This is a genomic window from Saccharopolyspora sp. 6V (assembly GCF_020176785.1).
Classification (GTDB): domain Bacteria; phylum Actinomycetota; class Actinomycetes; order Mycobacteriales; family Pseudonocardiaceae; genus Saccharopolyspora_C; species Saccharopolyspora_C gregorii.
In genome coordinates this window covers 1,466-93,522 of the sequence record NZ_JAIUKB010000025.1, presented here as the reverse complement: position 1 = coordinate 93,522, position 92,057 = coordinate 1,466, and the positions used below count along the sequence as shown (strand labels likewise).

Annotated in this window: 135 protein-coding genes, 1 tRNA gene and 1 pseudogene; 115 read left to right on the top strand and 22 right to left on the bottom strand. The window is 69.3% G+C overall.

Features of this window, described 5'->3' with window-relative positions; genetic code table 11:
- Nucleotides 1-116 precede the first annotated feature (116 nt).
- Complete coding sequence (locus LCD35_RS05950; RefSeq protein WP_225043882.1) at nucleotides 117-1,589, bottom strand: S10 family peptidase; 1,473 nt, start codon at nucleotides 1,587-1,589, stop codon at nucleotides 117-119.
- Here LCD35_RS05950 and LCD35_RS05945 point away from each other — a divergent pair.
- Nucleotides 1,588-2,406 carry a uracil-DNA glycosylase gene (locus LCD35_RS05945; protein ID WP_224966303.1) on the top strand — a complete coding sequence of 273 codons (819 nt, stop codon included), beginning with the start codon at nucleotides 1,588-1,590 and terminating at the stop codon, nucleotides 2,404-2,406. The genes LCD35_RS05950 and LCD35_RS05945 overlap by 2 nt on opposite strands.
- A 2-nt stretch (nucleotides 2,407-2,408) precedes the next feature.
- On the opposite strand, the gene LCD35_RS29820 is transcribed toward LCD35_RS05945, so the two are convergent.
- Genes LCD35_RS29820 through LCD35_RS05935 form a run of 3 tightly spaced genes read right to left on the bottom strand, consistent with a single transcriptional unit; the run spans nucleotide 2,409 to nucleotide 3,208 of the window.
- Nucleotides 2,409-2,534: a hypothetical protein gene (locus LCD35_RS29820; RefSeq protein WP_255614397.1), complete on the bottom strand. Its 126-nt coding sequence runs from the start codon at nucleotides 2,532-2,534 to the stop codon at nucleotides 2,409-2,411.
- A 15-nt stretch (nucleotides 2,535-2,549) separates the two neighbouring features.
- Nucleotides 2,550-2,951, bottom strand: coding sequence for a type II toxin-antitoxin system VapC family toxin (locus LCD35_RS05940; protein WP_224958916.1), 402 nt, complete (start codon nucleotides 2,949-2,951; stop codon nucleotides 2,550-2,552).
- Nucleotides 2,951-3,208 carry a hypothetical protein gene (locus LCD35_RS05935; protein WP_224958918.1) on the bottom strand — a complete coding sequence of 86 codons (258 nt, stop codon included), beginning with the start codon at nucleotides 3,206-3,208 and terminating at the stop codon, nucleotides 2,951-2,953. The genes LCD35_RS05940 and LCD35_RS05935 overlap by 1 nt, the downstream gene beginning before the upstream one ends.
- A 104-nt stretch (nucleotides 3,209-3,312) precedes the next feature.
- Here LCD35_RS05935 and LCD35_RS05930 point away from each other — a divergent pair, with 104 nt between their 5' ends.
- From LCD35_RS05930 to LCD35_RS30690, 7 genes are all read left to right on the top strand, one after another.
- Complete coding sequence (locus LCD35_RS05930) at nucleotides 3,313-3,714, top strand: hypothetical protein (protein ID WP_225043881.1); 402 nt, start codon at nucleotides 3,313-3,315, stop codon at nucleotides 3,712-3,714.
- Nucleotides 3,696-4,232, top strand: coding sequence for a type II toxin-antitoxin system VapC family toxin (locus LCD35_RS05925; RefSeq protein WP_224958921.1), 537 nt, complete (start codon nucleotides 3,696-3,698; stop codon nucleotides 4,230-4,232). Before LCD35_RS05930 ends, LCD35_RS05925 begins: the two co-directional genes overlap by 19 nt.
- Before the next feature lie 405 nt (nucleotides 4,233-4,637).
- On the top strand, nucleotides 4,638-5,960 hold the full coding sequence (locus LCD35_RS05920) for an NAD(P)/FAD-dependent oxidoreductase (RefSeq protein ID WP_224958922.1): 1,323 nt from the start codon (nucleotides 4,638-4,640) through the stop codon (nucleotides 5,958-5,960).
- 365 nt (nucleotides 5,961-6,325) lie between these two features.
- A complete protein-coding gene (locus LCD35_RS05915; RefSeq protein WP_225043880.1) occupies nucleotides 6,326-7,468 on the top strand; it encodes a RimK family alpha-L-glutamate ligase in 1,143 nt (380 codons plus the stop codon).
- Nucleotides 7,469-7,662: 194 nt separating this feature from the next.
- A tRNA-Leu gene (locus LCD35_RS05910) sits at nucleotides 7,663-7,739 on the top strand.
- Between the two features lie 112 nt (nucleotides 7,740-7,851).
- Nucleotides 7,852-9,054: a site-specific integrase gene (locus tag LCD35_RS05905; protein ID WP_224966301.1), complete on the top strand. Its 1,203-nt coding sequence runs from the start codon at nucleotides 7,852-7,854 to the stop codon at nucleotides 9,052-9,054.
- Between the two features lie 222 nt (nucleotides 9,055-9,276).
- Nucleotides 9,277-9,576: a hypothetical protein gene (locus LCD35_RS30690; protein ID WP_224966300.1), complete on the top strand. Its 300-nt coding sequence runs from the start codon at nucleotides 9,277-9,279 to the stop codon at nucleotides 9,574-9,576.
- Here the strand turns inward: LCD35_RS30690 and LCD35_RS29815 are convergent.
- A complete protein-coding gene (locus LCD35_RS29815) occupies nucleotides 9,534-9,662 on the bottom strand; it encodes a hypothetical protein (RefSeq protein WP_255614394.1) in 129 nt (42 codons plus the stop codon). The two genes, LCD35_RS30690 and LCD35_RS29815, sit on opposite strands and share 43 nt — an antisense overlap.
- Nucleotides 9,663-9,797: 135 nt before the next feature.
- Nucleotides 9,798-10,034 (bottom strand): annotated as a pseudogene (locus LCD35_RS30685) (helix-turn-helix domain-containing protein); the annotation flags it as partial.
- Between the two features lie 145 nt (nucleotides 10,035-10,179).
- Here LCD35_RS30685 and LCD35_RS05890 point away from each other — a divergent pair.
- The 35 genes from LCD35_RS05890 (at nucleotide 10,180) to LCD35_RS05720 (ending at nucleotide 27,140) form a co-directional block, all read left to right on the top strand.
- Nucleotides 10,180-10,470: a helix-turn-helix domain-containing protein gene (locus tag LCD35_RS05890; RefSeq protein ID WP_225043879.1), complete on the top strand. Its 291-nt coding sequence runs from the start codon at nucleotides 10,180-10,182 to the stop codon at nucleotides 10,468-10,470.
- Nucleotides 10,467-10,691, top strand: a complete 225-nt coding sequence (locus tag LCD35_RS05885; RefSeq protein ID WP_225043878.1) for a helix-turn-helix domain-containing protein — start codon at nucleotides 10,467-10,469, stop codon at nucleotides 10,689-10,691. The genes LCD35_RS05890 and LCD35_RS05885 overlap by 4 nt, the downstream gene beginning before the upstream one ends.
- A complete protein-coding gene (locus LCD35_RS05880) occupies nucleotides 10,688-10,963 on the top strand; it encodes a hypothetical protein (protein ID WP_225043877.1) in 276 nt (91 codons plus the stop codon). The genes LCD35_RS05885 and LCD35_RS05880 overlap by 4 nt, the downstream gene beginning before the upstream one ends.
- On the top strand, nucleotides 10,960-11,265 hold the full coding sequence (locus tag LCD35_RS05875; protein ID WP_224966296.1) for a hypothetical protein: 306 nt from the start codon (nucleotides 10,960-10,962) through the stop codon (nucleotides 11,263-11,265). Before LCD35_RS05880 ends, LCD35_RS05875 begins: the two co-directional genes overlap by 4 nt.
- Complete coding sequence (locus LCD35_RS05870; RefSeq protein WP_224966295.1) at nucleotides 11,262-11,753, top strand: hypothetical protein; 492 nt, start codon at nucleotides 11,262-11,264, stop codon at nucleotides 11,751-11,753. Before LCD35_RS05875 ends, LCD35_RS05870 begins: the two co-directional genes overlap by 4 nt.
- A complete protein-coding gene (locus LCD35_RS05865) occupies nucleotides 11,750-12,436 on the top strand; it encodes a hypothetical protein (RefSeq protein ID WP_224966294.1) in 687 nt (228 codons plus the stop codon). The genes LCD35_RS05870 and LCD35_RS05865 overlap by 4 nt, the downstream gene beginning before the upstream one ends.
- Complete coding sequence (locus LCD35_RS05860; RefSeq protein ID WP_224966293.1) at nucleotides 12,433-12,783, top strand: hypothetical protein; 351 nt, start codon at nucleotides 12,433-12,435, stop codon at nucleotides 12,781-12,783. The genes LCD35_RS05865 and LCD35_RS05860 overlap by 4 nt, the downstream gene beginning before the upstream one ends.
- The gene (locus tag LCD35_RS05855) at nucleotides 12,780-13,106 is read left to right on the top strand and encodes a hypothetical protein (RefSeq protein ID WP_224966292.1); all 327 of its coding nucleotides are present in this window, start codon (nucleotides 12,780-12,782) and stop codon (nucleotides 13,104-13,106) included. The genes LCD35_RS05860 and LCD35_RS05855 overlap by 4 nt, the downstream gene beginning before the upstream one ends.
- A gap of 199 nt (nucleotides 13,107-13,305) precedes the next feature.
- Complete coding sequence (locus LCD35_RS05850; RefSeq protein WP_225043876.1) at nucleotides 13,306-13,671, top strand: hypothetical protein; 366 nt, start codon at nucleotides 13,306-13,308, stop codon at nucleotides 13,669-13,671.
- On the top strand, nucleotides 13,668-14,480 hold the full coding sequence (locus tag LCD35_RS05845) for a DNA adenine methylase (RefSeq protein WP_225043875.1): 813 nt from the start codon (nucleotides 13,668-13,670) through the stop codon (nucleotides 14,478-14,480). Before LCD35_RS05850 ends, LCD35_RS05845 begins: the two co-directional genes overlap by 4 nt.
- Complete coding sequence (locus LCD35_RS05840; RefSeq protein WP_225043874.1) at nucleotides 14,477-14,803, top strand: HNH endonuclease; 327 nt, start codon at nucleotides 14,477-14,479, stop codon at nucleotides 14,801-14,803. Before LCD35_RS05845 ends, LCD35_RS05840 begins: the two co-directional genes overlap by 4 nt.
- The gene (locus LCD35_RS05835) at nucleotides 14,800-16,221 is read left to right on the top strand and encodes a DNA cytosine methyltransferase (RefSeq protein ID WP_225043873.1); all 1,422 of its coding nucleotides are present in this window, start codon (nucleotides 14,800-14,802) and stop codon (nucleotides 16,219-16,221) included. Before LCD35_RS05840 ends, LCD35_RS05835 begins: the two co-directional genes overlap by 4 nt.
- A gap of 303 nt (nucleotides 16,222-16,524) precedes the next feature.
- Nucleotides 16,525-17,316, top strand: a complete 792-nt coding sequence (locus LCD35_RS05830; RefSeq protein ID WP_225043872.1) for a hypothetical protein — start codon at nucleotides 16,525-16,527, stop codon at nucleotides 17,314-17,316.
- Nucleotides 17,316-17,963, top strand: coding sequence for an ATP-binding protein (locus tag LCD35_RS05825; RefSeq protein ID WP_225043871.1), 648 nt, complete (start codon nucleotides 17,316-17,318; stop codon nucleotides 17,961-17,963). Before LCD35_RS05830 ends, LCD35_RS05825 begins: the two co-directional genes overlap by 1 nt.
- Nucleotides 17,960-19,294 (top strand): replicative DNA helicase, encoded by a 1,335-nt coding sequence (locus tag LCD35_RS05820; protein ID WP_225043870.1) that lies wholly within the window; start codon nucleotides 17,960-17,962, stop codon nucleotides 19,292-19,294. Before LCD35_RS05825 ends, LCD35_RS05820 begins: the two co-directional genes overlap by 4 nt.
- Nucleotides 19,295-19,542: 248 nt before the next feature.
- The gene (locus LCD35_RS05815) at nucleotides 19,543-19,890 is read left to right on the top strand and encodes a hypothetical protein (protein ID WP_224966284.1); all 348 of its coding nucleotides are present in this window, start codon (nucleotides 19,543-19,545) and stop codon (nucleotides 19,888-19,890) included.
- Entirely contained in the window at nucleotides 19,890-20,144 is a 255-nt protein-coding gene (locus LCD35_RS05810; protein ID WP_224966283.1) for a hypothetical protein, read from the top strand. The genes LCD35_RS05815 and LCD35_RS05810 overlap by 1 nt, the downstream gene beginning before the upstream one ends.
- Before the next feature lie 231 nt (nucleotides 20,145-20,375).
- Complete coding sequence (locus LCD35_RS05805; protein WP_224966282.1) at nucleotides 20,376-20,792, top strand: hypothetical protein; 417 nt, start codon at nucleotides 20,376-20,378, stop codon at nucleotides 20,790-20,792.
- A gap of 325 nt (nucleotides 20,793-21,117) precedes the next feature.
- Nucleotides 21,118-21,315: a hypothetical protein gene (locus tag LCD35_RS05800; protein ID WP_224966281.1), complete on the top strand. Its 198-nt coding sequence runs from the start codon at nucleotides 21,118-21,120 to the stop codon at nucleotides 21,313-21,315.
- Nucleotides 21,315-21,539 carry a hypothetical protein gene (locus tag LCD35_RS05795; RefSeq protein ID WP_224966280.1) on the top strand — a complete coding sequence of 75 codons (225 nt, stop codon included), beginning with the start codon at nucleotides 21,315-21,317 and terminating at the stop codon, nucleotides 21,537-21,539. The genes LCD35_RS05800 and LCD35_RS05795 overlap by 1 nt, the downstream gene beginning before the upstream one ends.
- Nucleotides 21,532-21,810, top strand: a complete 279-nt coding sequence (locus tag LCD35_RS05790; protein WP_224966279.1) for a hypothetical protein — start codon at nucleotides 21,532-21,534, stop codon at nucleotides 21,808-21,810. The genes LCD35_RS05795 and LCD35_RS05790 overlap by 8 nt, the downstream gene beginning before the upstream one ends.
- The gene (locus tag LCD35_RS05785) at nucleotides 21,807-22,202 is read left to right on the top strand and encodes a hypothetical protein (protein ID WP_224966278.1); all 396 of its coding nucleotides are present in this window, start codon (nucleotides 21,807-21,809) and stop codon (nucleotides 22,200-22,202) included. Before LCD35_RS05790 ends, LCD35_RS05785 begins: the two co-directional genes overlap by 4 nt.
- A 227-nt stretch (nucleotides 22,203-22,429) precedes the next feature.
- A complete protein-coding gene (locus LCD35_RS05780) occupies nucleotides 22,430-22,828 on the top strand; it encodes a hypothetical protein (protein ID WP_224966277.1) in 399 nt (132 codons plus the stop codon).
- The gene (locus LCD35_RS05775) at nucleotides 22,825-23,205 is read left to right on the top strand and encodes a hypothetical protein (protein ID WP_224966276.1); all 381 of its coding nucleotides are present in this window, start codon (nucleotides 22,825-22,827) and stop codon (nucleotides 23,203-23,205) included. The genes LCD35_RS05780 and LCD35_RS05775 overlap by 4 nt, the downstream gene beginning before the upstream one ends.
- Nucleotides 23,202-23,681 (top strand): WhiB family transcriptional regulator, encoded by a 480-nt coding sequence (locus tag LCD35_RS05770; protein WP_224966275.1) that lies wholly within the window; start codon nucleotides 23,202-23,204, stop codon nucleotides 23,679-23,681. Before LCD35_RS05775 ends, LCD35_RS05770 begins: the two co-directional genes overlap by 4 nt.
- Nucleotides 23,678-24,127 (top strand): single-stranded DNA-binding protein, encoded by a 450-nt coding sequence (gene ssb / locus LCD35_RS05765; RefSeq protein ID WP_225043869.1) that lies wholly within the window; start codon nucleotides 23,678-23,680, stop codon nucleotides 24,125-24,127. Before LCD35_RS05770 ends, ssb begins: the two co-directional genes overlap by 4 nt.
- A gap of 243 nt (nucleotides 24,128-24,370) precedes the next feature.
- Nucleotides 24,371-24,565: a hypothetical protein gene (locus LCD35_RS05760; protein WP_225043868.1), complete on the top strand. Its 195-nt coding sequence runs from the start codon at nucleotides 24,371-24,373 to the stop codon at nucleotides 24,563-24,565.
- On the top strand, nucleotides 24,562-24,738 hold the full coding sequence (locus tag LCD35_RS05755; protein ID WP_225043867.1) for a hypothetical protein: 177 nt from the start codon (nucleotides 24,562-24,564) through the stop codon (nucleotides 24,736-24,738). The genes LCD35_RS05760 and LCD35_RS05755 overlap by 4 nt, the downstream gene beginning before the upstream one ends.
- A complete protein-coding gene (locus LCD35_RS05750; RefSeq protein ID WP_225043866.1) occupies nucleotides 24,735-25,160 on the top strand; it encodes an NUDIX hydrolase in 426 nt (141 codons plus the stop codon). Before LCD35_RS05755 ends, LCD35_RS05750 begins: the two co-directional genes overlap by 4 nt.
- A 5-nt stretch (nucleotides 25,161-25,165) precedes the next feature.
- Nucleotides 25,166-25,516: a hypothetical protein gene (locus LCD35_RS05745; RefSeq protein WP_225043865.1), complete on the top strand. Its 351-nt coding sequence runs from the start codon at nucleotides 25,166-25,168 to the stop codon at nucleotides 25,514-25,516.
- Nucleotides 25,513-25,758: a hypothetical protein gene (locus LCD35_RS05740; RefSeq protein WP_225043864.1), complete on the top strand. Its 246-nt coding sequence runs from the start codon at nucleotides 25,513-25,515 to the stop codon at nucleotides 25,756-25,758. The genes LCD35_RS05745 and LCD35_RS05740 overlap by 4 nt, the downstream gene beginning before the upstream one ends.
- The gene (locus LCD35_RS05735; RefSeq protein WP_225043863.1) at nucleotides 25,755-26,258 is read left to right on the top strand and encodes a hypothetical protein; all 504 of its coding nucleotides are present in this window, start codon (nucleotides 25,755-25,757) and stop codon (nucleotides 26,256-26,258) included. The genes LCD35_RS05740 and LCD35_RS05735 overlap by 4 nt, the downstream gene beginning before the upstream one ends.
- Nucleotides 26,255-26,446, top strand: a complete 192-nt coding sequence (locus tag LCD35_RS05730) for a hypothetical protein (RefSeq protein ID WP_225043862.1) — start codon at nucleotides 26,255-26,257, stop codon at nucleotides 26,444-26,446. The genes LCD35_RS05735 and LCD35_RS05730 overlap by 4 nt, the downstream gene beginning before the upstream one ends.
- A complete protein-coding gene (locus tag LCD35_RS05725; RefSeq protein WP_225043861.1) occupies nucleotides 26,443-26,856 on the top strand; it encodes a hypothetical protein in 414 nt (137 codons plus the stop codon). The genes LCD35_RS05730 and LCD35_RS05725 overlap by 4 nt, the downstream gene beginning before the upstream one ends.
- Nucleotides 26,853-27,140 carry a hypothetical protein gene (locus LCD35_RS05720; RefSeq protein ID WP_225043860.1) on the top strand — a complete coding sequence of 96 codons (288 nt, stop codon included), beginning with the start codon at nucleotides 26,853-26,855 and terminating at the stop codon, nucleotides 27,138-27,140. The genes LCD35_RS05725 and LCD35_RS05720 overlap by 4 nt, the downstream gene beginning before the upstream one ends.
- A 189-nt stretch (nucleotides 27,141-27,329) precedes the next feature.
- Here LCD35_RS05720 and LCD35_RS05715 read toward each other — a convergent pair whose 3' ends face one another.
- Entirely contained in the window at nucleotides 27,330-27,560 is a 231-nt protein-coding gene (locus tag LCD35_RS05715; protein ID WP_225043859.1) for a hypothetical protein, read from the bottom strand.
- Nucleotides 27,561-27,667: 107 nt separating this feature from the next.
- Between LCD35_RS05715 and LCD35_RS05710 the strand changes: the two genes are divergently transcribed.
- The 10 genes from LCD35_RS05710 to LCD35_RS05665 all read left to right on the top strand — a co-directional run bounded on the left by LCD35_RS05710 (nucleotide 27,668) and on the right by LCD35_RS05665 (nucleotide 30,981).
- A complete protein-coding gene (locus tag LCD35_RS05710; protein WP_225043858.1) occupies nucleotides 27,668-27,904 on the top strand; it encodes a hypothetical protein in 237 nt (78 codons plus the stop codon).
- Nucleotides 27,905-27,916: 12 nt separating this feature from the next.
- Nucleotides 27,917-28,132, top strand: coding sequence for a hypothetical protein (locus LCD35_RS05705; RefSeq protein WP_224966262.1), 216 nt, complete (start codon nucleotides 27,917-27,919; stop codon nucleotides 28,130-28,132).
- Complete coding sequence (locus LCD35_RS05700; RefSeq protein ID WP_224966261.1) at nucleotides 28,132-28,392, top strand: hypothetical protein; 261 nt, start codon at nucleotides 28,132-28,134, stop codon at nucleotides 28,390-28,392. The genes LCD35_RS05705 and LCD35_RS05700 overlap by 1 nt, the downstream gene beginning before the upstream one ends.
- A complete protein-coding gene (locus LCD35_RS05695) occupies nucleotides 28,389-28,556 on the top strand; it encodes a hypothetical protein (protein ID WP_225043857.1) in 168 nt (55 codons plus the stop codon). Before LCD35_RS05700 ends, LCD35_RS05695 begins: the two co-directional genes overlap by 4 nt.
- 66 nt (nucleotides 28,557-28,622) lie before the next feature.
- Complete coding sequence (locus LCD35_RS30400) at nucleotides 28,623-29,036, top strand: WhiB family transcriptional regulator (RefSeq protein ID WP_308016883.1); 414 nt, start codon at nucleotides 28,623-28,625, stop codon at nucleotides 29,034-29,036.
- Nucleotides 29,033-29,449, top strand: coding sequence for a DUF3307 domain-containing protein (locus LCD35_RS05685; RefSeq protein ID WP_225043856.1), 417 nt, complete (start codon nucleotides 29,033-29,035; stop codon nucleotides 29,447-29,449). The genes LCD35_RS30400 and LCD35_RS05685 overlap by 4 nt, the downstream gene beginning before the upstream one ends.
- A 105-nt stretch (nucleotides 29,450-29,554) precedes the next feature.
- Nucleotides 29,555-29,812 (top strand): hypothetical protein, encoded by a 258-nt coding sequence (locus tag LCD35_RS05680; RefSeq protein ID WP_225043855.1) that lies wholly within the window; start codon nucleotides 29,555-29,557, stop codon nucleotides 29,810-29,812.
- A 68-nt stretch (nucleotides 29,813-29,880) separates the two neighbouring features.
- On the top strand, nucleotides 29,881-30,132 hold the full coding sequence (locus LCD35_RS05675; protein ID WP_225043854.1) for a hypothetical protein: 252 nt from the start codon (nucleotides 29,881-29,883) through the stop codon (nucleotides 30,130-30,132).
- An 86-nt stretch (nucleotides 30,133-30,218) separates the two neighbouring features.
- Complete coding sequence (locus LCD35_RS05670; RefSeq protein WP_225043853.1) at nucleotides 30,219-30,449, top strand: hypothetical protein; 231 nt, start codon at nucleotides 30,219-30,221, stop codon at nucleotides 30,447-30,449.
- Between the two features lie 43 nt (nucleotides 30,450-30,492).
- Nucleotides 30,493-30,981 (top strand): hypothetical protein, encoded by a 489-nt coding sequence (locus LCD35_RS05665; protein ID WP_225043852.1) that lies wholly within the window; start codon nucleotides 30,493-30,495, stop codon nucleotides 30,979-30,981.
- 61 nt (nucleotides 30,982-31,042) lie between these two features.
- Here the strand turns inward: LCD35_RS05665 and LCD35_RS05660 are convergent, their stop codons facing one another.
- The 5 genes from LCD35_RS05660 to LCD35_RS05640 form a co-directional block, all read right to left on the bottom strand.
- Nucleotides 31,043-31,453 (bottom strand): NUDIX hydrolase, encoded by a 411-nt coding sequence (locus LCD35_RS05660; protein WP_225043851.1) that lies wholly within the window; start codon nucleotides 31,451-31,453, stop codon nucleotides 31,043-31,045.
- Nucleotides 31,446-31,664: a hypothetical protein gene (locus LCD35_RS05655; RefSeq protein WP_225043850.1), complete on the bottom strand. Its 219-nt coding sequence runs from the start codon at nucleotides 31,662-31,664 to the stop codon at nucleotides 31,446-31,448. The genes LCD35_RS05660 and LCD35_RS05655 overlap by 8 nt, the downstream gene beginning before the upstream one ends.
- Nucleotides 31,665-31,666: 2 nt before the next feature.
- The gene (gene ribD / locus LCD35_RS05650) at nucleotides 31,667-32,383 is read right to left on the bottom strand and encodes a bifunctional diaminohydroxyphosphoribosylaminopyrimidine deaminase/5-amino-6-(5-phosphoribosylamino)uracil reductase RibD (RefSeq protein ID WP_225043849.1); all 717 of its coding nucleotides are present in this window, start codon (nucleotides 32,381-32,383) and stop codon (nucleotides 31,667-31,669) included.
- Nucleotides 32,380-33,627 (bottom strand): helix-turn-helix domain-containing protein, encoded by a 1,248-nt coding sequence (locus LCD35_RS05645; RefSeq protein WP_225043848.1) that lies wholly within the window; start codon nucleotides 33,625-33,627, stop codon nucleotides 32,380-32,382. The genes ribD and LCD35_RS05645 overlap by 4 nt, the downstream gene beginning before the upstream one ends.
- Before the next feature lie 111 nt (nucleotides 33,628-33,738).
- Nucleotides 33,739-34,092, bottom strand: coding sequence for a helix-turn-helix domain-containing protein (locus LCD35_RS05640; RefSeq protein ID WP_225043847.1), 354 nt, complete (start codon nucleotides 34,090-34,092; stop codon nucleotides 33,739-33,741).
- A 125-nt stretch (nucleotides 34,093-34,217) separates the two neighbouring features.
- On the opposite strand from LCD35_RS05640, the gene LCD35_RS05635 reads away from it, so the two are divergent.
- The 21 genes from LCD35_RS05635 to LCD35_RS05540 all read left to right on the top strand — a co-directional run bounded on the left by LCD35_RS05635 (nucleotide 34,218) and on the right by LCD35_RS05540 (nucleotide 43,584).
- Nucleotides 34,218-34,442, top strand: coding sequence for an AlpA family transcriptional regulator (locus LCD35_RS05635; RefSeq protein ID WP_225043846.1), 225 nt, complete (start codon nucleotides 34,218-34,220; stop codon nucleotides 34,440-34,442).
- Nucleotides 34,443-34,498: 56 nt separating this feature from the next.
- Complete coding sequence (locus LCD35_RS05630) at nucleotides 34,499-34,744, top strand: hypothetical protein (RefSeq protein WP_225043845.1); 246 nt, start codon at nucleotides 34,499-34,501, stop codon at nucleotides 34,742-34,744.
- Nucleotides 34,741-34,869, top strand: a complete 129-nt coding sequence (locus tag LCD35_RS29810) for a hypothetical protein (RefSeq protein WP_255614388.1) — start codon at nucleotides 34,741-34,743, stop codon at nucleotides 34,867-34,869. The genes LCD35_RS05630 and LCD35_RS29810 overlap by 4 nt, the downstream gene beginning before the upstream one ends.
- On the top strand, nucleotides 34,866-35,231 hold the full coding sequence (locus tag LCD35_RS05625; RefSeq protein WP_225043844.1) for a hypothetical protein: 366 nt from the start codon (nucleotides 34,866-34,868) through the stop codon (nucleotides 35,229-35,231). The genes LCD35_RS29810 and LCD35_RS05625 overlap by 4 nt, the downstream gene beginning before the upstream one ends.
- On the top strand, nucleotides 35,231-35,533 hold the full coding sequence (locus LCD35_RS05620) for a hypothetical protein (protein WP_225043843.1): 303 nt from the start codon (nucleotides 35,231-35,233) through the stop codon (nucleotides 35,531-35,533). Before LCD35_RS05625 ends, LCD35_RS05620 begins: the two co-directional genes overlap by 1 nt.
- On the top strand, nucleotides 35,533-35,799 hold the full coding sequence (locus LCD35_RS05615; protein WP_225043842.1) for a hypothetical protein: 267 nt from the start codon (nucleotides 35,533-35,535) through the stop codon (nucleotides 35,797-35,799). Before LCD35_RS05620 ends, LCD35_RS05615 begins: the two co-directional genes overlap by 1 nt.
- Complete coding sequence (locus LCD35_RS05610; RefSeq protein WP_225043841.1) at nucleotides 35,796-36,029, top strand: hypothetical protein; 234 nt, start codon at nucleotides 35,796-35,798, stop codon at nucleotides 36,027-36,029. Before LCD35_RS05615 ends, LCD35_RS05610 begins: the two co-directional genes overlap by 4 nt.
- 24 nt (nucleotides 36,030-36,053) lie before the next feature.
- Complete coding sequence (locus tag LCD35_RS05605) at nucleotides 36,054-36,299, top strand: hypothetical protein (RefSeq protein ID WP_225043840.1); 246 nt, start codon at nucleotides 36,054-36,056, stop codon at nucleotides 36,297-36,299.
- Nucleotides 36,299-36,493 (top strand): hypothetical protein, encoded by a 195-nt coding sequence (locus LCD35_RS05600; protein ID WP_225043839.1) that lies wholly within the window; start codon nucleotides 36,299-36,301, stop codon nucleotides 36,491-36,493. The genes LCD35_RS05605 and LCD35_RS05600 overlap by 1 nt, the downstream gene beginning before the upstream one ends.
- Nucleotides 36,490-36,681, top strand: a complete 192-nt coding sequence (locus LCD35_RS05595; protein WP_225043838.1) for a hypothetical protein — start codon at nucleotides 36,490-36,492, stop codon at nucleotides 36,679-36,681. Before LCD35_RS05600 ends, LCD35_RS05595 begins: the two co-directional genes overlap by 4 nt.
- Nucleotides 36,681-36,929, top strand: coding sequence for a hypothetical protein (locus LCD35_RS05590; RefSeq protein WP_225043837.1), 249 nt, complete (start codon nucleotides 36,681-36,683; stop codon nucleotides 36,927-36,929). The genes LCD35_RS05595 and LCD35_RS05590 overlap by 1 nt, the downstream gene beginning before the upstream one ends.
- Nucleotides 36,930-36,943: 14 nt before the next feature.
- The gene (locus tag LCD35_RS05585) at nucleotides 36,944-37,270 is read left to right on the top strand and encodes a hypothetical protein (protein ID WP_225043836.1); all 327 of its coding nucleotides are present in this window, start codon (nucleotides 36,944-36,946) and stop codon (nucleotides 37,268-37,270) included.
- A gap of 25 nt (nucleotides 37,271-37,295) precedes the next feature.
- Nucleotides 37,296-38,504, top strand: coding sequence for a hypothetical protein (locus tag LCD35_RS05580; protein ID WP_225043835.1), 1,209 nt, complete (start codon nucleotides 37,296-37,298; stop codon nucleotides 38,502-38,504).
- Complete coding sequence (locus tag LCD35_RS05575) at nucleotides 38,504-38,917, top strand: hypothetical protein (protein WP_225043834.1); 414 nt, start codon at nucleotides 38,504-38,506, stop codon at nucleotides 38,915-38,917. The genes LCD35_RS05580 and LCD35_RS05575 overlap by 1 nt, the downstream gene beginning before the upstream one ends.
- On the top strand, nucleotides 38,917-39,453 hold the full coding sequence (locus LCD35_RS05570) for a hypothetical protein (protein ID WP_225043833.1): 537 nt from the start codon (nucleotides 38,917-38,919) through the stop codon (nucleotides 39,451-39,453). The genes LCD35_RS05575 and LCD35_RS05570 overlap by 1 nt, the downstream gene beginning before the upstream one ends.
- A gap of 13 nt (nucleotides 39,454-39,466) precedes the next feature.
- Complete coding sequence (locus tag LCD35_RS05565; protein WP_225043832.1) at nucleotides 39,467-39,625, top strand: hypothetical protein; 159 nt, start codon at nucleotides 39,467-39,469, stop codon at nucleotides 39,623-39,625.
- A 29-nt stretch (nucleotides 39,626-39,654) separates the two neighbouring features.
- Nucleotides 39,655-40,059 carry a hypothetical protein gene (locus LCD35_RS05560; protein WP_225043831.1) on the top strand — a complete coding sequence of 135 codons (405 nt, stop codon included), beginning with the start codon at nucleotides 39,655-39,657 and terminating at the stop codon, nucleotides 40,057-40,059.
- 22 nt (nucleotides 40,060-40,081) lie between these two features.
- Nucleotides 40,082-41,260: a hypothetical protein gene (locus LCD35_RS05555; RefSeq protein ID WP_225043830.1), complete on the top strand. Its 1,179-nt coding sequence runs from the start codon at nucleotides 40,082-40,084 to the stop codon at nucleotides 41,258-41,260.
- Between the two features lie 85 nt (nucleotides 41,261-41,345).
- A complete protein-coding gene (locus LCD35_RS05550) occupies nucleotides 41,346-41,543 on the top strand; it encodes a hypothetical protein (protein WP_225043829.1) in 198 nt (65 codons plus the stop codon).
- On the top strand, nucleotides 41,540-43,369 hold the full coding sequence (locus tag LCD35_RS05545) for a hypothetical protein (RefSeq protein WP_225043828.1): 1,830 nt from the start codon (nucleotides 41,540-41,542) through the stop codon (nucleotides 43,367-43,369). Before LCD35_RS05550 ends, LCD35_RS05545 begins: the two co-directional genes overlap by 4 nt.
- Nucleotides 43,366-43,584, top strand: coding sequence for a hypothetical protein (locus tag LCD35_RS05540; RefSeq protein ID WP_225043827.1), 219 nt, complete (start codon nucleotides 43,366-43,368; stop codon nucleotides 43,582-43,584). Before LCD35_RS05545 ends, LCD35_RS05540 begins: the two co-directional genes overlap by 4 nt.
- Here LCD35_RS05540 and LCD35_RS05535 read toward each other — a convergent pair.
- Entirely contained in the window at nucleotides 43,569-43,838 is a 270-nt protein-coding gene (locus tag LCD35_RS05535; protein ID WP_225043826.1) for a hypothetical protein, read from the bottom strand. The two genes, LCD35_RS05540 and LCD35_RS05535, sit on opposite strands and share 16 nt — an antisense overlap.
- A 54-nt stretch (nucleotides 43,839-43,892) precedes the next feature.
- Between LCD35_RS05535 and LCD35_RS05530 the strand changes: the two genes are divergently transcribed.
- From LCD35_RS05530 to LCD35_RS05520, 3 genes are all read left to right on the top strand, one after another.
- Nucleotides 43,893-44,726, top strand: a complete 834-nt coding sequence (locus LCD35_RS05530) for a metal-dependent hydrolase (RefSeq protein WP_225043883.1) — start codon at nucleotides 43,893-43,895, stop codon at nucleotides 44,724-44,726.
- A gap of 232 nt (nucleotides 44,727-44,958) precedes the next feature.
- Nucleotides 44,959-45,753, top strand: a complete 795-nt coding sequence (locus LCD35_RS05525; RefSeq protein ID WP_225043825.1) for an SAM-dependent methyltransferase — start codon at nucleotides 44,959-44,961, stop codon at nucleotides 45,751-45,753.
- Nucleotides 45,754-45,810: 57 nt separating this feature from the next.
- Nucleotides 45,811-46,608, top strand: a complete 798-nt coding sequence (locus LCD35_RS05520) for a hypothetical protein (RefSeq protein ID WP_225043824.1) — start codon at nucleotides 45,811-45,813, stop codon at nucleotides 46,606-46,608.
- A gap of 162 nt (nucleotides 46,609-46,770) precedes the next feature.
- On the opposite strand, the gene LCD35_RS29805 is transcribed toward LCD35_RS05520, so the two are convergent.
- Entirely contained in the window at nucleotides 46,771-46,902 is a 132-nt protein-coding gene (locus tag LCD35_RS29805) for a hypothetical protein (RefSeq protein WP_255614387.1), read from the bottom strand.
- A gap of 78 nt (nucleotides 46,903-46,980) precedes the next feature.
- On the opposite strand from LCD35_RS29805, the gene LCD35_RS05515 reads away from it, so the two are divergent.
- Together LCD35_RS05515 and LCD35_RS05510 are read left to right on the top strand one after the other, a co-directional pair.
- On the top strand, nucleotides 46,981-47,166 hold the full coding sequence (locus LCD35_RS05515; RefSeq protein ID WP_225043823.1) for a hypothetical protein: 186 nt from the start codon (nucleotides 46,981-46,983) through the stop codon (nucleotides 47,164-47,166).
- A gap of 11 nt (nucleotides 47,167-47,177) precedes the next feature.
- A complete protein-coding gene (locus tag LCD35_RS05510; RefSeq protein WP_225043822.1) occupies nucleotides 47,178-47,390 on the top strand; it encodes a hypothetical protein in 213 nt (70 codons plus the stop codon).
- Here LCD35_RS05510 and LCD35_RS05505 read toward each other — a convergent pair whose 3' ends face one another.
- On the bottom strand, nucleotides 47,391-47,888 hold the full coding sequence (locus tag LCD35_RS05505) for a GNAT family N-acetyltransferase (protein ID WP_225043821.1): 498 nt from the start codon (nucleotides 47,886-47,888) through the stop codon (nucleotides 47,391-47,393).
- Nucleotides 47,885-48,091 carry a hypothetical protein gene (locus LCD35_RS05500; RefSeq protein ID WP_225043820.1) on the bottom strand — a complete coding sequence of 69 codons (207 nt, stop codon included), beginning with the start codon at nucleotides 48,089-48,091 and terminating at the stop codon, nucleotides 47,885-47,887. The genes LCD35_RS05505 and LCD35_RS05500 overlap by 4 nt, the downstream gene beginning before the upstream one ends.
- Before the next feature lie 80 nt (nucleotides 48,092-48,171).
- On the opposite strand from LCD35_RS05500, the gene LCD35_RS05495 reads away from it, so the two are divergent.
- From LCD35_RS05495 to LCD35_RS05355, 29 genes are all read left to right on the top strand, one after another.
- Nucleotides 48,172-48,417 (top strand): hypothetical protein, encoded by a 246-nt coding sequence (locus LCD35_RS05495; RefSeq protein ID WP_225043819.1) that lies wholly within the window; start codon nucleotides 48,172-48,174, stop codon nucleotides 48,415-48,417.
- The gene (locus LCD35_RS05490; RefSeq protein ID WP_225043818.1) at nucleotides 48,417-48,719 is read left to right on the top strand and encodes an HNH endonuclease; all 303 of its coding nucleotides are present in this window, start codon (nucleotides 48,417-48,419) and stop codon (nucleotides 48,717-48,719) included. Before LCD35_RS05495 ends, LCD35_RS05490 begins: the two co-directional genes overlap by 1 nt.
- Nucleotides 48,720-48,721: 2 nt before the next feature.
- On the top strand, nucleotides 48,722-49,015 hold the full coding sequence (locus tag LCD35_RS05485) for an SAP domain-containing protein (protein ID WP_225043817.1): 294 nt from the start codon (nucleotides 48,722-48,724) through the stop codon (nucleotides 49,013-49,015).
- A 105-nt stretch (nucleotides 49,016-49,120) separates the two neighbouring features.
- Complete coding sequence (locus LCD35_RS05480) at nucleotides 49,121-49,558, top strand: hypothetical protein (RefSeq protein WP_225043816.1); 438 nt, start codon at nucleotides 49,121-49,123, stop codon at nucleotides 49,556-49,558.
- Nucleotides 49,559-49,571: 13 nt separating this feature from the next.
- Nucleotides 49,572-51,167 (top strand): hypothetical protein, encoded by a 1,596-nt coding sequence (locus LCD35_RS05475; RefSeq protein ID WP_225043815.1) that lies wholly within the window; start codon nucleotides 49,572-49,574, stop codon nucleotides 51,165-51,167.
- A 10-nt stretch (nucleotides 51,168-51,177) separates the two neighbouring features.
- Entirely contained in the window at nucleotides 51,178-52,530 is a 1,353-nt protein-coding gene (locus LCD35_RS05470; RefSeq protein WP_225043814.1) for a phage portal protein, read from the top strand.
- A complete protein-coding gene (locus tag LCD35_RS05465; RefSeq protein ID WP_225043813.1) occupies nucleotides 52,530-53,348 on the top strand; it encodes a hypothetical protein in 819 nt (272 codons plus the stop codon). The genes LCD35_RS05470 and LCD35_RS05465 overlap by 1 nt, the downstream gene beginning before the upstream one ends.
- Before the next feature lie 41 nt (nucleotides 53,349-53,389).
- Nucleotides 53,390-53,932, top strand: coding sequence for a hypothetical protein (locus LCD35_RS05460; RefSeq protein WP_225043812.1), 543 nt, complete (start codon nucleotides 53,390-53,392; stop codon nucleotides 53,930-53,932).
- A gap of 62 nt (nucleotides 53,933-53,994) precedes the next feature.
- The gene (locus LCD35_RS05455; RefSeq protein WP_225043811.1) at nucleotides 53,995-54,939 is read left to right on the top strand and encodes a P22 phage major capsid protein family protein; all 945 of its coding nucleotides are present in this window, start codon (nucleotides 53,995-53,997) and stop codon (nucleotides 54,937-54,939) included.
- Nucleotides 54,940-54,977: 38 nt separating this feature from the next.
- Nucleotides 54,978-55,388 carry a hypothetical protein gene (locus LCD35_RS05450; protein WP_225043810.1) on the top strand — a complete coding sequence of 137 codons (411 nt, stop codon included), beginning with the start codon at nucleotides 54,978-54,980 and terminating at the stop codon, nucleotides 55,386-55,388.
- Complete coding sequence (locus LCD35_RS05445; protein ID WP_225043809.1) at nucleotides 55,388-55,714, top strand: hypothetical protein; 327 nt, start codon at nucleotides 55,388-55,390, stop codon at nucleotides 55,712-55,714. The genes LCD35_RS05450 and LCD35_RS05445 overlap by 1 nt, the downstream gene beginning before the upstream one ends.
- A complete protein-coding gene (locus LCD35_RS05440) occupies nucleotides 55,714-56,040 on the top strand; it encodes a hypothetical protein (protein ID WP_225043808.1) in 327 nt (108 codons plus the stop codon). Before LCD35_RS05445 ends, LCD35_RS05440 begins: the two co-directional genes overlap by 1 nt.
- Complete coding sequence (locus LCD35_RS05435) at nucleotides 56,040-56,414, top strand: hypothetical protein (protein WP_225043807.1); 375 nt, start codon at nucleotides 56,040-56,042, stop codon at nucleotides 56,412-56,414. Before LCD35_RS05440 ends, LCD35_RS05435 begins: the two co-directional genes overlap by 1 nt.
- A 75-nt stretch (nucleotides 56,415-56,489) precedes the next feature.
- Entirely contained in the window at nucleotides 56,490-57,149 is a 660-nt protein-coding gene (locus LCD35_RS05430; protein ID WP_225043806.1) for a hypothetical protein, read from the top strand.
- A gap of 82 nt (nucleotides 57,150-57,231) precedes the next feature.
- Nucleotides 57,232-57,423, top strand: a complete 192-nt coding sequence (locus tag LCD35_RS05425; protein ID WP_225043805.1) for a hypothetical protein — start codon at nucleotides 57,232-57,234, stop codon at nucleotides 57,421-57,423.
- Between the two features lie 27 nt (nucleotides 57,424-57,450).
- A complete protein-coding gene (locus tag LCD35_RS05420) occupies nucleotides 57,451-57,825 on the top strand; it encodes a hypothetical protein (RefSeq protein ID WP_225043804.1) in 375 nt (124 codons plus the stop codon).
- Nucleotides 57,822-58,238, top strand: coding sequence for a hypothetical protein (locus LCD35_RS05415; RefSeq protein ID WP_225043803.1), 417 nt, complete (start codon nucleotides 57,822-57,824; stop codon nucleotides 58,236-58,238). Before LCD35_RS05420 ends, LCD35_RS05415 begins: the two co-directional genes overlap by 4 nt.
- Nucleotides 58,239-58,498: 260 nt before the next feature.
- A complete protein-coding gene (locus tag LCD35_RS05410; RefSeq protein WP_225043802.1) occupies nucleotides 58,499-63,862 on the top strand; it encodes a transglycosylase SLT domain-containing protein in 5,364 nt (1,787 codons plus the stop codon).
- A gap of 3 nt (nucleotides 63,863-63,865) precedes the next feature.
- Entirely contained in the window at nucleotides 63,866-64,777 is a 912-nt protein-coding gene (locus LCD35_RS05405; RefSeq protein ID WP_225043801.1) for a phage tail family protein, read from the top strand.
- Between the two features lie 9 nt (nucleotides 64,778-64,786).
- The gene (locus LCD35_RS05400) at nucleotides 64,787-65,929 is read left to right on the top strand and encodes a hypothetical protein (RefSeq protein ID WP_225043800.1); all 1,143 of its coding nucleotides are present in this window, start codon (nucleotides 64,787-64,789) and stop codon (nucleotides 65,927-65,929) included.
- Entirely contained in the window at nucleotides 65,926-67,053 is a 1,128-nt protein-coding gene (locus LCD35_RS05395) for a hypothetical protein (protein ID WP_225043799.1), read from the top strand. Before LCD35_RS05400 ends, LCD35_RS05395 begins: the two co-directional genes overlap by 4 nt.
- A complete protein-coding gene (locus LCD35_RS05390; RefSeq protein WP_225043798.1) occupies nucleotides 67,053-67,598 on the top strand; it encodes a hypothetical protein in 546 nt (181 codons plus the stop codon). Before LCD35_RS05395 ends, LCD35_RS05390 begins: the two co-directional genes overlap by 1 nt.
- On the top strand, nucleotides 67,595-67,834 hold the full coding sequence (locus LCD35_RS05385; protein ID WP_225043797.1) for a hypothetical protein: 240 nt from the start codon (nucleotides 67,595-67,597) through the stop codon (nucleotides 67,832-67,834). Before LCD35_RS05390 ends, LCD35_RS05385 begins: the two co-directional genes overlap by 4 nt.
- A gap of 16 nt (nucleotides 67,835-67,850) precedes the next feature.
- The gene (locus LCD35_RS05380) at nucleotides 67,851-68,153 is read left to right on the top strand and encodes a hypothetical protein (RefSeq protein ID WP_225043796.1); all 303 of its coding nucleotides are present in this window, start codon (nucleotides 67,851-67,853) and stop codon (nucleotides 68,151-68,153) included.
- Nucleotides 68,154-68,161: 8 nt separating this feature from the next.
- A complete protein-coding gene (locus LCD35_RS05375) occupies nucleotides 68,162-68,938 on the top strand; it encodes a hypothetical protein (protein ID WP_225043795.1) in 777 nt (258 codons plus the stop codon).
- Nucleotides 68,935-70,002: a glycoside hydrolase family 25 protein gene (locus tag LCD35_RS05370; RefSeq protein ID WP_225043794.1), complete on the top strand. Its 1,068-nt coding sequence runs from the start codon at nucleotides 68,935-68,937 to the stop codon at nucleotides 70,000-70,002. The genes LCD35_RS05375 and LCD35_RS05370 overlap by 4 nt, the downstream gene beginning before the upstream one ends.
- Complete coding sequence (locus LCD35_RS05365) at nucleotides 69,999-70,310, top strand: hypothetical protein (RefSeq protein WP_225043793.1); 312 nt, start codon at nucleotides 69,999-70,001, stop codon at nucleotides 70,308-70,310. Before LCD35_RS05370 ends, LCD35_RS05365 begins: the two co-directional genes overlap by 4 nt.
- 214 nt (nucleotides 70,311-70,524) lie before the next feature.
- Nucleotides 70,525-70,740 carry a hypothetical protein gene (locus tag LCD35_RS05360; RefSeq protein WP_225043792.1) on the top strand — a complete coding sequence of 72 codons (216 nt, stop codon included), beginning with the start codon at nucleotides 70,525-70,527 and terminating at the stop codon, nucleotides 70,738-70,740.
- A gap of 964 nt (nucleotides 70,741-71,704) precedes the next feature.
- Nucleotides 71,705-75,829, top strand: a complete 4,125-nt coding sequence (locus LCD35_RS05355; RefSeq protein WP_224958924.1) for an AAA family ATPase — start codon at nucleotides 71,705-71,707, stop codon at nucleotides 75,827-75,829.
- Nucleotides 75,830-75,851: 22 nt separating this feature from the next.
- Here LCD35_RS05355 and LCD35_RS05350 read toward each other — a convergent pair whose 3' ends face one another.
- Nucleotides 75,852-76,646, bottom strand: coding sequence for a polysaccharide pyruvyl transferase family protein (locus LCD35_RS05350; RefSeq protein WP_224966196.1), 795 nt, complete (start codon nucleotides 76,644-76,646; stop codon nucleotides 75,852-75,854).
- A gap of 32 nt (nucleotides 76,647-76,678) precedes the next feature.
- Nucleotides 76,679-77,779 (bottom strand): glycosyltransferase, encoded by a 1,101-nt coding sequence (locus tag LCD35_RS05345; RefSeq protein ID WP_224977936.1) that lies wholly within the window; start codon nucleotides 77,777-77,779, stop codon nucleotides 76,679-76,681.
- 105 nt (nucleotides 77,780-77,884) lie between these two features.
- Here LCD35_RS05345 and LCD35_RS05340 point away from each other — a divergent pair, with 105 nt between their 5' ends.
- The 4 genes from LCD35_RS05340 to yidC all read left to right on the top strand — a co-directional run bounded on the left by LCD35_RS05340 (nucleotide 77,885) and on the right by yidC (nucleotide 83,088).
- Nucleotides 77,885-78,406: a DUF2165 domain-containing protein gene (locus LCD35_RS05340; protein ID WP_224958928.1), complete on the top strand. Its 522-nt coding sequence runs from the start codon at nucleotides 77,885-77,887 to the stop codon at nucleotides 78,404-78,406.
- 184 nt (nucleotides 78,407-78,590) lie between these two features.
- Nucleotides 78,591-79,739 (top strand): glycosyltransferase, encoded by a 1,149-nt coding sequence (locus LCD35_RS05335; RefSeq protein ID WP_225043791.1) that lies wholly within the window; start codon nucleotides 78,591-78,593, stop codon nucleotides 79,737-79,739.
- Nucleotides 79,740-79,894: 155 nt separating this feature from the next.
- Nucleotides 79,895-81,745 (top strand): DNA helicase RecQ, encoded by a 1,851-nt coding sequence (gene recQ, locus LCD35_RS05330; RefSeq protein ID WP_224966194.1) that lies wholly within the window; start codon nucleotides 79,895-79,897, stop codon nucleotides 81,743-81,745.
- A gap of 326 nt (nucleotides 81,746-82,071) precedes the next feature.
- The gene (yidC, locus tag LCD35_RS05325; protein WP_373689984.1) at nucleotides 82,072-83,088 is read left to right on the top strand and encodes a membrane protein insertase YidC; all 1,017 of its coding nucleotides are present in this window, start codon (nucleotides 82,072-82,074) and stop codon (nucleotides 83,086-83,088) included.
- 76 nt (nucleotides 83,089-83,164) lie between these two features.
- On the opposite strand, the gene LCD35_RS05320 is transcribed toward yidC, so the two are convergent.
- Nucleotides 83,165-83,803 carry a class F sortase gene (locus LCD35_RS05320; protein WP_224958935.1) on the bottom strand — a complete coding sequence of 213 codons (639 nt, stop codon included), beginning with the start codon at nucleotides 83,801-83,803 and terminating at the stop codon, nucleotides 83,165-83,167.
- On the bottom strand, nucleotides 83,800-85,242 hold the full coding sequence (locus tag LCD35_RS05315; RefSeq protein WP_224958936.1) for a hypothetical protein: 1,443 nt from the start codon (nucleotides 85,240-85,242) through the stop codon (nucleotides 83,800-83,802). Before LCD35_RS05315 ends, LCD35_RS05320 begins: the two co-directional genes overlap by 4 nt.
- A 464-nt stretch (nucleotides 85,243-85,706) precedes the next feature.
- Here LCD35_RS05315 and LCD35_RS05310 point away from each other — a divergent pair, with 464 nt between their 5' ends.
- Nucleotides 85,707-86,507, top strand: coding sequence for a Bax inhibitor-1/YccA family protein (locus LCD35_RS05310; protein ID WP_224958937.1), 801 nt, complete (start codon nucleotides 85,707-85,709; stop codon nucleotides 86,505-86,507).
- A gap of 163 nt (nucleotides 86,508-86,670) precedes the next feature.
- On the opposite strand, the gene LCD35_RS05305 is transcribed toward LCD35_RS05310, so the two are convergent.
- Together LCD35_RS05305 and LCD35_RS05300 are read right to left on the bottom strand one after the other, a co-directional pair.
- A complete protein-coding gene (locus LCD35_RS05305) occupies nucleotides 86,671-87,891 on the bottom strand; it encodes an acetyl-CoA C-acetyltransferase (RefSeq protein ID WP_224958938.1) in 1,221 nt (406 codons plus the stop codon).
- A gap of 141 nt (nucleotides 87,892-88,032) precedes the next feature.
- Nucleotides 88,033-88,953 carry an SGNH/GDSL hydrolase family protein gene (locus tag LCD35_RS05300; RefSeq protein WP_224958939.1) on the bottom strand — a complete coding sequence of 307 codons (921 nt, stop codon included), beginning with the start codon at nucleotides 88,951-88,953 and terminating at the stop codon, nucleotides 88,033-88,035.
- A 204-nt stretch (nucleotides 88,954-89,157) separates the two neighbouring features.
- Here LCD35_RS05300 and LCD35_RS05295 point away from each other — a divergent pair, with 204 nt between their 5' ends.
- The gene (locus tag LCD35_RS05295) at nucleotides 89,158-90,528 is read left to right on the top strand and encodes a cystathionine beta-synthase (RefSeq protein ID WP_224958940.1); all 1,371 of its coding nucleotides are present in this window, start codon (nucleotides 89,158-89,160) and stop codon (nucleotides 90,526-90,528) included.
- Nucleotides 90,529-90,634: 106 nt separating this feature from the next.
- Complete coding sequence (locus tag LCD35_RS05290) at nucleotides 90,635-91,921, top strand: hypothetical protein (RefSeq protein ID WP_225043790.1); 1,287 nt, start codon at nucleotides 90,635-90,637, stop codon at nucleotides 91,919-91,921.
- Nucleotides 91,922-92,057 lie beyond the last annotated feature (136 nt).

Below are 92,057 nucleotides of genomic sequence, written 5' to 3'. Positions count from 1 at the left end.
CCCCCCCGCGCCGGGCCCCCCCCCCCCCCCCCCCCCCCCCCCGCGTTCCCGGGCCCCGCCGGGGGGGGGGCCCGGGGGGCCGGGGGGGGGGGGCCCGCCCCCCCCCGGGGCTGCCGCTAGCCGCCCTGGCGGATGAATTCGGCCAGGTCAGCGGACTGCTGGACGCGGGACGGCTCGTGCACGTACATCATGTGGCCCGCCGGGTAGTAGCGGACCTCGATGTTGTCGCGCAGCTCTTCGGGAATGGGCAGCCGGGCCAGCACGTGCTCCGCCGCGTAATACGGTGTGGCGCCATCGGTGTACCCGGCGGCGACGTGCACCCGCAGGTGCGGATTGGTGCGCATCGCGGCACCCAACTTGTCCACCACCGAAACCGAGGAACCCTCGAACTCCTTGTACGACCACGGCTGCACCCGATTGCTCAGCAACGCGTACGGCAGGTCGTTGGCGTAGTCGAGTTCCTGGCGCAGGTAGTGGTTGATGGCCGCGGAATAGGCGCCGATGATCCCGGAGACGCTCGGGTCGTCGGTCATCCGCTCGCCCGCGGCGTCCGGCTCCCAGCCGACGAAGCGCCCGTCCATCCGGCCCACGGTGCGGCGTTCGGAGCGCAGCAGCTCGGTGAAGAACCGCAGGTGCTCGATGCGCAGGTTCGCCCGGTCCACGTAGTCCTCGGACAGGCCGGTGAGCTCGGCGGTGCGGCGGATGACGTCGGCGCGCTCGAACGCGGGCAGCCGCGCGCCGCGGGACAGCGCCCACGCGTAGTCGCCGGAGGCGAACTTCTCCGCCTCCTCCAGCACCTCGGGCAGCGGCCGGTCGCCGTGCTTGCCGTGGTGGTGCGCGATCGCCGCGTACGTCGGCAGGTACAGCACGTGCGGCAGGTCGTTGCCCTCGGTGAACCGGATGGTGCCCATGTCCAGCACCGACGAGATCAGCAGCAGCCCGTTCAGGTACAGCCCGTGCTTGTCCTGGAGGTGCTCGGCCAGCGCCGCTGCGCGCAGCGTGCCGTAGGACTCGCCGGCCAGGTACTTCGGCGACATCCAGCGCCCGTTCCGCGAGGTCCACAGCCGGATGACCTCGCCGACGGACTCGATGTCCCGCTGGTAGCCGTGGAAGTCCGCGGGCTCGCCGCCGTTGACGGCCCGCGAGTACCCGGTGGAGACCGGGTCGATGAACACCAGGTCGCTCTCCGCCAGCAGGGTCTCCGGGTTGTCGGCGAGCCCGTAGGGCGGAGCGGCGAGCGATCCGGTGTCCCCGGACAGCACGCGGCGCGGCCCCAGCACCCCCAGGTGCAGCCACACGCTCGCCGAACCGGGACCGCCGTTGAAGGCGAACGTCACCGGGCGCGGTTCGGCGCTGTCGACGACGTACGAGGTCAGGTGCACCTCGGCCTTGGCCTTCAGCCCGTCGAACTTGCCGTCGGTGGTGACCTCCTCGCGCAGCACGATGCGGCCGGTGGTCGCGGTGTAGGACAGCTCACCGCCCGCCGCGGTGATCGTGTGGTGCGTGCTGACCAGGTCGTCGGTCGGTTCGGCCGGGGCCGTCGTCGTTTCCTGCCCGGTTTCGCCGGTGCTCGTTTCGGTGGCTGCCATGACCGAACTCTACGTGCCGGAACCCGCGGGACGGCGAGGTTTCTGCGACCGTGGAGGCGTGATCTCCGAGCTGGTCGACGATCCCGTCACCGATCCCGCCGCAGCGGCCCGCGGTGCCCGCGAACTGGGCGTGTTGGACGAGCGGATCGCGCGCTGCACCGCGTGCCCCCGGTTGGTGGAGTGGCGGGAGCAGGTGGCGCGGGAGAAGCGGGCGGCGTTCCGCGACCAGACCTACTGGGGGCGCCCGGTGCCCGGGTTCGGCCCGCCGGACGCGGCGATCGCGGTCGTCGGCCTCGCACCGGCGGCGCACGGCGCGAACCGGACCGGCCGGATGTTCACCGGTGACCGGTCCGGGGACGTGCTCTACCGGGCGATGCACGACGTGGGGCTGGCGTCGCAGCCGCACGCGCACGGGCTCGGCGACGGCCTGGTGCTGCACCGCACCCGGATCACCTCGCCGGTGCGGTGCGCGCCGCCCGCGAACAAGCCGACCCCGGCCGAGCGGGACACCTGCCGGCCGTGGCTGGCCCGCGAACTGGTGCTGCTGCGGGACACGGTGCGGGTGGTGCTGGTGCTGGGCGGTTTCGGCTGGCAGGCGGTGCTGCCGGTGCTGCACGACGCGGCTTGGGCGGTCCCGTCGCCGCGCCCGAAGTTCGGTCATGGCGCGGAGGCGGTGCTACCGGCGCGGGACGGCGGCGCGGATCTGAACCTGCTGGGCTGCTACCACGTGAGCCAGCAGAACACCTTCACCGGAACGCTCACCCCGGAGATGCTGCGCGACGTGCTGCGCCGCGCCCGCGAGCTCGCCGGGATCTGACCTCACCGCACGTCGCGGAGCGCCGCGGCGAACTCCGGGTGCGGATCGTCGACCACGACCACCGCACCGTCCTCCGACGTGCGAGCCCCGCTGACCCGCGCCAACGACCCGAACGCGAACGGCAGCACCGAAGCGAGGGCGAACTAGGCGTCGAAGATCGTTCGGATCTCGCAACGGACACCACGAGCGCGGGACAGCCTGCGATCTCCAGTCAGCAGCGGGCACCCCAGCAGCTCTGCGGCCGCGACGTATGCGGCGTCGTACGCGGTGATGTTGCCGCGCAGCTCCCACATGCGGGGGAGGATCCGCGCGGGGCCGACCTCGTCCACCGCCATGTCGACCAGAGCGGTCATGGCGTCTTCAGCACGTTCGAGGGTGATCTTCTGGCCCAGCAGCCGACCGCGGATCACGGACATGACCTCAACGGGGAGGTGCGAAGGCGCCGCCCAGTGGTCGTCGGTGGCCAGTGCTTCCCGAGCCCGACGTCCTGCTGGACCGTCGTCGAGCAGGGCATCGGCCAGCGCCGATGCGTCCACGACCAGCACTAGCCGCCGCCGTTCTCGTCGAGCCCGCGCTCGTCGCGCATGCCGCGGAGTTCATCGGCGGTATCGCCCGCTGCGACCCTGCTCCCGTCCGACCGGCCGGAGAAGCGGGAGAGGACGGCTCGGTTCTCCGAACGGCGCGCCTCGGCTTCGACCAGCGACAACAAGTACGCCTGCAGGGACTGCCCCTGCGCGCGCGCTCTGTCGACCAACGTGTCACGCACGTCCTCGGGTACGTCGCGAATCTGCAAGGCCACCATGTGCATGCAATATACATGCGTTCGCCGTCTGCGGGGGCACTCGACGGGGTGATCGAGTGTTCTTCGGGTGGATCGGATGTTGCCACCGCCGGTAGCATGTGAGTATGCGAGCGGAGCGAGAGGGACGAGGTGGCGCGGCGCCGTCCGATCTCGAAGGGCGGCGGTTGCCCGAGTTCGCGGATCGGTTGGCGGAGCTGGTGGGGCGGTACCGGTCGGCCGGGGTGCCGCCAGGGGGCGTTGACGTCGTGCACCCCGCAGCGTCCGGGGAGATCCGGTCGTCGGGTCGGGCGCGCAAGGTGAGCGTGTCGATCCCGGAGGACCTGACGGCTGCGGTGCAGCAGCGGGTCGGGCGCGGCGCGTTCAGTCAGTACGTCACGGATGCGGTCGCGCGGCAGCTGGAGCTGGATCTGCTGGCCGAGCTCGCCGACCTGCTCGAACGCGAACACGGACCGGTGCCGTCGGCGGTGCTGGAGGAGGCGAGGTGTGCATGGCCCGACCACGAATAGCCGCGGGCGGCACGCTCCTGCTCGACGCCGCTGCCGTGCGCAAGCTCGCGGCCGGTGACGTGCGCGTCCGCGGGCACGTCGAGATCGCCCGCGCACGCCGGGCCCACGTGGTCATCAGCGCGGTGACGCTCGCCGAAGCGATGCTCGGTTCCGGTGCCGGGTCGGAGCTCGCGGCGGTGCTCGATCGGATCAAGGTCCTCCCGGTGCGTCCGGAGGACGCCCGTCTCGGCGGGAACTGCACCACCGGTGGCGCGGCGGGCCACCGGGTCAACTCCACAGTGGACGCGATGGTCGCGGCGGTCGCGCTGGGGCTCGCTCGTCCGGTCGTGCTGCTCACCGAGGATCCGGACGGCATGCGCCACCTGCTCTCGGGGCTCACGGACCCGGCAGGAGGTGGCGGTGACCGGGTGTCGGCGGAACTCGGCGGCGACCTCGGCTCGGCCGCCGATTCCCCCGCGTGCGAGGAGATCGGGCCTCGTGCGGTCGGTAGACGGGGCATCGCCGTGGTGCAGGCGTGAGCCGTTGCCGGAGCCGCTCCGGTCGGGCGGGTGTGGCGAATCCGTTGCGCCGTACCGGTTCAGCGCCTGTGAGCACCGGTTTCTTGATCGGGGCGAACGGCCCGACGGCACCGTCCGCGCTCGCGCGAAGCGCTCGTTCCCGGTGCTGTGCCTGGTCAACGCGGGTGAGCGGTGATCCGGCGTCGAACTCCCGGGAATGCAGAAGATGCTGCGGCGAGGTGGCTATCCGGCCGGAAAAGTCGGTAGGGTGGCGAGCACTCCGGCCCTCCCGCTCGACGGATCCGCATACTGAGCGCAGCCGCCCGCGCACAGCGCGTCGATCGTGATCAGTGCCACGCGCGACTGGCGTCACATTAGGGGGGGTCTGCGGACCGTGTCCCATTCCAGTGGTGCGACCATATCGGCATGGCTGGTAAATCCGAACCCACCCGGATTCTCATCCTCGGCGGCGGCTATGTCGGCATGTACACGGCGCTTCAGCTTCAGTCCAAGCTGGGACGTCGTGAAGCCTCCGTCACCGTGGTCGATCCTCAGCCGCACATGACCTACCAGCCCTTCCTACCGGAAGCGGCGGCGGGCTCGGTCGAGCCTCGCCACGTGGTAGCGCCACTGCGACGAGTCCTGAAGCGGTGTCATGTGATCACCGCCAGTGTCACCGAGATCAAGCACGCCGACCAGGTCGTGACGATCGAGAACCCGCAGACGGGTCCCGAAGAGCTCCCCTACGACGTGCTCGTGGTGGCGCTGGGCTCCGTGTCCCGACTCCTGCCCATCCCCGGCCTGGCGGAACAAGGCATCAGCCTCAAGACCGTCGGTGAAGCCATCTACCTGCGCAACCACGTGCTGGCGAAGATGGACGCGGCGGCCAACACCTCCGACGAGGAGCTGCGTAAGCGGCTGCTCACCTTCACCTTCGTCGGTGGCGGCTTCGCCGGAGCCGAGGCGCTGGCGGAGCTGGAGGACATGGCCCGCTACGCCACCCGCTACTACGAGTCCATCTCGCCGGAGGACATGCGGTGGGTCCTCGTCGAGGCCGCCGGGCGCGTGATGCCCGAGGTCAGCGAGAAGATGGGCGTCTACGTCGTCAAGGCCCTGGAAGAGCGCGGGATCCAGGTCTACCTGAACACCTTCCTGAAGTCGGTGGAGAACGGGCACGCCGTGCTCTCCGACGGGACCGAGTTCGACACCGACACGCTGGTGTGGAACGCGGGTGTCAAGGCCAACCCGGTGCTGAAGAACTCCGACCTGCCGCTCGACGAGCGCGGCCGGATCAGGGCCACCTCGCACCTCCAGGTCGAGGGTCTGCCGAACGTGTGGGCCGCCGGTGACTGCTCGGCGGTGCCGGACCTCTCGAAGGCCGACACCGACCCGAACGCGACCTGCGCGCCGTCCGCGCAGCACGCGGTGCGCCAGGCGAACCAGCTCGGCAAGAACCTGCTGGCGTCGCTGCGTGGCAAGTCCACCAAGGAGTACCGCCACGCCTACGCCGGTTCGGTGGCGGGCCTCGGGCTCTACAAGGGCGTCGCCGACGTCTACGGGTTCAAGGCCAAGGGCTTCGTCGCCTGGTTCATGCACCGCACGTACCACGTGAGCCGGATGCCCACCTTCAACCGCAAGATGCGGATCGTCATCGACTGGACGCTGGCTTTCCTGTTCAAGCGGGAAGCCGTGTCGATGGGTCAGATCCAGAATCCGAAGGCCGACTTCGAGCGGGCCGCGGCAAGCTGACCGCACTCCGGGTGATCACCGCGTGCTCCATGAGCACGCGGTGATTCGCATACGAGTGGGGGCTGCTCCGTGCAGGCGATCGGGTGACCCGCTACCCTTGACAATGAGTAGCGGGTAATCGAAGACTGTCGGGGCGTCGTCACTCAAAAGGATGCCTCAGTTGGGGAAGGGGTGAATCCTTTGACTCTCCAGGAACTTGCGGCTCTGCTGCGCAGCGACGAAGTGCAGGACGGCCCGCTCGCCGATTTCGCGGCCGAGTACCAGGCCGCTTCCGAGGTGTTCCGCAAGAAGGACGACTGACCGAGCGCAGCACCCGCCGGACCATTCGCGCACCGGTGATGGCGGCACCGCAGGAGGACCGGGGTATGACCGAGGGGGCGGCGGACGACTTCGCGCACCCGTTCGGCCCCACGACCGGACCCGCCGCCGCCGACTTCCGTCCCGGGCCGCTGCTGCTGCAAGGTCAGGATTACTTCTTCCGCTCCGCCGACACCAGCCTCGACTTCCAGGAGCGCGTGCACCGCGCGGACCTGGTCGACGACGGCGACGGCGATCCGATCCCGTGCGTGCTGGTGCTCGCGCGGGCCGCGGACATGGAGATGAACGAGCTCTCGCTCGCGCTGGCGGAACGCAACATCCGGATGGTGCGCATCGACGCCGACCGGTGCCTGGACATCGCGCTCACCGTCTACACCGACACCCCGCTGATCGAGCTCGAACGCTGGCTGCTGCGGCCGATCGTCGTGTGGCGGCGGCACTTCGACATCACGGCGCTGCCCGTGGACCCGACGACCGTGCACGGCGCCTACGTCCGCGAGCAGTGGCGCGCGGTGTCCGGCTGGCTGTCCGGCCGCGCCGACTGGGAGCAGATCAACCCGGTGCGCTCCAGCGCGCATCTGGACCGGCTCACGCAGCTGCGAGACGCCGCCTCCTTCGGTTTCCGGGTGCCGCGCACCGCGGTCACCACGCTGCCGGGCCGGAACCGCCCGGGCGGCGGCCAGTGCATCGTCAAGACCGCGGGCCACCACATGCTCGAACCCGAACCGGGCGCGCTGCGCGGGCTCTTCCCTCGGCCGCTGGACATCCGGCACTCCGCGGAAGCGCGCGAGCCGGCCCCGGTGCTGGTGCAGCAGTACGTCGGCTCCGAGCACGAGATCCGCGCCTTCGTCGTCGGGGACGAGGTCATCGGCTACCGGGTGGACAAGCTCGATCCGGCGCAGCTGTGGGTCGACCCGGACTCGGTGGTCGTGGAGCGGGTCGAGCTGCCCGCGGGTCTGGCGACGCGGCTGCTGGCGCTGTGCCGCTTCTGGCGGCTGCACGTGGCGGCGTTCGACCTGCTCGCCGCGGAGTCCGACCACGTGTTCCTGGAGGTCAACGTGAACTGCGACTGGCGCTGGTTCGAGCACCGGGCTCAGGACGACGCGGTCTCCACCGCCGTGCACCGCTGGGTCGCCGAACGCTACGAGCACCTCGCGGCGACCACCTCGGCGCCGAGGTGGGACCGGTGATCGCCGGCCGCACGGACCGCCGGTCGCCGCGCACCGGGGGGAGCGGCTTGCTCTGCTCGGCGGCTTCCGAGCGGTGGGAACCGGGGGCAGAGTCGGTGCGTCCGAACCGGCGGTGGCGAACGGTCCAGCGCCGGTCGGCACCATTACGGCTCGGCCCGCTCCCGAGGACCTCCTCGGTCGCGCGCTGAGGCCCAGCCCCCGTAGCCCAACTGGCAGAGGCAGACGACTTAAACTCGTCCGAGTGTCGGTTCGATCCCGACCGGGGGCACCATAAATCGCAGGTCAACGCGACCTGTCGCAGGCGAGCGGTACGCTGAACCATGCAAAATCCATGCTTTACTGCATGATCAGCCCCCGAAAACGCCCCGACGGGAGACCCTGCGATGGCTCGGCCACCACTCCAGATCGGCACCCACGGCACCATCCGCACCTACCAGACGGCGACCGGATGGCGGGCCGTCACCAACTACCGCGGACGGGACGGACGAACCCGGCCCATCGAACGATCCGGACCGAGCGAGCCGAAGGCCAAACGCGCCCTCACGGCCTTTCTCGCCGGACTCGCGGATGAGCGAGCCAACCTGACAGCCGCGGCGACCTTCGAGGCGCTCGGGGCGCCTTGGCTGGAGAAGCGGGTCAAGGTCAAGCGCGCCCAGACCACCTACGACAACTACCGGCGCACGCTGAACAACTTCCTGATCCCCCGCATCGGCGGGATCAGGCTCAACGAGATCGATGCACCCCTGCTCGAAGACCTCTTCGACGAGCTCGAAGAGGAGGGCTACTCTGCGTCCTACCGTCGGCACATCCGCAAGGTGATCCGGGGAGTCCTCGGCTACGGCATCCGCCGCAAGCTCATCACCTCGAACCCCGTCGGTGACCTCTCGCCGATCGAGGGCGGCAGCAAGAAGGTCCGGTCACTGACCCACGAGGAGCGAACCGAACTCCTCTCCTGCATCGACACGCTCGTTCGTACCGATCCCTACTTCCGCCACTCCCAGATCCCCGACATCGTCCGCCTGATGCTCGGGACCGGAGTCCGCATCGGCGAGGCCGTGGCGATCCGCTGGCAGGACCTCAACCTCACCGACAGCGCCATCTCGGTTGACGGCGAAACGCTCCCGCCGCGATCCCTGCATGTCACGGGCAACCTGGTCCACGTGCATACCGAAGGCGTACAGCGCCACGGCGGCAAAACGGAGAACGCGAACCGCATCATCGACCTGCCGCTGTTCGTCGTCGTCCTGCTGGAGCTCCGCCGCCCCGACGGGGCGAACCCTGACGAGCCGGTGTTCCCGTCGCAATCCCTCGGATGGCGCCAGCCCAACAACGTACGCCGCTCCTGGCGCGCCGCGCTCCAGAAGATCTACGACAAGTGGGAGATCGACTACCGGTGGGTCAACCCGCACGTCTTCCGCAAGACTGCGGCGACGATCCTCGATGACAGCGGCCAGTCCGCACGGAAGGTTGCCGACTTGCTGGGGCATGCGGACCCGTCGATGACACAGCGGGTGTACATGGGTCGTGGACAGTCCAACCCTGCCGCCGCCGACGCGCTGGATGCCGCCTACTCCCGACAGTCCTAGCGTCACTCCCCGTGAGTCGCCCGCACGGACCATTGCAGCCCCGCATGGCGCAGAGGTGAAATGAACTCGTGTTCGACCATGACCTATTTGCCGACCACACTGCGGCATAATGGTGGACACGGACGGTCGTTCGACGTCACCCACGTTGGGCTCGGCGACCACGCACCGTGGGCAGCAACGGGGAGCTGCCGTCTCCTTCGACCACCACATTGGGGGCTCGGCGTGAACCTCGACGAGATGATGATCGACGACCCGGCGGGCTTCCTCCGGGTTGCTGTTGAGAACTACGTGCAGGCTCACGCCACGACGGGCGACGAGCGGCTGGATGCGGTCACCTGTGCCGTGCGGTTCCGCCATCGGACGTTTCCCGAACGCGTCCGGATGGCGACCATGAGCCCGATCGGCTGCACGGGGCCGGGGGATCAGGTAGCGCTGCTGCACGCGGCCCTCTCTGATTCGAGGGCCGCGTGCACTTCGCGTTACGGGCGAACGCGCAGCTCGGGCCCCGCGTCGTCGGAGTAGGACTCCTCCAGGTCGGAGTCGGTCGCGTGCACGGACGTCACGAAGGTGGCGTCCGTGCTGCTGTCCGGTGGGGGAGCGTCGAGCATCGACACGATGATGAGTTCCAGCGCTCGCTGTTGCTCCGTGGATAGCTGTGACCATCGTTCGAGGTGTCGGCGCTGGGAGACAGTAGGCGGTCCGGCCTTATCGTCGAGGGACACTGGCGGGAGCCCAGCGAGTTGAAGCGCCTCGTTCGGATCGAGGCCGACGGTCTGCGCCGCAGCTCTGACGGTATCGGGCCGCGGGCTGGCTGGCACCGCTTGCCCGTGACCGACACTTCTTACTCCGGTCTCCAGTTGAGACCAGACGGTCACCGAAAAACCAGCGCTCCGCGCTGCGGCACGCTGGGATAGGCCGGCGTCTTCGCGGGCGCGTCGCAGGGCCGGGCCTAGCGGCCACGACCGTTGTTGCTCGGACATAGTGCTCAGCATGTCGCATCTCCACTAGATCTACCAAGTTGTCAACTGCATGTTCACGGCTTGTTGACGCAGGTCAATTGCGTTTGAGCCCTAAAGATCTCCGGAGATATTGCCTGATTGCACTTGATGACATACAGTGGACACCATGAGGAACTTCAGCCCCCGCCCGTGGGACACCCTCCGCGTCATCCGCGAGAAGGACGGGCACAGTCAGCACTCGTTGGCCGCAGTCAGTGGACTCAGCCAGGCGGCGATCAGCCTGCTGGAATCGGGAAGGCGTAAGGCCACTCCGCCGATCCGGCTCAAGCTTGCCCGTGCGCTCAACGTCCCTGTGAGCCTGTTGGAGCCTCGCGCTTCCGAGCTCACCGAAGTCGAGGCGCGTGAGCTGCTGGAGCAGATCCGCAGCGCTCAGGACGAAGAGGGGGACGCGGCATGACGTCGATCATCACTGACCCCGACCGGATTCAGCCGCAAGCACTCGGCGTCCGAGCAGCCGCCCGCTACCTGGGGCTTACTGAGAAACAAATGCGGCGCCTGCTGGCGACCCGCGAGATTCCGTCGCGGAACACAGGACGCGCCTACATCATCTCGATCAAGGCTCTGGACGACTACCTCGCTGGCGCCGACGACCCGATCAGGCACCCCGACTCTGCATGACCTGGCAGGACGCGGCTTCCGCCGACGTCCACCACGTCGATGATCCTCACTACGCCGAGGGTTGCGACAACTGCGGCGAACCCGCTGTCCACGAGGTCTCGTGGGAGCCGGTGTCCACGCAGTTCGGCCTGCTCCGGGCCTGCGATGACTGCCTGGAGTTCGCGTTTCGCGAGGCCGTGACCGACAACGACGAGATCGGTCGCGACCGGATTCACCACACCATTCACCGCTTTCGCGGCGCGATGCCGCACGCCCTTTTGGAGGCAGCATGACCGAGCGAGTCGAGTGCGACGACTGCGGCAAGAAGGTCAACGTCCGCAAGGACGACACCGTCGCCGAGCACCACTGGGCCTATCGGGGTGTGCGGCAGCGCTGCGATGCCAGCGGCAAGAGGTACAGCCGCCATGCCGGAACGTTCCACTGCGTCGGCCGGACCGGAGCCCGCCAGTGGGTCATCGAGTGCCGTTGCGGGGAGAGCTGGCTGCTCGACGCCAATGAGAACAAGCCGTTCGAGGAAGTCGAGCGCCCGTGGCGTGAGCACTGCGAGCAGGTCAAGGGCGGTGCTGCGGCATGAGCACCAAGAACACCGCACTCCAGATCGCCGTCCTCCGCCTGCTCCTGGACAAGGTCAAGCAGGCCAGCGACGCCGCCAAGGCCAACGGCCTTGGACGGATGGACCCCGGCGACCGCATCACCGCCACCTACAACGGGCAGAAGATCGCCGCCGTCTCCGCCGCCGAAGGTAAGACCAGTGCGCGAGTCACCAACCCCGACGCACTCGCGGCATGGGTCGCCGAGCACTACCCGACCGAAGTCGAGCACAAGCCCGTCATCCGCCCGGCGTTCGAGCGGGTGCTGCTCGACCTCGCCAAGAAGGCGGGCGAACCCGTCGCACCCGACGGGGAGCTCGACGTCCCCGGCATCGCCGTCAGCAACGGCGACCCGTACATCACCGTCCGCCCGACACCCGAGGCCGAGCAGATCGTCACCGCGATGCTCGCCGCCGGAGTCCTCGACGTGGACGGCACCATCCACGAACTCCACGGGAGCGCAGCCGCATGAACGAGGAACAGCAGAAGCAGCTCCGCGCACCGTTCCCGCCAGAGCAGATCGGCAAGCTCCCTCGTGTCACCTGCTCGTCATGCCGGGACAAGAGGTGCGACCGCCACACCAAGTCAAAGTGCGACATCTGCAACTCCTGGATCTCCCCGGCTCACATTCACCTGGACTTCGTCGGGCACGCCGACCTGACCGACAGGCTGCTGTCCGTCGACTCCGAGTGGAACTGGGAGCCGCTCGCCTTCGACGCCAACGGGCTGCCTGCGTTCGACGGCAACAACGGGATGTGGATTCGGCTCACGGTGTGCGGCACGACGCGCATGGGGTACGGGCACCCGGACGGGAAGCGCGGCGGCGACGCGATCAAGGAAACCATCGGCGACGCGCTTCGGAACGCGGCCATGCGGTTCGGGGTTGCGCTGGACCTGTGGAAGAAGGAGCCGGCCCACCCCGAGGACCGCTCGGACGCGCCGAACAAGCAGCCGACTCCGTCGACTGCGGATGAGGCCCGCGCTCAGATCCTCAACGTCTGCAAGGCGCGGCGCCTGGATCCGAAGGCGGTGGGACGCAGCTACGAGACAACCACCGGGACGTCGCTGAACACCGAGACGGACATCAAGGCGATGCGCGACTTCGCGACTTCCCTGCGGGAGGGCCGGGTTCAGCTGGCGGAGGAGGCCGCATGAAGCCCCTCGTCGGCGACACGAAGTACCTGCACGACATCCGCCGCACCCGCCGAGGCGGTCGCTGGGCGATCCCCGTGGTCCTGCGCCGCGATCCGCCGCCGCACCTCGCGCAGCCGAGCTCCCGGCGGCCCCGACCCGGTGACGAGTGGCTCGACGAGGTCGCGGTGGAGCGGGCAGTGCGCGGGCGGGAGCCCGTCGGCCGCCCGCTCACCAGGTCCGAGCGCATCGCGGTCGTCCAACGGCTCACCGCTGCTGGATCCAGCGACAACGACATCGCCCGCCGGCTCCACGTCAGCAAGGCCGAACTGCGGCGGCTTCGCGAGTCCATCCGGCAGGAGGCGTTATGACCACGGGGGAACAGCTCCAACTCGCGGGCGTCGAGAGCAACCTCGCCGCCGCGACCGCGCCGCACCGGGACTTCCTGTGGCACGCGGAACGCGCTCTCGCAGAGCTGATTCACGAGGGCACTGAGTTCACCGCCGAGGACGTTCGGCGCCGCATCCCTGAGGGCGTCGAGCCCCACGACCCCAACGTCCTCCCGTCCTTGATGTCTCGCGCTGCCAAGGCGAAGCGCATGACCCACGTCGGCACCCGGCCTGCTGAACGAAAGTCCCGCCACGCGGGGCGCATCGGCCGCTGGATCGGATGCCCAGGAAGGAGCCAGTCGTGATCCGCGCAACCACACGAACGAGCCGCCGAGCGCGGCGCTGCATGACCTGTGACCGACGCGTGATCCGTACCGGAGACCGCTACCGCGACGTCGTCATGAGCCCCAACCACGACGGAATCGGGTACCCCGGATGGGTACGCGGCGCCGAATGCGCCGAATGCTCCCACCGCTATGGGCGCGGACACGTGGTCGGTGCGGCATGAGCGCACCCCTGACCCCCGCCCAGGCCGCGGCGACGCTGTGGCAGATCGAGCAGGACATCGACACCGAGACGCAGGAGCTCGTCCGGCTGCGAGGCGAGTACGCCGGGCTGCTGCGAACTCACCGGCTGGAGTTCGCCCGCGCCTTCCTCGGAACCCAGGGCTCGATGGACTTCCGCCGCCGCCGAGCTGAGGAGCAGACCATCGACTCCTGGTACGCGGTGCAGGCACACGAGCAGCTCGTCGAGGCCAGCAAGGACAAGCTCAAGGCGCTGCGCGACCGGTCCGAGATCGGGCGTGCGATCAACAGCAACCTCAAGGAGGAGATGCGGTTCACCGCATCCACGCCGGGGTGGTCGGCATGAGCGCCCCGCCCATCGCCTACTTCGGTGGCAAGACGAGGCTCGCTGATCGGATCGTGTCCCATCTGCCCGCGCACGAGCACTACGTCGAACCCTTCGGAGGCAGCCTGGCCGTGCTGCTGGCCAAGGGTCGGTCGCCGATGGAAACCGTCAACGACCTCGACGCCAGCTTGATGACGTTCTGGCGTGTCCTGCGGGACCAGCCGCTCGACCTGGCGCGGGCGTGCGCTTTGACGCCCCACTCCCGCGGTGAACATCGCGCAGCCTACGAACCCGTCGTCGACGAGCTGGAGCGCGCTCGGCGGGTGTGGGTGCAGCTCACTCAGGGACGTGGAGGGATCCGCACGTCGACCGGGTGGCGGCACTACGTCGACCCCGCCGGGTCCGGGACGTCGATGCCGGACTACCTGACTGGCTACATCGGGCGCATCTTCGCGGCTGCGGAACGCCTCGTCGGCGTGAGCCTGGAGTGCCAGCCTGCGCTGGAGCTCATCGAGCGGTACGGGCGCTCGCCGAACGTGCTGCTCTACGTCGACCCGCCCTACCTCGGGTCGTCGCGTGTGTCCGGCGGGTACGTGCACGAGATGCGCAGCGAGACCGAGCACCGCGAACTCGCGGCCGCGCTCCGGGGCTGCCGTGCCTCGGTCGTGCTGTCCGGCTACGACAGCCCGCTCTACACCGAGCTCTACGACGGATGGCACGCCACCCGCATCAACACCATGACCGGGCAGGGCGGCACCAGGCAGGACCGCACTGAGGTCCTGTGGTCGAACCGGGAGCCGCAGGACACGTTGTTTGGTGGTGCGGCATGAGCGAGCGATCAGCCCGAGCCCTCGTCTACGCCCGTTCTGGTGGCGCCTGTGAGCGCTGCGGCCACAACCACGCCGCCGAGTGGCACCACCGCAAGAACCGCTCGCAGGGCGGGAAATGGACGGCGGCCAACGGGCTGCACGTGTGCTCGACCTGCCACCACTGGATCACCGAGCACCCCGCCAAGGCCGCCCTCCGCGGCTACGTCGTTCGCTCGTGGCAGTCACCCCTCGAAGTCCCTGTCCGGCTCGCCTGGCACGGCGTCGTCCTCCTCGACGACTGCGGCCACTGGACTCCCTCCCTCGACCTTGGAGAAGCAGCATGACCCTCACCATCACCGACCTCTTCTGCGGCGCCGGCGGATCGAGCCAGGGCGCGCACGAGGTCGACGGCGTCCAGGTCGTCATGGCCGCGAACCACTGGTCGCTTGCCATCGACACCCACCAAGCGAACTACCCCGACGTCGGCCACGACTGCGCAGACATCTCCCAAGTCGACCCGCGCCGCTACCCGCGATCGTCGATCCTCTGGGCCTCGCCGGAGTGCACGAATCACTCGGTGGCCAAGGGCGTAAAGCGTGCTCAACCCACCCTGTGGGACAAGCCTGATCCGGCTGCGGAACGGTCTCGCGCAACCATGTGGGACGTCGTCCGGTTCGCCGAGCACCACCGGTACGAGTCGATCATCGTCGAAAACGTCGTGGACGCCGCCCGATGGGAACTGTGGTCGGCCTGGCTGTCCGCCATGACCTCGCTCGGCTACGAGCACCGCACCGTGTTCCTCAACTCGATGCACGCCCCGACGCAGAAGGCGCCGCGGGCACCGCAGAGTCGGGATCGGTTGTACATCGTGTTCTGGCGTAAGGGGAACAAGGCGCCGAACGTTGAACCTCGCCCGTTGGCGTGGTGCGAGCAGTGCAGCACCGACGTCCAGGCGATGCAGGTGTTCAAGCGCACCGAAAGGTGGGGGCGGTACCGGAGCCAGTACGTCTACCGGTGCCCGACGCCGCGGTGCCACATCGTCGTCGAGCCGTACGTGTCCCCTGCGAGCGCGGCGATCGACTGGTCCCTCGCGGGGGAGCGGATCGGAGAGCGGGCGGTTCCGCTGAAACCGGCGACCATGCGCCGAATTCAGACCGGGCTTGCGAAGTTCGCCACGATGCCGCAGCTGGTGCCTGCTGGCGGGACGTGGAACCTGTCGACGTCTCCGATCGACGAGCCGATGCGCGCCAGGACGACGAGGGAGACGGAGGGCCTACTCGTTCCCGTCGAAGGGCGCGATGGCAAGGAGGCGCGGCTGACGTCGGCGCCGATCCGGACGCAGACGACACGGAACGAGACCGCGCTCGTGGTGCCGTACTACCGGACCGGCACGGCACAACTGTCGAACCGCCCGCTTCCGACGATGACGACGCACGACCGGGTTGGCCTGGCGTTCGTCGCCGAACTCCGCGGCGGCGGATCGACCGCCCGGCACGTGTCCGAGCCCTTGGCCACGGTCACCGCCTCGGGCAACCACCACATGCTCGTGCGGGACGTGATCGAGCCGCCGCGCCCCGCGCCGACGGTTGAGGACTGCACCTTCCGGATGCTCACGCCGAGCGAGATCCAGAACGCGATGGCGTTCGGGGATAGCTACAAGCTGCTCGGGACGAAGCGGGAGAAGGTCAAGCTCCTCGGCAACGCGGTGACTCCGCCTGCCGCCGAGTTCCTGATCCGGGCTGTGCGCGACTCGCTGGCCTGACGACGAGTGACCCAGCTGGTCATGCCGGTCATCCGCACCTAGCTGGACGACATCAGGACAGGGTCGTTGCGGAAGTCCGAGCGCCGATGCCGACCCCTGTGGTGTGAAGTCCCGCGCAGCACGAAAACACCAGTTCAGGCCGACGAAGGGGGCCGACGTGAACGACCACGACAGCGAGCGGCCCCCGGAGGCGACTCCACCGCCCCGAGGGCCTGGCCGACCAACTCTCACGAAGGAACGGCTGATGGACAGCCTAAACGAGTCTTCCGAAACCGCAGGGGCAGCCGCCAAGGAGGTGCAGTGATGGCCCGCATCCGAACGATCAAGCCCGACTTCTTCCGCTCCCGCACGATCGACAAGCTCACCTACGAGCAGCGGCTGACGTTCATTGGACTGTGGACTCACTGCGATGACGAGGGGCGCTGCGAGTACGACCCGCGATTGGTGAAGGCCGATGTGTGGCCGCTGTCTGATCGCACCTCCGGGGACATCGACGGCGACGTTCAGGCGCTCACTGAGTCCTCACTGATCACTCACTACACGGTCGGGGAGCGCTCATACCTACAGATCAACGGGTGGCGTGAGCACCAGAAAATCAACCGTCCGACCCCGAGCAAGCTTCCGGCGCCTGATTCCGGGCAGATTGCACCCCTGACCAGCGGAGATAGTGACTCAGTGATGACTCAGGGAGTGCTCACTGAGGACTCACCGGGGGAAAGGAAAGGAAAGGAACAGGGAACAGGGAAGGGAAAGGAACAGGGAAGCGCCGCGGCTGCGCCGCTCCCGAGCGACGAAACCTTCACCACCTTCTGGTCCACCTACCCCCGCAAGGACGGCAAGGCCGACGCGCTGAAGGCGTGGAAGAAGGCCATGAAGGCGCATGACGCCGACCACCTGGTGTCCGAAGCCCAGCGATGGGCCGAACTCTGGAGCCGGGAAGGTCGCGACAAGCAGTACATCCCCCATGCCAGCACGTGGCTCAACGGTGAGCGGTGGACCGACGAACCGCCGGCACCGAAGCTCCGTGCCGTCTCCGGCGGCTACCAGCCGTACCGCGACCCGGAGAACACCTCCGGCTACTACGAGGACCTGTGATGACCGACCCGAGCATCATCACCATCGAGGACATCCCAGGCGTGGACGTCGATCCGCACTGGGTGAAGTGGGCGCGGGAGCGGTCCGCCGTGCTGGAGGCCGGAATCCCGGAGATGTTCGCGGACGCTGCCGCCGACCACCCGAAGGTCGTCGAGTGGGTCCGGCAGATCGTCCGTGAGGCAGTGGAGCGGCAGGACCGCCCTGGCGGGCTTGTAGCGGCCACACGCGGCCCGTGGCTGCTGTTGCTAGGCCCGGTGTCCCGCGGCAAGACTCATCAAGCCTACGGCGCTCTCAGAGCTCTTGGCGCTTCCGGCGTCGCGTGCTCGTGGATGCACGTGTCCGCAGCCGACTTCTACGCCCAGCTCCGCCCCCGCCACGGCGTGGACTCCGAGGAGGTCTTCGCGTCGTTCGCGAACGCCACCGTGCTCGTGTTCGACGACATCGGAACCGGCAAGGCATCTGAGTGGGTCGAGGAGCAGAACTACCGGCTGATCAATCACCGCTACGAGCGCCGCATGCCCACCATCCTCACCTCGAACCTGTCGACCACCGAGCTGCGGGCCAACCTCGGCGACCGAGTCACCGACCGCATCGCCCAGATGTCGAACCGTGTCGTCCTCGACGGCCCGAACAGGAGGAAGCCATGACCGAGGAGAAGCTTCCGCCGCAGTCGAAGGAATCCGAGTGCGCCGCCCTGGGGGCTGCGATCCAGTCGTCTCGTGCGCTGGCCGAGGTTGCGGCCGTGGTCACTGCCGATGACTTCTATTCGCCTCGGAATCGTGCCGTGTTCGAGGCGCTCTGCGACATGGACGCGGCCGGGGAGTCGATCTCGCCGATCTCGGTGTCGGAAGAGCTCTTGCGTCGGGGACAGCTGGAGCGGGTCGGTGGCGCGGCTTACCTGATGGATCTCATCGGGTTCGTCCCGGTGGGCTGGGATGCCGCGGACATGGCGGAGATCGTGGCGCAGAAGGCGTTCCTGCGCCGCTCGATCGAGTTGAGTACGCGGATCGGGCGCATGGCGTACGCGGCTGCGGATGAGACCGAGCTTGACGAGCTCTTCGAGTCGATGCGCGACATGATCGACGAGGCGGAGAGCGGCAAGAAGAAGGGGGTCGAGGTCGCGGAACCCGCCGAGCTGGTGAAGGAAGCGCTGGCGTCGTACCGGTCGCCGGCGTCTCCGTCGACCCCGATGGGGCTGCTGGACCTGGACCGCCTGACTGGGGGCATGAAGCCGGGCCAGCTCATCGTTGTGGCCGCGAGGCCGGGTGTGGGGAAGTCGGTGTTGTCGCTCAACGCCGCGATGAACGTTGCGGAGCAGGGGTTGACGTCGGTGTTCTTCAGCTTGGAGATGTCGAAGCAGGAGATCACGGACCGGTGTCTGGCGAATCTGGGGAGCGTGGATCTGGGGCCGATCGAGGCGCGGACGTTGAATGACCTTGACCTGCAGCGGCTCGACCGTGCGGGGGAGAGGTTCGAGGAGTATTCGATGCGGATCATCGATGACGCGACGATCGGAGGGGCTGGGATCCGCGCAGCGTCTCGTGACCTGTCCCGAGCCAGCGGGGGGCTGGGGTTGGTGGTCGTGGACTACCTGCAGCTGACCCACGCGACGGACTCCCGGATCTCCCGAGAGCAGCAGGTATCTGGGTTCTCCCGCGGGTTGAAACTCCTGGCGAAGGAGCTGCAGGTTCCGGTGATCGCGGTGTCGCAGCTCAACCGCGGCCCGGAGCAGCGTCAGGACAAGAAGCCGACGCTGGCGGATCTGCGTGAGTCGGGGGCGATTGAGCAGGACGCGGACAAGGTTCTGCTGCTGCATCACGACGAGTCGTCGGAGGTGAAGGCGGCGTCCGAGCTGGAGGTGATTGTGGCGAAGAACCGGCAGGGGCGAACGGGTTCGGTGTCGCTGGCGTGGTCGCCGCAGTATGCCCGCGTGGCGAACTTGAGCCGCCAGGTCGAGCCGATGCGGGGGGTGGCGTGATGTTGGATCGGATCGCTCGCATGGTCGCGGACCCGGATGAGCCGGATCCACCGAGGCCGCGTGCGCGTCAGGCTCGGTTGAGTCGGATGTACCTGGTGCCGAGCACGTAGCTCTCCTTGCGTCTTCGGCGGCCCTCACCTGCGGGTGGGGGCCGTTTTCGGCTTCTGGTGTCAACTCGGGCTTGCGTTGATTACACTTGATGACATAGAGTGGACACATCACCCCAGAGGCACCCCGAGGAGCCCCGAATGACCATCACCGACATCGGCGTCACTGCCGACGACATCTACCGGGCGCAGGCCCACCCGCTGGTCGCCGCTGAGGCACAGCGCGACTGGCTGGAGCGCGTCGTGGACGCCGCGTTCGACGGCCGGAGCGCGACGAGCCCCGAGCAGGCGAAGGCCGCGCTGCTGAACCACGAGCTGCACCTGGCCGAGCTGTACGCCGCCGAGTTCGGACTGTCGCGGGAGACGGCCCGCGTCGAGCACGGCTACGAGGCGTTCGCCGTGGTGCGCGGGGGCTACGAGTTGCCGGTGGAGTTCCGGGAGCTCGCCGCGGCGCAGCGCCTGGCGGACCTGCTGAACGGGGTGGCGTGATGAGCGCCTACGTGGAGGTCACCGCCGAGTTCACCCAGTTGCGGGGCGACAGCGTTCTGGTCCACGAGGGCGTCGAGCACCCCATCCCGGAGTTCGTTCCGCTGTCCCGGGGCGGCTCGTCGCGGATGGCGGCCCACCGGCTGCTGGTGGCGTTGCGGGATCTCGGACTGGAGCCGGACGGCCAGCTCCGGGACTGCACGGAGGAGCTGACGAAGCGCGGGTTCCGCCTGCGAGTCCGGGAGGTGGCGAAGTGAGCGAGCGAATCAACGTCGTGATCTCCGGGATCACGTGCAACGGAACCGGATGCGACGCGGCCATCACTGGACCCGAAATGCCGCAATTCGATGGGCGCGACCACTACGAGCACCGAGCCCGCACCGAGGGCTGGTCGATCTGGGTCGGCCACGGCCGACGCCACTACTGCCCCGATCACTCGCCCGCCCCTGGCCACAAGATGCATCGCATCGGAACGTGGAGGTAGCCAGATGACCGAGCAGTGGATCTGCGCGAATCGCGAATCCCGCGACGTGGTGAGCGTCGCCGTCGGAACCTACGGCGACCGGGACAGTGCTGTGCGGGTGTGGACCGGGCATCCGGATGTGGCGATGCGTGCCGCATGGTCGCTCGCTGAGCAGGCCACCGACTCCGCCGCGTACTGCGGTTCGCAGGTGTCCCTGGAGCAGCCGTTGGGCCAGTTCCGGCGTGACCCGCGGTCCGGTGTCGTGGTGGTCAACGTGGGCACCGATTCGTGGAAGGTTGTTGGCCGTGAGCCGTCGCCGCTGCACTACGGCTGGCGGCAGTGGCGGGACATCCGGGAGTGGGAGGTCATCGCCCAGGGCGAGGCGGCGAAAACGCCTCGGGGGCCGCGGAGGTTCGCGGTCGGTGGAGAGGGCGCGTTGTGAGCGCCCGCCGCCCGTTCCGTTGCGGCTTCTGCGCCGCCGGTGATCACGCTCGTTGCCCTGGCGCTGTCCACGGCGGGGTGTGCGGGGTCCTGGTGTGCACCTGCTGCCCGTCGCCGGAGCGGTGCCTGTCGTGCGGCTCCGAAGCGGATGTCGCGGAGTGGCGGTGTGTTCGTCCCGCCGAATGCGCAGACCGCGTTGCCGAGCGGCAGCGGTCGAGCCCGGTGTGGGTGGCGCTTCAGGAGTGCAAGTCCGAAGCACTGCAAGCGAAAGCGGAGGCGCGGATCGCCCGTGGCCCGCAGATGACATTCGAGTTTGAGGAGGCGTGATGAAGAGGGAGACGTTTCGCGTGACGTGCGTGTACGAGGTGAGCATCCCGACGTGGGTGTTGTTCCTGGATGACATGTCCCCGGCGGGTATCGCTGCGGCCATGAAGCAGAACGCCGATGAGGATTTCGACGACTTCTGGGAATACTTCATGAAGGGCCAGTTGCCTACCGAGTGCATTTCAGTGGAGCCGAAGTGATGACTGACCTGGATACCGCGATACGTGCGGAACTGACCACTCACTACGTCACCGACGACGACCAGGACGTGACGGAGGACCGCGCTACGGAGCGGGCGAATGCACTCCGCGCAGTACTGGACCTGCTCCCGGCCATGGAGAGCCACGGAGGGCTGGCTGCGGCGTATGCCGATCAGCTTCGGGCCGAAATCGCGACCGCGGTGGGGGTGAGGGTCGATGACTGACCTGAATGTCGCGATCCGCACCGACCTTGATGACAACGTGCTGGTCGCCCGTGACGGCGGTGAGTTCGTGGCTGCGGAGAACTACCTCGTGATGACGCGAGCCCTCCGCGCCGTACTGGACCTAGCCGGGGAAATGTGCGGAGACGGCGACCTTCACGACACCAACGCTCACGCCTGCGGAGGGCGGGGCGAACCGGACTGCGCACTATGCGCCGCCCAATCGATCCAATTCGTCATCGCCCGCGAACTGGGAATCAAGGAGGAGTCATGACCGTCACGCACATTCACCGTCACCCGCAGCAGCGGTTGATGTCCGCGCTCGGCGAGGTGCTCGCCGTGCACCCGGCCCTCCCGGAGATCGTGGGCCTCGCGGCCGACGCGGGGGAGTGGACCGCGCAGATCCTCAGCCGCGGCCCGGAGGACGTTGCCCGCCTGCTCCAGTGGATCGCCGTAATGCACCAGCCCTACGTCGTGGCCCGCCGCCGGACCGCGAGCACGGAGCTCGTCGTGGACGGCCTGATCAGCGGGGCGCGGCTGCGAATCCTGATGCTGTCGCCACGGTCTCCCGACGAACTCGGGGTGCCGGCGGATGCGGGCTCGGCGGTTGTTCCGGTCGAGCAGCTGCGCTCGATGGTCGCTGGGGTTGTGGAGCGTGCGGCGTGAGCCCGGCGGAGTTCTGCGGTTACTGCGGGGATCCGCGCCCGGAGGCATCGGTATCGGACGACTTCTGCTCTGAGAGTTGCCAACGGCTGTGGGCGCTGGACCGTTGCGATTTCGAGGGTGAGCACGAGATTCACCTGCCGCTCAATCCGGCTGCCTGACCGCAATTTTCTGATCAATCCGAATTCCGACCACAGGACACGTGTGTCCTGAGACAGGAGAAACGGCCGATGACCCCGAACGAGTACATCCAGGCAGTCCGCGACGAGGTTGTCCGGCTCTCGATGGTCCACCGCTCCGCCGACCAGCTCGGCGCACCGCTGATCCGGGTCCTCGACCGGCACGGCGAGTATCCGATTTACGAGGAGTGCGGGCACGAGCACTACGAAACCGTCCCCGACCTGTGGCACCCGGTGTACGACCACCCGGACGTGCGCCTCGTCGAAGATCTCGGGCTGACCTGCACACGCGTCTACAGCGTGTGCAGGCACTGCTGCACCGAGGACAACGCGGGTGAGTACCAGCACGAGGAGTGCGCCCGCCACAGCGGCCCGTGCTTCCCGTGCGCGGAGGTTCGCGGCATCGGCGCCCAGCTCGGCATCGAGTGGAAGTCGGAGGTGTCGCGATGACCCAGCTCTACGACCCCAAGGACGAGGACGCCATTGCGCCCCTGCCGCCGGAGAAGCTGTGGGAAACCATCGACATCGTCGCACGCGGATGGGACGAGCAGCATCAGCGCGCCGAGGCGCTGGACGCCGTGGCACGACTGAACGCCTCCGCCGCCGAGATGTGGCAGGAGCGGGCGGAGCGAGCGGAAGCAGCCTTGGCTGCGGCTGAGGTTTGGCCGTTGACGCCCGGATCACCGATCTCGGGCAAGGTCGGCGCTCGGATGCAGCAGTACCGCGAGCGCGCCGAGAAGGCGGAGCGACGTGCAGCCGCGCTGTCCACCGCGCTCCGGTCGATGGCCCGCCGCGCCAGCTTCCTTCGCCGTGGTGGTGCGAGATGACCGCCACCATCACCCCGACCTGCGCCCGTGGGCACGAACTCGTCGGGGACAACGCGATCCCCCGGGGAGCCGGCGGCTTCCGCTGCCGCACCTGCAAGCGCGAGACGTCGCGGAACCGGACTGCTCGACTTCGAGCCAAGACGAACGCCGCGAACACGATGACGCCCGCCCGCGGCGACGCCCAGGTGGACCTGTCGTGGACCGAGCGGGCGATGTGCTCCGACCTCGCGCCCTTGTCGGAGTTCGACGACGGGTTCTTCGCGGCTGACGGGGAACGCGGCATTCCGGAGCGCGTCCGGGAAACCGCTCGCCGGGCGTGTGCTCACTGCCCGGTGCGGGCTCAGTGCGGCGCGGCGGCCACAACGGATCGGGCGCTCGGGCTGTGGGGCGGCATCTGGCGGCAGATCGACCCGGACACGAAGCGATACCAGCTGATCCCGCTCATCGCGGGCGACGACGAGGAGGTGCAGGCATGAGCCTGCCGACGATGACCGGAGTCGGACGACTCACCGGAGACGTGGAAGTGCGCTTCTCCCAGTCCGGAACGGCAGTAGGGACGGTGCCGCTGGCGTTCAACGCCCGCCGCAGGAACAAGCAGACGAACGAGTGGGAAGACGGCGACGTCTTCTTCGTGCGAGGCACCGTGTTCGGCGACACCGCCGAGTACGTCCAGGAGTCCCTGTCCCGCGGGATGGAGGTCGTCGTCACCGGTCGGCTGAAGACGGACCAGTGGGAGGACAAGGAGTCGGGGCAGAAGCGGTCGGCGACCTCCCTGCTCATCGATTCGATTGGCCCGTCGCTGCGGTTCGCGACGGCGAAGGTGAGCAAGGTCGAGCGAGGCGCTGGCAAGGGTGCGTCCGCTGGTGAGTCGTGGGGATCCGCGCCTCCCAGCAGCAACTTCTCCGATGAACCTCCCTTTTAGTCCTGATCGCGAGGGTGGTGCATCGGCCCCGGTCGGTGCGCTGTCCGCCCGATCAGAAACTGAAGGAGATCGGCATGAATGAAGGAATTCCGACTGAGGCGGAACCCGTCGTCCGCATCGAGGACGCGGACGACGAGCCCCGCATTCTCCCCTGTGACTGCTGGGGAGAGGGCTGCGGGGAATGCGATGGCGACGGCGTCATCTACCCCTGATCCGGCCAGATCAGAACGAGAGGAGCACGGCATGGATTTCACCGTGGGCGACCGGGTTCGGTCGCTGCGATGGGCGGACCACGAGGGTCGCATCAGCGGCCGGATTGAGCCGGGTGGCGAGGCGAACGAGGACATCGATCAGCCGCGGCTGATCGTCCGTTGGGACGGAGCGCGGTTCACCGAGGACGAGGTCGAGCCGGACGAGATCGAGAGGACCACGGCGTGAGCGACAGGGACGTGACCAACGAGAACAGCGGCGCTGCGGACGAGGTTGTCCAGGCCGGAGAGATCAACGGCGACGTGGTGCAGGGGCCCGTGATCTCGGGCAACGCCCGGGTGGGCGTGGTGAACGGCGTCAATCACGGCGACAACTACTTCAACTTCGGGAGCGGCAAGTGAGCGCGAAGCGCACCTCGGACATGGTGCTGCTGCACCTCGACCAGCGCGGGGAGCTGCGCGTGCTGCTGGTGCAACGGAAGTGGGAGCCGTTCGCTGGCCGCTGGGCGCTGCCCGGCGGTTTCGTCGAAGACGGCGAGGAGCACATCGACGCCGCCGTCCGCGAGCTCGGTGAGGAGACCGGTGTGCCGGCGTCGAAAGCCGACCTGCTGCGGGTCGGGCGCTACGACACCCCAGGACGCGACCCGCGGGGCGATGTCGTCACCGAGGCGTTCATGGCACGGGTCAACGAGATGACCGATCCGACTGCGATGGACGACGCCCGCGAGGCCGCGTGGCGACTGGCCGACGAGGCGGTGGACGAGGGCTTGGCGTTCGACCACGAGGCGATCCTCCGCAAGGCCGTGAAGGTCGCCGGTTTCTGAGCTCGATGCCCGCCGTCGTGGTGGCGGCGGGCGCTACCCCCGAAGAAAGAGACGAGGAGAACATGTACTACTCGTGGGCCGACGCACACATCGCAGACGTCGTCATCTGCGCCGCGGAGGGCAATGATCGTCGACACCTCTACCGGTATCAGGCTGAGGCCATCCGGCTCGGCCTGATCGAGCCCAGCGACGACGGCTTTCGGACGACCGAGCGAGGCGAGGACCTGTACCGCCGGCTGCTCCGTCGACTGCCCGCAGTTGAAGCGATGTCGTGGGTGCCCGAAGGCCAAACCGCCCTGATGGCCGAGGTCGCATCGGAGCTGGAGAAGCTGAAGCGGGAGGAACGGAAGGCATGAGCGCGATCAACCTGCTGTCCCAAGCCCGACAGCACGCCCCCAAAGTTCTGCCCCAACCAATCGCGATCCTCATCCAGCGGGAGATGCGCAACGGCGAACGCTGGATCAACAAGGTCGGCGCGCAGTACGCGAACGATCACCCGCACGCCTTCTACCCGGTCTACGGCAACGTCGCGCTAGCTGTGCTCGCCATGTCGGCTACTGCGGAAACCTTTGATTCCAAGGCAGGTGCAGCGTCGTGACCACTCGTAAACGCACTCGCCGCTCGGCGAAGTCCGCCGGCGCCCGCTTTGAGCGCGCCGTCGCTGACTATCTCGCCGAGTACTACGACGACCGCGTTGATCGGCGCCCCAAGAGCGGGGCTAAGGACCGTGGCGACATCGGTGGAGTCCGGCTGTCCCCCGCACTTCGCGGTGGTCGAGTAGTCATTGAGTGCAAGGACACCGCTCGCGCCGATCTTGCTGGGTGGGCAGCCGAGGCCGAGACCGAGCGAGGAAACGACGACGCGGTCGCCGGGGTCGTTGTCCACAAGCGTCGCGGCGTCGGTGATCCGGGCCAGCAGTGGGTGACGTGCACGCTCGCCAACTTCGTTGCGCTGCTCACCGGGCAGCACCCGCAGGACGTCGAGGCCGAGGAGTGGGTGCAGCGCATGTCCAACCTGCCCGAGGCTGAGGTGCACGCGCTGCTGGCCGACGGCGGATGGTTCCAGGCTGACGGCAACAACGAGGAGATGACGGCATGAGCGGCGAGTACGGCGACAACCCGACGCAGGGCGTGGGACCGGTGCGCGAACCGTCGCTGGAGGAACGTCAGCGAGCGGTTCGTGCGACGGCATCTCTGGCGAAGGACGCGGACGACCTGGCGGGGCTCTTGGACATGCTGGGCCTGGACCCGGCGGAAGGCAAGACGGCCGAGGAGGAGGCAGCGTGAAAAGCAATCTGAGCCAGTGGCAGCGCGAGGATGGAATGCCCGCCGACGCCTACTTCGATGCGGTCGCCGAGGAACTCGCGGAACGCGGGATCAACGTCGCGAGCGGAGGCAGGGAGGAAGGCTGGGACTTCACCATCGAGATCGCCCGAGAGTCCTACAGTGACGGCCCCTTGGGGTGGGCTACCTACGGCCTGTACGTGGTGTGGCGCTGCGATGAGCACGACGAGCCGAAGGGTCAGGACGATTTCACCGGCCTTGGGTGGTATTGGGTTCCGCACTCCACGCGTGACGCGTTGGGTGATTATGCCAAGCAGTTCGATCTGCCGTATCTGGCCGAGCCAGCGGAGGTCGCTGCGGCCGTGCAGATCCTGATCCGTCACGGCAAGAAGATGGCAGGGGAGGAATCGTGAGCGCCGAGGTGCTGAGCTTCCCGTCGCGGGTCCCGGTGCTGGAGTGCGCGGACTGCGACCTCGCCAAGTTCGGCACGGCCGAGTGGGGCTCGGCCTACTCCTGCCCGTCGTGCGGGGAGCAGTGGACCCCGGAGCAGCAGTGCACGTACACGACCATCGGCGGCATTCTCGGCGGGATCGCCCAGGAGATCGAGGAGGGCCGCTCGCATGTCGCGTTGAGGTGGGCGCGGGACTGCGCCGAGGCGTGGGCGAACGTGCCGGTGCCGGATGACGAGGAGTCGTGACGTTGTCGGGCAGGTGCGGCATCCTCGACCCCATGGACATCAGTGGAGTGGATCCGTTGCTGTTGCGGGAGATCGTCGCAACAGCACTGGTGGACTACATCAAGTCGGAGATCCCCCGCGAGATCGCGGCAACCTCCGTGGTCCGTGATCTGGAGCTGCACCTGTCCCGCGGGGAGTTGGAGTGGCGTCCTACTTCTGCTCAGGTTGAGGCGTGGATGACTCCTCACGGGGATGTTGTGGAGCGGCGGGGGTAGGTCTCCGCGGCAGCTTCGCCTTCTCCCTCCGCAGGTACCAGCGGACGAAGTCCTGGACCAACGCTGACCGCGTCGTCCCCGCCTGCGCGGCGGCCTCCTCGAACTCCTGCCAGTCGGCATCGGGGATGCGGATCTGACGCGGCTTGGTGTGGGTGTCCTTCTCCATGGCCATCCTCTTCGTGTGTAGCTACATGCTGATCGTACAACGTGCTTGCGTGTAGCTACATGCGCCCGCTATCGTGTAGCTACACGATGATTTCGTGAGGAGCGTCAATGAAGGCAACGACCGCACTTCTCTCCATCAGCCGCAGCATGGCCGACTTGGAGACCAACGACGCGCAAGGGAGGCGGCTCAACGTGAAGGCATGGCGCGCCAACGGCAGCACCGAGGACGTGTTGGCGCAGGCGTCGGAACGCCTCGTCGACTGGCTCGCCGTGGACAGCGCTGAGCGCGTGCAGTGGAAAGCGACGCTGCCCGGCAACTGGGTCGCGCACCTGGACGAGGCGTAGGAGGAAGAGGAAATGGATGCGTTCCTGACGGTCGGGTTGGACGAGATCGAGCTGGTCGTCAAATACGGCCCCCGCGAGGTGCAGAGCGGAGTGTTCTTCTGCGTCTCGAATTCCCGGACGTTCGCTCGCCAGCAGCTCCGCGACTGGGGGTACGTCCCGGACGGGCGCTGGCTGAAGCACGACGAGAGCACCTGGCAAGTGCGGGTGCTTGCGCGGGAGTACCGGTGATGACCGAACCGCCCGCGGATGAGACCGCGTTTCTGATCACCGCAGGGGACTACGGGTCGCTGATCGCGTTCGTGCCCGACGTGGAGACCGTGACGGCAGTCGTGGAGAAGCTCGAGCGGCGCGCCGAGCGCAGCGGCGGACCCCGATACAGCTGGTTTCCCGTCCCCGTTCTGCCGAGCGCCACGAGCCTGCGCGCAATCGACCAGCTGGTTCGGGATGTGGAACAGCGGGTTGAGCACCTGTTCGAGGAGGAGAAGTGAGCGACGAGATCAGCCGGGCGTTGCTGCGCCTGGCGGACTGCCAGTCCGTCAACGTCCCGGCGGGGCTGATCGCCGACCTGCTGACCGACTGCGTGGACGACGAGGGCGAGCCGGATCCTGCGGCGCTGGAGATTGCCCGAATCGTGAACGACAACGAGTACTGACCACGGCGGGGGTCGGGTTGAGTTTCGCGGCCCACCCGACCCCCTACTCCCGGAAGGAGTGAGGAAATGGTTTCACAGGACTGGCGGGCCGACGCGGCCTGCCGCGACGAGGACCCGGAACTGTTCATGCCGGTGTCCTACAAGGGAGCCGGCGCCAAGGCCGCGGAGATGGGGAAGGCGATCTGCCACCGATGCCCCGTCGCCGCCGAGTGCCTGGCGGCCGCACTGAAGGAGCGTGACCGGACCGCGGTCCGCGGCGGTCTGACCCCAGAGGAGCGGCGGGGGATGGGCACGCCCCCGCCGCCCCCGGAGCGGGTCGCGCTGATGCACGGCAGGCGGCAACGTCCGCACATCTCGGCCGACCTCCGGGTGCGCGTTCGCGACCTGGTCGATGACGGCGTCCCGGTCGCAGACGTTGTTCATCTCGCCGGCATCGGCGAGCACTGGGTGCGAATGATCAAGCAAGAGGCGGCGGCGTGAACACGACCATCACGCTGACGATCCTCGCGGTGTACCTCGCGATGCGCATCGGCCACGACACCGGGGATCACCCCATGCAGAGTTCGCGGCAGGCCCGGGACAAGGGCACGTCGTGGCGGTCACTGCTCGGGCACGTCGGCACCTACACGGTGTGCACCGCGACGGTGGTGTTGCTCGCCGGGCTGCTGCCGGGCGTGACGTTCACCCCGGCCGGGTTCCTGCTGGGGCAGGCGTTTTCGGCTGCGACCCACCTCGTCATCGACCGGCGCCCGTGGTTCGCCGCAGCGATGGAGCGGATCGGGAAGGGCGAGTTCTACCGGCTGGCTCCGCCGTTGGGTGGCGCCTACTTGCTGGATCAGTGGGCGCACCGGGTTTGCATCGCGGTCGCCGCTGTGATCACGGGGGTGGCGTAATCGCGCCGTACGCGGACTGACCTGCGGCCCCGGCCCTCATGGGTGTGATCCAGGTTCGGACCTAGTCGGGGCACGAGCCGCCGAACGAGCGGCAAGGAGGACGAGATGGCCGGGCAGGTGAACGACGCCTGGGGGTGCGGCACGTGCAGCGCGAGCTATGACGACGAGGAGGACGCGGAGCTGTGCGAGTCAGAGCACGAGGGCCAGCCGAAGGCGGCGGCAGTGTGCGGTGCGGAATGCACCCGCATCGAGGACCGGGGCGTCATCATGTCGGTGCACTACCGGTGCTCGCTTCCGGTACACGACCATGACGATCACGACTGGAGGCGGATCCCGGAACGGACACCATCCGACCGCAGCTGACCGGCGACCCCTGGCCCCGCCCATCCGGCGGGGCCTTCGCATGTCCGGGGTCCGCTACCATCACGGCCATGACGACCCTCGCCGACCTCGAAGCGCGCATCGCCGCACTCGAAGCGTCGCAGGCCGACTACCGAGCCGTGCTCGCCGCGGTCAACGCGCTCGGCGCGAACCAGCGCGACCACGCCGACCAGCTCCGAGTAGTCGAGGTCGGCCAAGAGCGCCTCGCCCGCAGCCACGACGACACCAACGCACGCGTGCGGTCGATCGAGGAGTCCGTGTCCGAGATCAAGGACCTGCTCGTGCGGGCACTCGACCGCTGACGTGTAGCGCTTCTCAGTCCTTCGCCGATACGGGATCAACGGCCGCCGACCAGGCAGCCCCTCCCCGAGAGGGCACTCACGTGAGCGTGGGCGAACCACTGCACGACTTCCTCCGTCGCGCCGCCGACGAGAAGGACCACCCGACACTCGACAACCCAATGGTCGTTGCGGTCACCGCCGACTGGTTCCGCGAGCAAGCGGCCCTCAGCGAGCGCGGCGATGACCCGGACCCGATGGCGAAGAGCCTGGCGCAGAACGTGCTCCAAGAGGCCCTGGTGTCGGACATGGGGCAGGTCCACCCCAGATGGAGTCGCTGAGGCGCCCCGACTACGACGGTGGTTTTCCCAAGGAGGAAATAGCGTGACGAACAGCGACAACGACGATCTCGGCGACCGTCAGCTCAAGGACGGCCGCTGGGAGAACTGGGACTTCTACAGCCGACTGCCAGACGACGCAGACGTTGCGAAGGAGATGAAGGACCAGGGCTGGAACGAGTTCTTCTCCATCGGCGACGGCGAAGGAGACTTGGGCATCAAGACCTGGCAGGGCAAGCATGGGTACCTGCTCCAGGTCGCAGATGCGGCTCAGTTCTCTCCGTTCCTCAAGGTCGACACCTTCCCCGAGCTGATGGAGCTCTTGGCGAAGTGGGCGCCGGCTGTCCAGGCGGCGTCAGTGTCAGCACTCATTCGTGCCGCAAATGACTATGGTTTGCACGATGGGGGAGTGGTCGAGAACCTCGCCGCGAAGGCTGCATACGGGGTCGGGGACCTAAAGGAGAAGTTGGAGAAGGAGAAGCGGCAGCGCGAGCAGGCGGCATGGCGGAGGCGCCAACAGCGCGGGCAAGGCTGATCTGGAATCACGACAACGGCCCCGCTCCATCTCGGAGCGGGGCCGTTGTGCGTGCGGGGCCTTACTCGGCCGCCACTGGCGTCGCCAACGCGTCGTCCAGGTACTCCTGCACCGGCCCGTAGAACCCGTACGGCACGTACTCGGCGAGCTCGTCCCGCCGTGCCCAAGCGACTGCGGCCAGCTCTTCTTCGTCGCCGATCGCCGCGAACCCGCTGGCGGCCTCGCACGCCACGTAGTGCATCTCGCGCCCCGTCTTCGGGTGGATGCGGTCGCCGAGGACCTTGAGCTCGGACACCGTCAGCGTCGTCTCCTCCAGCGTCTCCCGGATCGCGGCCTGAACGGGCGACTCGCCCGGCTCCAGCTTCTCCGCCGGGAACTGCCACACCAGCTCGCCCTCCGGTCGCCGGCGCCGGACGAGGAGGACACGGCCGCGGCGCACGATGACCGCAGCGGCGACGGCAGGGTCAGTCATCGAGGATCTGCCCGATGCGGGCACGGCTCAGCTCGGTCTGCTGCGCGATCTCCGTCTGCGTCATGCCTGAGGCAACCAGTTCCGCGAGTGCGTGGCGGCGGATGCGCATGACGTTGTCCCGCTCCGCTGCGACCTCGGCGATCAGCTCAGTCGAACGGCGTGCACGCTCGACAGGCGCGGCGTCGTACAGGTCAGCCGGGATCTCGTCCACGATCAGCTCCCCACCCGGGCGACGATCCGCACATCCGGGCCGATCGGCTCCACGTTCACCGTCTCCAGCCGCAGGATGTCCGCCATCGTCGTGATGCTGCCGCCGTTGAGGCTGGCGCGTCCACGACCGAGGATCGCCGGGGCGATGTAGGCGACCACCTGATCCACCAGTCCCGCTGAGATCAGCGAAGCGGCTACCGTCGGCCCTCCCTCGACCATGAGTGCCTCGTGCCCGCGTCGGTAGATCGCCTCCAGGGCGGCCTTCAAGTCGAGTCCGTCGTCCCCGGCAGGGATGCGCTCGATCTCGACGGGGGAGCCGTCCAGGTGGCTCGTGTCGGCGTCCGGGCTCGTCAGGAGCAGCGTCGGAGACTGCCCGTCGGCGATCTTCGCGTCGGCCTTCGTGCGTGCGTGGGTGTCGAGGACGATCCGCCACGGGTGACGGCGGTCTTCCGGCACACGCTCGTCGTCGGTGCGCACCGTCAAGCTCGGGTCGTCGGCCTGCTGCGTGCCGGAACCGACGAGCACCGCCCCGCAGGCTGCACGCAGAACGTGCCCTTCGCCGCGGGCAGTCGCAGACGTAATCCACTGGCTCGTGCCGTCCTCCGCCGCCGAACGACCATCCAGCGTCGCCGCGTACTTGTAGACGACGAACGGCCGCCCCTCTGCGTGCGCCGCAGCCCATCCGTCGCGACCGGCCAGCTCGTCCAGGCTGATGCTCAACTCGTCCTCCCCGCTTCCACTGCCGTGCGGAAGTCCCGCACCGACTCGTCCGACCACTGCATCGACGCCGCACCCGCCGCCTCGGCGAGCTCGGCGAACGTCCTGCTCGATCCCGTCTCCGCCGCGATCACCAGCGCCTCCCGGCCCACTGACATCGCACCGTCCTGATCTCCGGCCGCAACCAGCGCACGCGCCTGCCGCGCCATGTGCAGGCCACGCTCCCGCCGGTACGAAACCGGCCACTCGGCGAGCGCCTGCTCGTAGGACTCCACCGCCGCACGCGGCTTCCCCAGCGCCAGAAGCGCGGCACCGCGCTGCGCGTAGACGTAGTCAGCGGTGCACCAGGGCGCCAGCGTGTCCACGTCCACCGGCTCCAGCGATCCGGTCAGCCCGAGCGCCTTCTCCATTGCATCCAGCGTCGCTGGCTCATCGCCCATGAGCGCGTGTCCGCGGGCCTGCTGCTGCAACGCCGCGGCGCGAACCCGATTCGACACCGCTTGACGGGCCGCTGCCTGGCCCATCGTGACCGCCATCCCGCCGTCTCCGGCTGTGACGGCCTGTTGGGAACGCCGCATCAGGATGTACGCGGCGATGTCGGTCGCGCCGGCGACGGTCGCGAGCTCCAGGGCTCGCGTGGTCCAGGTCTGTCCGCCGGAGGTGTTGCCGATGTCGTCCTGGAGCCAGCCCTGTGTTTCAGCGAAGCGTGCAGCGACTGCGGCGAGCTGCGAGTGGAGTTCACCGGTGGCGTTGCCGAGGGTGGAGACGATGGCGCGGAACTGCTTGTCGATGCCGCCGATGACCTCGGCCGGTCCCAGCAGCGAGTCCTGCCCGGTGAGGGCTTTCCGGACGCGGCGGTAGTGCTCGGGGAGCGAGGGATCAAGGGGCGCTGCGGTTGCGGTGCCGTGCACGGTGACGGCGCCGATCGCTCCGGCCAGCAGTGTGCGTCGACTCAGGGGCACGAGTACCTGCTTTCCGCCCACGATGGTGGGCACGTACAGGGTGTAGGGGTCCGCTGGGTCGGCGGCGTCGACGGCTTGTTGCGCGTCCGCCCCGAGATGGTCCAGCTGATCTCCACAGTGCAGCACCTCGGGGGCGAGCCGAAGCAGCCAGTCGGGCACGGATCGTTGCCCGGATTCGATGCGCGACAGCGTGCCTTTGTGGGCGTTGAAACGGGCTGCTGCCTGCGACAACGACAGCCCTGCGCGGTTTCGCGCCTGTCGGATCTCGCCGTGTAGATCACGCATGAGGCCCCCTGTTGTCGGGGTTGCTAGTGGGGTTGTCAGCTGCGGCAACCGTTGGTGACGGTGCAACCGTCGCGGCAACCGCGGTCAGGCTCCGATGGTCGAGTCATGCAGTCAAGCAGAGTGACCGCGCTTCACGTCGTTTCGGAGTTCCGCGAGCTCGGACTCCAGTCGCGAAACGCGCTCTTCGAGCGTCTGGGTGGGTGCTTCCTGCCCGCGGGCGATGGCGTCGAGCGCGCCGAACGGAAGGTCGAGGGCGGTGCTGATCGCGCCGAGGATGCGTGGGCTCCGGCGTCGCGCTCCGCGGTTGTTCCGCAGATCCCGGACGGTCGTCAGCGAGACGCCCGCAGTCGTGGCCAGGTCCTGCTGGGTCATGTGCAGCTCGGGGAGCCGCTCGTTGATCGCGTCGGCTACTGCATCCCAGTGAATCTGCGGTTTGGCCATGAGCGCTCCTATCAGCAACGACACCAGTTTGAGGGTAGCTGCGGCACCTGGCTAGGGCGTTCTGCGGGCCGGGCGGAGTTGACAGTGTGATTCCGTGTACCAATAATGACACCAGAACGACACAGGAAATGACACCGAGGAGCAGCCCTATGGACAGCGACAAGCGCTTCCTGACGGTGCGTGAGGCTGCCCGTGAGCTGGGCCTTTCGGTCATGACGCTGTACCGGCGCATCAACGCCAACCAGTTCCCGGCGCTGCGCATCGGTAGCCGCTTGGTGGTTGAGGCAGCGGTCATCGACCGGATGGCGAGGGAAGCGGTGCGGCTCGGTCGAGTCGTCGACGCCGCCGACTTCGTAGCCAAGACCGCCGCATGAAAAAGGACCGCCCGGCGGCAACCGGACGGCCCTCAGATCCCCGAAGGAGATCGACAGTGAGCTTCAACTCTAACACTCCGCTCCTGGACTTCGGTGAGGTTCACGAGCTCGGCGACTTCGCGACGAGCGAGCTCGACACCCGCATGTCCCTGACGAAGCACGTGTCGGCGGACCTCGACGGCGTGAGCGTCGAGTACGGCCTGACGTTCTACACGCCAGACCTCGCGGACATGGTCACGACGCTGCCGCTGGAGAGCCTCCGTGGCCTGCGTGACGCCCTGACCGAGGTGATCGGCCAGTGACCACCCCGGAGATCCCCGACCACGGCGACGCCTGGGACTCGTTCGTCGACAGCCTCGGCCTCGGCACCGAGCAGGCGCAGGACGCGATCAACAAGCGCGGAACGCAGACCAAGGAGGAGAAGTGAGCGCGTTCGTACGACTCGATTCGACCGTCGACAACCAGATCGGCTACAAGACCTACCGGACCCCGCTGTCCGTGGAGGGCACTACCTACTCGATCCCGGCCGCGTTCATGCGGGTCAGCCAGGACCCTCTGGTCGTCGTGACCCCCGACATCGTCGCCAACGGTGCCGTTGTCGAGCTGCGGTTCAGCTCGTGGCAGGTCACGGCTCCGGAGTTGGCCCGGACGCTGCCGTTGAGGATGACGAGCATGGCGACCGCGGTCGAGGTCGCTAACGCGTTCATCGCGGACAGCGGTGTGTCGTGGTCGTCGGCTGACGAGGACATCGAGGCGTGGGGACTCGCGCTGAAGGCCGGTGGTCGCTGATGAAGCTGCCCCGACTTCGCCGCCCGGCGCAGCCGCCGGAGCCGATGGCCGACCAGATCATCGGCACTGCCAACGACATGACCCACCTGGACCGCGAGCTGGGAGCAGAGATCTCCAGCGTCATCGGCCAGGCGAAGCACGCCGAGGTCGGCGACGCCGTCTACGGCGTCTTCGAGGACCTCATTGAGTCGTGCCAGCAGTACGCCGAGGACGGGTGCGAATCCGCGACGGCCGATGAGTTCGCTAGGGATTCCGCCGACGGCATCCGCGCCCTGATCGCCCTGATCGAGAAGGCGGCGTGATGCGAACCCTCAACGACTGGGCGCTGCTGATCCGCCGCCTCGACGCACACGCCGAAACCGCGCAGCACGACCTCGACGCCCGGCGCTACCACGACGCCCTTTGTGCCGCGGTGGACCTGTCCACCTACGTCGGCATCGCCCGCGAGTGGCTGCTGGACGAGGCGTTCGACCGGCTTACCGCGGCCGGACTCATCCCTACCCGCGAGGACATGGACGTCGTCGCGGCGCTGACCCACCGGATCAAGAGCGAGGAGATCGCGGCATGACCCAGCAATCCGTGTGGGACCGGCCCCTCAAGGAGCCGTACGTCCCTCCCGAGCTCAAGCACCTCCCGCCCAGGACCGTCCTGCAAATGGTGGAGGACGTCATGGCTCACCGGACAACGCGCTCGTGGAGTGCCCCGGAGCTCCTGACGTCGAAGGAGGTGTGGACCGCGACGGAGGTCGTGGAGTTGGTCGTCGAGCTGTGGGACGGCGACGACGAAGACGGCTACTGAGGCAACTAGGGACGGAGACAGGACATGAGCTTCATCAACATCGGCAAGCAGACCCACGCGCAGCTCACCGGCATCGTGGCCGAGCGCAGCGGCGAGATCGACGCGGAGCGGGCCCTGAAGGACCTCGTCGGGCTCCTCGAGGACGGGAAGACCTGGACCTCCCGCGAGGTGCTGGAGGAGCTGGCCGACCTCATGGAGGTCGAGGAGATGGCCATCGCCGACTACCCGGACCTCGACGTCGCCGGGGCGGACGACGGGGACGAGGACTGATGGCCTCCCGCCGACCCGACGGCCAACCGGAGAGCGAGGCCGACACGAGGTTCTTCGACCTCCGAGACGGCGGCTACACGGGCTGGATCGACCAGGACGGCTACGCGACCACCGAGGACGAGTTCCGCGCCCGCTACGAGCGCGAGTGCGACGAGGCGTGGGCACAGCTCCAAGCCGGACAGGAGACCCGATGAGCACCACGACAGTGCGAGGCGCCGACCTCCAGCCGGGCATGACGGTCCGCGACGGGGACGGGCACGAGTACCGCGTCACGCACGTCCTCGGCGGCAGCGTGTTCGGCACGAGCCCTGACGACGCGGCGAACCGGGACTGGCGCCTCGGCGCCGACATCGAGCAGTTCGTCGTGATCGAGGAGGACTGATGAGCAACATCCAGCTGCACGAGGACATGACGATCGAGACCAAGTCCGTCCTACTGGAAGAAGTCCAGGCCGGGGACCACGTTGTCGGCGACGACCTCATCTACGAGGTCACCGACGTGACGACGAACCCCCGAGGCACGGCCGTCTGGTCGCAGTCCGACCAGCGCGCCGTCACTGGCCGCGTCGAGAACCTGCCGGACGTCCTCCGCCAGTGGGAGCGGCTCGACGTCATCACGGTCGTTCGCTGAGAAGGAGAAATCTTGTGATCACCCAGTCTCAGCGCCGGTTCCAGGTCCTCGCCGAGGACCTGCTCCGGGCCGTCGAGCAGTGCACCGACAGAAACGACGCCCGCACGGTTGGCATGGCGGCGAACGTGGCCGTCCGCATCGCCGAGCTGGCCCGGTACGAGGGCGCACGCGAGGACTACCTCGATGAGGCCCACCGGCTGCTGTCCAGCAACAACTACCGGCCTGGCCGGACGGCGGTCGAATCGGCCGAAACCGTCCGCGACCTGATCCGTCAGCACGTCCAGTCGGCGATGGAAGACCAGCGGGCCGCCGCCCGTGCCGAGCTCAACAACCAGAGCTGAACCAACCATCCGAGAGGAGAACGCAGTGAGCACCCTGATCGACGCCAACACCGGGATCGCCCTCGTAGTGATCGTGGTTGCGCTCGTGGTGCTGACCGGGGTGCTCTACCGCCGCCGGTCGGACCGCGGCGCCAACTCCGCGAAGGTCCGGTACCGCACCGCCGGGGCGGACCAGACCGAATCGCTCGCCGTCGTCGCCGAGCGCGAGTACTACGCCCGCAAGACACCGGCGTACCGGGCGCTCGCGCTGCGGCAGATCCGCAAGTGGGCCGCCATCGCGGGCGGGTTCTTGATGCTCGGTCTCGGCGCCTGGTCGGCCGTCGGCGTTCAGCACGCCGTCGCCGCCGGCGCCGCCCGCGGCAGCATCGAATGGCTCCTCGGCTGGGTCCTGGAGCCGGTGCTGCTGACCGGCGTGGCCCTGATCGTCATCGTCCGGTCCGCGCTCGCTCTCGCCGGCGCTCACCTGTCCGGGTGGGTGTGGGGCATCGAGCTCGGCCTGCTGGGCCTGTCGGTCGCGGCGAACGTTCAGGCCCTCCCGGTCGCCCCGTCCGGCGCGGACTACGTGATGCGACTGACCGGTCCGGTCGGCTGCCTCCTCGTGAGCCTCGTCCTGGTGCTCGTGGAGAAGGCGGTGCAGGCCGCGGACATCGCGGTGTCCGCTGAGACCACGGGGCGCTTCGACGGGGTCCGGACACGGCTCGCGGACACTGCCACCAAGATCGCGGAACGGGCCGCGGACACCCTCGCGGACAGGCTGTCCGGAGACGACTCGGACAGCGAGCGGACGCCTGCGGACACGGCGGCCGGACAGGTTCCGGACACCACTGCGGACAGCGCGGCGCGGGTACAGCGGACAGCGGCGGACAGCGGCGACGGACAGGCCGCGTCCGTTGACCTGAGCAGCGCGGACACGGAGGCGGACAGCAAGTCGGACACCGCCGGACACCCCGCCGGACAGGTTCCGGACGCTGCCGCGGACGGCACCGCGGACAGCGGCGCGGACACCGCGTCCGCTGGTTCGTCGGACACCTCGGACGAGGCGCCCGGACAGGGCGGCCGGACGGTCTTCGAACGGGCTCTGGACGCGGCCCGCGAGTTGGACGCGGACACCATCGAGACCCTGTCCGTCCGCGCCCTGGCGGAGCGGATCGGATGCGGGAAGACGACGGCCGGACAGGTGCGGTCGCACCTCCTCGCCGAGCAGTCGGCGGCGGATGAGCGGGTGGAGGCGTGATGGCCACCCGCCAGCGTGTGCCCCGCCGCGTCCGCCGCGACCAGCGCGCAGCCGCCGAGTTCTCGGCCCGGCTCAGCAAGGCCCGCAGCCCGAAGGAGCAGTACCGGGTAGCGGCGGACGCGCTGGTCAGCGCCCTCAAGCACCACGGATCAAAGAAGCAAGCCCGTGACCTGCGTGAACAGCTCGTGCAGCACGCGGAGAACGGGATGGCCACCGCGGATCTGCCGGACAAGAGCCGGGACCACCTGCGGCGGCAGCTCGACGAGAAGCCGGGTGTCGGTGTCGCGCTCGCTGTCTTGCAGAGCGTCATTGACCGGCTTCCGAGCACTGAGCGTGACCGTCTGTTCGTGCACTACAGCCAGCATTTTCTTGCCGAGAGTCGGCAGATCGAGTCGAGAGGAGGGGGTCGGTGATGGCGATCCCGGAAGCGTGGGAGTCGAAGACTTCCTCCCAGGAGGCCGAGAACGACCCCAACTATGGGCGTGCGCGTGCGCGTGCGCACGCAGGCGCGGGAGAGTACACGGCCGATCACGAGTCCGCTAGCGGTGACAACGTGGTGCGCCCCGCGCACTGGCAGTCCCAGTCGACGGAGCGTGACGGCGCGGAGAGCACGGAAATGGAGGTCCGGCACACGCCGGGAGTCCCTGCGCGGCTGAAGGACGTCTCCAAGATCTGGTGGTCGGAAGCGTTGACCACTGCCACCGAGGCGTTCGACGGCACGGTGTACCGCGCACGCCCGTCGAGCCCACGTGACCGCGTGGAGCGGTGGCGCCGGGCGCACTGGGCGGGGGACGTGGACTCGCTGCGGATCGCGGGGAAGGTGCTCGGTTTCCCGCCGCTGGTGCTGTCGCTCGTGTTCGACACCGCCCGCTGGTTCTGCACGACGCTGCGGTTCTACGTGCTCCTCGCGATCGGCCTGATCGTCGTCGTCCTCATAGCAGTCCTCTGACCTGGGAGTCCTGATGTTCGTCATGCACCTGCTCTTGACCGTGTTGACGGCGTTCCTCGTCGTGGACTTGGCCTTCGACCCTCCCCGTCGTGGATGGCGCGTCGTGGCGAAGCCCGCCTTGGCTGGCATCGCCGCCGCATTCCTCTTCGCCGACCTCAACGGCTCTTTCTGATCACCCCTCACCCTCGAAGGAGATTTCTCATGTCCGGACTGGTCAACTCAATCCACTTCATCGTGGCCGCATCCTGCTTCCTGCTCGTAGCGATCATGAGCTGGAAGAAGAAGCCCAAGTGGTGGGCCGTCTCCCTCCTGATGCTGATTGGCGCGTCGAGCTTGACGCTCCTCCCTGTCGGGGTCTGGTTGGGGAACACGATCAGGAACCTTGGACCTGGCCCCGTCTTCCTGATGACAGTCGCCACTGTTGCTATCGCCAGCTACGACATCGGCCGTGACAAGAAGGCGGACAAGGCCGCCCTGTTCTGCCTGTTCATGCTGCCGGTGCTCTTCGAGGCCGGGAATGGCTGGATCGCGGAGATCGGACAGCTGGTGACCACGTCGGCCGCTAGCGGCGGCGTGGCTGGTATCGCGGCCATGATGGGGGGCTGAGGTGTTCGTGATCCTCCCGATCTTGCTCACCGTCATCGCGGCGACGGCGTACGAACACGGCAAGGTACGCAGCCAGGCCCGATGGGATGAGGCCAAGCGCCGCGCCGCGGAGCGCTCCGCTAAGCGGGAGCGCGAGAGCCAGGAACGGGCCGCAGCGTGGTCCGCCTGGTTCAACAAGGGCATCTCGAAAGGTCCACGGAGTTGGCTGTGGTGGGCGTACGCCGCTGGCTGGACTACCGGGGGCGCGCTCGCCGCCGTCGGAGCAGGCGCGGCGGGCGTGTACTCCGGCGCGATCGCCGGCGCGAAAGGCGGCTGGAAGCTCGGCCAGGTAGCCGGGGAAAACGGGCGGAGCTTCGGCGAGGCGTTCCAGCAGTGGCGTAAGGCGAACCGCGGTACCGGCGACGTGGTTGACCTCGACATCTGCGGCCGCTGCAAGGGCTGGGTCCGCAAGACCGACCTCCAGCCCTCCACCGAGTACAAGCAGGTGTGCCCGGACTGCGTTCCTGACGCGACGCCGCAGTGGGTGCAAGAGCGCAACGAGGAGTTCGAGCGTGGCGCCCTCAACGACGAGCCGATCGAGGTTGTCCACGAGCGCAAGCCCGGAGACGACGGGCGGCGCTGCAAAGGCTGCGGCGGCCTGGGCCTGCTACCTGGCGACGAGTCGCTCTGCCTGGAGTGCCGCACGCGCATCGGCTGGATGGCGGAGCGGGCGCAGGCACGGCGGGAGGAAGAGCAACGAGCCCGCGCCGGTGAACAGCGCAACCAGGAACAGGCCGCACAGGAGAAGCAACAAGGCCCGATCCGAGTGAGCGCAGAGCGGATCTACCCGGAACCCGAGGAAGAACCCCAACAGAAGGAGATCGAGAACAACATGGCCGCAATCGAGTCCGTCAACACCACCAACGGCGTTGACGACAGCGCCGAGAACTACGACTCCACCGTCGCCGGGCTGGAGTCGCTGGCCCGCCTGATGAAGGGCGTGATGGAGAAGGTCAACTCCATGAACGAGTCGCTGACCGCTGCGTCGCTGGACGCCGACACCCTCAACCGGCTGTCGGAGCTGACCGACGGAATCGAGTCGATCGAGGAGCAGGCCCGGCAGCTGCACCGGCACGTGGAGAACCGCCACAGCGGGCTGGCGTCTGCCACCGCAGAGGCGGGCGGAAGCCAGAACGTGGCGACGAAGACCTACTACGACTGATCTGCCTGGTGTGCAGTCCCGCCTCGACGTTCGCCGTCGGGGCGGGGTGCAGACCCGGACAGCCCGGGGGACGAGAGGGGAAATCGTGAGCGACAGCAACGTTGACTACCTGGTCGACCACCACTCCATGGTCGGTGTCGACGACAACTCCGGCGAGTGGGCCGTCTACGACGCCGAGCGCTTTGGCGACTACATCTGCAACGTAACGTCCGCTGAGCTCGTTGAGGTGCAGCGGCGTGGCGTCGAGGTGTACACCCGCTCCGGCGGGGAGTGGTCGGCGTGAGCGCGCCGACGAATGCCCAGGCCGGAGTGGACACCGCTCCGGCCTCCGGGCCGGAGCCCAAGGACGTGTCGCTCGCCGAGCAGAAGTGGGTTCGTGAGCTGCGACGGTTGGCGAAGAACCACCGGCACGGCCTGATCCCGGCGGCTGCGTTGATCGGCACTCACGCGGTGGGCGCTGGTGCCGCTGCGGCGGGAGGCATGGAGGGTGTCGCCATCGTCGCCGGCGGTTTCGTCGCCGACGCGGGGGCGTACGCCTACGCCCACAAGCACAGCAGCGGCTACGACCGCGTGTACGCGGGTATCGCCGCTGTCGGGGCCGCGATGTTCCAGGCGGGTATCGGCGTATACGGGGGAATCTCGTGGGCTGCGGTGCTGTGGTGGATCGTCGGCGCGTTGGTGGCATTGCCGCACTGGGTGCGTCACTCCGTTTCGGACCCGGACGTGACCGCTGAGCGCGCCGTTCGTACTCCCCGGGCACTCCCGCAGGCGGAAGAGCAGCAGGAAGCCACTGAAGCACCTACCGAAGCGCCCGCCGAGGACGTCCAGGATGAGCGGCAGGACCTGTGGGACGCGCACCTCGCCGCGAACGGCAAGCCGATCCCAGGCTCGGAGATCAGCGAGTTCGCCGACTTCGAGCACGGATGGAAGGCGGAGATCACCCAGCCGATCGGCGGGCACTGGCGGGACGTGTTCGATCAGAGGAAGAAGATCCTGTCGGTGTACGACCTGCCGGACAACCGGGTCTACATCGAGTCGATCCCCGAGGTGAGCGTCCGCAAGGCGCGGATGACGGTACTGACGTCGAACCCGTTGCAGGAATCGACGCTGTGGAGGGGGCCGACGCTCGACCCCAAGACCGGGCGGTTCCGCATCATGCTGGCCGAGGACGCGCAGTGGATGACGTGGAAGCTGTGGAACCCTGGTGCCGGTGGGCTGATGGGCCTCCTGGCAGGGGTGACGCGGTCCGGCAAGACCGGCGGCCTGGACGTGATCCTCACCGAGTGCGCGATGTCGGATCGGATCGAACCGTTGGTCATCGACGGTGGCGGCGGAGCGTCACTTCCGCAGTGGGCCAACAGGGTTGCGATGTTCGGCGAGACAGCGGACGACGCCCGGAAGATCCTCCGCTACGCGCTACAACGCATGGAGGTCCGCAGGGGCATCCTGAAGCGGCAGGGTGGCGGTTCGTTGGAGCCTCGGCCGGGGATGCCGTTGCTGCCGATCATCATGGATGAGGCGCACAAGCGGCTGATCTCCGATGATGATGTGGACAACACCGACATCGTGCGGATGTGCGAGCAGGTGGTGCAGGAGGGCGCGAAGTTCGGCGTCATCCTGATCTTCGCGAACCAGTCGCCGATCCTCAAGCAGCTCGGCAACTCCAACGCTCTCCGGGATGGGGTTGCGTCGGGCAACGTGATCGGGCTGAGGACCACGGAGAAGCGCAACGAAGGCATGATCGTCAGCGGTGATCCGATGCCGGAGTCGCTGCGCGACCTGCCCTCGGAGTTCCCGAACGGGAAGCCGACCTTCGGCCTGGGCTACAACATGACTGGCCGGAAGATTCGGGCGCGGATCCCGTGGTTGGAGAACCCGCTGGACTGGCCTGTAGTGCAGGTGGAGCACGAGCCGGAGGCGTCTCGGGTGGCGCTGCCCAAGCTGGGTGTCGTGGAGGAGCCAGTGAAGAAGTCGCCGACTGCGGCTTCGCCGGATGACCTGGTGGCGCACGCGCTTGCTGATGATTGCGCGAAGAACCCGGTGGCCATCATGCAGGCGACGGGCCTTTCGATGGCTGAGGCGCGGGCCGCGTTGAAGAGGTCCAAGTGATCGCCGACACGGAGATCCTGGTGCGCCTGGCGCAGTGGCCGGGACTGGGCGAGCTCGTGGTGTGCGAGCTCGCCCAGCGACCGGGACGAACGATGCAGGACCTCGACACCGCGGTGACCGACGCCGTGGATGAGTACACGTTCCGCACTGGCCGGTTGTCCTGCGGGGAGCGCTACGTGCTGCGGGCGCTCGGGTTCGATCAGGTGTTGCTGTAGTACCGCTCCACCGTCTGCCGCACCTTCGCGGGGTCCTGCTCGGGGGCGTGATGCCACAGCTCCGCCACCATCAACATGCAGTACCGCCGAAGCAGACGGTCCCCGTCTCCACGGGAGCTGTTCAGCCATGACTCGAACTGGCTGATCCAGTACCTCGGCTCCCGCTTGATGTCGTAAATCCCGGTGACCATCGTCATCGCCCGCATGATCAGCAAGCGGTCCATTTCCCGGTCGTCGACTCCGGGCAGATTCATGACTTCAGAGCTCAAATCCAGGGCCATTCAACGAGATTAGAGGTGTATCCCGACATGATGAACGGCGGTCACGCATGCACCGGAGCGCTCGCGGGAGCAGCGTCGAGTGGGGCCGTGGGTGCGATCACGGGCGCACAGCTCGGCGTCGCAGGAACCGCAGTCGGAGCGCTCCTCGGCGCCGGCGCCGCGCTGCTTCCGGACCTCGACGCCGACGGCGCGACCGCGTACCGCTCCGGCGGTCCGGTGACTGCGGTGGTGGGGGAGACGTTCCAGTGGCTCGCCCGGGTCGCGTACCGGTCGACGCGGCTGCCGCACGACCCGGACGGGGATGGGGAGCACCGCGGTTTGGTGCACACCCCGATCTTCGCCGTGGCGCTGGGCTTACTGGTCGCGCTCGGGGCGTTGCTGTCCCCGTGGGTGACCGCGGTGGTGATGGTCCTCGTGCTGGCACCGGGGATCGGGGCGCTGTCTCGGTCTGGGCCGAAGTGGGTGCGAAAGAAGCTGCGAACGCATCGCGATCCGGTGGCGCTGCTCGTGGCGGTGGGGATCGTCGCGCTGCTGATGTGGGCGGGCGCGCTGCAGGGGCTCGGGTGGTTCGCCGGCGTCTCGATCGCTGTCGGGATGATCGTGCACTCGGCGGGGGATTCGGCCACCAGGAGCGGGATTCCGTGGACATGGCCGATCCGCCGCCGCTGCGACACGTGCTCGATGACGGTGCGGTGCCCCGGCTCGCGGTGGAGGCGAAGCCACGTGCTGCCGAAGCCGATGCGATGGCGGGTGGGCTCGAAGTCCGGGAAGGCGATCGAGGGCGTGATCGAGGTGGTGTGCCTCGTGCTCGTCGGCGCGCTGATGCTGCCGGACCTGGCCGCCTTGGCCTCGATGGCCTGAACGTCGCAGACACGAATGCCCCGGCCAACGCCGGGGCATTCTGCTGACCGAACCTGCAGCTACCTGCGCAAAGCCGAGAGGCAGGCACACCGAACAGCCAAGTTAGATACTCTCCGTGCCAATAGATCACACTGCGTCGATGATCTTGACGAGGCAGTGACTCGGCCAACCCCGGGAGGCGATGATGAAAGATCGCAGGTATCCGCAACTGGACGTCCCGGATGAGGCCCCGATGAGTTCGCACAACCAGCCCAGCGCCGCCCGGATCTACGACTACGACCTCGGCGGGTCCCGCAACACCCGCGCCGATCGCGACGCATCCCACCGCATCCGCGAGGAGATCGCCCCGAACGGCCCGTTCGTAGCCCGAGCCAACAGAGCCTTCCTCGGGCGCGCAGTGCGGTACTGCGTGAACAAGGGCATCGGTCAGTTCCTCGACCTCGGCTCCGGCATCCCCACCGTCGGCAACGTGCACGAGATCGCCCAGCGCCTCAACCCCGCCGCCAGGACCGTGTACGTGGACAACGAGCCCGTCGCCGTGTCTGACACGAAGCGCCTGCTGGCCGACGAACCGAACGCGGACATAGTCGGTGAGGACCTGCGAAACCCGGACGCCGTTCTCTCCGCCGAGCCGACACGGCGACTGTTGGACTTCGACCAGCCGATCGGGCTGCTGATGGTCGCTGCACTGCACTACGTCGATCCAGAAGCCGACCCCGAACGAGTCCTGCGGACCTACACCGATGCGTTGCCGTCGGGCTCATGCCTCGTGTTCTCGCAGATCACGGCAGACAACCGCGCCGAGGAGGCGCAGCGGGTGATCGACTGGTTCGCTGAGAACACCGCCACCCCGGTGACGATGCGCAGTAAGGCCGAGATCACGGAGCTGCTGACGGCGTGTGGCTGGGAGCTCATCGAGCCAGGTCTGGTGTACCCGCCGCACTGGAACCCGGACCCTGCGGACCCGAATGAGCTTCCGGCGGAGCGTTCCGCTACCTGGGCCGGGGTGGCGCGTCTCGATCGCTGAGTTTGTCCCCACCCGATTGCTACCGTCCGATCAGGAGCCTGATCTGGGGAGGTCACGGTGGGCGGGTGCATCACGAACTGCGGGAATCCGGTCGAGGACGCGATGTTGTGCAACGGCTGCTGGGGGCAGGTGGAAGCGGCGCTGAGGTCGGTGTCGTGGCTCGCCGAGGAGTTGCAGGTGACCATCACGCGGCAGTCGGTCGGAGCCCGAGGACCGAAGAGCGCGACGCCGGTGGACGAGACGCCGATCCTCTTCAACGTCGCCGCGAGGGAGCGCCAGGACGATCTCCGCACTGTCCTCGTCGGCTGGGTGCGCTGCCTGTGGGAGTGGCGCGGTGCCGATCAGCTCGACTGCGAGGACACGCTGGAGGGCATGGCCGCGTGGCTGCTGCGGCACCCGACGTGGTGCAGGCAGCACGAGGCCGCGGACGAGCTGCTCGATGAGGTCCGCGACGCCGTCGAGCGGTGCGTGCAGGTCATCGACCGGGCGCCGGACCGCGTCTACCTGTCGCTGTGCGATGCGGACCTTGAGGACGGCACGGTGTGCGAAGCACGGCTTTACGGCCGCGAGGACCGGCACGTCGCGACGTGCCGGGAGTGCGGAACACGGTGGGATGTGCCGGTTCGGCGGGGATGGATGGTCGCGAGGGCCGCGCACGAGGAAGCGAACTCGGTGCGGCTGTCCGATCTGCTTGCAGCGCTGGGGTATGCGGTGCCGTCGAGCACGATCCGGACGTGGGCGAGGCAAGAGAAGATCAAGGCAGTTCGGCGGGACGAGCGCGGCCGGGCGCTGTATCGCGTCGGCGACGTCCTGGAACTCGCGTTTCCGCAGCAGGGGCGGCAATCCGCCGCCTAGGGGTTGTGATCACGGACCCGCTTGCGCTAAGGCGATCTCGACAGTACCTTTGAGTTAGATCGAGGTACGTGGGGTCAAAGACCCACTTCACGAAGCCCCCAGCAGCCTTCACTGGCGCGGGGGCTTCGTGCATTTCGGCTCCACGCAGGGCCCGGCTGGCACCTACTCCTCGACCAGCCGCCGCGTGTACGCCGCCAACGCGTCGCCGAGGCCGTTGATCGCCTGCTGCTGGCCCGTCTCATCGCCCTCTTCGATCTGGGCGTTCAGCCCGTCGCTGGCGGCACGAACACGCATCCCGAGAACCTCTATGTCATCCATGGCCGCATCTTGCACCGCAGCCCGTCGACACGAACGAGTGATGGGGGTGCGCCGATGACCGTGCTCGCCACCGTCCCGTACGAGCGGATCACCCACAGCATCGTCGTGGCCCGCCGAATCCAGCTCGACTGCCCGGACACGGCGCTCGTCGAGCACATGGCACAGCGCATCGACGTGCTCCTTGACGAGCTGCACCGGAGGCTCACGAGATCAACAGGCGCATCACCCGAACAGGGCTGAGGATGCGCGGCATGGAGCAGATCACCATCAACCTCGGGTACCTGACCAGCTCGGACCGCGAGGCCATTCAGAACCGCGCCGACCACGAAGGGCGCGACGTCGAAGCCGTCCTACTGGACCTCATCAAGGCCGGGCTGCACGGCTCGGTGCACAACGTCCAAACCGGCAACGTCAGCGGCCCGAGCATCCAGGCCGGGCACATCCGCGGGGACATGCACCTGTAGTTACCCGGCTTGCCCGCTTGGGAACGACCGCGACGTGCAGGCCAGCACGTCAGCCACCGTGGCCCCGACAGCATCCTGCGGCGAGTCGGGCAGCAAGGGCCGGAAGCCGCATGAGGCGAAGAACGCCAGCCGCGATTCGACGTCCCCGTCCCGATCCACAAGCATCGCGATGAAGGTGCTCCCCTCGGAAGCTGCCGCCCGTGCGAACTCCGCAACCAATGCGCGGCCGACCCCGAGCCGCCGATCCGCAGGATCGACCCCGATCCTGTAGATCCAGCTCTGCGGCCAGGGATGACCGCGGATGCCAAGCCGATCGTGGTACTCGGTTTGGTGGCGCCCTTCAAGGACACCGACGATCACCTGATCAACTGAAGCGATCAGCGTGGGGAACGGGAGCTTGAGGTCGAGTTGCTCGTCGTCCAAGTTCTGGCCTGCGGAGGCGAGCAGCGCGACGACGGCAGAAGCGTCCGCGGGCTCAGCGACCCGGATGTTCATCATCGTGCGCCCTCCACCTTGCCTGCGATCACGGACTCCTTCTCCCGGCGGAGCAGGATCGGCGACACCAGCGCCACTTTCCACAGGCGCTCGATGAGCGCCTCCTGTTCGGCGGCCGGCAGTCGGTCGAACGCCTTCACGAACTTCCGGTCAAACGCCTCGTCGCTCACCTGAGCAGCCCGCGTCGACTCAGCACCCCAGCCCATGACATCTCCTCACCGTTGGCGCCCACTGCGCCGTCAACCACCCATCGACCAGACGGGCACGGCGTTACGAGGAGGCGGAGATGGCGGCCAGCGCGACGCACCCCAAGGACGGCGGGGGAAACAACCTCAAGCGCTACTACACGAAGGATCCCGAAGGGCTCGCCAAGTGGTCCACGAACGCCCACCCGTGGACCACCCTGTACCGCATCCTCAAGAAGCACATGGCCGACTCCCGCGCCAAGCGCATCGCCTCATCCTGGTTCCACGACGTGTTCGGCATCTGGCCTGGCGAGCGCGGCGGTAGTAATCCGACCGGACCCGGCTGATGGCATGGGAAGGCAGCACCCGCAGACAACGCCTCCCCGCGAACTGGGCGGTCATCCGGCGGCGCATCCTCCGAAGAGATCACGGCATCTGCCACGTGTGCCACCACGACGGAGCCACCGAGGTCGACCACATCAACCCCGGAGACGACCACTCCGGCCGCAACCTTGCCGCCATCCACGTCACCTGCCACCGCGCCAAGTCCTCCAGGGAGGGCGGAGAAGCGGCAGGAGCCAACCGCAGAGCCAGAGCTTCAGCTCGCCTGCGACCCATCGAGCCGCCACCAGGACTGATCGAGGACTGACCATGCGAGTACGACTCACCAAGCACGGACGCGACACCGAGTACCGCGACGTCACCGACACCGAAGCCCAGTGGCTCATCCAACGTGGGTATGCGGTGGACGCAGACGACGGTCACCAGGCCAGTGAGCCGAAGGACGAGGGCAGCGGAAGCGGAGATGCCGGCGACCTCGCGGGCGCGAACCTCGCGGAGCTTCAGGCCAAGGCCGACGGGCTGGGGTTGCCGACCTACGGGACGAAGGCGCAGGTGCGGGAACGGATCAGGGAGCACCTGACGGGCTCTGACAGCAGTGAATGAGCGGGTGGGGTGGGGGATGCCTCCCCTCTGGCAGGTAGCTCGACCGGAACGGCATAGCGCCTCCGACCTCGCCCGATATATCAAGCCCACCGGAAGGGGGTCGTGATGGCTGGAGCACCGGGTCGCAGTGGTCGCACGCCGAAGCGCAGCACTCAGCGCCACGGCCACCGCTCGAAGGAAGAGGCCGCGGTCCAGAAGGCGCCTGGCGCGTCCAGCGTCGAGGTTCCCGAGTCTGACGCGGAGTGGCATCCGATCGCGCAGCGCTGGTTCGCGTCGCTGGGACAGTCGGGGGAATCGCAGTTCTACGAGCCGTCGGACTGGGCGCAGGCCGAATACCTGGCGGAGCTGATGTCGCGGTCGCTGACGGCGGAGAAGACCTCGGCGATGTTGGTGTCCGCGGTGCTGTCGGGGACGACGAGCCTGTTGGTCACCGAGGGGGATCGCAGGCGGTTGAAGCTGGAGTTGCAGCGGGTCCGCGTGGACGAGGACGAGGAGGTCGCTGATGCCACCGTCACCGACCTCACGACGCGGTTCTCCAGCTGACCGGCTATCGACGTTGCCGGAGGAGCTTCCGCGGCTGACGTTGGGCTGGGAGGTCGTGCGGGCGGCGACGAAGTACCTGAAGCACCCGAACGGGCCGCGGGCGGGGCTGCGGTGGGAGTTCGTCGACTCGCAGATCCGGTTCCTGTTGCACTGGTACGCGGTGAACGAGGACGGCTCGTGGGTGTATCACCACGGTGTCCGAAGGTTGGCGAAGGGGTCCGGCAAGTCGCCGTTCGCAGCGCTGATCGCAATCGCGGAGCTGTGCTTCCCGGTGCGCCTGAAGGACTTCGACCCGCGGGTTCCGGGTGGGTGCGTGGGGCAGCCGGTGTCGATGCCGCTCGTGCAGATCGCGGCGACGGCAGAGTCGCAGACGGCGAACACGATGCGCATGGTGCGGGCGTTCGCGCCGAAGGGCTCGCGGATCGCCCAAGACTTCCAGCTCGATCCGGGGAAGACGAAGTACTTCAAGGCCCCGGAGGGCACGCTGGAGGTGTTGACGGCGTCGTCTCGTGCCGCTGAGGGTGCTGAGGGCACCGCGCTGATCGCGGACGAGACGGAGCACTGGCTCCCGTCGAACGGTGGCCCGGAGTTCGCCGCGACGCTGCGGGACAACCTCGCGAAGTCCGGCTCTCGGATGCTGGAGACCTGCAACGCGTGGGAGCCCGGCTTGGAGTCGGTCGCCGAGGATTCATGGCGGTCGTGGCTGGCACAGGAGGAAGGCCGGGTTCGTGGTGACGGTCGGGTGCTCTACGACGCCCGCATCGCCGCCCCTGAGACCGATCTGCGGGATGATGCCTCGCTGACGGCGGCCCTGGAGTGGGTCTACGACGACTGCTGGTGGGCGAACCTGAAGTCCATCAAACAGCGCATCTGGTCTCCGGACACGAAGGCCGACGACGCGAAGCGGAAGTACTTGAACTGGCCGACGGCCGCGCTGGATGCGTGGACGACGCAGCAGGCGTGGGCGCAGCTCGTGGATGCGTCGAAGTCGGTGGCCGACAAGGAGCCGATCGCGATGTTCTTCGACGGCTCCCGCAGCCGTGATGCGACGGGTCTGGTCGGTTGCCGGATCTCGGATGGGCATGTGTTCGTCCTCGGCGCGTGGGAGCCGGAGATCTCCCACGAGGCTGGGAAGCAGGACTTCGTCCCGGTCGCCGCGGTGGACGCGGCGGTCCGTCAGGCTTTCGACCGCTTCGACGTGCAGGGGTTCTTCGCCGACGTGCGGGAGTGGGAGTCGTTTGTCCGCGTGGACTGGCCTGCGGAGTTCTCGGATCGGCTTCTGGTGCAGGCGGTCCCGACGGGCAAGACGCCGGAGCCGATCGCGTGGGACATGCGCGGGCATACCTACGAGTTCACGCAGGCGTGCGAGCTGTTCGAGGCGGAGATCCGGTCGCAGCAGTTCACCCACGACGGGAACTCGGTGCTGGCACGGCATGTTGCGAACGCCCGGCGTCGGCCGAACCGCTACGGGGTATCGATCGGCAAGGAGTCCCCGGATTCCCGACTGAAGATCGACCTTGCGGTGTGCGCGATCGGGGCTCGGTGGGTGCGACGACAGGTGTTGGCGGCGGCAGGGAAGCGGCGGATCCGCTCGGGGAAGGTGTGGTGATCCCGTGGTGATGTCGCAGAAGGCTGCGGTGGATCTGGTGCGCGATGAGCTGCTGCCCGGCTACCTGCATGAGCGGGAGCGGCTGGACCAGATCGACCTGTGGCACCGGTGGCGACAAGAGCCGTTGACGCTTCCCCGCAAGGCCACCCCGGAGCTGCGGAACCTGGAATCGATCTCCCGAACGCCTTGGCTGAACTTGGTGGTCACCTCCACCGCGCAGTGCATGTACGTGGATGGCTATCGAACGTCCATGGATGACGACGAGGAGTCCTCGCCGCCGTGGCTGACGTGGAACGCCAACGACATGGACTTCCGGCAGATCGCGATCCACCGCGCAGCGCTGGCCTACGGCTACTCGTACGCCTTGGTGCTGCCGGGGGATTCGGCGTCGGTGATCCGGGGCGTGTCCCCGCGGAACTCGTGGGTGGTATACCAGGAACCGGCGTGGGACGACTGGCCGATGTACGGCATCCGCGTCCACGTCAACAACGACAAGACCCGGCTAATCCGCCTCTACGACGAGGAAGCCCAGTACTACCTGTCGGCGGATTCGACGGGCGACAAGGTCGAGTTCATCTCGTGGGAGGTGCACGGGGCGGGGGTGTGCCCGCTGGTGCGCTACACCAACCAGCTCGACCTGGAGGGCCGGGCGGACGGCGAGGTAGAGCCGCACATCGGCGCGGCGAAGCGCATCAACAAGACCGCCTACGACAGGCTGCTCACCCAGCACTTCAACTCGTGGAAGATCCGCACCGTCGCGGGCATGGCGGAGCCGGACACCGAGGAGCAGGCGAACCGGAAGAAGATGCAGCTCCGGCAGGACGACCTGCTGGTTGCCGAAGATCCGGACACGAAGTTCGGGACGTTGGACGAGACCCCACTGGAGGGGTTCATCTCGGCGTGGCGGGCCGACATCGAGGCCTTGGCGGCGGTGACTCAGACCCCGACGCACGCCCTGACCGGGCAGCTTGTGAACCTGTCGGCGGAGGCGCTGGCTGCGGCACGGTCGTCGCTGAGCCAGAAGGTCACCGAGCGGCAGAAGAGCTTTGGGCGGTCGCACGCGCAGGTTCTACGCCTCGCCGCGGCCTATGAGGGCCACGAGGGTTACGCCTCCGACGTGATGTCGCGGGTCACCTGGCAGGACATGGAGATCCGGTCCTTGTCGCAGGCCGTGGACGCGCTGGGGAAGGCGGCGACGATGCTCGGCGTGCCGCAGGAGGCGCTGTGGCAGCGGATCCCTGGTGTCGAGAAGTCGGACGTCGACGAGTGGCGCAAGCTCGCCGAGCAGGCTGATCCGGTGGCCCGGTACCGCACGGAGCTGGAGCGGCAGATGGGATCGGACGACCTTCCCGAGGTGCCTTGATGGCCGTCACGGCAGAGGGCGCACTTCTCACTGAGGAGCACCGTGCGCGGCAGCTGGCGGTCCGTGCGGCGTTCCTGCGGGAGTTCCTCGCCCTGTGGCCGCTGCTGGATCCGATTCGGCTGGATGAGACCGCCCCCGTGTGGCTGGATCTGGTGGTTTCGCTGTCGGAGCGGTACCGCAGGGAGTCAGCGGCACGGGCAGCGGCCTACTACGCGGCGTTTCGTGGGATGGAGGCAACTGAGCTCGACCCCACACTGGTGGCGCTGGACTTGGATGCGCTCGCGGCGGCGAACGCGGCGGTGCGCACTTCTCTGATGGTCACCGGGCCGATCGGCATCAAGTCCAAGACCGCCCGCGGTCGAACCCCGGAAGCGGCAGCTCGGATCGCACTGATCGATGCGTCTGGGGCGGGCTCGCGGCACGTGCTCGACGCTGGGCGGGAAGCACTGCGGGAGCAGGTCGCAAACGATCCTGCGAAGCCGCTGTGGGCGCGGATCACCGACGAGGCCCCGTGCGACTTCTGCGCGATGCTCGCGTCTCGCGGCGCCGTCTACGTCACCCGGCAATCCGCGCTCCACTCCTCGAACCGCCGCCGAACGGCAGGTACACGGAGCCGGTGGGGCGAGGCGTACCACGACAACTGCGGCTGCACCGCCGAACCGCAGTTCTCCGGATCCTCGCTGCCCGACCGCAATGTCTACTACCAGGCGCTATGGGAGTCGGCCACGAAGGGCAAGTCCGGCAAGAGCGCCCGTGCGGCGTTCCGTGAAGCGCTGAAGGCTGACCGGGCCACAGGTTTCGCCCCAACAGGGGCGTAGCTCGCCGACAGGGCGAGCCCATCCCGACAGGGGAGTACGGCATGGCTGATGAAGACGTCCAGGAACCCGAAGGCCAGGAGCCCGAGGGGGACGACCAGCAGCAGGAAGAGCCTCGGCAGGACGAGTCCGGCAAGGATCTCGCCGACGAGGTGAAGAAGTGGAAGGCGCTGGCCCGCAAGCATGAGGGCAACTCGAAGGTCAACGCCGAGGCGGCCCGCAAGCTCAAGGAGCTGGAGGACGCACAGAAGTCCGAGCAGGAGCGGCAGTCGGACGCGTTGGAGCAGTACAAGACCCGTGCCGATAAGGCCGAGGCGCAACTCCGTAAGCGCACGATCGCCGAGGATCGCGCCCCCGAGCACGCGTCACTCGCCCAGATCAAGGCCGTCGCGAAACGCCTCTCGGGCGACTCGGACGAGGACCTGGAAGCGGATGCCGACGAACTGTTCGAGCTCCTGGCACCCGAGCCGTCCGCCCCGAAGGTTCCGTCCCGCCCCAAGGAGTCCCTGCGGGGCGGCGGGGACCCGGACGAACCGCCGGAGGAAACGGATCCGCGCAAGCTGGCGGACATGATCCGGCGCCGTTGAACGACCGCTCGACCCCGCCACGGTGGTCGCCGGCGGAACAACCGACTCACTAGGAGGTCACCGTGGCGCACGAATTCCTGAAGGCCACCCGCATCGCCTCGTCGGCGTTGGGGCTGCTGGAGCGCGAGATCGTCGTGCCCGGCCTGGTGTGGCGCGACGCGGCCGGAGACTTCTCCGGCGCGGAGGGCGACACCATCTCGATCCGTGTCCCGGCTCGAACCCAGGCGCGGAAGCGGACGCTGCGAGGTGCACGCCCGACCGCGTCTGAGGGCAACGGCATCATCACGATGGACGAGCTGACCGAGCACAAGGTCGACGTCACGCTCGACACCGCGGTCTACAACGCGGTCGCCATCACCGATGAGCAGCTGGCGCTGGACATCACGAACTTCGGCGCGCAGGTGCTTGCCCCGCAGGTCCGGGCCGTGGCCGAAGGCGTCGAGGACGAGATCATCAACGAGATGGTGTCCGCGACGTACGCGACGACACTGACCCTCGACGAGACCGACCCGTACAACACTGCAGTGGACGCGAACACCGCCCTGAACAAGGCGAACGTCCCCCGCACGGAACGGGCGATGCTGGTTGGTGCGGACCTGGAGGGCGTGTTCCTCAAGTCCGAGCACCTGAACCGGGTGGACCAGTCGGGCTCCGACAGTGCGCTGCGGGATGCGCGCATCGGCCGGATCGCCGGGTTCGGTGACATCTACGTCTCCAACGGCCTGCCGGCGAATGTCGGGTTCGCGTTCCACAAGACCGCATTCGTGTTGTCGATGCGGTCCCCGTCGGTACCGGACGGCGCGACCTACGGCTCGTCGCAGTCGTACGAGGGCCTCGCGATGCGGTGGATCAAGGACTACGACTTCCGCAACGTCCAGGACCGGTCGCTGCTGGACGTGTACGTCGGCACGAACATCGTCGCCGACGGCCCTCGGGCGTTGGACGGCGAGGGGAATCCGACCGGTGACCCGACGTTCGTGCGCGCCGTGAAGATCACCATGAGCTGACCGGGGGCGTGATGGATCCGCTGGCGACGCTTGAGCAGATGCAGGCCCGCAGCGCTGCGCAGTTGGAGGCGGTTCGGGCGAACGCGGCGCTGGAGGACGCCAGCGGCTTCGTCCGCGGCGAGTCGGGCCGGGACTGGACTGCCGAAGCAGTCCCGGCCCCGATCGTCGCCGTCGTCCTCCGCTGCGCACTTCGGCTCTACAGCAACCCCGACTTCCTCGCGTCGGACACGGAGACCGCGGGTCCGTTCTCGCGGTCTCGGACGCTGAACAAGGACGCCCAGTCCGGCTACCTCACGGACGAGGAGATCCTGCTGTGCCGCCGGTACGGGCAGCGCAGGACCGGGCTGTGGACGCTGGGGACGACTCGCGGCGAGGACTACGAGTACGACCCCGAGCAGTGGGTGATGGACCAGTACGGCTCGGAGCCGTTCCCGGTGGGTGACCCGTGATGTTCGCGCACGGCATCACGGTCACTGTGCATCGAGGTGGCGGGGTCGACCGGTTCGGCGATCCGATCGGCGACGAGACGGTCCACGAGGTGGCCGGGTGCGGTTTCGCTCCTGAAACGTCCCGTGAGCTGACTGACCGTCGGGAGACGGTGACAACGCCTGCAACCCTCTACGCGCCGCCTGGCGTGGATCTGAGGGCCACGGACAAGGTCACTGTGCCGGGCGAGGGAACGTTCCATGTGATCGGGAAAGCGGCGCGGTGGTCGTCGCCGTTCACCGGATGGACTCCGGGGGTCGCGGTGTCGTTGGAGGAGGTGACGGGTTGATGGCCACCTACAAGCCGAACCGGGCGGGCATGGCCCGCTACCTCAAGTCCGCCGAGCTCCGGAACGCGTTGCGAAGACGAGCGCAGGACGGGGTGAAGTTCGCCCGCTCCATCGCCCCGCGGGACTCCGGCGACTACGCCCGGCAGATCCGGGTCGACGTCGGCCGGGACATCCTCAAGGGCGACCGGGCGGCGGCGTTCATCGTCGCCAGCGCCCGGCACTCCACGGTCATCGAGATCGGCCGTCGAGGAGCACGGGCACGCGGCAACCGCGGGCATCGTGTCCTGGCCCGCACGCTGGACTACCTCAACTCCGGGGGCGCGTGATGGAGCTGCTCGCCCCGTGGCCGGACGCCGAGGTCGTCGCCTGCGACCTGCTGAACCCGCTCGCGGCTGCGGTCACCTCCACCCCCGAGAAGATCGCTCCGCCGCTGATCGTCGTCGAGCGCGTCGGTGGCGGAGACGACGGGATCACCGACCGAGCCCGCATCGAGGTCTCGATCCTCGCCGCCACCCGCAGGGAGTCGTGGCGGCTGGCCCGTGAGGCGCAGCAGCTTGTCCTCGCCGCCTCGGGGGAGATGGTCGGCGGGGTGCTCGTCGACTACGCCGCGACCGAATCCGATCCGGCGCAGCGGGACTACGAGAACCCTGATCTCCGGCTCGTGATGGCGGTGTACCGCCTCGAATTCCGCCGCCCCTGACGGCGGCCAACCACCCGTGCCAGGGCCCCGATGGGGGCTGATTCCTCAACCCCTACAAGAGAGGGGCATTTCAGAATGTCCGTTGCAACGTTCGCGCCTCGGCGCACCAAGCTGATCCGTAAGGCGCTGGATGCGACCGTCATCGCCGCCCCCGAGGATGGCGAGGCGATCGAGGCCATCACCACCGGGGCGACTCGCCAGCTCATCACCCCGCCGACCGGGTGGGGGCCGCTCGGGCACCACACCGAGGAAGAGGGGCTGAACTGGACTCGGGAGACCGAGAACTCCGACGTCCGGTCGCACGGCTCCAGCGAGCCGACCCGTCGGGACATCGTCTCCGACGTCACCGGCCTGACGATGATCGCGCAGGAAACGAACATGCGGACCCTGTCGATGTTCCACAACATCGACGAGTCCGCGATCACGCAGGACGAGACGACCTCCGAGATCTCGCTGAACCGCTCGTCGACCCCGCAGACTCGGTTCTACCGGCTGCTCGCGCTCGCCCAGGACGGCGCCGGCGACCAGCTGGTCTACTTCGCCCGGTTCCTGCCCCGCGTCTCGATCACCGAGTACGCCGAGCAGTCCTGGACCAAGGGCCAGGAGCTTCGCTACAGCCTCACGTTCACCGCGTACGTGGACGACGAGCTGGGCTACTCGATGCGGGAGATGTGGGGCGGCCCGGGAATCGTCGAGCTCTCCGAGCAGATGGGCCTCCCGGCTCCCACGCCGTGACCCATCCCTGACGGCGGGGGCCGGTGTTCCGGGTGGTTGACCGGCCCCCTGCCTTCCAGCAACCCCCGAGATCGGAGCAGTGATGTCCGACTACCCCAAGACGTTCGTGTCCAAGTCCGATGTGACCGTGCAGGCGTCGACTCCCCGCGAGGCGAACGACCTGCGCAACCTCGGCTACCGCGAAGCGAAGACGGCCCGTCAGCGTCCCGCACCGAAGCCCGAGCCGAAACAGGGACCCAAGGCCGAGGCGAGCGCCAAGACCGACGACAAGTAGCACCCGATCAACCACCCGGAGACCACCATGAAGCAGCTCAAGGGCTGGGACCAGCGCGTCACCGAAGCCCGGCACGACCCGGTCGAGCTCCCCGTCTCGGAGACCGAGACCCTGCAGATCGACTACCCCAGCAAGAAGCGCATCAACGCGCTCAACGCCGCGTCCCGGACCGGCGACCTCGACGGCATGACCCTCGCCCTCCTCGGCCCCGAGGCAGGCCAGCGCGTCCTCGATCTCGCCGAGGATCAGCCCGGCGACATCCTCGACGGCCTCCTGGTCGACGTCCTCGACGCGTTCGGCCTGCGCACGGGAAAAGCGCCGGAGACTGCGCCGGACACCTCGCCGACCTCGCCGAATGGATCGACCGATACGGCGACGCTGTTGAGTACGACCTCGCCGTGAGCATGGGCTGGGATCTGCTGGACTGGTTCCGCGGATCCCGGCCCTGGCCACAGCTTCAGCGCCTCGCCGAGCGCCTGCCGCAGGACAGCCACTACAAGGCGGCGCTGGCGCAGGACGACGACCGTGCAGAGCTCCTCGCTTCGCTGGTCGGCGACGAGGAGACCGCTCCCGGATCGCCCCCGCTGGAGGGTTACAGCGCCGTCGCGCAGCGCCTTGACCGCATCGGTGACTTGATCACGATGCTCGCCGAGATCGAGCTCAACCGGGGCCGCCGGAAAGGCGCGCCGCCCACCAAGCTCGACCGCGCTCCTCGCCCCGAAACCGCTGCCGACCGAGCCAAGGCGGCACGTCGGGAGCGGTACTTCGCCGAACTCGAATCCGCGCTCTGGCCCGACGGCCCACCCAGGGGGTGACCATGCCGCAGTACCAGGCAGGTACCGCATTCTTGCAGGTCATCGGGTCCCTCCAAGGGCAACAGCGGAAGATCCGCAACGAGGTTGCGACGTGGCGCGACCTTGAAGTGGATCTCGCGCCACGAGTGCAAGCGGCGGCAGCCCAGCGGGAGCTCGCCCAGCTCACCCGCGACCGCACCGCCGAGCTCAAGGTGGAGGGGAACACGTCCCGGGTCCGAGCGGAGCTGCGCGAACTCGGGGCCCACCGAGAAACCGTGACGGTGAACGCGGACGCCGACACCGCTGGAGCCCGAGCCCAGCTGCGGGCACTGGATCACGCTGCTTCGGCGGTCGACGGCCGCACGGCCCGCGTGCGGGTCGACACGTCCGATGCCTCCCGCGCTGCGGTCATCGTCAGCGCCTTGTCAGCTGCGATCAGCGCTGTCGGGGCTGCGATTCCCGCTGCAGCGGCCGGCGCTGCGGCGATTCCCGCCGTGGTCGGTGCTGCGGGCCAGGGTGTCGCGGCGCTCGTCGGGTCGCTGTCCGGTATCGGCGATGCCGTCACCGCGCTGGGCGAGCAGGAGACGAAGTCCGCCGGTTCATCGGTCGCTGCCGGTTCGGCCCGTCGGACCGCGCTGCGGGCCGTCGATGACGCCCAGCGTCAGGCTGCCCGCACCGCGATCACCACTGGCGAGCAAATCCAGGCGGCCGACCTCGCGCTGGGCCGCGCCCGCGAGGATGCGGATCGGGCGGCGGTTCAGGGTGCTCGTGCTGTCGAGGCTGCGAGGGAGAACCTCGCCTCGGTGCAGGTGCAGGCGGCTCGCCGCACGCAGGACGCCGAGGTGGCGCTGACTCGCGCCCAGCAGTCCGCCCGTGACGCGCAGGCCGCGCTCAATCGTGCCCGCGCCGACGCGGCGGAGCGGATCTCGGACATGCGCCTCGCTCTCTCCGGTGCGGCACTGGACGAGGAGGCGGCGCAGCTCGCGCTGCTGCGCGCCCAGGAGCGGCTGGCGCAGGAGCAGGAGCGAGGCCGCGGCGGCCTAGATCTGGCTGAGGCCGAGCTCGGGGCGCGGCAGGCTGCGCAGCGCCTCGCCGAGGTGCGGGAGCGCTACGGGGACCTCCGCGATGAGGCGTCCGAGGCAGCCCGTGCCGGGGTTGAGGGGGACTCGCAGGTCGTCGCTGCACAGCGGCAGCTCCGGTCGTCGCTGGACCAGGTCAGGGCATCCGAGGATGCGCTGCGCCAGTCCCGCATCGACGGGGCCGCTGACGTTCGCCGTGCCCAGCAGCAGGTGGCCGAGGCACAGGAGCGTGCCGCCGAGCAGCAGCAGGCCGCGTTGCAGCGCATCTCGGATGCGCAGACCTCGTTGGCGTCGGCGCAGCGTGATGCGGCGTGGGCGCAGGAGGATTCGGCGCGTGCCGTGGCGCAGGCGCAGCAGCAGGTCGCGGACGCGATGGGCGGGTCTGCTGCCTCGGCGGACAAGCTCGCCGAGGCGATGGACAAGCTCAGCCCTGCCGGGCAGGAGTTCGCCCGGTTCCTGCACTCCCGGTTCAACCCGGAGCTGCGCCGCATCGGCCAGTCCGTCCAGGAGTCCTCGCTCCCGCAGTTCCAGGACGCCCTCGATCGGCTGCTCGTGCTGTCACCAATGGTGAGCGAGGTGCTCGCCGACACCGGTGACGTGCTCGGAGATCTCGCCGTGCAGGGCTCGCGGATGATGACCTCGGGGCCGTGGCAAGCCGATTTCCGCACGATCGGCGACGCCAACAACCGGATGCTGAAGGCGTTCGGGCTGTCGGGCTTGGAGCTCGCGGACTCGTTCCGCAGCATCACCGTCGCCGGGCTGCCGATGACCGAGCGGTTCGCCAACGCGACCCTGTACGCCACTGACCTGTTCAACGAGTTCATCCAGGGTAAGCGGGCCAGCGGTGAGCTGGACCAGTTCTTCGCCGCGATGTCCGAGCGCCTCGCCGCGTTCGGTGAAGCCGCCGGCCAGGTGCTCGGCGCGGTGATCGACCTGTCGACCGCACTCGCGCCGCTCGGCGAGGTCGTGCTGGAGATCGTCGGAGCCGTTGCCGAAATGATCGGTAACTTCGCCGAGGCGAACCCGCTGATCACGCAGGCCGCAGCGGCTGCCCTTATCGCAGGCGGGGCGATCGTCGGCCTTTCTCGTGGCATGCAGGCCCTCTCCGTCGCCACGAGCGACGGCCGGCGCGGCATCGGCGCTGTCGTGTCCTTCCTCGGCGCGCTGCCTGAGCGGGCGGACCGTGCCGGTCAGGCTGTCGGCGGGTTCGCCGGACGCATGGCAGGGGCCGCCGACGGCGGGGAGCGTGCCGCCTCGCGCACGGGCGCGTTCCTGTCCACCGCAGGGCGTTTCGCGTCGGCGCTTCCGGTGGCCGGGCTCGCTGTCGGCGTGTTCGCGCTGGCGATGGAGAGCATGACGACCTCCGCCGAGGACGCGGCGGATGCGATCCTCCAGGGCGGGCTCGCCGCCGAGCAGACCCGCAAGAAGGTCGCCGACCAGAACACCCTCGCCGGATGGGGCTGGCTGGACGCGTTCGGCGGCCCTGGCCAGCTCATCAAGGGCACCTTCGTGCCGTCGATGCAGGAGGCGGAGGACGCGGCGCGGCAGCAGTTCGCGGCGCTCACACCGTTGCAGCAGGCGCAGCAGCGCGTCACCCAGGCCACGAACGACCACGCGTTGGCCGTGCAACGGTTCGGCGCGAACTCCCCGCAGGCCATCAGCGCGCAGCAGCGCCTCGCGGTGTCCGTGGGCAAGCTGGAGTTGCAGCAGGACCTCGCCGCTGACGCGACGAAGTCGCACACGGACCGCATCTTGGAGCAGCGGGACGTCATGCTCGGGTCCGCGGATGCCGATCTGGCGTTCCGGCAGTCGTTGATCGGCGTCGAGCAGGCACAGCGCGCCCTGAACGATGCGGTCGCCGAGCACGGGCCGAAATCACTGGAAGCGCGGGACGCCGAGCTGGCTCTCGAGGGCCAGATGTACCGGGTCATCCAGGCGGCTGACGAGGCGGCGCGGGCGAACTTCGCGCACCGGGACTCCGCCGACGCCGACAAGGCCAGCATTGACGCGGTCAACCGGGCCATGTTCGACCTCGCAGTCCAGGCAGGGGAGAACGTCCCGCCGAAGCTGCTGACAATGGTCGGCAGCATGGACCGCAGCGCCCTCGCCGCGCTTGGCGCCCGCATCGAGACCGACCGGTTCGGCAACGCTGTCGCGATCCTGCCGAGCGGAAAGTCCGTGCCGATCACCGCCCCCGGAGCGGTGCAGGCAACTGATCAGGTCCGCACGCTCCACGCCGAGCTGGACAAGCTCACCAGCTCGGACTGGGTCGTGAAGATGCTGGTCACGCCACAGTACGACCCGCTGGCGCGACACGGCGACACGAACATCCCGCTCCCGCTCGGCAACGCCACCGGCAACATCGTCGCGCCGATGGCCTCGGGCGGGACGCTCACGCCGATGGGTGCGACCGCGCAGATCGTCCCGCCGAACACCTGGAGGGTGATCGGCGACCGGATGGTCGGGGACGAGGCGTTCATCCCCCTCGACCGGTCCCCGCGCTCGCAGGCGATCCTCGCCGAGGCGGCGGAACGCATGGGCTACACCGTGATGCCCCTCGCTGACGGCGGCGTGCTCGGCATGGCCAACGGCGGGCTGAACTCCGAGTCCGCGACTGCGGCGAACGATGCCACCCAGGCGTTGACCACCACCCTCCAAGCGCTCACTGCGCAGGTCACGACCGTCACCGAGCTGTACGCCCTCTACGGGGCCCAGTCCGACTTCGTCACCACGGCTACCGGTGTGCTCACGCACTCCACGGCCGTGCTCATCCAGAGCGCGCTCGCGGTCCTCGCAGGAGAGATCACGTCCCGCACCGTGCCGACTCTGCAGCTGCTCCAGCAGCACGCCGGGGTCTTGTCGGTGCAGGCGATCCGCGCCCTGCACGCCACACTCCCGCCGCTGCAGGGGGAGATGGGGCGCACCGCGCAGCAGGTCGGCGCGTCGTGGCAGTCGATGACGGCCGCGGCCCGTACGTCGCAGTCCGGGCAGGCCGCTGCGATGGCCGGGATCCAGTCCGGTTTGCGGCAGACGGGCCAGGCGTTCGACAACACCGCGATCTGGATCCGGGACGCGTGGGGCCGCATCGGCGCCTACACCGCGGACCCGGTTCGGTGGGCGATCCAGTTCCCGCTCAACGCGGGGCTGATCGGTGCATGGAACGTCATCGACCGGCATTTCGCCCTCGGCCGCCCGCTGGGCATGGTGCCGATCCCGTTCGCTGCCGGCGGCCGGGTCACCGGCGGTGTTCCCGGCAGGGACTCGGTGCCGGCGATGCTCATGCCGAACGAGGTCGTTTTTTCCACGCGAGCCGTCGACAACCTCGGCGGCCCGGCAGCGGTGTCGCGGCTGCACGACATGGCCCGCGCCGGAATCATCGGCCCGGACGCCCGCCTGGGCACCGGGGCTGACTCGGGGCCGCGTCAGGCGTTGATGCGGCAGATCCCGCTCGACGGGATGCCGCTGCACATGGCCTACGGGGGCGTCGTTCCGCACGTCGCATCCGCAGGTGCGGAGATCGAGCGGCTGTTCGGTCGGCTTCCCGGCGGCATCGGAGGTGTCGGCGGTCGGCCGAATGCGAGCGACCACCCGAGCGGCCACGCGCTGGACTTCATGACGATGTCCAACCAGCCCTTGGGCGACCGGATCGCATCGCACCTCGTCGGCCATGCCGAACGCCTCGCCGTGAAGTACCTGATCTGGAAGCAGCAGATCAACGAGGGCGACGGATGGGAAGGGATGGAGGACCGCGGCAGCATCACGGCGAACCACTTCGACCACGTCCACGCCTCGTTCCTCCGGGACCTCGGCCTCGCCCGAGCGTTCTCCGGCGCGGGGATGTTCGACATCGGCGCGTTCGTCCGCGAACAACTCGGGGCCACGTACCGGATGCTCGGCGAAATCCCCGGCAGGTTCGGCGGAAACAACGTCGCTCACGCGATGGGCGAGATGATCCGCCAGGCCGCAGAGGGCGTCGCCCAGTGGTCCGTGCAGAACATCATGCCGATGGGCGTCTCGGGTGACGTCGAGTCGTGGCGGCCCACTGTGCTCCGTGCACTCGCCATGACCGGCCAGCCCGCCTCACTCGCCGACCTGGTGCTCATGCAGATGCGCACCGAGTCCGGAGGCAACCCGCGGGCGATCAACCTGTGGGACTCCAACGCGGCGAAGGGCACCCCGTCGAAGGGGTTGATGCAGGTCATCGACCCCACCTTCGCGGCGAACCGGGATCCGTCACTGCCGAACGACGTGTGGGACCCGCTGGCCAACATCGTCGCCAGCATCCGCTACGCCATCGGCCGCTACGGCTCCCTCCAGGGCGCCTATCGGGGCGTCGGGTACGACTCCGGCGGCTGGCTCATGCCAGGAACCGGGCAGGTCTACAACGCCACCGGGCAACCGGAGGCGGTTCTCACGCAGGACCAGTGGCGGCTTCTCCGGGACGCCGCCCTCGGGCAGCGCGGCGGGGACAGCTACTCGTACACCATCAACCAGGCGCACCGCCCCGAGTCGGTGGCCGCCGAGATCGAGCGGCGCCACCGGCTCACGATCCGGACCAGGGGGTGAGCCGTGGCGATCCGCGGACCGCGCATCCACCTCGACGGCATCAGCATGGGCTACCGAGGGCAGCAGGAGCTCGACGAGTTCGGCTGCGAATGGATCTGGACCAACCTGGAGGGCTGGTGGGGGACACCGGGCATCCGCTCGGAGACCTCCGACCGGCCCTCCGGGGACGGGGTGTTCGCCGGTCCGGCTCATCGTGCGGGGCGCGTGATCACGCTGGAAACGGTGGTCACCGCCCCGGACGAGGTCCAGCTGGCCTACGCCCGCGAGCGGTACGCGGGATGGTGCGCCGACCTGTCTACCTTCTACGAGCTGCGAGTCGACGAACTCACCACGCCAAAGACCGCGGCTGTGCGGCTCGACGGTGAGATTCTGCCGACCCCGCGGACCGGCTACTCGGACACCATCTCCGTGCAGCTTCTCGCCCCCGACGCCCGCAGGTACGGGGCCTGGTCTTCGGCGAGCACCGGCATGGCCACCCCCGGCACCGGCGGCATCGACTCCTCCGCACCCGGCATCGACTCCTCTTCGCCGGGGATCGACGCAGGCACTCCCGGCTCGACCGGGATCGCCCGTGCGCTCAACCCCGGCACCGCGCCGGTGTCCCCGCTGTTCACGCTCACCGGGCCGCTGACCAGGCCGACCGTGGTGCACGTCGAGACCGGTTCCGTCCTGACCTACTCGGGGACGCTCGCCGCGAACGAACTCCTGGTCATCAACGCGGACGTGTTCCCGCAGCGCGGCTATCCCGGCCGTGAGGTGCTGCTCGGTGGCACGGCACGGCGCCGGGACCTGCTGGCCCGCGACGGCCCGTGGCCCGAGATTCCAGCCCGCGGAACCGCCGGCTTCTCCCTGTCCGCCCAGGGGATCGATTCCCGCGCCTCGCTCCTCGTGGAGTGGCGCCCCGCCTACTACTAGGAGGACTCCGTGGCCAACACGGCTACCGGCTTCCCGCCGTACTTCGTCGATGACCGGTTGCAGGCCATCCACATGCGCGCCGGCGCGGCCGTGCTCGCAGGCCGCGGCTACTCCGGCTACATGGTCCAGCCCGAGGGCGGGGTGATGCCTGGCGGCGACCAGTACAACTCCGGGCTCGGGGTGGCCGCGACGTCCCCGGCCTCGATGCAGGTCCAGCTCATCGCCGGGCAATGCATCATCCCCGTCGCCGACCAGCACGCCTACCTGTGCACCCTGCCGACGATCCCGCTGCTGGACATCGCCGCCGCCCACCAGACGAACGACCGGATCGACCTCGTGATCGCCGAGGTCGTCGAAGACCTGGAAACCAGCGCGAACAGCCTGTTCCAGGTCCGGGTGGTCACCGGCACCCCGTCGGCGACCCCGGCGGTGCCGTCGTTGACCGGCATCAAGTGCCTGGTGTTGGCCGAGGTCTACGTGACGCGTGCCGTAACCAGCATCGCGCAAACCGCGATCACCGACCGCCGGTACTTCACCCGCGCCGCGGGCGGAGTCCGCCTCGCCTACAACGACAACGACCGCGCACCCTCCGGCAACGGAGACATGCGCGTGAAGCTGTCATCCCGATCGGTCGAAGTCGGCTTCGACAACGCCTGGTACCAGATCGGCTCCGCGCAGGGCTGGAAAACCTGGGACGCCAAGCTGTACGCGGACAACGGCGGCGCGCAGGTCACCCTCGGCACCGGCGGATCGGTGAACGCCAAGTACCAGTTGCTCGGCAAGATGTTGACGATCCGCGCCCTGTTCACCTGGGGAGCGAGTGGCTTCTACAGCCCGCCGGGGAACATCGTCACCTACCTGCCCAGCGGGCTCGTGAACGGTGCCGTACACCAGAAGATCATGGCCAGCCTGTACGTGCCCGGAACCGTGAGTCCGACCAATGGGCGCGGGAACTACGTCGGGCAGGCCATCGTGTGGGAGAACTCGTCGAAGGTGTCGCCGATGTTCCCGTTCGGCCAGGGTGATTGCCGCGTGGAGTACTACCGCATCGCCCAGACCGCCGGGACTGCTGGGACCGGCGTCCCGCTCGTTCCGGGTGGCTACCCCGAGGGCGGCAACCTCGTGATCACCGGAACGATCGAGCTGCCATGACCCCGGAGTACGAGGTTCGGGTGTTCGACATCCGCTCGGGGACGGTGCTCGCCGAGCTCGGCTGGTCGGACATCTCCTGGGATCGCTCGCTCAACGACCGGGAGAGCGCACAGGTCACCTGCCCCATCGACATCACCGGGCGGGGTGCCTGGTCGGACCTGTCGTCCGCTTCCATGCTCCGTGGCATCAGCACCGGGCTGTGGCGGTTCGGGCTCGCGATCCTGTGGGGCAACTACGTCTGCTGGGCCGGGCCGATCGTCACCGCGAAGCCGGGAGTCGCGAGCGTGCAGTTCGGCGCGACCGGACTGCTCGGGCTGTTCAACCGCCGTCGGCTCATGGTCTACGGCGCCGTTGATCCGGCCGCTGCCTCGGCCACGGTGCGCTTCACCGGCCGCTCGCTCGCGGGTATCGCGCAGGGCATCGTCCAGCAGTCCACCGCCGAGTACGGGCGGGCACTGCCGCTGGACTACCTGCCGATCACCCTCGAAGGCGAGCACGAGCGCACCTACAACGGCTACGACTACAAGTCCGCTGGCGAAGCGCTGACGCAGTTGAGCGAGGTCATCGACGGACCGGACTTCGCCTTCGACCCGATCCTCGTGCGCACCGACGCTGACGAGCGGATCCGTTGGCAGGTCCGCATCGGCGAACCCCGACTTGGGGACAAGAAGCGGCCGATCACCTGGGACTACGGCACATCCCTGCGGGAACTGGAGATGGACATCGACGGCTCGTCGATGACCTCCTACGTCGCCGTACCCGGCGACGGGCAGGAGAACGCCAAGATCTTCGGCACGGCGTACACCAACGAGCTCGTCGACCTCGGCTGGCCGCCGCTGGAGGACGTCAACAGCGAGCACTCGTCCAACTCCAACCGAACCCAGCTCAACAGCTACGCCGCCGCGCACCTCGCCGCGCACAAGCGGCCGCTCGTCAGCTGGTCGGCCACCGTCGACCCCGCACTCGAACCGCGACTCGGAACCTGGCGGCTGGGGGACTGGGGCCGGTTCGACGTCTCCGGGCACCCGATGGTCGACGGCGCGCTCACCAGCCGGATCACCGCGGTGTCCTACCGGCAAGGGCTCCTCGACCTCACGCTCACCACCACCATGCAGGAGGTCTGATGCCCCCGATCCCGCGCCCCGGTGGCGACCTCCTCGACGAGCTCGACCGCCTGAAACGTCGCGTCGCCGAGCTCGAACGCCGCGGATCCCCGTCACTGGCCACCATCAAGGACGCTTCCGGCAACGTCCTCATCGCAGGCGACAGTGTCTCGGGCACCGGCCTCGCTCGCCCGTACCTGTCGAGCCCCATGACCCCCGGCTATGTGCCGGACTGGCTGGGCACGCAACTGGCCACCTGGCAGACGAAGTGGGTGCAGGCCGTCTACAAGCAGCATCCGAAGATTGCCGTGATCGTCTACGCCGGGTCGGAAACGTCCGGCACCGCCGGGCAGGTCCGGCTCCTCGTCGGCGGGACCGTCATCGGCGACCCGGTCACGGTGACCGCCGTGGGCACCACCATCTACAACGCCGCCACCGTCACCTTTGGCCCGATGCCATGGCCCGGTACGCACATGACGCCGGTGCCGATCGAGGTTCAGCTTCAGCGCACCGCCGGATCCGGCTGGTTCCGCGCCTATCCGATCATCTGGGGAGTCGAGTCATGACGAGCAGCACCTTCGGCTGGTGGGGCGGTCTGCCGATCCCTCCCGGCGTCGGCAACAACACCGGCTGGGCACCGCCCGCGTCGTGGGATTCCGAGGCCGGTGGCCTAGTCGACGAGAACGGAAACCTCGTCACCCCGGAGGACCCACCGGCGACGGAGATGCCGGGCTCCGGCGACGACACCGAAGAACCGGAGCCGACCGAACCCGAAGAGCCCGAGTCGGACACCGAGGGCTGACGACCTGGGGGTGTGCGTGGATGCGGTTCTCACTGCCGCGCTGCAGTCCGCCCCGCAGCTCGGGATCGGTGGGGTAGCGGTGTGGCTCGTCGTACTGCTGCTGCGCCGCGAGTCCTCCAGCGAGGAGCGGCACACCGCCGAGCTGAAGCGGGTGAATGACGCCCACGACGCCGAGCTGAGCGAGCTCCGCGCTGATGTTGCCGCCCTGCGCCGACAGCTCGACGACCTCCAGCTGAAACTCGACATTGAGCGCGAGGAACGCCGCAAGGCTGAGGACATGGCCGCTGCTGCACTGCGGAACTCCGGGGGTGGCGGATGAGCAGGCGGATGAGCAGATGGATCCGCATCGAACGCCTCGCGGTCGCCCTCCTCGGGATCGCGGTCGCCTACCTGCTGGTGTCGCAGATCATCACTAGGGCCGACGCGAACGAGCAGGCGGGGCGGAAGAGCGTCGCCGAGCAGCAGGCCGCCGCCGCGGCCCAGGACGCCCGCCGGGTCGCTGATCCGCTCGCTGACCTGTGTGCGCAGGACCCCACTGTGCGCGCCAGGGCGGGGGAGGGGTGCAGGGCGGCGGAGGAGGTGCGCGACACGCCCCCGAACGTGGCCGCGCCTTCCTCCGCAGCCATCGAGCAGGCGGTGGAGACGTACCTCCGCGCCAACCCGCCCGCGGGTGGCCGTCCAACGCTCGACCAGGTCACGGCCGCTGTCGCCGGGTATCTCAGCGCGAACCCGCCGCAGCCTGGCCGCGCACCGACGGCGGGGGAGATCCGCGCCGCGGTGAGCGAGTACATCGCGGTGAACCCGCCGGCGCCGGGTGCCGCGGGGCAGAACGGGGTTGACGGGAAGAACGGCCGCCCGCCGACGGACGCCGAGATCGACGCCGCGGTGCAGCGGTACCTGCAAGCGAATCCGCCAGCGCCGGGGCCACGGGGCGAGGTCGGCCCCCGCGGCGAACCGGGCCGCGGCATCTCCTCGGCCCGCGTCGAGTCCTGTCGCCTGCTGGTCACCTACACCGACGGCGTCACCGAGGACGTCGGCAACACCTGCGGAACCGCCCCGCCCGACGACAGCGGACTGCTGCCCATCCCCACGGAGGACCCATGATCTGGGGCATCGACATCTCGCACCACCAAGGCGTGTTCGACCTCAGCCGCACGCGGGCCGAAGGGTTCGACTTCGCGTTCCTGAAGGCGACCGAGGGCAGTTCGTTCGTCGACAAGCGGTTCAGCGCGAACCTCGCGAACGCCCGCTCCGCCGGGTTGCTGGTCGCGGCCTACCACTACCAGCGGTCGACGGCGTCGGCCGCCGCTCAGGTCGCGCACATCCAGCGCGTGGTGCCCCGTGACGTGCCGGTGATCCTCGACGTCGAGGACGGCAGTGGGAACGCCGCACTCACCCGCGACCTCAACGCACGCCTGAACGCCGCCGGGTACCGAACCCCGCTGCTGTACCTGCCCCGCTGGTACTGGCAGCAGATCGGTTCCCCGTCGCTGGCCGGACTCCCGCCGCTGTGGTTCTCCCGTTACCCGGACAACCGGGGCGGCACCGCGTCCGGCATCTACGGCCGCGTCCCCGCGAGCTACTGGAACGGCTACGGCGGGCTCGACGTCGCGGTCCTGCAGTTCACCAGCTCGGCCACCGTCGCCGGGCACACCCCGGTCGACGCGAACGCGTACCGCGGCACCCGCGAGCAGCTAGCCGCGCTGCTCGGCGGCGCACCAGCCGCACCGGCTTCTCCAGGAGGGATCGAGAGCATGGCCTTCGACGACACGTTCACCACCCGCTACAACAAGTCGCTCAGCGTCCGCGACTACATGGCGTGGACCGACTACCGCCTCAACGAGCTCTACAACGCCGTGCTCGGCCGCCGGCAGTCGAAGATCCCTGGCGACAAGAACCTGACCACCGGCGCCGACCTCTGGTTCGACTCCGGGAGCTGGGACAACCAGACCTTGGGGCACGTCGTCGCGATCCGCGCCGCACTTGCCCAGCAGCAAGGGCTCGATCCGGCCGCGGTCGCCGACGCGCTGCGACCGGCGCTCGTCGATCTCGTCGGCCCCGTCGTCCGGGACGCGGTCACCACCGCCCTCGGAGACGACAACCAGGCGCAGGCGGACGCGATCGTCGACCAGATCGCCGAGCGACTCGGACAGGGGGCCGCGGCATGAGCGACATCGAGCTGACCGCCCTGCTCATCTCCGGTGCCGTGGGACTTCTCGTCCCGTGGCTCACGGAGTCGGTCACGCACTCCGCCGCCCGCGTCGAGCTGAAGTCCGCGATCACGGCAGCCTTGTCTGCGATCGTCGGCGCCGTGTCCACCGTCGCCGTCGTGCCCGGTGCTCACTGGCAGGCGTACCTGCTGGCCATCGGTGCGGCGTGGGTCGCGTCGATGCGGACCTACTTCGCCGGCGTTGTCCGCCCGGTCGCGCCGCACTCCGGTGTCGGCGCCCCACCGTCCCAGCACTCCACGGATTGACCCCGCACAGACTGAGCCCCCGGTGTCGACCTCGCGCCTTCCCCGCGCAGGGTCGAACGGGGGGCTCTTTCGCGTGTCCACCTCGGGTGCGGTGGCGCACGCGACGGTGCGATCTTGCGACCGCAACAACATACTAGCTCACGTGTTCGATAACGTGCAGGCGCATCCACCGCAGCAGCCAGGCGGCGACCGACGCATCCACCCACCCCGCCCGGTGACGGTCGACCTCCCCGCGCTGTTCGGCAGCGGCCCCGAGGCCCACCCCGACGGCTGGCGGACAGCCCGTCCAGCCGACGGCGACCTCCACGCTTGGGGCCGCGACACCGCGGGGCGGTGGATCGCCCTCGTCCGCTACACCCTCCGCCGCGACGACGGGCCGGGGATGACGGTGACTCACTGGGTGCCGAGCTCGATGGTCGAACCGCGGTGACCGCTAGTAACTAATCGTCGGATGAGGGACACTGATCTCGCGATGACTTCGCGGCGACGCGAGGGTGCGGCTCAGGGGTGAGGCGCAAGGTGATGGAACGGCTCCCGTGCTTCGGCACCGGAGCCGTTTTTCGCGTCCGCCGAGTGCCCCCGATGATCTTCGCGCCCCACGAAATACCCACGGGTTACGTACGACCGCCAGCGGATGCTAGGGGCAACCCAGGGGAGCCCGAGTAACACTGAACGGGCACGTCGGGAAACACACGTCCGCCCAGGTCAACGCGATGTGACACCGTCCGAGTGTCGGTTCGATCCCGACCGGGGGCACCACAGCACGACGGCGACCCGCCACCACCCGGCGGGCCCCGCCCGCAGGGACCCGGCTGACGGCGTCGCGCCGGAAGCTTCGAGGTCCCCGCGGCGGCGAACGCCCGCGATCCGACCGCCCCGAGGGCGTTCCCGGCCGGCGCGCCACCTCCACACCCGGCAGCCCGGCAACGGCTCGACCGGGTACCCGATTCCCCGTGGAGCGGACCGAGCCCATTCGCACCGGACGCCCGGCGGAGCCGTGCTCAGGACATCACGAAGACGCGGATTTCCCCGACCACCATGAGTGGTCGGGGTGTTTCCGCGTACTCTCGTGATCGCTCGGTGGTTCTCGATTCCGGTGCGGTGTGACGGACCGGATTCCGCTTGCTGCCGGCGGAAGCCAGGTGGTGCGGTGTGCCGCTGACGAAACCCCCAGTCACCTCAGCGGCACACCTACCGCCACTCGGCTGCTGTCCGGACCGTTCGGTCGGTTCGCGCGCATCGACCGTCCGTGGCCCGTTCGGCGCAGCCCGTGTCAGAGCATGGCAGGAGACGGCGTGGATGTGTGCTGGCCCGCGTCCGGAGCGTGGTGAAGTACCTGCTCAACGGCGGGTACCGGATTTTCCGGTCCGGATCCGGACCGGAGGAGGACGGGGATGACGGACCGGAAAGCGGGGGCTTCGGCGACGGGCACCGGCGTGCGGGCGCTGTTCGCGGAACGGTTCGCGCTGCTGTACGTGACCGCGGGCGACCCTCCGCTGAAGCGGGTGGCCGACGCCGTGGAGCGGGCCCGGCGGCTCGACGAGCGCGGCAGGCCGATCCGGTCCACCGCTCAGCGGATCAGCGACTGGCGGCGCGGGCGCAACGTGCCCGCCCGGTTCGCCGCGCTCTCCGTGGTGCTCGAAATCCTCATCGGCGAGGCCCGCAAGCACCAACCGCAACCTCCGGTGGAAGGACTGTACGACCTGTCGGCCTGGCGGGCCCGTTGGGAAGAAGCGCTCACCAGCCCGCTGAGCGCTCCCGACCCGGCACCCGCCGCGGAGGAGAGCGATGCCGCCGAGACCCCTCCCGTCGACGGAGGGCTGTGCCCCTACCGCGGGCTGGCCGCGTTCGGGCAGGAGGAGTCCGGTTGGTTCTTCGGGCGGGAGCGCGCGACGACCACGCTGGTGGAACGCCTCGCCGCCGCTGCCGACGAAGGCGGCATCACGATGCTGGTCGGTGCCTCCGGTGCCGGGAAGTCCTCGCTGCTGGGCGCCGGCCTGCTCCCCGCGCTCACCGGAGGGGCGTTGGCCGAGCAGGGCTCCTCGACGTGGCCGGTCCGCACCACCACCCCGGGGGAGGACCCGCTCCGCGCGCTCACCGAGCTGATCCCCGAGCTCAACGAGGTCCTCGCCACCGCCGACCGCCGAGGTGCCGCACCGGGCGCAGCGGACCGGTGCGCCGAGGACGTGGAGGACCCGGGCTCGGAGGACCGGGATGCCGAAGCGGAGTTCCGCTTCGCCGAGTCGGTCCGGGACGCCGTCGCCGCGCACGTGCGCCGCGCCGCCGGCGACGAAGCGCGGCTGGTGCTGGTGGTGGACCAGTTCGAGGAGGCGTTCACGATGTGCCGGGACGAGCGCGCGCGAGCGCTGTTCGTCCAGGTGCTCAACGCCTGCTGCACGACGGGATTCGCGGGCGGCACCCCGCCGGGGCTGGTGGTGCTGGGCTTGCGGGCCGACTTCTACGCCCGCTGCCTGGACTTCCCGGAACTCGCCGAAGCGCTCCAGCACCGGCAGATGGTCCTGGGCGCGATGACCGTCGCCGAGCTGCGGAAGGCCATCACCGGGCCGGCGAAGGCGACCGGGCTGCAGATCGAACCGGGCCTGGTGGACGTGCTGCTGCGCGACCTCGGGGTCAGCGTCGGCCGCGCGTACGGCAAACCGTCCCAGCGGGCCTACGACGCCGGTGCGCTGCCGCTGCTCTCGCACGCGCTGATGGTCACCTGGCAGCGCAGGCAGTCGGGGAAGCTCACCATCGCCGGTTACCGCGCGGCAGGCGGCATCCAGGGCGCGGTGGCGGCCACCGCGGAACGCGCGTGGGCGGAACTCGCCGAAGGCGGGCAGGCCGCGGCGCGGCAGGTGCTGCTGCGGCTGGTGCACGTCGGCGAGGACACCCAGGACACCCGCAGGCGCGCCACCTACACCGAGATCGTCGAGCACGCCGAACACCGCGACGCCGCGGCACGGGCGCTGAACGTGCTCACCACGGCGCGGCTGGTCACCTTGGACGCCGACTCGGCCGAGATCAGCCACGAAGCCCTGCTGTACGCGTGGCCCCGGCTGCGCAGCTGGATCGACCAGGACCGGGCGGGCAACCTCGCCCGGCAGCGGCTGGAACGGGACGCCGAGTCGTGGCGGCAGGAGGACCGGGACCCTTCGCTGCTGTACCGCGGGGCGCGGCTGGAAACGGCCCAGCACTGGGCTGACCAGGTCGGTTCGGCGGAACTGGCGCCGATCAGCCACGAGTTCCTCCACGCGTCGATGCGGCACCGGCGCCGGGCCGGGTGGTTCCGGCGCGGCACGGCGGCCGCGGTGTGCGTGTTCGCCGCGGTCGCCGCCGTGGCGGCCGTGCTCGCCGTGCGGGAACGGGACGACGCCGAGTTCCGACAGGTGCTGGCGCAGGCCGACCGGCTGCAGGCCGGAGACCCCTCCGCCGCGGCCAAGCTGAACCTGGTGGCCGAGCGGCTGCGGCCGGACGACGAGGGCGTGTACACGCGGCTGCTGTCCACCCAGAACTCGCCGTTGAGCATGCCGGTGCGCGGGCACGAAGGGCCGGTGTACCTGACCACGTTCAGCCCGGACGGGCGCACGCTCGCCACCGCCAGCTACGACGAGACCGTGCGGCTGTGGGACGTCTCCGACCGGATGCACCCGAAGCAGCTGGGCAAGCCGCTGACCGGGTTCGGCAGCTGGGTCACCTCGGCCGTGTTCAGCCCCGACGGCCGTACCCTCGCGGCGGCGGGCGACGACCACCTGGTGCGGCTCTACGACGTGTCCGACCCGGCTCGGCCGGAGTCGCTGGGCCCGCCGATCGGCGGCACCGACGGCACCATCTACCTGCTCGCCTTCAGCCCCGACGGCCGTACGCTGGCCACCGCCAACGAGGACCGGACCGCCCGGCTGTGGAACGTGACCGACCCCGCCCGGCCGGTGCCGTGGGGCGATCCGCTGACCGGGCACTTCGCGCAGGTCCGCACCCTGGCGTTCACCCCGGACGGCCGCACGCTGGCGACCAGCGGCGACGACCGGACCGTCCGGCTGTGGAACGTGGCGGACCCGGCCCGCCCGACGCCGCTGGGGCAGCCGCTGACCGGGCACACCGGGGGCATGCACACGGTGGCGTTCAGCCCGGACGGCCGGACGCTCGCCTCCGGCAGCTCGGACAAGACGATCCGGCTGTGGGACGTGCACGACCCGGCCCGCGCCGAGCAGCTCGGACCCGCGCTCATCGGGCACAACGCCCCGGTGTGGTCGGTGAAGTTCAGCCCCGATGGCCGCACGCTGGCCTCGGGCAGCGCGGACAGCTCGGCGCTGCTGTGGAACGTGACCGACCCGGCGAACGCGACCCGGCTGGGGCAGAGCCTCAGCTCGGGCAGCAGCACCGTGTTCGCGGTCGGGTTCAGCCCGGACGGCGCCACCCTGGCGACCGGAGCGGACGACGGCACGGTGCGGCTGTGGTCGCTGCCGGAACGGATCCTGTCCGGGCACACCGCGCGCGTGAACACCGCGCTGTTCAGCCCGGACGGGCGAACGTTGATCACCGCGGGCGACGACCACACGATGCGGGTGTGGGACGTCTCCACCCGGGTGCCGCGCCAGGTGGCCGGTCCGCTGGAGGTCTACGACGGCCCGGTCGGGTCGGTGTACGCGGCGGCGTTCAGACCGGACGGGCGCATCCTGGCCACCGGCGGGGGCTCCGGCACGGTGCGGTTGTGGGACATGCGGGACCGGTCGGCGCCGAAACCGCTCGGGCGGTCGTTCAAGGTCAACACCCGCTACGCGGGCGAGGTGGAGTTCAGCCCGGACGGGCGGACGTTGGTGACCTGCGACGACGACCACAGCGTGCAGTTGTGGAACGTCGCCGATCCCGAGAACCCGGTGCGGGTGGGCGGGCCGCTGACCGGCCACCGCGGCTACATCAACGAGGCGAACTTCAGCCCGGACGGCCGCCTGCTGGCGACGGCGAGCAGCGACGGCACCGTCCGGATGTGGGACGTCTCCGACCGCGCGCACGCGAAGCTGGTGGGGAAACCGCTGGACACGGGCGACACGGAGACCTACACGGCGAGCTTCAGCCCGGACGGGAACACGATCGCCACCGCGGGCCAGGACAAGGCGGTCCGGCTGTGGGACGTCTCGGACCCGGCCGCGCCCCGGCTGCGGGCGAACCCGCTGATCGGGCACACCCAGATCGTCAAGACCGCGGTGTTCAGCCCGGACGGCGAGACGCTGGCCACCGCGGGCGAAGACCGCACCGTCCGGTTGTGGGACGTGTCGGACCCGCAGCGGCCGTCGCCGATCGGCAACAGCGTCGCCGAGCACCAGGCCGCGGTGAACACGGTGTCGTTCAGCCCGGACGGCCGCACCTTCGCCACGTCCAGCGGCGACAACACCGCGCAGCTGTGGGACTTGGACGAGCAGTACGCGATCGACCGGATCTGCGCCACCACCCGCGGGGTGCTGCCGCGCGCGCAGTGGGAGCAGACCATTCCGCAGACCCCGTACTCGCCGCCCTGCACCTGACCGCGGGGCCGCGGCGCGGCGATCAGCGGCCGAACAGCTCCCGCACCCGGTCGCCGAAGCCGAGCACCGCCGCCCGGCACTCCCGCAGCGCGTCCGGGTAGGTGCGGGTGTCGGCGAGCGCGGTGCGCCAGTCGCGGCCGTCGACCACGGGCACGCGGTGGCGGAACCCGTGGAACTTCGACGCGAACGGGTCGACGACCACGACGCGCCGTCCCAGCAAGGTCGCCCAGTAGGCGCCGTGGTACGAGTTCGTCACCACCACCTCGCCGGACGCGAGGAAGTCCAGCGTCTCGCCGAGGTCGTGGTGCCCGTTGGTGAGCATCGGGAACTCGGCGAGGTCGGCGGGGAACGGCAGCTTCCGGTCGCGGTGCCGGTAGGCGACGACGTCGTGGCGAGGTTCGCCCGGATCGTCGAGTTCCGGCAGCAGGGCGCTCGTGCACGGCACCCACTCGCGGCCCCCGGGGCCCGGGCGGTCGCGCAGCCCGACCAGGTCGAACCGGTCCAGGACCTGGAGCTCCTCGATCGAGTGCCGCTCGTTGTTGTTGTGCCCGGCTCCCCAGACGACGAGCTTCGGCGGGCGCAGCGACAGCAGGTGGTCGAGCTGCCGGTCGAAGAACCCGGTGCCGAGGAGCCCGCCACCGCCGTAGATGACGTGGGCGTGGCGCAACCGGTCCGCGTAGCGCGGGACGTCGTGCTCGATGTCGATGGTGGTGGCGTCCGACAGCCACGGGAAGTGCTCGACGTGGTCGGACGGCGGACAGGCCATGTCGCCGATGTTGTGCGGGTCGCGGCGGTGCACGACGAAGATCTCGGGCATGTGCGGCGGGGCTCCTCGGCTGCGGCCGTCGATCAGCGGTGCCGGGCGAGGTCGGCGAGTTCGGCCAGCACCGCGGGCAGTACCGCCGCGTCGAGGTGCTCGCGCACGGCGCGGTGGTTCGCGGTGAGCAGCTCGGCGGCCGAGTCGGGGTCGCGCAGCAGCGCCGCGACCTCGCCCACCGCGTCCGGCCCGGGGACGTGCAGGCCGAGGGCGCGGAGCTCGTCGAGCACCGGGTAGGGACCGGCCACGACGAGCCGTCGGGCGGCGGCGGCCTCGGCGACCGGCAGTCCCCAGCCCTCCCAGGTGGAGGGCAGCAGCACCAGGTCGGCGGCGGCGTACATGTCGGCCTGCTCGGCGACGTGCCCGCGCAGCGGTGCGGGCGCGGTGGCCAGCGCCTCCGCCACCGGTCCGGCGGGCGCGGGCGCGTCGTCGGTGAGCCAGTAGCGCACCGGCCGGCCGAGCCGTTCCCGCAGCTCGGCGGCGATCCGGACCGCGCCGGGGATGTTCTTGTTCGCGCCTTCGGCCCGCGCCGGGTGCAGCATGAGCACCTCGTCCGGTGCCACGCCGAGCCGGGTTCGGGTGCGGTCGCGGTCGCCGCCGGTGAGCCGGTCGACGTGCACCCGGTTGTGCACGACGCGCAGCGCGCCCGTCCGCCGCAGTTCGGGCCAGCGGGCGGCGAACTCGCCCGCGGTGCGCTCGTTGATCAGCACGTGCAGGTGCGCGGGGTGGTGCAGCGGCACCGCGTCTCCGTGCACGACGCGCAGCGGGGTGCCCTGCCAGGCGGGGTCGTGGTGGCGCAGCAGCACCGGTGTCCCGGTGTCCAGCGCGTGCCGCTCCCATGCGGTGGAGGCGTCCGGGGCGCTCCACAGCGATCCGGCGTTGTCCAGCACCAGCAGGTCGTGCTCGGCGCAGAGGCGTCGGATCGTCGCGTGGTCCACCGGCGGTGGATCACCACCGGGGCGGTCCGCCCACATGCCGGTCACCTCGACGTCGCCGGGTTCCCGGTCGACGAAGTGGCCGGCGGCCCGGGTGACCTGGTGGCCGAGCGCGCGGAACCCGGCCGCCCACTTGGCGGCCTCGATGCTCACGCCGTCGAATCCGCCCAGGCGGTGCGAGACGAGGCACACCCGCATGGGACTCCTTCCCTGGTGCCGTCGTGGTGTCGTGCTCTGATCCGGATTATTGCGAATGCGGCACGCAAGCGGTCTCGACACCGCCGCTTGCGTACAGTCCGCCGCATGCGTCTTCTGGCAACGTTGGGGAGTCTGCGCGCGGTGATCACGGTGTTGGTCGCCATCACCGCTGCGCAGATGGGGCTGGTCGCCTTCGGGAACATCACGGATTTCGGGACGAACGCGGCGTTCGTGCAGCACGTGTTCGCAATGGACACGACGTTCAATTCACCGGACACGATGTGGCGGTCGATCACGCATCCCGGTTTGTCGACGACCGCGTACCTCGTGGTCATCGGCTGGGAAGTGCTGATCACGGTGGTGCTCGTCGCCGCACTCGTCATGTGGCTCCGGTCGCACGCGGATGCGCGGCGCGCGGAGCTCGCGCGCCGGCTGGCGTCGGCGGGCTGGCTGCTGGAGGTGCTGCTGTTCGGCGGCGGTTTCATCGTGATCGGTGGTGAGTGGTTCATGATGTGGCAGTCCGAGAAGTGGAACGGGTTGCAGGCCGCGCTGCAGAACTTGATCATCGCCGCGATCGGCCTGATCCTGGTGCACCTCCCGTCGCGGGAATCCGGAACCGCGACCTGAGCGCGCGGGCGGTCCCGCGCTGAAGAACATCAACTGGGGGCCGGGTGATCGCGGCAGGAGGGCTGCGGTCACCCCGGCTCGAATCGAGCCGATCGGTCGTTTTCGGGGGAAATCGCCCATATCGCGGCGTGCGCGGTAGAAATCCACCGGCGAGAACCGGTGTCCGACGATTACCGTCGAGCACGTGCGAATCGTCTTCTCCAGCCTTTCCGGCCACGGCCACCTGTATCCGCTGATCCCGCTGGCGCGGGCCGCGCGTGCGCACGGCCACGACGTCCTGTTCGCCACCGGCGACCCGTTCCGCGGCACGATCGAGGAGCTCGGACTGCGCTTCGCCGCGGTGGGCGTGCCGATCGGAGCCGGTTTCGCCGCGGCCGGGGTCGAGCCGTCGAACCGTCCGCAGCCGGGTTCCGAGGAATGGTCGCGGCTGGTCTCTCGCGTGTTCGGCGCCGAGCTGCCGCGCCGCTACCTGGCCGACCTGCGTCCGGTGCTTACCGAGTTCAAGCCCGACCTGGTGGTGCACGAAGCGGGCAACCACGGTGCAGGGCTGGCCGCGCGGGAAGCGGGAATTCCCGGCGTGTGCCACGGTTTCGGGCGCCAGTCCCCGGCGAACTACGCGGGTTTCGACCCTGCGCTGCGCTCGGTGGCGGCGGAAGCCGGTATCGAACTTCCGGAGGGCGACCTGCGCACCTTGGGAAATCCGTTCCTGGACATCTTCCCGGCTTCGCTGCAACCGGCGGAATTCCTCGAATCGGTGGCGCGCTTCCCGCTGCGTCCCGTCCCGTTCGCGCCGTCCGGCGCACTGCCGCCGGAGGCGGTGGCGGAGCGGTCGCGGCCGCTGGTGTACCTGACCCTGGGCACCGGTTTCGGTGACGCGGCGGTGCTGCGGTCCGCGGTCGACGGGCTGGCCGCGCTGGAGGTGGACGTGCTGGTCGCGGCGGGGCCGAGCGTGCAGGCGGGGGCGTTGGGCGAGCTCCCGCCGAACGTCTCGGTGCACGAGTGGGTGCCGCAGGCGGAGCTGCTGGAGCACGTGGACCTGGTGGTGCACCACGGCGGCAGCGGAACGACGCTGGCCGCGCTCGGGGCCGGGTTGCCGCAGCTGTTTCTGCCGCAGGGCGCCGACCAGTTCGGCAACGCCGAGACGATCACCACCGCGGGTGGTGGTGAGCAGCTGCTCGGCGCGGAGGTCACCGCCGAGTCGGTGCGGACCGCGGCCGCGGCGCTGCTGGGCGATTCGCCGCACCGCCGCGTCGCTCGCCGGGTGGCCGCGGAGATCGCCGAGATGCCGAGCCCGGAGCGGGTGGCGGAGCGGCTTCCCGACTTCGCCCGCTGATCGACTTCGGTGGCCCGGTCCGCGGTGCGCGAGGCGCGGCCCGGGCCGACACACCGAGGCGCGGCCCGGGCCGACACACCGAGGCGCGGCCCGGGCCGACACACCGAGGCGCGATGGGCCGGACCGGTGTCGTGGCGGCTCCGTAGAATCGCCCGGTGACTTCCGCGCAGAGCAGTCCCGTCGCCGAACCTGCCGCGCCCGACGCGCTGGAGGTGCTGCACCGCGTCTTCGGCTACGACTCGTTCCGGGGCCCGCAGCAGGACATCGTCGAGCACGTCGTCGGCGGCGGTGACGCGTTGGTGCTGATGCCGACCGGTGGCGGGAAGTCGTTGTGCTACCAGGTTCCGTCGCTGGTCCGCGACGGCGTGGGCATCGTCGTCTCGCCGCTGATCGCGCTGATGCAGGACCAGGTGGACGCGCTGACCGAGCTCGGGGTGCGCGCCGGGTTCCTCAACTCGACGCAGGACGCCGGGCAGCGCCGCGCCGTGGAGGCCGCGTTCCTGAACGGCGAACTGGACCTGCTGTACCTGGCGCCGGAGCGGCTGCGCGTCGAATCCACGTTGTCCTTGCTGGACGAGGGCGACATCTCGCTGTTCGCGATCGACGAGGCGCACTGCGTGGCGCAGTGGGGCCACGACTTCCGGCCGGACTACCTGGCGCTGTCGATGCTGCACGAGCGCTGGCCGGACGTGCCGCGGATCGCGCTGACCGCGACCGCCACCGAGGCCACCCGCGGGGAGATCGCGACCCGGCTGGACCTGACGCGGGCGCGGCACTTCGTGGCGAGCTTCGACCGCCCGAACATCCAGTACCGCATCGTCGGCAAGAGCGATCCGAAGCGGCAGCTGCTGAACCTGCTGCGCACCGAGCACCCCGGGGACGCTGGCATCGTCTACTGCCTGTCCCGGTCGTCGGTGGAGAAGACCGCCGACTTCCTCAGCCAGAACGGCATCCCGGCGGTGCCGTACCACGCGGGCCTGGACGCGGAGACGCGCGCGGCGCACCAGTCGAGGTTCCTGCGCGAGGACGGGCTGGTGGTGGTGGCGACCATCGCGTTCGGGATGGGCATCGACAAGCCGGACGTGCGGTTCGTGGCGCACCTGGACCTGCCCAAGTCGGTGGAGGGCTACTACCAGGAGACGGGCCGTGCGGGCCGTGACGGGCTGCCGTCCACCGCGTGGCTGGCCTACGGGCTGCAAGACGTCGTCCAGCAGCGCAAGATGATCAACAACTCCGAGGGCGACGACGCGCACCGCAGGCGGCTGGGCGCGCACCTGGATTCGATGCTCGCGCTGTGCGAGACGGTGGAGTGCCGCCGGGTGCAGCTGCTGGCCTACTTCGGCCAGGACGGGGAGCCCTGCGGCAACTGCGACACCTGCCTGAACCCGCCGGAGTCCTGGGACGGCACGATCGCCGCGCAGAAGCTGCTCTCCACGGTGTACCGGCTGCTGCACGAGCGTCGGCAGAAGTTCGGCGCGGGGCACGTCGTGGACATCCTGCTCGGCAAGCGCAACGACAAGGTCCAGCAGTTCCGGCACGACGAGCTCACCGTGTTCGGCGTCGGCGCGGATCTGAAGGAAGCGGAGTGGCGGGGCGTGGTGCGCCAGCTGCTGGCCCAGGGCCTGCTGGCGGTGGAGGGCGACTACGGCACGCTGGTGCTCACCGAGGCGAGCGGCGCGGTGCTGTCCCGGGAGCGCGAGGTGCGGTTGCGGCGCGAGCCGGAGAAGGCCGCGAAGGAGCCGAAGCAGGCCAAGGCCCGCAAGTCCGAGCAGGTCGAGCTGCCCGCCGAGGCGGCCCCGCTCTTCGAGCGCCTCCGCGCCTGGCGCGCGGCCACCGCGAAGGAGCAGGGCGTGCCCGCCTACGTGATCTTCCACGACGCGGTGCTGCGCCAGGTCGCGGCCCAGCGCCCGGCCACGCTCGACGAGCTGGGTGCGATCAGCGGCGTGGGCCAGAACAAGCTGGCCAAGTACGGCCGGTCACTCCTGGACGTGCTGGAAGAGGAGTGAGCGGGGCGGTCCCGGATCAGCTTCCGGGGCCGCCCGCGGACCTCGCCCTGCGTGCGGCGCTGCCGCTCGATCCGGCGCCATCCCGGCGTGGTGCCGAGGTTCGCGCGACGAGATCGGTCGCACGCGGCTCGCGCCGGACGTTCCGCGACCGCGCCATCACCCTCCGTGGTAATACCCCGCCCCGCCTCGACCGGGTCGTCGGGCATGGCACCCTGGTAGGGCTGAGGCCGGTGCGCACAGGGCGGGCGCGGCCGTGCGAGCGGGCCCGGGACGATCGCCGGGCGATGACCAGGAGTGGTTGAGTGTTCGACTTTATCCTCTATCCCGTGTCGGCCATCTTGTGGTTCTGGCACAGGGTTTTCGGCACCGTGCTGGGGCCGGACAACGGGTTCGCCTGGGCCTTGTCGGTGTTCTTCCTGGTGTTCACGCTGCGCGTGGTGCTGCTCAAGCCGGCGATCAGCCAGATGCGCGCCGGCCGGAAGATGGCGAAGTTCTCCCCGCAGATCCAGAAGCTGCGGGAGAAGTACAAGAACGACAAGCAGCGCATGGCGCAGGAGATGCAGAAGCTGCAGTCCGAGCACGGGGTGAACCCGATCGGCGGCTGCCTTCCTGCTCTGCTGCAGATCCCGGTGTTCCTGAGCCTGTTCCACGTGCTGCGCGGGTTCACGCCGCAGGCGCAGAGCAACTACATCTTCGACCGCGCCGGGGTCGAGTCGTTCATCAACGCCGACATCTTCGGCGCGAAGCTCGGCAACTGGCTGAGCCAGCCCGCCGCGGTCCTCGAAGCCTTCGGCACCACGCGGCTGAACATGATCGCGGTCGGCCTGCCGCTGATGGTGATCGCGTCCATCGCGACGTTCACCACGATGCGCATGTCGATGAAGCGCCAGACAGACGCCTCGATGGCCAACCCGCAGACGGCCATGATGGGCAAGTTCATGATGTACGTCGCGCCGGTCGGCACGTTGTTCTCCGGCTGGGTGCTGCCGATCGCGATCGTCCTGTACTTCATGGCGAACAACATCTGGACGCTGGGCCAGCAGCACTTCCTGAGCAACAAGATCGACCGCGAGCAGGAGCGGGAGAAGCAGAAGGAGCTGGCGGCGAAGAAGGACGCGCCGCGGCCGAAGCCGGGGCAGAAGCCCGGCCAGGTGAAGAAGGCGGAGGAGACCGCCGACAGCGAGTCCGGCGGCGAGGACTCGGCCGCCTCGGCCACCGCCGTGAACGGCGCCAAGGCCACCGCGAACTCCGGCGGGGGCGGTGGCAACCGGCGCCCGCAGCAGAAGAAGCGACCGGGCAAGCAGGCGGCTTCGGCGAAGAAGGGCCAGAAGAAGCGGCGCTAGCCGGGCCGGTCCTGGACGAACGAAGAGCGGGGTTCCCGAAGTGGGAACCCCGCTCTCGTCGTAGCACCGGCCTCGATCAGGCCGGGGTGGCCACCACGATCCGGTTCTCGTCGTAGCCGAGGTCACCGCCCACGTACCGGCCACCGCAGGTGACCAGCACGAGCCGGTGTTCGCCGCCCTGGCCGAACAGCTCGGCGGCGCGGGCGGGCAGTTCCTCCTTGGACAGCGTGACGATCTCGGAGACCTGGTAGCGGTGCTCCGCCCCGTCGTCGTCGACGACGGTCACCAGCTGGTCGGGGGCGGAGTCCCACAGCTCTTCGAACGGGCCGACCGCTCCCTTCCAGTTCACGTGCCCGGCCAGCACCGTCGCGCCCTTCGGGGAGTCCAGCCCGGCACCCCACCACGTGGCTTCGTCGACGCCGTCCGGCACCGGGAGGGTGCCGCTGCGGTCGAGCTCCTTGCGCACCAGCTCCGCCTGGCCGCCCTGCGGTAGCCGGACGGTTCCCGGTGGTTGCCCCGCCGGGACGTGCACCGGTTGCGGCGGCAGGTCCGCGGCCTGCACGGGCGCGGGTGCCGGCTCGACCGCGGCCGCCCGGGGCGCCGCGGCCGGTTCCTCGGTGCGCAGCACCATGCCCGTCACGACGGCCACCACCGCGACGAGCGCGACCACGCCGGCCAGGGCCAGCGTGATCAGGCGCCGCTTCGGCGCGGTCAACGCTCACCCGCCGTCGCGAGCCGCTTGCGCCACGCCACGCCACCGGCGACCGCGGTCCCGGTGAGCGCCAGCGCACCCAGACCCAGCAGGCCGGGGGAGACGGCACCGTCGCCACCGACGGCGCTCAGCTCCACCACGCCACCGCTGGTGCCCGGGTCACCGGCCGGGATGAAGATCGGCACGGTGGGGGTGTTGGCCTTGTTCGTCACGGTGAGCGCCAGCGTGCCGCCGGGTTCGACGGTGCCCGCGACCGACGGCGGGTTCGCCGCGTCGAAGGCCTCCTCGTAGCCCTTCGCGGGCGCCACCTCGGTGATCATGATCTCTTGCGGGGTGCGCAGGTCCGCGATCTCGACCGTGCCCTGGTCGCCGGTGGTGACCACGGCGGGCTGCCCGTCGGGACCGGTGAGCTCGGTGCCGTCCTGCTTCAGCGCCGGCTTGCCGTCGGGCAGGCTGACCCGCAGCGCGACACCGGCGATGCCCGCGCCGCTCTCCTCGTCGATCTTGCCGACGGCGACCTTGCCGGGCGCGGTGACCGCGGTGGTGACGTCCTCGACCTTGACCTGGTCCTCCCCGCCGGTGGACACCACGCGCTGCACACCGTCCGGGTTCTCGACGGCCTGCTGCACGTAGGGGCGTTCGGCGGGGGTGGACAGCTCCCCTTCGACCTTCGGATTCGGCCCGGTGGGCGTCACCTTCAGGGTGAGCGGGTCGCCGCTGTCCGGCGTGGTGATCGTGCCGTCCTCGTCGAGGCCTTCGACCTCGGCGTCGGTGGCGGTGATCTTCACCGGGACGCCGGTGACGCCGGTGCCGTCCGGGTGCTCGACGGTGACGGTCCAGTCGGCGGCCTCACCGATGACCTGCTCCTGCTCGGGAGCGGTCAGCGAGGCCTCCCACGGTCCGCGGTTCTTCTCCGCGTCCCCGCGCAGCTGCTCCACGGCGTCCTTGGCCCCCTGCGGCAGCTTGCCGAGCTGGAAGTCGATGTCGTAGCCGATCTCCTGGAACGGCTTGCCCGGGTCGAGGTCGCTGGGGTCGCGGGGCGCGGAGGTCCACGAGTGCAGCAGGTGCGCGAGCGCCGCCGCCTCGTCCGCGTCCTGCGTGTTGCCGTAGCGCAGCAGCAGGTAGGAGATGTTCGCCGCCACGTCGTCCGGTAGCGGGTCACCCCACTTGGTGAGCAGTTCGTCGCCCGGCTCGTACTGCTCGCCGGTGTCCGGCGCCTTCAGCGCGAACCGGACGCACCACACCTGCTTGTCGCCGACGATGTAGGAGCCGAGCCAGTCCCGGTCGCGCTCGATGCCCGCGTAGGGCTGTCCCGGTGTCGTCTCGTGGCCTATCCCTTCCTCCGGCGCGGCGATGGCCGTTCCCGTGGTCGCCAGCAGTCCGCTGCCGGCGAGCACAGCGGAACCCACCGCCGCTGTGATCAACTTCCTGAACGTGCGCATGCATGCTCCAGTCTCGGTCTGGGAGATCAGGGCGTCGGCGTGCTTGCTCTCCGGCGCGCACCACCGCGATGTGGTGCGGACCGGGTGCGAAAGCCCCCGACACGGCACACGGACACCCGAGCCGCATCCTTCCGATCACGCAGGGTGGCCACAAGGGGCCAACCGATCTATTCGCGGCCATGACGCGCCGCGTTTTTCCCAGCCGGATTCCGCCGGTCCTCACTCGTTCGGTCGCAGCGCAACACCCGTTCACGAGCCGACCAGGCACGCGCGGCGACACCTGTGAAAGGTTGCGACGTTCCGTGACCGGGTTTTCGCCAGTTGGCCGCGCGCGGGCGGGCGCGGAAACCGGGGGCGGAGCCGCCCGTCGCGGCGGGGGTAAAGTCTGCTTTACCCGCAGGGAACCGACCGGCAGCTTCGGTCGTTGTACCGGAGACGGCGCAAAGCACGCCCAGGAGGACGAGTTGCGCACTACGAGCAACCCAGCGTTCAAGAACCTGCCGAGCAACGGCGGGTACGCGAACTTCAACCACGGCCAAGGCGGCTTCGGCGCGCCCGGCCAGGCACCGGCCGCGCCGCCGCAGGCGACGCGTCCGATGACCATCGACGACGTGGTCACCAAGACGGCGATCACGCTCGCGCTGACCATCGCGACCGGTGCGGCGACCTACGTCTCCGGCCTGTACGCGCTCGCGCTGCCCGCGGCGATCATCGGTCTGGTGCTGTCGCTGGTCATCATCTTCAAGAAGAAGGTCAGCCCCGCCCTCGTGATCGCCTACGCGGCGGTCGAGGGCGTGTTCCTCGGTGGCATCAGCTACGTCATCGGCGGTGCGGTCGACAACTTCACCGGCGGCGGTGGCTCCGGGATCATCATGCAGGCCATCGCGGGCACCATGGGCGTGTTCGCGGCCATGCTCGTGGTCTACAAGACCGGCGCCATCCGAGTCACGCCGAAGCTGACCAAGTGGATCATCGGCGCGGCGGCCGGTGTGGCGATCCTGATGCTGCTGAACCTGGTCGCCGGCTTCTTCACCGCCGGCGGGCTGGGGCTGCGCGACGGCGGGCCGCTCGCCATCGTGTTCAGCCTGGTGTGCATCGGCATCGCCGCGTTCAGCTTCCTGCTGGACTTCGACGCCGCCGACAAGGCCATCAAGAGCGGGGTGGACGCCAAGTTCGCCTGGTACGTGGCCTTCGGCCTGATGACCACCCTGGTCTGGCTGTACCTGGAGATCCTGCGACTGCTGTCGTACTTCCAGAACGACTAGCACCAGGACGAGAAAGGGCCTCCCTCCACAAGGAGAGAGGCCCTTTCCCATGCCTTCATCCCGTCAGCGGCGAAGCCGCTGAACAACGACCACCTGAGCAACCGGCCCGACCGCTGAGGTTCCGCCACCCACCCCGCTCAGCAGAACGAGCGAGACAACAGTCTCAGCTCAGCCGCTCGAGGACCATGGCCATGCCTTGTCCCCCACCCACGCACATCGTCTCCAGGCCGAACTGCTTGTCGTGCCACTGCAGCGAGTTGATCAGCGTGGTGGTGATGCGCGCACCGGTCATGCCGAACGGGTGGCCCACCGCGATGGCGCCGCCGTTGACGTTCAGCTTCTCCAGCGGGATGCCCAGGTCCTGGTAGGACGGGATGACCTGCGCGGCGAACGCCTCGTTGATCTCCACCAGGTCGATGTCCCCGATGCCGAGCCCGGCCCGCCGCAGCGCCTGCTGGGACGCCTCCACCGGCCCGAGGCCCATGATCTCGGGGGACAGCCCGGACACGCCGGTGGAGACGACGCGGGCGAGCGGGGTGAGGCCGAGCTGCTTGGCCTTCACATCGCTCATGACGACGAGCGCGGCGGCGCCGTCGTTGAGCGAGCAGCAGTTGCCCGCGGTGATCCGGCCGTCGGGGCGGAACACCGGCTTGAGACCGGACACTGCTTCCTTGGTGACCCCGGCGCGCGGCCCGTCGTCGGTGTCGACGATGGTGCCGGACGGCGTGGTGACGGGGGTGATCTCGCGGGCCCAGAAGCCGTCGGCGATGGCCTTCTCCGCGAGGTTCTGCGAGCGCACCCCGAACTCGTCCATCTCGTCGCGGCCGATGCCCTTGGCGCGCGCCAGGTTCTCCGCGGTCTGGCCCATCGGGATGTAGACGTCGGGCACCTCGCCGAACTCGCGCGGGTCGACCCACTCGTCGGCGCCCTGCTCGGCGGTGGCCTTGGTGCGGGCTTCGGCGTCGGCGAACACGGGGTTCTGCGTGTCGTCGAGCGAGTCCGAGTTGCCCTTCGCGAACCGGGACACGGCTTCCACCCCGGCGCTGATGAACACGTCGCCTTCACCGGCCTTGATGGCGTGCAGCGCCATCCGCGTCGTCTGCAGGCTCGACGAGCAGTACCGGGTGATGGTGGTGCCGGGCAGGTGGTCGTAGCCGAGCAGGACGGAGACGACGCGGCCCATGTTGAAGCCCTGCTCGCCGCCGGGGAGACCGCAGCCGAGCATCAGGTCGTCGATCTCCGCCGGGTCCAGTTCCGGCACCTTGTCCAGGGCGGCGCGCACCATCTGCGCGGCGAGGTCGTCGGGGCGCACATCGACCAGGGAACCCTTGCCTGCGCGGCCGATGGGCGAGCGCGTGGCGGACACGATCACTGCTTCGGGCATGCGGGAACTCCTTCGTTCGCCTACGGGTCGCGGCGCCGACCGCGAGGTCGACTTCTCGCGCCACTGTAAGACCGCCACCGGCCGGGACGTGCTGAGACGACCGTCACCAGCACCTCGGTGGGAGCGCCGTCGGCAGGCCGGTCAGCTGCCGGGGTGCCTGCCGAAGCGCTGGTTCAGCCGGGCGACGACGCGGCTGGTGGGGCGCCTGGCCTCGGCGGCGGAGGAGCGGACCGGTGGCTGCGGCACCGGCGGCCCGTGCCATTCGCCGATCGCCGAGCACAGCGCGGGCAGCAGCAGTCCGGCGGCGGCCTCGTACCCGGCGGCCGACGGGTGGAACCGGTCGGGGCTGAACAGCTCCTGCGGGCGGGTGAGGAATTCGGGGGAGAGCAGGTCGGCCAGCGGCACCGCGAACCCGCCCGCTTCTTCCACGGCGTGCCGTTGCGCGCGGCCCAGCGCGAGGCTCCACGAGGAGGCCACCGACCGCAGCGGCTGCGGGATGGGCCGGATCGCCCCCAGGTCGGGGCAGGTGCCGACGACCACGCCGACACCCGCTTCGCGCAGCCGGGCGACCGCGTCGCCGAGCAGCGCGGCGCATTCGGCCACGGATTGCCGGGCGGTCACGTCGTTCGCGCCGATGATGATCAGGGCGAGCCGCGGTGGCACCACGAGCGATGCCTCGACCTGCGCGGCCAGGTCCCGCGAGGTGGAGCCCACGATGGCGTAGGTGGTCAGCTCGACGGGGTTCTCCAGTTCGGCGGCGACGCCGCGGGCGATGCGCACCCCGGGCAGCTCGTCGGGGGCGTCCACGCCGAGCCCGGCGGCCGAGGAGTCCCCGAGCACCGCGAACAGGAGCGGGGACTCACCGGTGGGGGAGGCGGCGACAGGGCCGGTGCCGTCCGGCAGGTGCACCCCGTCGGCGCGAAACGGCACCCCTGTCGGCTCGCCGATCGCGCGGCGCGCGTACCAGGACTGCCCGTTGAGCAGGCCGTACGCGGCGCCGGACACCCCGCCGACGGCTCCCGCCGCCACCAGTGCCAGCCGCAGCATCCGCGTTCCGACCATGCCCGCTCCTCCTCGCGCCACACCGACGCTCCGCGAATTCTCGTCCTGTACATGAATACGCCCTCAGCCGGGAAAACGTTCCCACCGGGCCGCCGCTTCGGGCGATCCGGGCGGCGCGCCCAGGGACCACCCGTGCGCCACGAGCCGGGAAACCGCCGCTTAGGCTCAGCCGCACAACGTCGCGGAGAGCGAAAGGGACTCGCTGTGGACTACGTCGAGCACGTGATCGACCTCGTCGGCAACACCCCGCTGGTGCGGTTGAACTCGCTGGCGGGATCGGCTTCGACGCCGGTGCTGGCGAAGGTCGAATACCTGAACCCCGGCGGCAGCGTCAAGGACCGCATCGCGCTGCGCATGGTGGAGGCGGCGGAGGAGTCCGGCGAGCTGAAGCCGGGCGGCACCATCGTCGAGCCGACCTCCGGCAACACCGGCGTGGGCTTGGCGATGGTGGCCCAGCGCAAGGGCTACCGCTGCGTGTTCGTCTGCCCGGACAAGGTCAGCGAGGACAAGCGGGCCGTGCTGGAGGCCTACGGCGCCGAGGTCGTGGTGTGCCCGACCGCGGTGCCGCCGGAGCACGCCGAGTCGTACTACAGCGTCTCGGACCGGCTGGTCACCGAGATCGACGGCGCGTGGAAGCCGAACCAGTACGCCAACCCCGCGAACCCGGAGTCGCACTACGCGAGCACCGGCCCGGAGATCTGGCGGCAGACCGAGGGCCGGATCACGCACTTCGTGGCGGGCATCGGCACCGGCGGCACCATCTCCGGCATCGGTCGGTACCTCAAGGAGGTCTCCGGCGGCAAGGTCAAGATCATCGGGGCGGACCCGGAGGGTTCCGTGTACTCCGGAGGCGGCGGGCGGCCGTACCTCGTGGAAGGCGTCGGCGAGGACTTCTGGCCGACGACCTACGACCGGAACATCTGCGACGAGATCGTGCCCGTCTCGGACGCCGACTCGTTCACCATGACCCGCGCCCTCGCCCGGGAGGAGGCGCTGCTGGTCGGCGGTTCCTGCGGGATGGCGGCGGCCGCCGCGCTGCGCGTCGCCGAGAGCACCGGGCCGGACGACGTGGTCGTGGTGCTGCTGCCCGACGGCGGCCGCGGCTACCTGGGCAAGGTCTTCAACGACTCGTGGATGGCGAAGTACGGTTTCCTGTCCCCGGACCACGCGGGCGGCGCCATCAAGGACGTGCTGCTGCGCAAGGACGGCACCCTCCCCGAACTCGTCCACGTTCACCCGAACGAGACCGTCGCCGAGGCGGTGGCGATCCTGCGCGAGTTCGGCGTGTCCCAGATGCCGGTCGTCAACGCGGAACCGCCGGTCATGGTCGCCGAGATCGCCGGAGCGGTGAACGAACGGGACCTGCTGGACGCGCTGTTCGCCGGCCGCGCGCAGCTCGCCGACCGCATCGAACAGCACATGTCCCCGCCGCTGCCCACCATCGGCGCAGGCGAGGAGGTCAGCGCTGCGATGGCGGCGCTGACCGACGCGGACGGGGCGATGGTGCTCATCGGCGGCAAACCGGCCGGTGTCGTCACGCGCCAGGACGTCCTCGCCTTCATCGCCGGACGTTGACTTCTGGTCACGAACGGCCGCTACGCTGCGACACATCGGATAGCGTGTGCACGATCAACACGCTCCGCAGATCCACGTTCCACGCCCAAGGGGGTCAGGAAACCCGATGAGCTCTCCGCAGCCGCCGGACGGCGGTCAGCAGGGACAGCAACCGCAGGGACCGGACTCGGAGGCCCAGGCCGCCGAGTCGAAGATCGGTTCCCAGCTGGACCCGCAGACCCCGGCCACCGACCAGTCCTCCGGCGCGGACGCCACTCAGGTCGTCCGCCCCGCGCAGACGGAGCAGGCCGCGGACCAGCCGTCCGCGCACGCCACGCAGGTGGTGCGCCCGCAGCAGACCGGTGGGGACTCCACCCAGGTCGTGCCACCGTCGATGCAGCCCGCGCAGCCGATGTACGAGCAGCCGGGACTCGCCGGGCAGGGCGGCGAGGCCGCTACCCAGATGGTGCCGCCGTCGGCTCAGCCCCCGCAGCCGATGTACAGCCAGCCGGGCACGCAGAGCCAGCCCGGTGGCTTCCCGCAGCAGCCCCCGCAGGCCGGTACTCCCGGTGGCGGGTTCCCGGCGCCGCAGGCCGGCTTCGGCGCACCGCCGCCGCAGGCCGGGCCGGGTGGCTACGGGCAGCCGGGGGCGGGGAACGGCATGCTCGCCAAGGTCACCGGCTGGGTGGCCGCCGTCCTCGGTGGGCTCAACGTGCTCTTCTCCCTCATCGGGATGTTCATCCCAGGGATCGGGTTCCCGGGCGGATTGGCGCTGCTGAGCCTCCTCGGCGTGATCGTGATGACGGTCGGCGGTGTGTTCCTGATCCTGCGCCAGCAGCTCGGGCCGTACTTGACCGCAGGTGGAGCGGGTCTCACCGCGTTGATCTCGTTGATCACCGCGATCGCTTTCGCCACGACCGTGCCACTGCTCATCGGCTACATCTTCGGCGCGATCATCCCGATCGCCATTGCTGTGCTGGCGGTGCTGCCCGCCACCCGCGAGTGGATCGCCGCCGCGCCCGCCGCCGAGGGCGGCCCGCAGCCCGGTTTCGCCGGACAGCCGTACGCGGCCCAGCCGCAGTTCGGCCAGCCCGGGCAGCCGCAGCCGGGCCAGCCCCCGTACGGCCAGCCGAACCCCTACGGCCAGCCCGGCCAGCAGTTCGGGCAGCCGAACCCGTACGGCCAGCCGGGGCAGCCGCAGCCGGGCCAGCCGTACGGCCAGCCGCCGCAGTACGGCCAGCCCCAGTACGGCCAGCCGCAGCCGGGCCAGCAGCCGTACGGCCAGCCGCCGCAGTACGGCCAGCCCTACGGCCAGCCGCAGCCCGGACAGCCCCCGTACGGCCAGCCCCCGCAGTACGGGCAGCAGCCCGGTGGGTACCCGCAGCAGCCGGGGCAGCAGCCCCCGCAGTGGTGATCCGCTGATCCAGCCGCGGGGGGGGCCCCCCCCCCCCCCCCCCCCCCGGGGGCGGGGGGGGGGGCGCCGGGCGCGGAGCGCCCACACCGCACCCGCCGCGGCTGGGGGGAGGGGCGAGGGCGGGCGGGTGCGGAGG

Bases quoted from the DNA above. Each gene is read 5' to 3' on its own strand.
- LCD35_RS05345 (WP_224977936.1), bottom strand. From the start codon at position 77,779: ATGCGGGTGTGCCTCGTCTCGCACCGCCTGGGCGGATTCGACGGCGTG.
- ssb (WP_225043869.1), top strand. From the start codon at position 23,678: ATGAGCCTGCCGACGATGACCGGAGTCGGACGACTCACCGGAGACGTG.
- LCD35_RS05710 (WP_225043858.1), top strand. From the start codon at position 27,668: ATGAAGGCAACGACCGCACTTCTCTCCATCAGCCGCAGCATGGCCGAC.
- LCD35_RS05465 (WP_225043813.1), top strand. From the start codon at position 52,530: ATGGCCGTCACGGCAGAGGGCGCACTTCTCACTGAGGAGCACCGTGCG.
- LCD35_RS05530 (WP_225043883.1), top strand. From the start codon at position 43,893: ATGATGAACGGCGGTCACGCATGCACCGGAGCGCTCGCGGGAGCAGCG.
- LCD35_RS05490 (WP_225043818.1), top strand. From the start codon at position 48,417: ATGGCATGGGAAGGCAGCACCCGCAGACAACGCCTCCCCGCGAACTGG.
- LCD35_RS05365 (WP_225043793.1), top strand. From the start codon at position 69,999: ATGAGCGACATCGAGCTGACCGCCCTGCTCATCTCCGGTGCCGTGGGA.
- LCD35_RS05855 (WP_224966292.1), top strand. From the start codon at position 12,780: ATGACCACGGGGGAACAGCTCCAACTCGCGGGCGTCGAGAGCAACCTC.
- LCD35_RS05435 (WP_225043807.1), top strand. From the start codon at position 56,040: ATGGAGCTGCTCGCCCCGTGGCCGGACGCCGAGGTCGTCGCCTGCGAC.
- LCD35_RS05700 (WP_224966261.1), top strand. From the start codon at position 28,132: ATGACCGAACCGCCCGCGGATGAGACCGCGTTTCTGATCACCGCAGGG.
- LCD35_RS05920 (WP_224958922.1), top strand. From the start codon at position 4,638: ATGGCTGGTAAATCCGAACCCACCCGGATTCTCATCCTCGGCGGCGGC.
- LCD35_RS05510 (WP_225043822.1), top strand. From the start codon at position 47,178: ATGGAGCAGATCACCATCAACCTCGGGTACCTGACCAGCTCGGACCGC.
- LCD35_RS05915 (WP_225043880.1), top strand. From the start codon at position 6,326: ATGACCGAGGGGGCGGCGGACGACTTCGCGCACCCGTTCGGCCCCACG.
- LCD35_RS05570 (WP_225043833.1), top strand. From the start codon at position 38,917: ATGGCGATCCCGGAAGCGTGGGAGTCGAAGACTTCCTCCCAGGAGGCC.
- LCD35_RS05495 (WP_225043819.1), top strand. From the start codon at position 48,172: ATGGCGGCCAGCGCGACGCACCCCAAGGACGGCGGGGGAAACAACCTC.
- LCD35_RS05810 (WP_224966283.1), top strand. From the start codon at position 19,890: ATGAGCGCCTACGTGGAGGTCACCGCCGAGTTCACCCAGTTGCGGGGC.
- LCD35_RS05525 (WP_225043825.1), top strand. From the start codon at position 44,959: ATGAGTTCGCACAACCAGCCCAGCGCCGCCCGGATCTACGACTACGAC.
- LCD35_RS05805 (WP_224966282.1), top strand. From the start codon at position 20,376: ATGACCGAGCAGTGGATCTGCGCGAATCGCGAATCCCGCGACGTGGTG.
- LCD35_RS05395 (WP_225043799.1), top strand. From the start codon at position 65,926: ATGACCCCGGAGTACGAGGTTCGGGTGTTCGACATCCGCTCGGGGACG.
- LCD35_RS05430 (WP_225043806.1), top strand. From the start codon at position 56,490: ATGTCCGTTGCAACGTTCGCGCCTCGGCGCACCAAGCTGATCCGTAAG.
- LCD35_RS05615 (WP_225043842.1), top strand. From the start codon at position 35,533: ATGCGAACCCTCAACGACTGGGCGCTGCTGATCCGCCGCCTCGACGCA.
- LCD35_RS05315 (WP_224958936.1), bottom strand. From the start codon at position 85,242: ATGCGCACGTTCAGGAAGTTGATCACAGCGGCGGTGGGTTCCGCTGTG.
- LCD35_RS05590 (WP_225043837.1), top strand. From the start codon at position 36,681: ATGAGCAACATCCAGCTGCACGAGGACATGACGATCGAGACCAAGTCC.
- LCD35_RS05745 (WP_225043865.1), top strand. From the start codon at position 25,166: ATGCCCGCCGTCGTGGTGGCGGCGGGCGCTACCCCCGAAGAAAGAGAC.
- LCD35_RS05835 (WP_225043873.1), top strand. From the start codon at position 14,800: ATGACCCTCACCATCACCGACCTCTTCTGCGGCGCCGGCGGATCGAGC.
- LCD35_RS05440 (WP_225043808.1), top strand. From the start codon at position 55,714: ATGGCCACCTACAAGCCGAACCGGGCGGGCATGGCCCGCTACCTCAAG.
- LCD35_RS05505 (WP_225043821.1), bottom strand. From the start codon at position 47,888: ATGATGAACATCCGGGTCGCTGAGCCCGCGGACGCTTCTGCCGTCGTC.
- LCD35_RS05660 (WP_225043851.1), bottom strand. From the start codon at position 31,453: ATGACTGACCCTGCCGTCGCCGCTGCGGTCATCGTGCGCCGCGGCCGT.
- LCD35_RS05300 (WP_224958939.1), bottom strand. From the start codon at position 88,953: ATGGTCGGAACGCGGATGCTGCGGCTGGCACTGGTGGCGGCGGGAGCC.
- LCD35_RS05600 (WP_225043839.1), top strand. From the start codon at position 36,299: ATGGCCTCCCGCCGACCCGACGGCCAACCGGAGAGCGAGGCCGACACG.
- LCD35_RS05500 (WP_225043820.1), bottom strand. From the start codon at position 48,091: ATGGGCTGGGGTGCTGAGTCGACGCGGGCTGCTCAGGTGAGCGACGAG.
- LCD35_RS05385 (WP_225043797.1), top strand. From the start codon at position 67,595: ATGACGAGCAGCACCTTCGGCTGGTGGGGCGGTCTGCCGATCCCTCCC.
- LCD35_RS05740 (WP_225043864.1), top strand. From the start codon at position 25,513: ATGAGCGCGATCAACCTGCTGTCCCAAGCCCGACAGCACGCCCCCAAA.
- LCD35_RS05885 (WP_225043878.1), top strand. From the start codon at position 10,467: ATGACGTCGATCATCACTGACCCCGACCGGATTCAGCCGCAAGCACTC.
- LCD35_RS05420 (WP_225043804.1), top strand. From the start codon at position 57,451: ATGAAGCAGCTCAAGGGCTGGGACCAGCGCGTCACCGAAGCCCGGCAC.
- LCD35_RS05935 (WP_224958918.1), bottom strand. From the start codon at position 3,208: ATGGTGGCCTTGCAGATTCGCGACGTACCCGAGGACGTGCGTGACACG.
- LCD35_RS05880 (WP_225043877.1), top strand. From the start codon at position 10,688: ATGACCTGGCAGGACGCGGCTTCCGCCGACGTCCACCACGTCGATGAT.
- LCD35_RS05460 (WP_225043812.1), top strand. From the start codon at position 53,390: ATGGCTGATGAAGACGTCCAGGAACCCGAAGGCCAGGAGCCCGAGGGG.
- LCD35_RS05450 (WP_225043810.1), top strand. From the start codon at position 54,978: ATGCAGGCCCGCAGCGCTGCGCAGTTGGAGGCGGTTCGGGCGAACGCG.
- LCD35_RS05875 (WP_224966296.1), top strand. From the start codon at position 10,960: ATGACCGAGCGAGTCGAGTGCGACGACTGCGGCAAGAAGGTCAACGTC.
- LCD35_RS05760 (WP_225043868.1), top strand. From the start codon at position 24,371: ATGGATTTCACCGTGGGCGACCGGGTTCGGTCGCTGCGATGGGCGGAC.
- LCD35_RS29805 (WP_255614387.1), bottom strand. From the start codon at position 46,902: ATGCGTGTTCGTGCCGCCAGCGACGGGCTGAACGCCCAGATCGAAGAG.
- LCD35_RS05575 (WP_225043834.1), top strand. From the start codon at position 38,504: ATGGCCACCCGCCAGCGTGTGCCCCGCCGCGTCCGCCGCGACCAGCGC.
- LCD35_RS05425 (WP_225043805.1), top strand. From the start codon at position 57,232: ATGTCCGACTACCCCAAGACGTTCGTGTCCAAGTCCGATGTGACCGTG.
- LCD35_RS05865 (WP_224966294.1), top strand. From the start codon at position 11,750: ATGAACGAGGAACAGCAGAAGCAGCTCCGCGCACCGTTCCCGCCAGAG.
- LCD35_RS05350 (WP_224966196.1), bottom strand. From the start codon at position 76,646: ATGCCCGAGATCTTCGTCGTGCACCGCCGCGACCCGCACAACATCGGC.
- LCD35_RS05825 (WP_225043871.1), top strand. From the start codon at position 17,316: ATGACCGACCCGAGCATCATCACCATCGAGGACATCCCAGGCGTGGAC.
- LCD35_RS05815 (WP_224966284.1), top strand. From the start codon at position 19,543: ATGACCATCACCGACATCGGCGTCACTGCCGACGACATCTACCGGGCG.
- LCD35_RS05375 (WP_225043795.1), top strand. From the start codon at position 68,162: ATGAGCAGATGGATCCGCATCGAACGCCTCGCGGTCGCCCTCCTCGGG.
- LCD35_RS05605 (WP_225043840.1), top strand. From the start codon at position 36,054: ATGAGCTTCATCAACATCGGCAAGCAGACCCACGCGCAGCTCACCGGC.
- LCD35_RS05840 (WP_225043874.1), top strand. From the start codon at position 14,477: ATGAGCGAGCGATCAGCCCGAGCCCTCGTCTACGCCCGTTCTGGTGGC.
- LCD35_RS05560 (WP_225043831.1), top strand. From the start codon at position 39,655: ATGTCCGGACTGGTCAACTCAATCCACTTCATCGTGGCCGCATCCTGC.
- LCD35_RS30400 (WP_308016883.1), top strand. From the start codon at position 28,623: ATGGTTTCACAGGACTGGCGGGCCGACGCGGCCTGCCGCGACGAGGAC.
- LCD35_RS05680 (WP_225043855.1), top strand. From the start codon at position 29,555: ATGGCCGGGCAGGTGAACGACGCCTGGGGGTGCGGCACGTGCAGCGCG.
- LCD35_RS05675 (WP_225043854.1), top strand. From the start codon at position 29,881: ATGACGACCCTCGCCGACCTCGAAGCGCGCATCGCCGCACTCGAAGCG.
- LCD35_RS05925 (WP_224958921.1), top strand. From the start codon at position 3,696: ATGGCCCGACCACGAATAGCCGCGGGCGGCACGCTCCTGCTCGACGCC.
- LCD35_RS05715 (WP_225043859.1), bottom strand. From the start codon at position 27,560: ATGGAGAAGGACACCCACACCAAGCCGCGTCAGATCCGCATCCCCGAT.
- LCD35_RS05780 (WP_224966277.1), top strand. From the start codon at position 22,430: ATGACCCCGAACGAGTACATCCAGGCAGTCCGCGACGAGGTTGTCCGG.
- LCD35_RS05595 (WP_225043838.1), top strand. From the start codon at position 36,490: ATGAGCACCACGACAGTGCGAGGCGCCGACCTCCAGCCGGGCATGACG.
- LCD35_RS05305 (WP_224958938.1), bottom strand. From the start codon at position 87,891: ATGCCCGAAGCAGTGATCGTGTCCGCCACGCGCTCGCCCATCGGCCGC.
- LCD35_RS05830 (WP_225043872.1), top strand. From the start codon at position 16,525: ATGGCCCGCATCCGAACGATCAAGCCCGACTTCTTCCGCTCCCGCACG.
- LCD35_RS05785 (WP_224966278.1), top strand. From the start codon at position 21,807: ATGACCGTCACGCACATTCACCGTCACCCGCAGCAGCGGTTGATGTCC.
- LCD35_RS05890 (WP_225043879.1), top strand. From the start codon at position 10,180: ATGAGGAACTTCAGCCCCCGCCCGTGGGACACCCTCCGCGTCATCCGC.
- LCD35_RS05445 (WP_225043809.1), top strand. From the start codon at position 55,388: ATGTTCGCGCACGGCATCACGGTCACTGTGCATCGAGGTGGCGGGGTC.
- LCD35_RS05645 (WP_225043848.1), bottom strand. From the start codon at position 33,627: ATGCGTGATCTACACGGCGAGATCCGACAGGCGCGAAACCGCGCAGGG.
- LCD35_RS05930 (WP_225043881.1), top strand. From the start codon at position 3,313: ATGCGAGCGGAGCGAGAGGGACGAGGTGGCGCGGCGCCGTCCGATCTC.
- LCD35_RS05800 (WP_224966281.1), top strand. From the start codon at position 21,118: ATGAAGAGGGAGACGTTTCGCGTGACGTGCGTGTACGAGGTGAGCATC.
- LCD35_RS05635 (WP_225043846.1), top strand. From the start codon at position 34,218: ATGGACAGCGACAAGCGCTTCCTGACGGTGCGTGAGGCTGCCCGTGAG.
- LCD35_RS05730 (WP_225043862.1), top strand. From the start codon at position 26,255: ATGAGCGGCGAGTACGGCGACAACCCGACGCAGGGCGTGGGACCGGTG.
- LCD35_RS05905 (WP_224966301.1), top strand. From the start codon at position 7,852: ATGGCTCGGCCACCACTCCAGATCGGCACCCACGGCACCATCCGCACC.
- LCD35_RS05480 (WP_225043816.1), top strand. From the start codon at position 49,121: ATGGCTGGAGCACCGGGTCGCAGTGGTCGCACGCCGAAGCGCAGCACT.
- LCD35_RS05775 (WP_224966276.1), top strand. From the start codon at position 22,825: ATGACCCAGCTCTACGACCCCAAGGACGAGGACGCCATTGCGCCCCTG.
- LCD35_RS05945 (WP_224966303.1), top strand. From the start codon at position 1,588: ATGACCGAACTCTACGTGCCGGAACCCGCGGGACGGCGAGGTTTCTGC.
- LCD35_RS05355 (WP_224958924.1), top strand. From the start codon at position 71,705: ATGACGGACCGGAAAGCGGGGGCTTCGGCGACGGGCACCGGCGTGCGG.
- LCD35_RS05845 (WP_225043875.1), top strand. From the start codon at position 13,668: ATGAGCGCCCCGCCCATCGCCTACTTCGGTGGCAAGACGAGGCTCGCT.
- LCD35_RS29815 (WP_255614394.1), bottom strand. From the start codon at position 9,662: ATGCTCGACGCTCCCCCACCGGACAGCAGCACGGACGCCACCTTCGTG.
- LCD35_RS05620 (WP_225043843.1), top strand. From the start codon at position 35,231: ATGAAGCTGCCCCGACTTCGCCGCCCGGCGCAGCCGCCGGAGCCGATG.
- LCD35_RS05340 (WP_224958928.1), top strand. From the start codon at position 77,885: ATGCGTCTTCTGGCAACGTTGGGGAGTCTGCGCGCGGTGATCACGGTG.
- LCD35_RS05290 (WP_225043790.1), top strand. From the start codon at position 90,635: ATGAGCTCTCCGCAGCCGCCGGACGGCGGTCAGCAGGGACAGCAACCG.
- LCD35_RS05485 (WP_225043817.1), top strand. From the start codon at position 48,722: ATGCGAGTACGACTCACCAAGCACGGACGCGACACCGAGTACCGCGAC.
- LCD35_RS05860 (WP_224966293.1), top strand. From the start codon at position 12,433: ATGAAGCCCCTCGTCGGCGACACGAAGTACCTGCACGACATCCGCCGC.
- LCD35_RS05535 (WP_225043826.1), bottom strand. From the start codon at position 43,838: ATGAATCTGCCCGGAGTCGACGACCGGGAAATGGACCGCTTGCTGATC.
- LCD35_RS05470 (WP_225043814.1), top strand. From the start codon at position 51,178: ATGTCGCAGAAGGCTGCGGTGGATCTGGTGCGCGATGAGCTGCTGCCC.
- LCD35_RS05705 (WP_224966262.1), top strand. From the start codon at position 27,917: ATGGATGCGTTCCTGACGGTCGGGTTGGACGAGATCGAGCTGGTCGTC.
- LCD35_RS05850 (WP_225043876.1), top strand. From the start codon at position 13,306: ATGAGCGCACCCCTGACCCCCGCCCAGGCCGCGGCGACGCTGTGGCAG.
- LCD35_RS05870 (WP_224966295.1), top strand. From the start codon at position 11,262: ATGAGCACCAAGAACACCGCACTCCAGATCGCCGTCCTCCGCCTGCTC.
- LCD35_RS05610 (WP_225043841.1), top strand. From the start codon at position 35,796: ATGACCCAGCAATCCGTGTGGGACCGGCCCCTCAAGGAGCCGTACGTC.
- LCD35_RS05820 (WP_225043870.1), top strand. From the start codon at position 17,960: ATGACCGAGGAGAAGCTTCCGCCGCAGTCGAAGGAATCCGAGTGCGCC.
- LCD35_RS05515 (WP_225043823.1), top strand. From the start codon at position 46,981: ATGACCGTGCTCGCCACCGTCCCGTACGAGCGGATCACCCACAGCATC.
- LCD35_RS05790 (WP_224966279.1), top strand. From the start codon at position 21,532: ATGACTGACCTGAATGTCGCGATCCGCACCGACCTTGATGACAACGTG.
- LCD35_RS05795 (WP_224966280.1), top strand. From the start codon at position 21,315: ATGACTGACCTGGATACCGCGATACGTGCGGAACTGACCACTCACTAC.
- LCD35_RS05950 (WP_225043882.1), bottom strand. From the start codon at position 1,589: ATGGCAGCCACCGAAACGAGCACCGGCGAAACCGGGCAGGAAACGACG.
- LCD35_RS05770 (WP_224966275.1), top strand. From the start codon at position 23,202: ATGACCGCCACCATCACCCCGACCTGCGCCCGTGGGCACGAACTCGTC.
- LCD35_RS05565 (WP_225043832.1), top strand. From the start codon at position 39,467: ATGTTCGTCATGCACCTGCTCTTGACCGTGTTGACGGCGTTCCTCGTC.
- LCD35_RS05390 (WP_225043798.1), top strand. From the start codon at position 67,053: ATGCCCCCGATCCCGCGCCCCGGTGGCGACCTCCTCGACGAGCTCGAC.
- LCD35_RS05370 (WP_225043794.1), top strand. From the start codon at position 68,935: ATGATCTGGGGCATCGACATCTCGCACCACCAAGGCGTGTTCGACCTC.